The sequence below is a fragment of the Massilia suwonensis genome, from assembly GCF_042655665.1.
Classification (GTDB): domain Bacteria; phylum Pseudomonadota; class Gammaproteobacteria; order Burkholderiales; family Burkholderiaceae_D; genus Telluria; species Telluria suwonensis.
In genome coordinates this window covers 451,323-564,194 of sequence record NZ_JBHSMR010000008.1, presented here as the reverse complement: position 1 = coordinate 564,194, position 112,872 = coordinate 451,323, and the positions used below count along the sequence as shown (strand labels likewise).

At 64.2% G+C, this 112,872-nt stretch carries 104 protein-coding genes, 1 tRNA gene and 1 riboswitch (2 of these 106 running past the window's edge); of the genes, 42 read left to right on the top strand and 63 right to left on the bottom strand.

The features are described 5' to 3' along the window. Positions 1-3,188, bottom strand: the 5' portion of a protein-coding gene (locus ACFPQ5_RS06070) for an indolepyruvate ferredoxin oxidoreductase family protein (RefSeq protein WP_379752372.1). It extends 373 nt beyond the left edge of the window; 3,188 of the gene's 3,561 nt are visible here — the first part of the coding sequence; its start codon is at positions 3,186-3,188; the stop codon falls past the left edge of the window. A 182-nt stretch (positions 3,189-3,370) separates the two neighbouring features. Here ACFPQ5_RS06070 and ACFPQ5_RS06065 point away from each other — a divergent pair, with 182 nt between their 5' ends. Beyond that, the gene (locus ACFPQ5_RS06065) at positions 3,371-3,883 is read left to right on the top strand and encodes an Lrp/AsnC family transcriptional regulator (protein WP_056342738.1); all 513 of its coding nucleotides are present in this window, start codon (positions 3,371-3,373) and stop codon (positions 3,881-3,883) included. 66 nt (positions 3,884-3,949) lie between these two features. Here ACFPQ5_RS06065 and ACFPQ5_RS06060 read toward each other — a convergent pair whose 3' ends face one another. The 7 genes from ACFPQ5_RS06060 to ACFPQ5_RS06030 form a co-directional block, all read right to left on the bottom strand. Then, positions 3,950-4,612: a GNAT family N-acetyltransferase gene (locus ACFPQ5_RS06060; protein ID WP_379752371.1), complete on the bottom strand. Its 663-nt coding sequence runs from the start codon at positions 4,610-4,612 to the stop codon at positions 3,950-3,952. Between the two features lie 77 nt (positions 4,613-4,689). Beyond that, entirely contained in the window at positions 4,690-6,237 is a 1,548-nt protein-coding gene (locus ACFPQ5_RS06055) for a DAHL domain-containing protein (RefSeq protein ID WP_379752370.1), read from the bottom strand. A 102-nt stretch (positions 6,238-6,339) separates the two neighbouring features. Then, positions 6,340-7,083, bottom strand: coding sequence for a CPBP family intramembrane glutamic endopeptidase (locus tag ACFPQ5_RS06050; RefSeq protein ID WP_379752369.1), 744 nt, complete (start codon positions 7,081-7,083; stop codon positions 6,340-6,342). Positions 7,084-7,157: 74 nt separating this feature from the next. Beyond that, the gene (locus ACFPQ5_RS06045) at positions 7,158-8,432 is read right to left on the bottom strand and encodes a multifunctional CCA addition/repair protein (protein ID WP_379752398.1); all 1,275 of its coding nucleotides are present in this window, start codon (positions 8,430-8,432) and stop codon (positions 7,158-7,160) included. Between the two features lie 2 nt (positions 8,433-8,434). Beyond that, positions 8,435-9,154 carry a glutathione S-transferase family protein gene (locus ACFPQ5_RS06040; RefSeq protein ID WP_379752368.1) on the bottom strand — a complete coding sequence of 240 codons (720 nt, stop codon included), beginning with the start codon at positions 9,152-9,154 and terminating at the stop codon, positions 8,435-8,437. 24 nt (positions 9,155-9,178) lie between these two features. Continuing rightward, a complete protein-coding gene (locus ACFPQ5_RS06035; RefSeq protein ID WP_379752367.1) occupies positions 9,179-10,141 on the bottom strand; it encodes a complex I NDUFA9 subunit family protein in 963 nt (320 codons plus the stop codon). A gap of 24 nt (positions 10,142-10,165) precedes the next feature. After that, the gene (locus tag ACFPQ5_RS06030) at positions 10,166-12,178 is read right to left on the bottom strand and encodes a lytic transglycosylase domain-containing protein (protein WP_379752366.1); all 2,013 of its coding nucleotides are present in this window, start codon (positions 12,176-12,178) and stop codon (positions 10,166-10,168) included. Positions 12,179-12,393: 215 nt separating this feature from the next. Here ACFPQ5_RS06030 and ACFPQ5_RS06025 point away from each other — a divergent pair, with 215 nt between their 5' ends. From ACFPQ5_RS06025 to ACFPQ5_RS06015, 3 genes are all read left to right on the top strand, one after another. Beyond that, positions 12,394-12,972 carry a 5-formyltetrahydrofolate cyclo-ligase gene (locus ACFPQ5_RS06025; RefSeq protein ID WP_379752365.1) on the top strand — a complete coding sequence of 193 codons (579 nt, stop codon included), beginning with the start codon at positions 12,394-12,396 and terminating at the stop codon, positions 12,970-12,972. A 302-nt stretch (positions 12,973-13,274) separates the two neighbouring features. Further along, complete coding sequence (locus ACFPQ5_RS06020; protein ID WP_379752364.1) at positions 13,275-15,608, top strand: hypothetical protein; 2,334 nt, start codon at positions 13,275-13,277, stop codon at positions 15,606-15,608. Positions 15,609-15,670: 62 nt separating this feature from the next. Next, positions 15,671-16,765 (top strand): hypothetical protein, encoded by a 1,095-nt coding sequence (locus tag ACFPQ5_RS06015; RefSeq protein ID WP_379752363.1) that lies wholly within the window; start codon positions 15,671-15,673, stop codon positions 16,763-16,765. 50 nt (positions 16,766-16,815) lie between these two features. Here the strand turns inward: ACFPQ5_RS06015 and metF are convergent, their stop codons facing one another. From metF to metK, 4 genes are all read right to left on the bottom strand, one after another. Then, positions 16,816-17,643: a methylenetetrahydrofolate reductase [NAD(P)H] gene (gene metF, locus ACFPQ5_RS06010; protein WP_379752362.1), complete on the bottom strand. Its 828-nt coding sequence runs from the start codon at positions 17,641-17,643 to the stop codon at positions 16,816-16,818. Beyond that, positions 17,630-17,983 (bottom strand): phage holin family protein, encoded by a 354-nt coding sequence (locus ACFPQ5_RS06005; RefSeq protein ID WP_379752361.1) that lies wholly within the window; start codon positions 17,981-17,983, stop codon positions 17,630-17,632. Before ACFPQ5_RS06005 ends, metF begins: the two co-directional genes overlap by 14 nt. 108 nt (positions 17,984-18,091) lie before the next feature. After that, positions 18,092-19,519: an adenosylhomocysteinase gene (ahcY, locus tag ACFPQ5_RS06000; protein ID WP_379752360.1), complete on the bottom strand. Its 1,428-nt coding sequence runs from the start codon at positions 19,517-19,519 to the stop codon at positions 18,092-18,094. A 28-nt stretch (positions 19,520-19,547) separates the two neighbouring features. Continuing rightward, positions 19,548-19,619, bottom strand: a riboswitch (S-adenosyl-L-homocysteine riboswitch). A gap of 181 nt (positions 19,620-19,800) precedes the next feature. Then, positions 19,801-20,967 carry a methionine adenosyltransferase gene (gene metK, locus ACFPQ5_RS05995; RefSeq protein ID WP_136221513.1) on the bottom strand — a complete coding sequence of 389 codons (1,167 nt, stop codon included), beginning with the start codon at positions 20,965-20,967 and terminating at the stop codon, positions 19,801-19,803. Between the two features lie 186 nt (positions 20,968-21,153). On the opposite strand from metK, the gene ACFPQ5_RS05990 reads away from it, so the two are divergent. Genes ACFPQ5_RS05990 through dapF form a run of 3 tightly spaced genes read left to right on the top strand, consistent with a single transcriptional unit; the run spans position 21,154 to position 23,759 of the window. Beyond that, positions 21,154-22,005: a lysophospholipid acyltransferase family protein gene (locus ACFPQ5_RS05990; protein WP_379752359.1), complete on the top strand. Its 852-nt coding sequence runs from the start codon at positions 21,154-21,156 to the stop codon at positions 22,003-22,005. Then, positions 22,002-22,865, top strand: a complete 864-nt coding sequence (locus tag ACFPQ5_RS05985; RefSeq protein WP_379752358.1) for an LpxL/LpxP family acyltransferase — start codon at positions 22,002-22,004, stop codon at positions 22,863-22,865. Before ACFPQ5_RS05990 ends, ACFPQ5_RS05985 begins: the two co-directional genes overlap by 4 nt. 30 nt (positions 22,866-22,895) lie before the next feature. After that, entirely contained in the window at positions 22,896-23,759 is an 864-nt protein-coding gene (dapF, locus tag ACFPQ5_RS05980) for a diaminopimelate epimerase (protein WP_379752357.1), read from the top strand. Between the two features lie 54 nt (positions 23,760-23,813). Here dapF and ACFPQ5_RS05975 read toward each other — a convergent pair whose 3' ends face one another. After that, positions 23,814-25,511, bottom strand: a complete 1,698-nt coding sequence (locus ACFPQ5_RS05975) for a tetratricopeptide repeat protein (protein ID WP_379752356.1) — start codon at positions 25,509-25,511, stop codon at positions 23,814-23,816. 464 nt (positions 25,512-25,975) lie between these two features. Between ACFPQ5_RS05975 and ACFPQ5_RS05970 the strand changes: the two genes are divergently transcribed. From ACFPQ5_RS05970 to ACFPQ5_RS05930, 9 genes are all read left to right on the top strand, one after another. Beyond that, positions 25,976-27,028 (top strand): porin, encoded by a 1,053-nt coding sequence (locus tag ACFPQ5_RS05970; RefSeq protein ID WP_379752355.1) that lies wholly within the window; start codon positions 25,976-25,978, stop codon positions 27,026-27,028. A gap of 190 nt (positions 27,029-27,218) precedes the next feature. Next, the gene (locus ACFPQ5_RS05965; protein ID WP_379752354.1) at positions 27,219-27,881 is read left to right on the top strand and encodes a DUF484 family protein; all 663 of its coding nucleotides are present in this window, start codon (positions 27,219-27,221) and stop codon (positions 27,879-27,881) included. 4 nt (positions 27,882-27,885) lie between these two features. Next, positions 27,886-28,803, top strand: coding sequence for a tyrosine recombinase XerC (xerC, locus tag ACFPQ5_RS05960; RefSeq protein ID WP_379752353.1), 918 nt, complete (start codon positions 27,886-27,888; stop codon positions 28,801-28,803). A 119-nt stretch (positions 28,804-28,922) separates the two neighbouring features. Continuing rightward, complete coding sequence (locus ACFPQ5_RS05955) at positions 28,923-29,978, top strand: CobW family GTP-binding protein (RefSeq protein ID WP_379752352.1); 1,056 nt, start codon at positions 28,923-28,925, stop codon at positions 29,976-29,978. Positions 29,979-30,182: 204 nt separating this feature from the next. Further along, on the top strand, positions 30,183-30,632 hold the full coding sequence (gene dksA / locus ACFPQ5_RS05950) for an RNA polymerase-binding protein DksA (protein ID WP_136221521.1): 450 nt from the start codon (positions 30,183-30,185) through the stop codon (positions 30,630-30,632). A 179-nt stretch (positions 30,633-30,811) separates the two neighbouring features. After that, positions 30,812-32,161, top strand: a complete 1,350-nt coding sequence (locus ACFPQ5_RS05945) for an STAS domain-containing protein (protein WP_379752351.1) — start codon at positions 30,812-30,814, stop codon at positions 32,159-32,161. Positions 32,162-32,261: 100 nt separating this feature from the next. Beyond that, positions 32,262-32,798, top strand: a complete 537-nt coding sequence (hslV, locus tag ACFPQ5_RS05940) for an ATP-dependent protease subunit HslV (protein ID WP_379752350.1) — start codon at positions 32,262-32,264, stop codon at positions 32,796-32,798. A 14-nt stretch (positions 32,799-32,812) separates the two neighbouring features. Continuing rightward, positions 32,813-34,150, top strand: coding sequence for an ATP-dependent protease ATPase subunit HslU (gene hslU, locus ACFPQ5_RS05935; RefSeq protein WP_379752349.1), 1,338 nt, complete (start codon positions 32,813-32,815; stop codon positions 34,148-34,150). A 34-nt stretch (positions 34,151-34,184) separates the two neighbouring features. After that, complete coding sequence (locus ACFPQ5_RS05930; protein ID WP_379752348.1) at positions 34,185-34,382, top strand: hypothetical protein; 198 nt, start codon at positions 34,185-34,187, stop codon at positions 34,380-34,382. A gap of 78 nt (positions 34,383-34,460) precedes the next feature. Here the strand turns inward: ACFPQ5_RS05930 and ACFPQ5_RS05925 are convergent, their stop codons facing one another. Further along, positions 34,461-36,086 (bottom strand): hypothetical protein, encoded by a 1,626-nt coding sequence (locus ACFPQ5_RS05925; protein ID WP_379752347.1) that lies wholly within the window; start codon positions 36,084-36,086, stop codon positions 34,461-34,463. Positions 36,087-36,316: 230 nt separating this feature from the next. On the opposite strand from ACFPQ5_RS05925, the gene ACFPQ5_RS05920 reads away from it, so the two are divergent. Next, positions 36,317-37,048 (top strand): helix-turn-helix domain-containing protein, encoded by a 732-nt coding sequence (locus ACFPQ5_RS05920; RefSeq protein ID WP_379752346.1) that lies wholly within the window; start codon positions 36,317-36,319, stop codon positions 37,046-37,048. A 43-nt stretch (positions 37,049-37,091) separates the two neighbouring features. Here ACFPQ5_RS05920 and ACFPQ5_RS05915 read toward each other — a convergent pair whose 3' ends face one another. From ACFPQ5_RS05915 to gpmA, 16 genes are all read right to left on the bottom strand, one after another. Beyond that, positions 37,092-37,790 carry a type II secretion system protein N gene (locus ACFPQ5_RS05915; RefSeq protein WP_379752345.1) on the bottom strand — a complete coding sequence of 233 codons (699 nt, stop codon included), beginning with the start codon at positions 37,788-37,790 and terminating at the stop codon, positions 37,092-37,094. 11 nt (positions 37,791-37,801) lie between these two features. Further along, positions 37,802-39,022 carry a type II secretion system inner membrane protein GspF gene (gene gspF / locus ACFPQ5_RS05910; RefSeq protein ID WP_379752344.1) on the bottom strand — a complete coding sequence of 407 codons (1,221 nt, stop codon included), beginning with the start codon at positions 39,020-39,022 and terminating at the stop codon, positions 37,802-37,804. 3 nt (positions 39,023-39,025) lie between these two features. After that, positions 39,026-40,459 carry a type II secretion system ATPase GspE gene (gene gspE / locus ACFPQ5_RS05905; RefSeq protein WP_379752343.1) on the bottom strand — a complete coding sequence of 478 codons (1,434 nt, stop codon included), beginning with the start codon at positions 40,457-40,459 and terminating at the stop codon, positions 39,026-39,028. 7 nt (positions 40,460-40,466) lie between these two features. Further along, entirely contained in the window at positions 40,467-42,785 is a 2,319-nt protein-coding gene (gene gspD, locus ACFPQ5_RS05900) for a type II secretion system secretin GspD (protein WP_379752342.1), read from the bottom strand. Beyond that, entirely contained in the window at positions 42,785-43,558 is a 774-nt protein-coding gene (gspN, locus tag ACFPQ5_RS05895; RefSeq protein ID WP_379752341.1) for a type II secretion system protein N, read from the bottom strand. Before gspN ends, gspD begins: the two co-directional genes overlap by 1 nt. Then, positions 43,555-44,076 carry a type II secretion system protein GspM gene (gspM, locus tag ACFPQ5_RS05890; protein ID WP_379752340.1) on the bottom strand — a complete coding sequence of 174 codons (522 nt, stop codon included), beginning with the start codon at positions 44,074-44,076 and terminating at the stop codon, positions 43,555-43,557. The genes gspN and gspM overlap by 4 nt, the downstream gene beginning before the upstream one ends. Beyond that, a complete protein-coding gene (gene gspL, locus ACFPQ5_RS05885; RefSeq protein WP_379752339.1) occupies positions 44,073-45,281 on the bottom strand; it encodes a type II secretion system protein GspL in 1,209 nt (402 codons plus the stop codon). The genes gspM and gspL overlap by 4 nt, the downstream gene beginning before the upstream one ends. A gap of 16 nt (positions 45,282-45,297) precedes the next feature. Continuing rightward, positions 45,298-46,407 carry a type II secretion system minor pseudopilin GspK gene (gene gspK / locus ACFPQ5_RS05880; protein WP_379752338.1) on the bottom strand — a complete coding sequence of 370 codons (1,110 nt, stop codon included), beginning with the start codon at positions 46,405-46,407 and terminating at the stop codon, positions 45,298-45,300. A gap of 11 nt (positions 46,408-46,418) precedes the next feature. Continuing rightward, the gene (locus ACFPQ5_RS05875; RefSeq protein WP_379752337.1) at positions 46,419-47,027 is read right to left on the bottom strand and encodes a PulJ/GspJ family protein; all 609 of its coding nucleotides are present in this window, start codon (positions 47,025-47,027) and stop codon (positions 46,419-46,421) included. Beyond that, entirely contained in the window at positions 47,024-47,404 is a 381-nt protein-coding gene (gene gspI / locus ACFPQ5_RS05870) for a type II secretion system minor pseudopilin GspI (RefSeq protein ID WP_379752336.1), read from the bottom strand. Before gspI ends, ACFPQ5_RS05875 begins: the two co-directional genes overlap by 4 nt. Then, positions 47,401-47,901: a GspH/FimT family pseudopilin gene (locus tag ACFPQ5_RS05865; RefSeq protein ID WP_379752335.1), complete on the bottom strand. Its 501-nt coding sequence runs from the start codon at positions 47,899-47,901 to the stop codon at positions 47,401-47,403. The genes gspI and ACFPQ5_RS05865 overlap by 4 nt, the downstream gene beginning before the upstream one ends. Before the next feature lie 6 nt (positions 47,902-47,907). Further along, positions 47,908-48,360, bottom strand: a complete 453-nt coding sequence (gene gspG, locus ACFPQ5_RS05860; RefSeq protein WP_379752334.1) for a type II secretion system major pseudopilin GspG — start codon at positions 48,358-48,360, stop codon at positions 47,908-47,910. 113 nt (positions 48,361-48,473) lie between these two features. Then, complete coding sequence (locus tag ACFPQ5_RS05855; protein ID WP_379752333.1) at positions 48,474-49,235, bottom strand: HesA/MoeB/ThiF family protein; 762 nt, start codon at positions 49,233-49,235, stop codon at positions 48,474-48,476. Positions 49,236-49,305: 70 nt separating this feature from the next. Further along, positions 49,306-50,781, bottom strand: coding sequence for a S41 family peptidase (locus ACFPQ5_RS05850; protein WP_379752332.1), 1,476 nt, complete (start codon positions 50,779-50,781; stop codon positions 49,306-49,308). Between the two features lie 8 nt (positions 50,782-50,789). Then, positions 50,790-52,205 carry a murein hydrolase activator EnvC family protein gene (locus ACFPQ5_RS05845; RefSeq protein WP_379752331.1) on the bottom strand — a complete coding sequence of 472 codons (1,416 nt, stop codon included), beginning with the start codon at positions 52,203-52,205 and terminating at the stop codon, positions 50,790-50,792. A gap of 3 nt (positions 52,206-52,208) precedes the next feature. Continuing rightward, a complete protein-coding gene (gpmA, locus tag ACFPQ5_RS05840; RefSeq protein WP_379752330.1) occupies positions 52,209-52,955 on the bottom strand; it encodes a 2,3-diphosphoglycerate-dependent phosphoglycerate mutase in 747 nt (248 codons plus the stop codon). A 125-nt stretch (positions 52,956-53,080) separates the two neighbouring features. On the opposite strand from gpmA, the gene ACFPQ5_RS05835 reads away from it, so the two are divergent. The 5 genes from ACFPQ5_RS05835 (at position 53,081) to ACFPQ5_RS05815 (ending at position 56,002) form a co-directional block, all read left to right on the top strand. Then, positions 53,081-53,482 (top strand): rhodanese-like domain-containing protein, encoded by a 402-nt coding sequence (locus ACFPQ5_RS05835; RefSeq protein WP_379752329.1) that lies wholly within the window; start codon positions 53,081-53,083, stop codon positions 53,480-53,482. A gap of 22 nt (positions 53,483-53,504) precedes the next feature. After that, positions 53,505-53,768 carry a glutaredoxin 3 gene (gene grxC, locus ACFPQ5_RS05830; protein ID WP_136221539.1) on the top strand — a complete coding sequence of 88 codons (264 nt, stop codon included), beginning with the start codon at positions 53,505-53,507 and terminating at the stop codon, positions 53,766-53,768. A 134-nt stretch (positions 53,769-53,902) separates the two neighbouring features. Beyond that, entirely contained in the window at positions 53,903-54,364 is a 462-nt protein-coding gene (gene secB, locus ACFPQ5_RS05825; protein WP_136221540.1) for a protein-export chaperone SecB, read from the top strand. 151 nt (positions 54,365-54,515) lie between these two features. Then, entirely contained in the window at positions 54,516-54,962 is a 447-nt protein-coding gene (locus ACFPQ5_RS05820; protein WP_379752328.1) for an SH3 domain-containing protein, read from the top strand. A gap of 26 nt (positions 54,963-54,988) precedes the next feature. After that, positions 54,989-56,002, top strand: a complete 1,014-nt coding sequence (locus ACFPQ5_RS05815; protein WP_379752327.1) for an NAD(P)H-dependent glycerol-3-phosphate dehydrogenase — start codon at positions 54,989-54,991, stop codon at positions 56,000-56,002. Positions 56,003-56,125: 123 nt separating this feature from the next. On the opposite strand, the gene ACFPQ5_RS05810 is transcribed toward ACFPQ5_RS05815, so the two are convergent. Genes ACFPQ5_RS05810 through mscL form a run of 4 tightly spaced genes read right to left on the bottom strand, consistent with a single transcriptional unit; the run spans position 56,126 to position 58,856 of the window. Further along, complete coding sequence (locus ACFPQ5_RS05810; RefSeq protein WP_379752326.1) at positions 56,126-56,506, bottom strand: cupin domain-containing protein; 381 nt, start codon at positions 56,504-56,506, stop codon at positions 56,126-56,128. A gap of 13 nt (positions 56,507-56,519) precedes the next feature. Further along, entirely contained in the window at positions 56,520-57,209 is a 690-nt protein-coding gene (locus tag ACFPQ5_RS05805; protein ID WP_379752325.1) for a DUF2461 domain-containing protein, read from the bottom strand. Between the two features lie 21 nt (positions 57,210-57,230). After that, a complete protein-coding gene (locus tag ACFPQ5_RS05800) occupies positions 57,231-58,379 on the bottom strand; it encodes a trypsin-like peptidase domain-containing protein (RefSeq protein ID WP_379752397.1) in 1,149 nt (382 codons plus the stop codon). A gap of 42 nt (positions 58,380-58,421) precedes the next feature. Beyond that, the gene (mscL, locus tag ACFPQ5_RS05795; RefSeq protein ID WP_136221544.1) at positions 58,422-58,856 is read right to left on the bottom strand and encodes a large conductance mechanosensitive channel protein MscL; all 435 of its coding nucleotides are present in this window, start codon (positions 58,854-58,856) and stop codon (positions 58,422-58,424) included. Between the two features lie 234 nt (positions 58,857-59,090). On the opposite strand from mscL, the gene petA reads away from it, so the two are divergent. The 6 genes from petA to ACFPQ5_RS05765 all read left to right on the top strand — a co-directional run bounded on the left by petA (position 59,091) and on the right by ACFPQ5_RS05765 (position 63,415). Next, a complete protein-coding gene (petA, locus tag ACFPQ5_RS05790; protein ID WP_379752324.1) occupies positions 59,091-59,705 on the top strand; it encodes a ubiquinol-cytochrome c reductase iron-sulfur subunit in 615 nt (204 codons plus the stop codon). Position 59,706: 1 nt separating this feature from the next. Continuing rightward, positions 59,707-61,119 carry a cytochrome b gene (locus ACFPQ5_RS05785; protein ID WP_379752323.1) on the top strand — a complete coding sequence of 471 codons (1,413 nt, stop codon included), beginning with the start codon at positions 59,707-59,709 and terminating at the stop codon, positions 61,117-61,119. A gap of 27 nt (positions 61,120-61,146) precedes the next feature. Further along, entirely contained in the window at positions 61,147-61,908 is a 762-nt protein-coding gene (locus ACFPQ5_RS05780; protein ID WP_379752322.1) for a cytochrome c1, read from the top strand. 96 nt (positions 61,909-62,004) lie between these two features. Continuing rightward, positions 62,005-62,616 (top strand): glutathione S-transferase N-terminal domain-containing protein, encoded by a 612-nt coding sequence (locus ACFPQ5_RS05775; protein WP_056342583.1) that lies wholly within the window; start codon positions 62,005-62,007, stop codon positions 62,614-62,616. 213 nt (positions 62,617-62,829) lie between these two features. After that, complete coding sequence (locus ACFPQ5_RS05770) at positions 62,830-63,312, top strand: ClpXP protease specificity-enhancing factor (protein WP_379752321.1); 483 nt, start codon at positions 62,830-62,832, stop codon at positions 63,310-63,312. A gap of 27 nt (positions 63,313-63,339) precedes the next feature. Then, positions 63,340-63,415, top strand: a tRNA-Thr gene (locus ACFPQ5_RS05765). 70 nt (positions 63,416-63,485) lie between these two features. Here the strand turns inward: ACFPQ5_RS05765 and ACFPQ5_RS05760 are convergent. The 3 genes from ACFPQ5_RS05760 to ACFPQ5_RS05750 form a co-directional block, all read right to left on the bottom strand. Then, positions 63,486-64,475 (bottom strand): hypothetical protein, encoded by a 990-nt coding sequence (locus ACFPQ5_RS05760; protein ID WP_379752320.1) that lies wholly within the window; start codon positions 64,473-64,475, stop codon positions 63,486-63,488. Between the two features lie 15 nt (positions 64,476-64,490). Further along, positions 64,491-64,982, bottom strand: a complete 492-nt coding sequence (locus tag ACFPQ5_RS05755; RefSeq protein ID WP_379752319.1) for a C39 family peptidase — start codon at positions 64,980-64,982, stop codon at positions 64,491-64,493. A gap of 65 nt (positions 64,983-65,047) precedes the next feature. Further along, positions 65,048-65,344: a hypothetical protein gene (locus ACFPQ5_RS05750; protein ID WP_379752318.1), complete on the bottom strand. Its 297-nt coding sequence runs from the start codon at positions 65,342-65,344 to the stop codon at positions 65,048-65,050. A 367-nt stretch (positions 65,345-65,711) separates the two neighbouring features. Between ACFPQ5_RS05750 and ACFPQ5_RS05745 the strand changes: the two genes are divergently transcribed. Then, positions 65,712-65,918, top strand: a complete 207-nt coding sequence (locus ACFPQ5_RS05745; protein ID WP_379752317.1) for a hypothetical protein — start codon at positions 65,712-65,714, stop codon at positions 65,916-65,918. A gap of 121 nt (positions 65,919-66,039) precedes the next feature. Further along, positions 66,040-66,807 carry a GIN domain-containing protein gene (locus ACFPQ5_RS05740; protein ID WP_379752316.1) on the top strand — a complete coding sequence of 256 codons (768 nt, stop codon included), beginning with the start codon at positions 66,040-66,042 and terminating at the stop codon, positions 66,805-66,807. A 10-nt stretch (positions 66,808-66,817) separates the two neighbouring features. On the opposite strand, the gene ACFPQ5_RS05735 is transcribed toward ACFPQ5_RS05740, so the two are convergent. The 13 genes from ACFPQ5_RS05735 to ACFPQ5_RS05675 all read right to left on the bottom strand — a co-directional run bounded on the left by ACFPQ5_RS05735 (position 66,818) and on the right by ACFPQ5_RS05675 (position 78,364). Beyond that, on the bottom strand, positions 66,818-67,129 hold the full coding sequence (locus ACFPQ5_RS05735; protein WP_379752315.1) for a BON domain-containing protein: 312 nt from the start codon (positions 67,127-67,129) through the stop codon (positions 66,818-66,820). 93 nt (positions 67,130-67,222) lie between these two features. Further along, the gene (locus tag ACFPQ5_RS05730) at positions 67,223-68,341 is read right to left on the bottom strand and encodes a tetratricopeptide repeat protein (protein WP_379752314.1); all 1,119 of its coding nucleotides are present in this window, start codon (positions 68,339-68,341) and stop codon (positions 67,223-67,225) included. A gap of 16 nt (positions 68,342-68,357) precedes the next feature. Further along, positions 68,358-69,296, bottom strand: coding sequence for a type II secretion system F family protein (locus ACFPQ5_RS05725; protein ID WP_379752313.1), 939 nt, complete (start codon positions 69,294-69,296; stop codon positions 68,358-68,360). Between the two features lie 9 nt (positions 69,297-69,305). After that, positions 69,306-70,283: a type II secretion system F family protein gene (locus tag ACFPQ5_RS05720; protein ID WP_379752312.1), complete on the bottom strand. Its 978-nt coding sequence runs from the start codon at positions 70,281-70,283 to the stop codon at positions 69,306-69,308. 33 nt (positions 70,284-70,316) lie between these two features. After that, positions 70,317-71,663, bottom strand: coding sequence for a CpaF family protein (locus tag ACFPQ5_RS05715; protein WP_379752311.1), 1,347 nt, complete (start codon positions 71,661-71,663; stop codon positions 70,317-70,319). Between the two features lie 11 nt (positions 71,664-71,674). Next, entirely contained in the window at positions 71,675-72,850 is a 1,176-nt protein-coding gene (locus tag ACFPQ5_RS05710; protein WP_379752310.1) for an AAA family ATPase, read from the bottom strand. A gap of 58 nt (positions 72,851-72,908) precedes the next feature. Beyond that, entirely contained in the window at positions 72,909-73,181 is a 273-nt protein-coding gene (locus tag ACFPQ5_RS05705; protein WP_379752309.1) for a hypothetical protein, read from the bottom strand. 9 nt (positions 73,182-73,190) lie between these two features. Next, on the bottom strand, positions 73,191-74,720 hold the full coding sequence (locus ACFPQ5_RS05700) for a type II and III secretion system protein family protein (protein ID WP_379752308.1): 1,530 nt from the start codon (positions 74,718-74,720) through the stop codon (positions 73,191-73,193). A 26-nt stretch (positions 74,721-74,746) separates the two neighbouring features. Continuing rightward, the gene (cpaB, locus tag ACFPQ5_RS05695; protein ID WP_379752307.1) at positions 74,747-75,607 is read right to left on the bottom strand and encodes a Flp pilus assembly protein CpaB; all 861 of its coding nucleotides are present in this window, start codon (positions 75,605-75,607) and stop codon (positions 74,747-74,749) included. Continuing rightward, positions 75,604-76,950, bottom strand: a complete 1,347-nt coding sequence (locus ACFPQ5_RS05690; protein WP_379752306.1) for a P-loop NTPase and SpoVK domain-containing protein — start codon at positions 76,948-76,950, stop codon at positions 75,604-75,606. Before ACFPQ5_RS05690 ends, cpaB begins: the two co-directional genes overlap by 4 nt. A 275-nt stretch (positions 76,951-77,225) precedes the next feature. Continuing rightward, complete coding sequence (locus ACFPQ5_RS05685) at positions 77,226-77,405, bottom strand: Flp family type IVb pilin (protein ID WP_379752305.1); 180 nt, start codon at positions 77,403-77,405, stop codon at positions 77,226-77,228. 176 nt (positions 77,406-77,581) lie between these two features. Further along, a complete protein-coding gene (locus tag ACFPQ5_RS05680; protein WP_379752304.1) occupies positions 77,582-78,124 on the bottom strand; it encodes an A24 family peptidase in 543 nt (180 codons plus the stop codon). A gap of 60 nt (positions 78,125-78,184) precedes the next feature. Next, the gene (locus tag ACFPQ5_RS05675; RefSeq protein ID WP_379752303.1) at positions 78,185-78,364 is read right to left on the bottom strand and encodes a Flp family type IVb pilin; all 180 of its coding nucleotides are present in this window, start codon (positions 78,362-78,364) and stop codon (positions 78,185-78,187) included. A 354-nt stretch (positions 78,365-78,718) separates the two neighbouring features. On the opposite strand from ACFPQ5_RS05675, the gene ACFPQ5_RS05670 reads away from it, so the two are divergent. Then, entirely contained in the window at positions 78,719-79,759 is a 1,041-nt protein-coding gene (locus ACFPQ5_RS05670; RefSeq protein WP_379752302.1) for a GGDEF domain-containing protein, read from the top strand. A gap of 10 nt (positions 79,760-79,769) precedes the next feature. Here ACFPQ5_RS05670 and ACFPQ5_RS05665 read toward each other — a convergent pair whose 3' ends face one another. After that, complete coding sequence (locus ACFPQ5_RS05665) at positions 79,770-80,990, bottom strand: HD-GYP domain-containing protein (protein ID WP_379752301.1); 1,221 nt, start codon at positions 80,988-80,990, stop codon at positions 79,770-79,772. Positions 80,991-81,113: 123 nt separating this feature from the next. Between ACFPQ5_RS05665 and ACFPQ5_RS05660 the strand changes: the two genes are divergently transcribed. The 4 genes from ACFPQ5_RS05660 to ACFPQ5_RS05645 all read left to right on the top strand — a co-directional run bounded on the left by ACFPQ5_RS05660 (position 81,114) and on the right by ACFPQ5_RS05645 (position 90,634). Further along, entirely contained in the window at positions 81,114-82,046 is a 933-nt protein-coding gene (locus ACFPQ5_RS05660) for a LysR substrate-binding domain-containing protein (protein ID WP_379752300.1), read from the top strand. 195 nt (positions 82,047-82,241) lie between these two features. Then, positions 82,242-85,796, top strand: a complete 3,555-nt coding sequence (locus tag ACFPQ5_RS05655) for an indolepyruvate ferredoxin oxidoreductase family protein (RefSeq protein ID WP_379752299.1) — start codon at positions 82,242-82,244, stop codon at positions 85,794-85,796. A 212-nt stretch (positions 85,797-86,008) separates the two neighbouring features. Next, the gene (icmF, locus tag ACFPQ5_RS05650) at positions 86,009-89,296 is read left to right on the top strand and encodes a fused isobutyryl-CoA mutase/GTPase IcmF (RefSeq protein WP_379752298.1); all 3,288 of its coding nucleotides are present in this window, start codon (positions 86,009-86,011) and stop codon (positions 89,294-89,296) included. Positions 89,297-89,560: 264 nt separating this feature from the next. After that, complete coding sequence (locus tag ACFPQ5_RS05645; RefSeq protein ID WP_379752297.1) at positions 89,561-90,634, top strand: type I restriction endonuclease; 1,074 nt, start codon at positions 89,561-89,563, stop codon at positions 90,632-90,634. Positions 90,635-90,656: 22 nt separating this feature from the next. Here ACFPQ5_RS05645 and ACFPQ5_RS05640 read toward each other — a convergent pair whose 3' ends face one another. Beyond that, positions 90,657-91,856, bottom strand: a complete 1,200-nt coding sequence (locus tag ACFPQ5_RS05640; protein ID WP_379752296.1) for an FAD-dependent oxidoreductase — start codon at positions 91,854-91,856, stop codon at positions 90,657-90,659. 211 nt (positions 91,857-92,067) lie between these two features. Here ACFPQ5_RS05640 and ACFPQ5_RS05635 point away from each other — a divergent pair, with 211 nt between their 5' ends. Beyond that, positions 92,068-92,823 carry a PEP_CTERM-anchored TLD domain-containing protein gene (locus tag ACFPQ5_RS05635; protein WP_379752295.1) on the top strand — a complete coding sequence of 252 codons (756 nt, stop codon included), beginning with the start codon at positions 92,068-92,070 and terminating at the stop codon, positions 92,821-92,823. 63 nt (positions 92,824-92,886) lie between these two features. Here the strand turns inward: ACFPQ5_RS05635 and ACFPQ5_RS05630 are convergent, their stop codons facing one another. From ACFPQ5_RS05630 to ACFPQ5_RS05615, 4 genes are all read right to left on the bottom strand, one after another. After that, entirely contained in the window at positions 92,887-94,137 is a 1,251-nt protein-coding gene (locus ACFPQ5_RS05630; RefSeq protein ID WP_379752294.1) for an MFS transporter, read from the bottom strand. A 31-nt stretch (positions 94,138-94,168) separates the two neighbouring features. After that, a complete protein-coding gene (pgmB, locus tag ACFPQ5_RS05625) occupies positions 94,169-94,810 on the bottom strand; it encodes a beta-phosphoglucomutase (RefSeq protein ID WP_379752293.1) in 642 nt (213 codons plus the stop codon). Continuing rightward, a complete protein-coding gene (locus ACFPQ5_RS05620; RefSeq protein ID WP_379752292.1) occupies positions 94,807-97,149 on the bottom strand; it encodes a glycoside hydrolase family 65 protein in 2,343 nt (780 codons plus the stop codon). Before ACFPQ5_RS05620 ends, pgmB begins: the two co-directional genes overlap by 4 nt. 106 nt (positions 97,150-97,255) lie before the next feature. Continuing rightward, positions 97,256-98,266 carry a LacI family DNA-binding transcriptional regulator gene (locus tag ACFPQ5_RS05615; RefSeq protein WP_379752291.1) on the bottom strand — a complete coding sequence of 337 codons (1,011 nt, stop codon included), beginning with the start codon at positions 98,264-98,266 and terminating at the stop codon, positions 97,256-97,258. 273 nt (positions 98,267-98,539) lie between these two features. On the opposite strand from ACFPQ5_RS05615, the gene ACFPQ5_RS05610 reads away from it, so the two are divergent. From ACFPQ5_RS05610 to ACFPQ5_RS05585, 6 genes are all read left to right on the top strand, one after another. Further along, positions 98,540-100,984, top strand: a complete 2,445-nt coding sequence (locus tag ACFPQ5_RS05610) for a TonB-dependent receptor (RefSeq protein WP_379752290.1) — start codon at positions 98,540-98,542, stop codon at positions 100,982-100,984. Positions 100,985-101,082: 98 nt separating this feature from the next. Next, positions 101,083-101,394, top strand: coding sequence for a hypothetical protein (locus ACFPQ5_RS05605; RefSeq protein ID WP_379752289.1), 312 nt, complete (start codon positions 101,083-101,085; stop codon positions 101,392-101,394). 237 nt (positions 101,395-101,631) lie between these two features. Next, a complete protein-coding gene (gene prsT / locus ACFPQ5_RS05600) occupies positions 101,632-104,400 on the top strand; it encodes an XrtA/PEP-CTERM system TPR-repeat protein PrsT (protein ID WP_379752288.1) in 2,769 nt (922 codons plus the stop codon). Positions 104,401-104,529: 129 nt separating this feature from the next. After that, positions 104,530-105,303, top strand: coding sequence for an N-acyl amino acid synthase FeeM domain-containing protein (locus tag ACFPQ5_RS05595; RefSeq protein ID WP_379752287.1), 774 nt, complete (start codon positions 104,530-104,532; stop codon positions 105,301-105,303). Between the two features lie 119 nt (positions 105,304-105,422). Further along, complete coding sequence (locus tag ACFPQ5_RS05590) at positions 105,423-106,313, top strand: ThiF family adenylyltransferase (protein WP_379752286.1); 891 nt, start codon at positions 105,423-105,425, stop codon at positions 106,311-106,313. Then, complete coding sequence (locus tag ACFPQ5_RS05585; RefSeq protein ID WP_379752285.1) at positions 106,310-107,389, top strand: nitroreductase family protein; 1,080 nt, start codon at positions 106,310-106,312, stop codon at positions 107,387-107,389. The genes ACFPQ5_RS05590 and ACFPQ5_RS05585 overlap by 4 nt, the downstream gene beginning before the upstream one ends. 189 nt (positions 107,390-107,578) lie before the next feature. On the opposite strand, the gene pepA is transcribed toward ACFPQ5_RS05585, so the two are convergent. The 7 genes from pepA to ACFPQ5_RS05550 form a co-directional block, all read right to left on the bottom strand. Then, a complete protein-coding gene (gene pepA / locus ACFPQ5_RS05580; protein ID WP_379752284.1) occupies positions 107,579-108,427 on the bottom strand; it encodes a flocculation-associated PEP-CTERM protein PepA in 849 nt (282 codons plus the stop codon). Positions 108,428-108,631: 204 nt separating this feature from the next. Beyond that, positions 108,632-109,726: a nucleotidyltransferase domain-containing protein gene (locus ACFPQ5_RS05575; protein ID WP_379752283.1), complete on the bottom strand. Its 1,095-nt coding sequence runs from the start codon at positions 109,724-109,726 to the stop codon at positions 108,632-108,634. After that, positions 109,723-110,640 carry an HprK-related kinase A gene (locus tag ACFPQ5_RS05570; RefSeq protein WP_379752282.1) on the bottom strand — a complete coding sequence of 306 codons (918 nt, stop codon included), beginning with the start codon at positions 110,638-110,640 and terminating at the stop codon, positions 109,723-109,725. The genes ACFPQ5_RS05575 and ACFPQ5_RS05570 overlap by 4 nt, the downstream gene beginning before the upstream one ends. Further along, positions 110,634-110,909 carry an HPr-rel-A system PqqD family peptide chaperone gene (locus ACFPQ5_RS05565; RefSeq protein WP_379752281.1) on the bottom strand — a complete coding sequence of 92 codons (276 nt, stop codon included), beginning with the start codon at positions 110,907-110,909 and terminating at the stop codon, positions 110,634-110,636. Before ACFPQ5_RS05565 ends, ACFPQ5_RS05570 begins: the two co-directional genes overlap by 7 nt. 18 nt (positions 110,910-110,927) lie before the next feature. Beyond that, a complete protein-coding gene (locus ACFPQ5_RS05560) occupies positions 110,928-111,557 on the bottom strand; it encodes a hypothetical protein (RefSeq protein WP_379752280.1) in 630 nt (209 codons plus the stop codon). Positions 111,558-111,764: 207 nt separating this feature from the next. Beyond that, positions 111,765-112,397, bottom strand: a complete 633-nt coding sequence (locus ACFPQ5_RS05555) for an XrtA/PEP-CTERM system exopolysaccharide export protein (RefSeq protein ID WP_379752279.1) — start codon at positions 112,395-112,397, stop codon at positions 111,765-111,767. Positions 112,398-112,541: 144 nt separating this feature from the next. Then, a protein-coding gene (locus ACFPQ5_RS05550) for a S1 family peptidase (RefSeq protein WP_379752278.1) crosses the window boundary here: on the bottom strand, positions 112,542-112,872 show its 3' portion. The gene runs 425 nt beyond the window's last position; 331 of the gene's 756 nt are visible here — the last part of the coding sequence; its start codon lies off the right edge, out of view; it ends in the stop codon at positions 112,542-112,544.

The following is a 112,872-nucleotide window of genomic DNA, read 5'->3' as shown; positions in this document are numbered from 1 at the left end:
GCCAGATGGAATTTAATCTTGATGTCGCCTTCGAACATGCCCGCGATCTTTTCTTTAAAGGCAGGATCGGTGTGAAGGCGCGCGACTTCGTACTCGTCCTTGTAAGCCATCAGCTTGTAGAAGTAGCGGGCCACGGCTTCGGTCAGACGCGTCGATTTCCCCAGCTTTGCTTCCTCGGCACGGACCTGGTCGACGAAAGCCTTGTATTGCGCGGCGTAGCCGGCGTTCTGGTAAGCCGTCAGGAGTTCGACGCGGCGATTCACCAGCTCGTCCAGCGTCTGGGCGCGCTTGAATTCCACGACCTTGGCCGGGGTGGTCAGCTTCTTCACCGACGCCAGGTCGTGCGCGGCGCTACGGCCCCAATTAAACGCGGCTTTGTTGAAGGGCACCGAGACGCCATTCAGCTCGATCGCCTTCATGAGCGAGCTTTCCAGCAGCGGCACGTGGCCCTTCTGGAAGGCGTAGCCGAGCATGAACATATTGGTCGCGATCGCGTCGCCCATCAGGGCCGTCGCCATTTGGCCGGCATCGACGAAATCGACGTTGTCCGCACCGCAGGCCTGCAGGATGGCGCCGCGCGAACCTTCGGCCGGGAACTGCCAGTCCGGATTTTTCACGAAGGCGGCGGTGGTGGAGCCGGTCGCGTTGACGGCGGCCCAGGTGCGGCCTTCGCCCATGCGGCTCAGCGCATCGCGGGCGGCGGTGACGATCTGGTCGCAGCCGATCACCAGGTCGGCGCTGCCGGTGCCGACGCGGGTCGAGTGCAGGTCCGACTGGCGTTGCGCCAGGCGCACGTGCGACATCACGGGACCGCCCTTCTGGGCCAGGCCGCTCTGATCGAGCACGATCGCCCCTTTACCCTCGACGTGGGCCGCCATCGCCAGGATCTGGCCGACGGTGACGACGCCGGTGCCGCCGACGCCGGCGACCAGGATGCCGAACGGGCTGTCGATCGCCGGGATGGCCGGCGCAGGCAGGCTTGGGAGCGCGTTATCGGTCCCGACAGCCGCCTTCTTCGGCTTTTTCAGGCCGCCGCCTTCGACCGTCACGAAGGACGGGCAGAAACCGGAGACGCAGGAGAAATCCTTGTTGCAGGAGGACTGGTTGATCTGGCGCTTGCGGCCCAGTTCCGTCTCCAGCGGCTCGACCGACAGGCAGTTCGACTGCACCGAGCAGTCGCCGCAGCCTTCGCAGACAGCTTCGTTGATGACGGCGCGTTTCGCCGGGTCGGGGAACTCGCCCTTCTTGCGGCGGCGGCGTTTCTCGGAGGCGCAGGTCTGGTCGTAGATCACGGCCGACACACCCGGCATCTCGCGCAATTCCTTTTGCACGTCCATCAGTTCGGAACGGTGACGCACGGTCACGCCCTCGGCCCAGGCGTAGTCGCTCGGGTATTTTTCCGGCTCGTCGGTGACGACGATGATCGGACGCACGCCTTCGGCCGCGATCTGGCGCGTGATCATGCCCGGATCGAGCGGACCGTCGACGTTCTGGCCGCCGGTCATGGCGACCGCGTCGTTGTAGAGAATCTTGTAGGTGATGTTCACCTTGGCGGCGACCGCCGCGCGGATCGCCAGGATGCCCGAGTGGAAGTAGGTGCCGTCGCCCAGGTTCACGAACACGTGCTTTTCGCTGGTGAACGGAGATTGGCCGATCCAGGTCGTGCCTTCGGCGCCCATGTGGGTAAACGTGGAGGTCTCGCGGTCCATCCACAGCACCATGTAGTGGCAGCCGATGCCGGCCATGGCGCGCGAGCCTTCCGGCACCTTGGTCGACGAGTTGTGCGGGCAGCCCGAGCAGAAGTACGGGATGCGGTCGGTTTCCGGATTGGCTTTCGCGGGAATCGCTTTCAGCACCAGCTCTTTCGCTTCCAGGAAGGCGATGCGCTCCTTGACGCGCTGCTCGACCGGATGGCCGGCGCAGTAGTGCGAGATGCGCGAGGCGATGGCGCGCGCGATCTGCGCCGGGTTCAATTCATAGGTCGCCGGCAGCAGCCAGTCGCCGTGGCCCTTGCGGTCCTTGTTGCTCCACTCGCCCGTGTCGTCGAACTTGCCGACCACGCGCGGACGCTCGCCGTCCGGCAGGTTGTACAGCGCTTCCTTCAGCGCGTATTCCATCACTTGCCGCTTTTCTTCGACCACCAGGATCTCGTCGAGGCCGCGCGCAAATTCGTGCACGCCTTCCGACTCGAGCGGCCAGGTCATGCCGATCTTGTACAGGCGGATGCCGATGTCGCTTGCTGCCTGCTCGTCGATGCCGAGGTCGGCCAGCGCCTGGCGCGTGTCGACATAGCTTTTACCGGCGGTGATGATGCCGATTTTCGGCTGCGGACTGTCCCAGATGATCTGGTTCAGTTTATTGGCGCGCGCATAGGCCAGGGCCGCATACCATTTATGGTTGTTCATGCGGACTTCCTGGTCCAGTACGGCGTCCGGCCAGCGGATGTTCAGGCCACCCTCGGGCACTTCGAAGTCGGTCGGGATGATAGGCTGGACGCGGTCCGGGTCGAGGTCGACCACGGCGCCCGACTCGATCACGTCGGTGACGCACTTCATCGACACCCACAGGCCCGTGTAGCGGCTCATCGCCCAGGCGTGCAGGCCGTAGTCGATGTATTCCTGCACCGACGAGGGATACAGCACCGGAATGCCGCAGGCGGTCAGGATGTGATCCGACTGGTGCGCGGTCGACGAGGATTTGGCTGCATGGTCGTCGCCGGCCAGCACAAGCACGCCGCCGTGCTTCGCGCTGCCGGCGTTGTTACCGTGCTTAAAGACGTCGCCGCAGCGGTCCACGCCCGGGCCCTTGCCGTACCACATGGCGAAGACGCCGTCGTAATTGGCGTCCTTGTACAGGTTCGTTTGCTGGGTGCCCCAGACGGCGGTCGCCGCCAGGTCTTCGTTCATGCCCGGGTGGAACTTGACGTGGTGCGCGTCCAGGTGTTTTTTCGCCTTCATCGCGGTCTGGTCGACGGCGGTGACCGGCGAGCCGCGGTAGCCGGTGATGTAGCCGGCGGTGTTCAGGCCATTTTTGAGGTCGCGCTCGCGCTGCAGCATCGGCAGGCGGATCAGCGCTTGCGTGCCGGTCATGAAGGCGCGGCCGCGCTCGAGCGTCCACTTGTCGTCGAGCGTGATGTCGTGTCCAGGCTCCGATGGCTGAAGCTGGGAACGGTCCAGGGGTGCGTTCATTGGGTGTCTCCGTAGGGGTGGATCGGCGCGTTTGTTGTTTTTGTTGGCGCCGCGACGGAGAGGTCTCCTCCGTAATGGGCGTCAGTATAGTCTTCCGGGCCCGGCATAAAATACCAATCAATTCCCCCCGCCGTGCCCATTGCGCAATAAAATTGCGGCTGTGCTGAGTAGAAGGGGAATTTATGTCAAAGATCGAATTGGACAAGACCGACCGCAAGATCCTCGAGATCCTGCAGGCCGATGGCCGCCTGTCGAACCAGGATGTGGCCGAACGCGTCAACCTGTCGCCCTCCCCCTGCCTGCGGCGCATCAAGCGCCTCGAGGAAGCGGGGGTGATCCGCCAGTACGTGGCCCTGGTCGACCCGGACAAGATCGGTCTCGGCCTGCTGGCCTATGTGAATGTGCGCCTGGAAAAGCACAGCGAAGGTCCCGCCAATTCGCGCGTGCCGGCCACGTCGCCGCGCTTCGAGTTCGCGCAGGCGGTGGCAGCCTGGCCGGAAGTGGTGGCCTGCTATGCGATGACGGGAGAGATGGATTTCCTGCTGCGCGTGCACGTGGAAGACATGGACCACTTTTCGCGCTTCATGATGGCGACGCTGCTGCGTCATCCGTCGGTGCTGGATGTGAAGTCGAGTTTTGCGCTGCAGAGAATTAAAGAGACGACGGCGCTGCCGATTGGGGATGCGGGACGCTGACCCGTAGGGTGGGCGCTCCGTGCGCACCGCCGTAAATGGTGGGCACGGAGCGCCCACCCTACGGATCTATTCCCGTTTTTTCGGTAAAAACCACTTCATCGCAGCGCGGGCGTTGGCTTTCACCGTGTAATCGATCACCGCGAACTGCTCTTCCAGCGCTTCTCGCATCACGCTGCCGGGGCTCGGCGGCGGCAGGTGCAAATACGCATCCGCTTCGCCGTATTCCCGCTTGATCTCCATCCCCGCCTTTTTCGCAATGTGCATCATCGTGCGGTTGCTCGACAGGCACTGCATATATAAGGTGTCGATGTCGTTGTTGCGGCAGTGGATGGCGGCGCGTTCGAACAGGCGCGAGCCGACGCCCTGCCCGCGCGCCGATTTCGAGACCGAGACGCCGAATTCGGCCACGCGCAGCTTGTCGGTCTTGGCGGCGCGGCCCGGCTCGGGCGGCGCAAACGCCAGGTGGCCGACGCCGACCAGCTGAAAGCCGCGGCTCACGACGCCAAACACGATGTCGCGCTTGAAATCGATCTTGTCGACATAGGCGTGCACCTGCTCGTCGGGCAGCACGGTGCCGAAGCGCAGCAGGCGGTCGGCCTCGTCCAGCGCCAGGAAATGCTTCAGCATGCGCCGGCGGTCGCGCTTGCCCAGCGCCTTGACCAGCACCGCAGGATGCGCGCTGGTGCCGGCCAGGCTGGCCAACCAGTTCTTGATCGAATTGTCACGCATGAAGGGATTGTCCGTTTTGTGCACTGCACCATCCCGCTATTCTAGCGGAATGCCGTCCATACTGCCGCGCGCGACAGTCAAAGCACGCCGGGTGTCTCGTCGACGTTCCAGTGCGCGTTCGGACTGATAATAAACGTGCCCTTACCGGCCTGCTTGGCGGCGTACATCGCCTTGTCGGCATCGGCCAGCAAGGCGGCGGCGCCCCACTCTGCCCCGGCGCGGCCGCGCGCGCTGGCGATGCCGATACTGGCGGAAATCGCGACCGGGTTGCCGTCGGCCTCATTGATCCCTTCGATCTGGTCGAGCACCAGGCGCGCCACGCGCAGCGCGCCTTCGGGCATGCCCACTCCTTCCAGCATGACCACGAATTCGTCGCCGCCCAGGCGCGCCAGGATGTCCTCGGCGCGCAGCACTTTTTGTACGCGGCGCGCGACCAGCTGCAGCACCAGGTCGCCGGTGGCATGGCCCCAGGTGTCGTTGACGGCTTTAAAACCATCGAGGTCGATGAACATGGTGACCACCACGCTGTCGCGCCGCGCCGCCCGTACCAGGGCCAGTTCCAGCAGCCGGGTCAGCTGGCCGTAGTTGATCAGGCCCGTCAGGCTGTCGTGCTGGGCCAGCCGCGCCAGTTTGGCCGACTGCTCTTCCAGCTCGGCGGTGCGCTCGGCCACGCGGTGTTCGAGGGTGTCGTTCATGGACTTCAGGCGCCGGTTGACGTCGTTGATGATGCGGTAGCTGCGGCGCAGGCGCCAGCCGGCGTAGGCCAATAAACCCAGCAGCAGGATCGAATAGGCGAACAGGAAGCCGCGGTAGCGCTGGCGCTCGAGCACCTCGGCCTGGAAGGAGCGGTCGAGTTCGCGGCCCAGGCGCGCCAGCGCTTCGCCGGTGTCGAGGGCGGCGATCTGCGTTTCCAGCTCGTTTTCGCGCGGGCGGTTAGCGAGGATGATGCGGGTATCGCGCGCCAGGGCGTCGATCTGCTCGTTCACGGCCAGCGAAAAGCGCTCCTTCTGCGCTTCGATCTGCATCAGGCTGGCTTCGATGCGATGCCCCAACGCGGGCGTGGGCACCAGGTTATAGCGCAGGGTGTCGGCCAGCAGATCGTTCAATAGCAAATCCAGGCGCACCACCAGGCGGCCCGGCGCCAGCGCGCCTTCGATGCCGCCGAGTTCCGTTTTCAGGTCGGCCAGCGCCGGCGGCAGCGACAGCAGGGCTGCGCGCAGCGGCGGGTTCAGGGTGCGAAACTGGGTCACCAGGGCGGCCTTGGTACGCAGGGCTTTTTCCAGCGCCGCATGGGCCTGGCGGGCGCTGCGTCCGCGCGTCATCGGCAGCGCCTCGCCCAGGCGCGCCGTCAATTCCTCGATTTGCGGCACCGGCGCGGCCAGCTGGGCATCGGCGACGTTGCTGCCGATGTGGGCGCGCAGCAGATTGGTGTCCCAGGCGGCGTCGAGCTGCTGCAGTTCGTGCAGGTCGAACATCACCCGGTTCTGGGTATCGACGTCCACGCCCGTGGTGCGGGTGTAGAGAAAAGCGAGCAAGGCCACCAGCACCAGGGCCGCCGATACGCCGTAGCGCAGGCGCTGGCGCGGCCCCATCGCCTCCAGGCGCCCCATCAGTACTGCAAACACCCGGTCCGTCTGTTGTGACAATCTGCTCATAATGCGACGAGCATAGCAAACCTGTCATGCATTAGGCCGCACGTGGTACGTCTTGTAACAAATCAGCACAGCTCAGGGCCATAGGCGGGCAAAAATCCAGCCGTTCATCGCGGCGTTGAAGGCGGCGTGGGCGAGGATGGCGGGAAGGATCGACTCGCCGCGCCGGCGCAGCCAGGCGAACAGCAGGGACAATGCGAACATCTGCGCCACCCACAGGGCGCCCGACAGCGGCAGCACCTGCAAGCCGGCGCTCGTCACCAGGATGCCGTGGTGGCACAGGTGCACCAGCGCGAACAGGCTCGCCTCCATCAAGGTCGCGCGCCGGGCACCGCAGCGGTCCTCGAGCACCTTCTGCAGGAGGCCGCGATAGAAAATCTCTTCGCCGATCGGGCTGAACAGGCAGGCGGCGATCGTGAACGTGAGGTGCAGGCGCAAGAGGCTCCAGCCGGCGGTGGGCTGCAATTGATAGTTGCGGGCGACGCTGACGAAGGGGTGCTCGGCGCTGGCGCCGAAGAAGGCGGCCCCGAACAGGTAGCAGAAGGTGGCGGCGAGCGCGCCCAGCACCAGGCCCAGTGCGGCCCAGCGCCAGTTGCGCGGACGCTGCAGGCCGATCTGGCGCCGCCCCGTGCGGCTGAGCACCAGCCAGGGCAAGGCGGCCATGGCGATGCAGAGGACCGCCATCAACGCGCGCCAGCTGGCCGGGCCGAACATCGCGGCGGCGCGGCCGGCCGACGAGGCCAGCACGAAGACGAGCGTCAGGCCGGCGATGCCGAAGGGAAGCGCGTGCCAGAAGGGCTTGACGTCGATTCGCTGCATGGCCGGTCCTGTCGAGTTGAAAACCCGACTATAGGAGCGTACCCTGGCGCCGTCCAGTCATGGCGCATAGGGCGTCAACCAGGACCGGGTTCGCCCGCCAGATAAGGCCGTCCGCCCTCGGCGCTGCCGATCCACTGCGCCACCGCCGTCACGCGCGCGCGGTGGATCGCTTCGGGGATGCGCTCCTTGTTCTCGCCGCAGCCCGCCGCCACTTCGCCGGCATTCACGGCGCGCGCGGCAGCGAGCGCGCCGGACAGGTAGGGACGCTGCGGATAGGGACGCGTACGCAGCGGGTGCCGGGCGTCGCCGCGGCCGCGCGCGTCGCACTCGGATGCCAGCAGCATGTCGATGAAACGCTCGGGCTTGCGGAAAGCGTCGCAGCGCTCGAACAGGGTGACGATCGTATTCGCGCGCAGCTCAAAGGCGCGCGCGACGTTGCCGTGCTCACGGGCCGTCATCAATGCCAGGTCGCGGCAATCGTTCGGCACCTTTAGACGCTTGCACAGGGCGGTGATGAGTTTGGTGCCCATGCCTTCGTGGCCGTGGTGGGCCGGCCATTTGTCGGCCGGGGTGACGCCCTTGCCGAGATCGTGCATGAGGGCGGCGAAGCGCACCGCCAGAGTATGATCCTGCTCGGCGGCGTAATCGATCACCAGCATCATGTGGACACCGGTGTCCACTTCCGGATGGTGCAGCGGCGGCTGCGGCACGCCCCACAAGGCGTCGAGTTCGGGCATGATGCGCGCCAGCGCGCCGCAGTCGCGCAGCACCTCGAACATGCGCGAGGGCGTGTTTTCCATCAGGCCGCGCGCGACTTCCTGCCACACGCGCTCGGCCACGAGAGCATCGACCTCGCCCTCCTCCACCATTTTTTTCATCAGGGTGAGCGTCTCGTCGGCCACCCGGAATTCCGGGAAGCGCGCCGCGAAGCGGGCCAGGCGCAGGATGCGCACCGGGTCTTCCGCGAAGGCGTCAGACACGTGCCGGAAGATGCGCGCGTCCAGGTCGCGCCGGCCGCCGTAGGGATCGACGATCGTGCCGTCCTCGGCGCGCGCCATGGCGTTGATGGTCAGATCGCGTCGTATCAGATCGTCTTCCAGCGTGACGTCGGGGGCAGTATGAAAAACGAAGCCGTGGTAGCCGGGCGCGGTCTTGCGTTCGGTGCGGGCCAGCGCGTATTCCTCCTGCGTCCGCGGATGCAGGAACACGGGGAAATCCTTGCCGACCGGACGAAAGCCCGCCGCCAGCATCTCGTCCGGGGTGGCGCCGACGACGACGTGGTCGTGGTCCTGCACGGGCAGGCCGAGCAGTTCGTCGCGCACGGCGCCGCCGACGACATAGATGTGCATCGTCATGCGCGCGGCAGGTCGGCGTCGTGCAGCGGGGTCGGGTCGGTTTCCTGCATCGCTTCGTTCACCCAGCGCGCCACGGCGGGATGGGCAAGCATGCGGTCGCAATAGGCCTGCAGGGCCGGCGCCAGTGCCACGCCATAGGTACGGAAACGCATCACGACCGGCGCATAAAAGGCGTCGGCAAGCGAAAATTCGCCGAACAGGAAGCCGCGGTGACCGAAGCGCGCCAGGCAATCCTCCCAGATCTCGCAGATGCGGCCGATGTCGGCCTGGGCGTCCGGCGTGCGCCCGCGTCCCGGCAACTTGGCCTGGATGTTCATCGACATGTCGTTGCGCAGGGCGGCAAAGCCGGAGTGCATCTCGCACACGATGGAACGCGCCATGGCGCGCGCGGCCACGTCCTGCGGCCACAAGTGCTTGTCGGGGAACTGCTCGGCCAGGTATTCGCAGATGGCGAGGCTGTCCCAGATCGTCATTTCGCCGGCCAGCAGCACGGGCACGCGGCCGGCGTGCGAGTAGGAGGCGATCTTCGCGGCGGTGTCGGGCTGGTCGAGCAGCAGGCGCACTTCGGTGAACGGAATGTTGAATGCGACCGCTGCCACCCAGGGCCGCATCGACCAGGACGAAATGTTCTTGTTGCCGATGACCAGCGTCAGGCCGGGCTTGCGTGCATTGTCGAGCGTATTCGAGAGAGTCGGGTCGAGTTCCGTGGTCTGCATGGCGTTCCTGGTGAAAGAAGCTGGTTAGCGTCCGGCGCGGGTGCGCAGGCGGTCGAGCGGTTCGTTCGGCGCCAGGTAGTGCGGCGCGACCGCTTCGAGCGGGGTGAGCTTGATTCCGAGCGCGGCCGCTGTCAAGTCCCCGACGGCCGGATCGAGCACGTTGTCGACGCTCATCGAGTCGAGGTTGTCGCGCGTGAGCAGGGGTTCGCCGGGCAGCAGCTCGAACAGGCGCGCCTGCAGCCGCGCCAGGGACAAGGGCAATTCGACGATCGGCCGCTCGCATCCGGCATAGCGTCCCGCCAGGCGCACCAGCTCGGCCAGCGTATACATGTTCGGCCCGCCCAGCTGGTAGACGTGGTGCGACGCGTGCGCATCGCCCAGCGCATGCAGGTAGGCGGTGGCGACGTCGCCCACGTACACGGGTTGGAAAGCGGCCGAGGCGCAGGCCAGCGGCACGACGGGAAAGCGGCGCTGGAGTTTGGCGAACAGGGTCAGCAAATGGTCGCCGGGACCGAACACGACCGAGGGCCGGAAGATGGTCGCCGCCACCTCCGGACGGCTGCGCGCGGCCAATTCTCCGTCAGCCTTCGAGCGGCTGTACATCGAGGGTCCGTTCACGTTCGCGCCGAGCGCGCTCATGTGCAGGTAGCGCGGCACCTTGTTGACCGCGCAGGCTTCGACGATGCGGCGCGGCAGGTCGACGTGGGCGCGCCGCAGTTGCGGCCCGTAGGGGTGGGCCCGGCTGGCGTGCAGGATGCCGACCAGGTTGATGGCGGCCGTGCGCCCTTCCAGCAGGCGGCGCAGGGTGGCGTCGTCGTGGATGTCCGCTTCGACGACGTCCACCCCGGGCAAGGTGGTCAAATGACGCGCGCGCTCGAAGTGGCGCGTGGGCACCAGCGCCGGGATGCTTTCCTGGGCCAGCAGCGCAAGCAGATGACTGCCGATGAAGCCGGAACCGCCAAATACCACCACATTCGGGTCGCGCATGGGGTCCTCGTCAAAGGTTAATCGCTACGGCAATCCGGCTCCGCCGGTGCGCGGCGTAATGGTGCCGAGGCGCGCCTTGAGTGACTGCGGGCGCTTCTCGAACAGGGCCGCGTAGTTGGTAGCGTTCGACATCACATTGCGTACATAGGTTCGGGTCTCGGAGAACGGAATCGTCTCGACGAACACCGCCCCTTCCATCGGCGCTTCCAGCAGGCCGCGCCAGGTGCGCGAGCGGGCCGGGCCGGCGTTGTAGGCGGCAGTGGCCAGCACCTGCGAGCCGCCATTGTTTTCGAGCACCATGTTCATGTAGTTGGCGCCCAGCGTGATGTTGGTGCGCACGTCGGACAGCATGCTGTGCACGAAGTCGGTCAGCCCGATCTTCGCCGCCACCCATTTGCCGGTGGCCGGCATCACCTGCATCAGGCCGGAGGCGCCGACGCCGGAACGGGCTTCGCTGACGAAGCGCGATTCCTGGCGGATCAAACCATACACCCAGGCGCTGTCGAGCGACAGGTTCTTCGCCGTCGGCTGCAGGATGTCGTTGTGCGGCGCCGGGAAGCGCTGATTGAAGTCGAGTTCGGTACGAGTACGCAGCGAGGTTTCGACCATGCGATCCAATAAATCGTTGCGCCGCGCGTACTCGGCGGCAGCGAGCAACTGGCGCTCGCTCATCGCACGCGTCGCCCAGTTCCATTCGCGGTTGCCCTCGGGACGCAGGCGCAGTTCGTAGAATTTCAGGGCCTGGCGCACGGCCGGCAGCTGGGCCACCTGGTTCACCTCCAGCGGCGTCACCGGCGCCGCGCTCGGCGGCGTCGACACCAGTTCGCCCAGCTCTTCGAGCGCGAGCTGGCCATAGAAATTGTTCGGGGTCGCAATGCGGCGGTACAGGGCTTCGGCATCCTCGCGCCGGCCCTGCTGCGCATACGCACGGCCGAGCCAGTAGACCCAGCCCGACTCGTCGCGCAGCGGAGAAGGCATGGCGTCGATGGTGGCGGCCACCTGCTTCCAGTCGCCGCGGCGCAGCGCGATGCGGGCTTTCCATTCGCGCTGGAAATTGGTCAGCGGCGCACCCTCGGCGCGGCGCCAGTAGTCATAGGCTTCCGGCGCCAGCACGATCGAGGCGGCCAGCGCCACGTTGGCCCAGCCGATTTCCCGTTCCTCGCTACTCAGTTTGCTGCTGTTTTTATCCAGGGCGACGGTCGCCAGTTTCAGGCTCGTACGTGCCATGCGGCCCAGCGCGACCAGGTAGATTTCGCGCTCGGCGCGGGTGGTGCCGATGCCGCGCGCCATGGCGACCGCAGGCACGTCGACCGCCTGGGCCGCGCGCGTGTCGGATGCGCCCAGCAGCAGGGCGATGCGGCGCGAGGGACCGGTGGCACCCATCTCGCCCGCCAGGCGCAATTGCGCCAGCAACTCGTCCTGGCTCAGCTGGCCGGTCTGCGCCAGTTGCGCCATCAGCGCAGCGCAGGCTTCGCCGTAAGCCGGCGGATTGACCAGCAAGCCGCGCGCTTCGTGCACGATGCGTTCGCCATGCGCGGCGCGCGCCAGCAGCGCGTAGCAGCGCACCTGCAGGTCGTCGCTGCGGGCGGCTTGCACCAGTTCCTGGTCAAAATTATTCCAGTCGCGCGCCCGGCCCAGCTCGAGCAGCCAGTCGGTGCGCAGGCGCTCGGCCACGGCCGTACCCTGGTGGCGCTGCAGGACGGCGCGGATTTCGTCCGCGCTCGCCTCGCGCAGGCGCGGTTTCAGACGATAATAGTCGACATACGAGGCCAGCACGTAGTTCGGCAGGCGCGAGGCCAGCGCGTTGGCGCGGGCGCTGTCGTTCTGGCGCGCCGCTTCGCGCAGCAGCAGGAAAGTATCGTCCTCGGCACGCGAGGCCTCGGTAGCAGGAGCGGCTCCCGGAGCGGCGGGAACGGTGGCGGCGCCCGGCACCGGCGGCACCGGCGGCGGATTCGCCCCGGGTGCCTCGGCCAGCACGGCGCTACTGGCAAGGGCCAGGACAGCGCCGGCTAAGAAATTCTTCGGAAGCAAAAACACGAATGTAAACCCTTCATCGAACCATGACCGGCAAATCAAGAATACCATGCGCATCCATGGCGCGACCAGAACCGGAGCCTGGCGTGCCGGGGCTGGACGGGGGCCATCGTTCCCCTGCAGTGCCTCCCGCCGCGAGTGAAAAAACCGACGTGGCAAGGGTCCATGCGGCCACTTCATCGCCTGTTCAAAAAGATGCGCCAAAACAACAAACGACGATGAACGTGCCGCTGTCCGGCGACGCGGCCGAGGAAGCGAAAGCGGCCAAGATGGCCTTGCGCCGGCATTTGAAAGCTACACGCGCCGGCCTCGACGACGCAGGAAAACGCGCGCGCGACCGCAGTATCGGAGAACAGGTCCTGGCCTGGTGGAGACGGACCCGCCCGCCCCTGCTGGCGGTCTACTGGCCATTGAGCGGCGAGCCGGATTTGTCGGACACCTACGCCCAGCTGGCACGCGAAGGCGCGGCCCTGGCCCTGCCGGTTGTCGTACAGCGTCATGCGGCGCTTGCCTTCGCGGCCTGGACCCCGGGCGAGGCGATGAGCGTCGATCCGATGGGCATTGCGGTCCCAGCCGCACTGCGCACCGTCGAGCGCCCGCCGGCCCTGCTGGTGCCCTGCCTCGGCTTTAACGAACACGGCTACCGGCTCGGCTATGGGGGCGGTTTTTATGACCGCACATTGGCGGCGCCACCGCGTCCTCTCACTGTGGGCATTGCCTATCTGTGCCAACAGGTGGAATTCAGCGTCGACAGCCACGACGTTCCGCTCGATCAGGTCATCACCGAACGTGGCTGAGCTATCAAATTTTACTTTTAGATATCTTAGTCACACATTCTCACGCCTGTTGGCGCATCTCCTATGATGCCTTTGAATTAAAGGATTTTTAACAAATTCACACATCGTCACACCTGTCGTTTTTCCACCATACCCAAGCATAAGTCATTGATTTTCCTCATTGCAGTATTTCAAATCAGCCGCTTAAAATTGCCTCAGCGCAATAAAGTGCTTGATCAACGAGGGCGTGCTGTCACACGCGCCTCCCCTAATACTGAGTGGAAAAATAATGCAAAGAATGAATGGAACGGTAATCAAGACGGGTGCTGTCGCATTGGCGCTGGCATTGGCCGGATGGCGGCGGTGGCGGTGGCACTAGCGCACCCGCAGCAGGCGAACCAGTAACCGGCACGCCGGGCACGCCAGTTGCGCAACGTACGGTCCAAGGCACTGCGGCCAAGGGACTGATCAAGGGCGCCAAGGTCAGCCTGTATGCGATCGACGCCCAGGGCGTGCGTGCCGCTACGGCACTGGCGACCGCCGTCACCGGCGCCGATGGCACCTATAAATTGCAGATCGATGCGTCGGTCAAGAATTTCGTGATCGAAGTGAGCGCGGCGCCGGGCGCCACGATGGCCGACGAAGCGACCGGCACCGACCTCCCGCTGCCCGCCGACATGAAGCTGCGCAGCGTCGTCACGCTGGCCGACAATGCCACCGGCACCTACGAAGGTACGGTGTCGCCGCTGACCGAAATGGTTGCCCGTACGGCCGAGAGCGCCGATGGCAAACTGGCGCAGCAGGCGGTTGCCCAGGCCAAGGCCAACGTGCGTACCCTGCTCGGTTTCGACCCCGAGACCGTCAAGCCGATCAACTCGAACAGCGCCGCGGTCGCTACCGCCAGCGAGGACGAGAAGAACCAGAGTCTGGCCCTGGCCGCGATTTCGAAGATGGCCAGCACGGCCTCTGCCGACTGCGGACAAAGCACGCCGGGCGAGCGCATTTCCTGCGTCGTCACCAAGCTGGCGGGGTCGGTCACGGTCAAGGACGGCCAGCCCTCGCTCGAGCAGAATCGCCTGGCGCAATTCCGCGACGCGCTGCAAGCCGTCGCCGAAGACAAGAGGATCAACCAGACCGGCAAGGACAAGGTTGTCGGTATCCCGGTCCTGAATCCGGCCCCGACCACGCCGACTACGCCGACTACGCCAACGACGCCGACGACGCCGACCAATCCGGCGCCGGCCACCGCGACCGAAGCCCAGCTGCAAGCCGCCAAGGCCCTCTTCGGCAGCCTGCGCACCAACCTGCGCGCCCTGGACGAAGGCGACGCTTTCCGCTCGACCGTGAATGCAGTCAAAGCCGACCTGAACGACACGGTCGCCCCGCTGGGCAGCGACGTCGGCGGCATGGCCACGTTTGTGTCGACCGCTGTCGATCATCTCAACACCATTCGCGCAAGCAGCAGCTGGTACCGCACCTACGCCCGTGTGCTCGACAACGTCGTGTCCAATTCGCCGGTGCCCTATAGCATTGTAAATGGCGAAGGCGGCTGCGATATCGTCCTCAGCCCGCTCAGCATGACCTGCTCCGTCGTCCAGAACAGCTACCTGCCGGGCTCGTTCAATACCAGCTTCATGGACGGTACGCGGGTGTACGCGACGCGCGTATTCAAGCTCGTGCCGAAACCAGGCAGCACGACCGAGTACAGCTACACGGCCTACCTCGAGAAAAACACGGTCAACTTCAAGACCCTCACGGTCGTGGGCGATACCGTGAAGGAGCCGATCGGCAGTGTCGTCAGCGGCGACATCGCATTCGCGCGCAACGGTACAACCCTGACCCAGCTTGCCGTCAAGGGCCGCATGACCGGCCGCCTCAACGCTGGCGGCACGCTCGACAGCGACTATGAAGACTGGGCGCTCGACGTGACCCGCACGGACGAGGCCAACGGCCTGGCCCTGTACAAGGTCGGCGGCCAGTTCGGCGCCGTCAAGGCCGGTCAACCGGCCGGCAAAATCGAGGTCGACAGCAGCTCGTTCCTGCGCGTGGCAATGCCAGGCAGCGACGGCAAGGTGGCAGTCAACAGCGCCAACGAACTGCAGCTCACGCTGCGCGGCACCATGGGCAACACCACTGTCAACGGCACCCTGAGTGCCTCTGCAGCCAAGCAGGACAAGAGCAAGACGACCTACGTGCCGACCAAGGTCTCGTTTGCGGGCAGCCTGAAGCACCTGGACGCGACCGTGTTCAGCGGTAATGTCGCCATCGCCCGCAACGGCTACGAGAACTACGACGCCAGTGCGGCCGAGTCGGCAACGAACTTTATCGCGGACACCGTGGAAATCGCCGGCACGCTGGCAGTACCGAACCGTCCGGCACTGACCCTGAGCGTCGGCGCTACCCGCACCGGACCAGCGACGACCGACGTCAGCGCCCAGTACCGCGACGGCACTTCGGTGATCAATGCCAGCGTGACTGCCAAGTCCGGCGAGCGTCATCCGCTGGTCAAGGTGTCGAGCGCAGAAGGCGTGGCGTTCTCGTTCACCAGCACCTCGGGTGTGGTCAAGGTGACCAAGGACGGCGCGGTTGTTGCCGAGCTGAACCTGCAAACTGGCATCATCAGCTACATCGATGGCAGCACCGAATCGCTGAAGTAATCCCGGCGAAACGATGTACCCAGGCCTGGCGCAGCGCGCCAGGCTTTTTTTATCACACGACTATGCGATCAATTTTGTTAAGTGGCGCGCTGGCCTGCAGTACCGTCTGCGCACAAACGACGGCCAGCCCTGCCGACGGCTGGACCGTGTATTCCGACCTCTCCGCCTGGCAAGCCAGCGACGCGGTGCCGGTCAGCCAGCTCGATGGCCAGTGGAACACGTACTCGCCGCGCGCCGGCCGCAATATTTTCCTGATGCGCAGCCGCATCGCCGCCGGCGCCGAAAAAAGCGGCTTGCGCCTCGGGCTGGAGTTGCGCCAGGATGCCTGGCTCAGTACCGACCGCGACAGTCTCGACGCGTTCTACCTGTACCAGCAAAAGGGCAAGCCGGCGCCACCGGCGCGCTTCGCGCTGCACGGCCAGTATTTTTCCTGGAAAGCATCGGGCCTGAGGCTTGGCTACACCTTCGATGGGCCACGCATCGGCGCGCGCTCCGCTACGATCGAGATCAGCGGCGCAGTGTACGGCAAGCAACGGCTGCGCGAACGCAGCGTTGACGGCGTGCTGAGCTATCCGCAAGCCGGGACCTATGGTTTCGACGTCAAGCACATCGACGCCGACAGCCGCATGACCTACCCGTTTATGGGAGACGCGCCGAGCGCCTCGGGCGGCGGCCTGTCGCTGGCGGCCACGCTGCCGCTGCTCGATGCCTGGACGCTACGCTTGCAGGCCGACGATATCGCCAGCCGCCTGCGCTGGAAAAAACTGCCGATCAATACCGAGACGCTCAGCTCCAAGGTCACGTCCTATGACGAGAATGGCTACGTCAACTTTGCGCCCATGCTAAGCGGCCGCAAGCGTCAGGTGGACCAACACTTCAGGATTCCGCGCTACACGGCAGCCACGCTCGACTACCGGAATGGGGATTGGGGTGCGGGCGTGCAGCTTGCACGCTACGCAGGTGAAACGATTCCGACTTTCTCGCTGTCGCGCCGGGTCGGTCCGCTGACGCTGCGTGCCAATGTCGAGACGCGTTTCGACAGCGCCGGCCTTGGCGTGGAAGCGGGGAATTTCCGGTTGATGCTGCAATCCGACGCGATCAAGCTGAACGAGGCGAAAACCCGTTCGCTGCAACTGCATTACCACGTGGATTTTTAAGGAAGAAACCGGCTCCTTCGCCTTGCGGCAAGGGAGCCGGCTTGCCGGCATTACACCAGGCGCTGCCAGATGGCCGTCGTGGCGACCGCCTGGTTCATGCTGTAGAAGTGCAAGCCCGGCGCGCCGCCCGCCAGCAGGCGTTCGCACAGGTTCGTGACCACGTCGAGCCCAAAGGCCTTAATCGAGGCGCTGTCGTCGCCGAAGCTGGCCAGTTTCAGACGTACCCAGCGCGGGATCTCGGCGCCGCACATTTCCGAAAAACGCATCAGCTGCGTGTAGTTCGTGATCGGCATGATGCCGGCCACGATCGGCACCTCGATGCCCAGCTTGTTTGCATTGTCGACGAACTGGAAATAGGCGTCGGCATTGTAGAAATACTGGGTGATCGCGGCGTTCGCGCCGGCCTTGATCTTGCGCTCGAAGTTGAGCAGGTCGTCCTGCGGCGAACGGGCTTGCGGATGCACTTCCGGATAGGCGGCCACTTCAATATGAAACCAGTCGCCCGTCTCGGCGCGGATGAACTCGACGAGTTCGTTCGCGTAGCGCAGCTCGCCCGCGCCGCCGTAACCGCTCGGCAAATCGCCGCGCAGGGCCACCAGGCGGCGGATGCCCTTTTCCTGGAACTGCTTGAGGATGGCGCGGATCGATTCGCGGGTAGCGCCGATGCAGGACAGGTGGGGCGCGGCCAGGTGGCCGTCCGCCATGATGTCGAGCACGGTGTCGAGGGTGCCCTGCTGGGTGGAGCCGCCGGCGCCGAAGGTGACCGAAAAATACTTCGGATTCAGTTCGGCGAGTTTACGGCGGGTGACGCGCAGTTTGTCCGCACCCTCGGGCGTCTTGGGCGGGAAAAACTCGATGCTGAAATTATGGGTTTCCATCTTTATTCAGGAGCAAGGAAGAAAGCGCCCACGAAATCACGCTGTACAGGATTGCTGCCAGGAAGGCCGACCAGAATCCCGCCACCTCGAAACCCTCGACCCATTGCGACACCAGCCAGAACAGTACCGCATTGATGACGAGGATAAACAGCCCCATCGACAGCAGCGTGACAGGCAAGGTCAACAATACCAGCACGGGCCGGATCAGCGTATTGACCAGGCCCAGCACGAGGGCGGCGATCAGGGCGGTGCCGACATTGCTGACGGACACGGAATGCATGAGGTAAGGCAGGGCCATCAAGGCGGCAGCATTGATCAGCCAGGTCAGGAGCAGGCGCATGTTCAGCTTTCGTGGGGCGTTTTCTTGTTATGGGACCTGTGGACGCGCCGCGTCCACAGGTTGCCTCGGCCGCTTATGTCACGGCCTCGTCATGCCGACGAACGTCGATCAGTAACGGTAGTGGTCCGGCTTGTACGGACCTTCCTTCTTGACCGAGATGTAGGCGGCTTGCTCGTCGGTCAGTTCGGTCAGCTGGGCATTGAGCTTTTTGAGCTGCAGGCGCGCGACCTTTTCGTCCAGGTGCTTCGGCAGGGTGTAGACGCCGACCGGGTACTTGTCGGTGTTGGCGAACAGTTCGATCTGGGCGATAGTCTGGTTCGCGAACGAGGAGCTCATCACGTACGACGGGTGACCGGTGCCGCAGCCCAGGTTCACCAGGCGGCCTTCGGCCAGCAAGATGATGCGCTTGCCGTCCGGGAAGATCACGTGGTCGACTTGCGGCTTGATATTTTCCCACTGATATTTCTTCAGCGAGGCAACATCGATCTCGTTGTCGAAGTGACCGATATTGCAGACGATCGCCTGGTCCTTCATGGCCAGCATGTGCTGTTCGGTCAGGATGTGGTAGTTGCCGGTGCAGGTAACAAAGATGTCGCCGTGTTCGGCGGCGTAATCCATGGTCACGACACGGTAGCCTTCCATTGCCGCCTGCAGGGCGCAGATCGGATCGATCTCGGTGACCCACACTTGCGCCGACAGGGCGCGCATGGCCTGGGCCGAACCTTTACCGACGTCACCGTAACCGGCGATGACAGCGATCTTGCCAGCGATCATGACGTCGGTCGCGCGCTTGATGCCGTCGACCAGCGACTCGCGGCAGCCATACAGGTTGTCGAACTTCGATTTGGTGACGGAGTCGTTGACGTTGATGGCCGGGAAAGCCAGCTTGCCTTCCTGGTGCATCTGGTACAGGCGGTGCACGCCGGTGGTGGTCTCTTCGGTCACGCCCAGGATTTCCGGCAGGCGCTTGGAGTACCAGTGCGGATCGCGTGCCAGGCGGCCCTTGATCGAATTGAACAGGCAGATTTCTTCTTCCGAACCCGGCTTGTCGAGCACCGAGATATCGGTCTCGGCGCGCGCGCCCAGGTGCAGCAGCAGGGTCGCGTCGCCGCCGTCGTCGAGGATCATGTTCGAGTACACGGCGTTGCCGGCGGCATCGTTCGGCCACTCGAAGATGCGGTGGGTGTATTCCCAGTACTCGTCCAGGGTTTCGCCCTTGACGGCGAACACCGGCGTGCCGACCGAAGCGATGGCGGCGGCGGCGTGGTCCTGGGTCGAATAGATGTTGCACGAGGCCCAGCGCACTTGCGCGCCGAGGGCTTCCAGCGTGCGGATCAGCACGGCGGTCTGGATGGTCATGTGCAGGGAACCGGTGATGCGCGCGCCCTTCAATGGTTGCGCTGCGGCGTATTCCTCGCGGATCGCCATCAGGCCCGGCATTTCGGTTTCGGCGATGCGGATTTCCTTCTCGCCCCAGGCAGCCAGGGAGATGTCGGCGATGTGGAAGTCTTGGGTAGGTTTCAGTACGGCGCTCATCACGCCCTCCTTTCAAGTTAAGAAAAAAGTAACGTGAGCGCAGTGTTGATATCCGAGCCTGGCAAAAGAGAATTCTTTCGTCGCAACGCTCCTCGGAACGAAGGAGTGTAGCACGTCTGCGATGGTGCCGTCTCGGACGCAGGTCATGCTAAGGGGGATTTGTGCGGTTGCAACAACTCGGCGTTGATAAAGAAAAAGGCATTCCGATGGAATGCCTTCTTTGACTAACGCGGATGGGCACGCGTGCCAAACCGCGTGGGCGGAGCCCACCCTACATTACATTACGACAGGCCGGCTTCCGCGCGCAGCAGCGCCGCCTTGTCGGTGCGCTCCCACGTAAATTCCGGCTCTTCGCGGCCGAAGTGGCCGTAGGCGGCCGACTTGGCGTAGATCGGACGCAGCAGGTCGAGCATCTGCACGATGCCTTTCGGGCGCAGATCGAAGTGTTCCATCACCAGCTTGGCGATTTTCTCGTCGGAGATGACGCCGGTGCCTTCGGTGTAGACCGTGATGTTGATCGGACGGGCGACGCCGATGGCGTAGCTGACCTGCACCTGGCACTGGCGCGCGAGACCGGCGGCGACGATGTTCTTCGCCACGTAGCGCGCGGCGTAGGCGGCCGAGCGGTCGACTTTCGACGGGTCCTTGCCCGAGAACGCGCCGCCGCCGTGCGGGGCTGCGCCGCCGTAGGTGTCGACGATGATCTTGCGGCCGGTCAGGCCGCAGTCGCCCTGCGGACCGCCGATGACGAAGCGGCCGGTCGGGTTGACCAGGTACTTGGTGTCCTGCAGCCATTCGCGCGGCAGGATCGGCTTGATGATCTCTTCGATCACCGCTTCTTCGATCTGCGAGTGCGACACGTCCGGGTGGTGCTGGGTCGAGAGCACGACGGTATCGACCGATACCGGGCGGCCGTCGACGTAGCGCAGCGTGACCTGGCTCTTCGCATCCGGACGCAGCCATGGCAGGCGGCCGTCCTTGCGCAGCTGCGACTGGCGCTCAACCAGGCGGTGCGCGTAGTGGATCGCGGCCGGCATCAGTTCCGCGGTCTCGTCGCAGGCATAGCCGAACATCAGGCCCTGGTCGCCCGCGCCCTGGTCGAGGTCGAGGCCGGCGCCTTCATCGACGCCTTGCGCGATGTCCGGCGACTGCTTGTCGTAGCAGACCATGACGGCGCAGCCTTTGTAGTCGATGCCGAAATCGGTGTTGTCGTAGCCGATGCGCTTGATGGTGTTACGCGCAACGCCGATATAATCCACGTTGGCGTGGGTCGTGATCTCGCCGGCGAGCACCACGAGACCCGTGTTGCACAGCGTTTCGGCAGCGACGCGCGCGCGCGGATCCTGCTCGAGGATGGCGTCGAGAATCGCATCCGAGATCTGGTCGGCGACTTTGTCGGGGTGGCCTTCCGAGACGGATTCGGAAGTAAAGAGATAATCGTTGGACATGAAGGCTCCAGTTACTGTTCAAAAACTGCCGCAGCAACCCGTGCCTGCGACGCTTTAGCGACATTTATATTCCGCTTCGCAAGTTGTCTATTAACTCGGCGGATCCTGCGTAAAGTGGTATTTTACGCTCCTTTAAGAAATTTTTGGCGGAGGGGCCCGCTTTGTCCCTCGACGCCGATCAATCGCATGCTAGTTATTTTATTCAGAGTCTTGTCCGTCTTTCCACTTCGCATGCTCCACGCTTTGGGCGCGGCGCTGGGGTGGCTGGTGTACCTGTTATCCCCCTCGTATCGGCGCCGTCTCGACGCCAATCTGGCCCAGGCCGGCTATAGCGCCCAGCGTCGTGCCGCCGTCGCCGAGGCCGGCAAGGCCATCGTCGAACTCGCATTCGTGTGGTGCGGCAAGCCGGAGCGCGTTAATCGTTATGCCACGGTCGAGAATTGGGACATGGTGCAGCGCGTGCTCGACGCCGGCCGCGGGATTGTGTTCCTGACGCCACACTTGGGTTGCTTCGAAATGACGGCGCAGCAAATTGCGCTGCATACGGCGCTCACGGTCATGTACCGGCCGCCACGCAAGAGTGCCCTGAAACCGCTGGTCGAAGGGGCTCGTGCGCGCCACAACCTGCACCTGGCGCCGGCCAATCTGTCCGGCGTGCGCATCCTCGCCAAAACGCTAAAAGGCGGCCAGCCAATCGGCTTGCTGCCGGACCAGGTACCGCAGGAAGGCGAAGGCGTCTGGGCGCCCTTCTTCGGACGCAACGCCTATACGATGACGCTGCCTGCGAAACTGGCGCAACTGGGCAAGGCCGACATCCTGCTGGTCTACGCCGAACGCCTGCCGAAAGGCCGTGGCTACGTCGTGCGCTTCGTCCCCTTCGAGGGCGACCTGTCGGGCACGCCGGCCGAGCAGGCCGCCAGCATCAACCGCGCGATGGAAGCCTTGATTGCACGTTGCCCGGCCCAGTATTTCTGGAGCTATAACCGCTATAAACAACCTGAAGGAGTGGCCGCGCCACAGGCCGAGGCCGTGGCATGAGGGTGCTCATCGGATTCCTGTGGCTGCTGCACTGGCTGCCACTGCCCGTGCTCGGGCGTTTCGGCGAAGCGGTGGGCAGCCTGCTGTTCCTGGTGCTCGGTAAACGCCGTCACATCACTCTGACCAATCTGCGCCTGTGCATGCCGGAACTGTCGGAAGCGCAGCGCCGCGCCCTCGCGCGCCAGCATTTCAAGGCTTATTCGCGCAGCATCTTCGAACGCTCGATCCTGTGGTGGGCGCCCGAAGCGCGGGTGCGCAGCCTGATCCACGTCGACGGCGCGGTGCCGCAGGCGGCCATGGAAGCGGGCCCGACCATCCTGCTGTGCCCCCATTTCGTCTGCCTCGACGTGGCCGGGGTCGCCTCGCGCGTGATCCCCGTGTGCAGCATGTACGTGCCGCAAAAGAATGCCGCCTTCGACAAGCTGCTGCGCCATGGGCGCGAACGCTACGGCCCCGTGCGCCTGGTGACCCGCAAAGAGGGCATCAAGCCGATCCTGCGCGCGCTGCGCGACGGCCTGCCCTACTTCATGTTGCCCGACATGGATTTCGGCGAGAAGGATGCCGAGTTCGTTCCCTTCTTCGGCGTGCCGGCGGCGACGCTGACGGCGCTGGGCCGGATCGCCGGCACCACGGGCGCAAAGGTGATCCCGGTAGTGGCCACTTACTTACCGAATTACCAGGGTTGGCGCGTGCGCTTCTACCCTGCCTGGGAAAATTACCCGGGCGACGACATGATTGCCGCGACGCGGCGGATGAACGCTTTTATTGAAGAGCGGGTGCGCGAAACGCCGGCTGAATACTTCTGGACCCATAAACGTTTTAAAACCCGCCCTGCGGGCGAGCCTTCGCTCTACGATTGACGCTTTATAGCTGCTTTAAAGCCCATCCCCATGAAACTCAAGTTCACCAAGATGCAGGGCGCCGGCAACGATTTCGTTGTGATCGACGCCATCCACCAGCAGATCGATTTCAGCGCCGAGCAGTGGCGGCGCCTGGCCGACCGCCGCTTCGGCGTCGGTGCCGACCAGATCCTGATCGTGGAGCGCCCGACCGCGCCGGGCGCCGATTTCCGCTACCGCATTTTTAATAGCGACGGCGGCGAAGTCGAGCAGTGCGGCAACGGCGCGCGCGCCTTTGCCCGCTTCGTCAGCGACAAGGGATTGAGCGGCGAACGCAGCATCCGCGTGCAGACCATGTCCGGCATCATTGCCCCGACGCTGGAAGACGATGGCAGCGTGACCGTGGACATGGGCGCGCCCGTGCTCGAGCCGGCTACCGTACCTTTCGACAGCGCAGGTTTACCGGGCCTGCCGCAAGGGCACGACACCCTGTGGCCCCTGACGCTGCAACTGCAGGGCGCGCCGCTGGAGGTCCCGGTCTCGGTCGTTTCGATGGGCAATCCGCACGCCGTGCAAGTGGTCGAGGATGCCGAGACAGCGCCAGTGGCCGAGCTCGGCCCGCAGGTCGAACACCACCCGCGCTTTCCGAAACGGGTGAACGCCGGTTTCATGCAAGTCGTCGACCGGCGCCACATCAAGCTGCGCGTGTTCGAGCGTGGCGCCGGCGAGACGCTGGCCTGCGGTACCGGCGCCTGTGCCGCGGTCGTTGCCGGCATCCGGCGCGGCCTGCTCGATTCGCCGGTGCGGGTGTCCGCGCGCGGCGGCGAATTGTCGATCGCCTGGGCAGGAGAAGGCCAAGCCGTCCACCTGAGCGGACCTGCCGTCACGGTGTTCGAAGGCGAGATCAATATATAAGAGGGCACCAAGAGAGCGTACCAGGCTAGGCGTCTGCTCAAGCAGTCTCGCCGTTCACGCCGCCATGCCGTAGGAGGAAGTACCGCGCTCCGGTGGCAAGGGCGAGCCAGGCCGGGCCTCGGCGTCGTCGAGCAGCCGTCCGCACATGGCCGCATCGGCCATCAAGGTACGCAGCCGGTACAGGCGCTGGCGGTAGTTGCCTTCCGGGCCGCCCGGTCCGCAATCCACGTTCTCGAACAGGCGCACGATGCGGTCGAGCGCCTGGCGCTCCTCGGCCGTATTCACCATCACCAGGCGGCGCTTGCTGCGCCCGTAGCTGGCGCGGATATCGATCACCAGGCAATGCCCCTGGTCGGCGCTGGCCACGTCGAGCAGCAGGGTTTCGGCGCGCGACAGGTTGAATAGCGCAGCCAGTTCCAGCCGCGCGGCCAGCAGCGGATGGGGCGACAAATCTCCGAGGCAGTCGCGCAGCGCGCCGGTTTCAGTGTGGGCCACGTCAATCAGGCGCGGCGCGATCTTGCCGAGAGCAATGCCGGCCTCGGTATTGCCCTGCGCCGCCGCCAGCTGCAGCCAGAACACGGCGCGCACATCGTTGCTTTCGTTTTCGCGGCGCGCGCGCCAGGCGTTGTGGCCGCATTCCAGCTGGGCGACCTCGTAGCCCATTTCAGCGGCGCGCTCCAGGTAGCGCTGGGCGTCGGCCACGTTCCGTTGCGAGAACTCGGGTTTCAGATAGATGCGCGACAAGGCGTACCAGGCCTCGGCCAGGCCCTGCTCTCCGGCCAGCAGCAGCCAGCGGATCGCCTTTTTGAAATTCGCAGCGCCCGTGCCGCCCTGGATACGCGTGCCGTCGACCTGCATGCGGGCGTACCACAAGCCGATCGCCAGCTGGGCATGCCGGTCGTGCTCGGCCGCCGCCAGCTCCCAGAAGGCGTGGATGTCGTCGTTGCCGATCTCCGGGTTGCCTTTTCCGTCCGCCAGCAGGCGCGCGGTACGCGACAGCAGGGTGACTTCGCCCGGCGCCAGGCGCCGGATCGGTTTGCCGCCGCCCCCGTCCACCAGCGCACGCGCCAGCGGCAGCGCGCGGGACAGGTAATCTTGCCAGGCTTCGGCTGCCCAGCTCTGCTCGAGCAGCGCGAACTGGGCTTCGGCCAGGCCGTTGTCGGCAGCCCGGCGCAGCCAGGGTTGCCCTGCCGCCGCGGACGCGTCGGCACCCGGCGCAGGCGGCCGGGCAAGGGCGCGCTGCTCGGCCGCCGGCCCCGCCCGGTCGCGAACGACCGCGGCCGGATGCTGCACTGCGGCAGTGCTTGCCGCTGAAGAATTGATCCCGGCGGCGATCTCGGGCCGGCGCGCCAGCAGCCACTGGGCGTCGGCAAAACCGGCGCGCGCGGCCTCTTCCAGTGCGCGTACCGCCTTGGTGTGCAAACCGCCGGGCGCGGTGGCGCCGCTGTCCAGCACCAGCTGGGCCAGCACCAGGCCGGCGCGTACATTGCCGCCGTCATAGGCGCGTTCGTACCAGGGCGCCAGCGGTGCGCCGTGGGTCCGCGCGAGGTCGAGCGGAATATGACTACCGATCAGTTCGCACGACTCGGCGCAGCCCTGACGGGCCGCACGGTCGAGCCAGTGCAGCGCTGTGGGCAGGCTGCGCGGCAGGCCCGCGCTGCCGAACAGATAGCGTTTACCCAGCTCGAGTTGCGCGTCGGCGCGGCCACTGCGGGCGCCGCGAATGATCGCCAGTTCTTCACGATTAGCCATCGGTAGTCTTCATCAATTGGTGGGCAGGCGTGGTGCGGGCAAAACCGGCGGGATCGGCGGAAGGCCGCGACGGACGGGCTGTCGCTGGCAAAGTTGCCAATATACAAGAACTTCTGAAATCGCGCCCACACCCATCGGTTCAGTGAAAAGTCTAAGCCAGTGCCAGGGGCGAATCGTCCCGAACCGCTTAATGATTGATATCGAACAAGCACCTTGTGGGGATATGGAACTCTGCTACCTTGCGGTGCAGCAAGCACAAAAACGGGGCATTTGCCGAGCTCGGGCGTTTCGAAAATACAACAGCACGATTGGTTAAATTGGCTTTCCACCAATTCGAACGGTCATAATTAACCAATCCGGCAATCTTGACGCGTTAAGCATTTAAGGTTCACTCGTCCGAGTGTTCAGCAAACAAAGTCTCAACGCTCTTTGGATTCCGATTCATCTTCTAAGGATACGAATAAATGAAAAAATCTCTGATGGCAGTCGCACTCTTCGGCGCATTCGCCGGTGTGGCACACGCACAGACCGCCGTTCAAATCTACGGCAACATCGATGCTGGTATTCAAAAGCGCAGCGGCCAGACCCTGTCGATCGGCAAGCGCGCTTCGAACACCCTGGGTTTCAAGGGCACCGAAGATCTGGGCAACGGCCTGAAGGCACTGTTCCAACTGGAAATCCGTTACGAGCCGGACACCGGCACCGTTGAAAACGGCAGCCGTCCGCTGTTCCAGGGCCAGAGCCGCGTCGGCCTGCAGGGCGACTTCGGTATGGTCCGCATCGGTCGCGGCCTGACCCCGTACCAGGAAACTGTCGGCGCCTTCGAGCCGTTCCACTCGCTGCCAAGCGTGTCGGGCTTCTACACCGACCTGGCTGTCGCCGGCTACACCTCGGCACCGCTGGATCCAGTGACCAACTCGAACAACCGTTGGGCCAACGCCTTCTGGTACAACAGCCCGGTCGTCAGCGGCTTCCAGCTGAACACCGCAATCGCCTCGAAGGAAAACAACGGCGGCCCGGCTTACGGCACCCTGTACCCAGCCGGCGCCCAGGCATCGGCCAACCCGTTCTCGGTGTCGGCAACCTACAACAACGGTCCTGCAGCCGTCATGCTGGGCTACGAACGTAACGCCGTCGAATCGAAAGTCTGGTCGATCGGTGCTGCATTCAACGTGACCCCGGCACTGAAACTGACCGGCCTCTACAGCCACCATGATCAGGAACACGTGCTGCCAGGCCTGGCCCTGCCAGCGAGCTCGGGTCCAACCACCAAGGCATGGGTGCTGGGCGCCAACTACACCATGGGTCCAGGCAAGTTCCTGGCTGGCTATGGCCAGAAGGATCCAGAAGGCTCGTTCAAGACCAAGCAGTTCTCGCTGGGTTACGAGTACAGCCTGTCGAAGCGTACCTACCTGTACGTCGATGCATCGCGCAAGGATGGCCCATCGAGCCAGGCTCGTCGTAACATCGACGAAACCATCAACTTCTACACCATCGGTGTGAACCACTCGTTCTAAGCTGATGCGGGCGTATGCCCGCTTCGCTTGAATCTCGAAGGCAGGTGTCGTGAGCGGCACCTGCCTTTTTTTTATGCTGTGCGCGGTTCCGCCAACGACGCCCCGAACGGCAAATCAGCCGGCCACGGGCTGCCTGCGGACTCTCTGCTGCGGTAGAATTGCGCACCCCCTATTTCTCGCAAGATTACCGATGACCGTCACCCTGGACTCCGCCGCCGTCGCCCAATACCTGGCCGACCATCCGCGCTTTTTTGAAGAACATGCCGGCCTGCTGGGCGAAGTCAAACTGTCGAGCCCGCTGACCGGCAAGGCCGTCTCGCTGCAGGAGCGGCAAATGGAAGTCATGCGCGCCAAGTACAATGCGCTCGAATTGCGCATGGCCGAACTGATGCGCGTAGCAAACGACAACACCGTCATCCTGAACAACTTTCATGCCTGGCATCTGGCGCTGCTGAAGTCCAGCGGCGGCGCGGCCATGGCGCGTGACCTGGTGGACGGCCTGGTGACCCACTTCGGCGTACCGCAAGCAACGCTGCGCCTGTGGAATGTGGCACCGGAACATGCCGACGCCTGGTTCGCCGCCGGCGTGGCCGAGGATGCGCGCCTGTTCGCTTCCAGCCTGCGCGCTCCGTACTGCGGCCCGAATAACGATTTCGAAGCGGTACGCTGGCTCGCCGATGCCGAGGGCATGCGCTCGACCGTGTTGCTGCCGCTCAGCAGCGACGGCGTCACTTTCGGCTTGCTGGTGATGGGTTCGCCCGACGCCGAGCGCTTCAGCCCGGTGATGGCGACCGATTTCCTGGTCCAGCTGGGCCAATCCGCCAGCGCCGCCCTGGCCCACCTGCGCGGCTGATCCCATGGAAGACTGGGCCGGACGCTACCTGGGCGAACTGAAAACCCAGCGCCAGCTGTCCGCGCACACGATTGCCGCCTACCGGCGCGACCTGGCCGAACTGCGCGAACTGGCCGGCCACGACGACTGGGCGGCGCTGACCCACGCCGACATGCGCCGCTTCGCCGCGCGCCTGCATGCCGGCGGGCAGGAACCGCGCTCGATTGCCCGCAAGCTATCCGGCTGGCGCGGCTTTTATGGATGGCTGTCGCGCCAGATCGCCTTGCCGGCCAATCCGGTCGAAGGCGTGCGCGCCCCGCGCCGTCCCAAGACCTTACCGAAAGCCCTGCCCGTCGACGCCGCCGTCCAGCTGCTGGAAGCGAACCGCCACGGCCACCCGGAACCCGACGAATTATGCAACCGCGCCATGTTCGAGCTGCTGTATTCGAGCGGGCTGCGGGTGTCGGAACTGGCCGGGCTGGACTTGGCCTATACGCAGTCCGAGGGCAGCAGCTCGCTCGGCTGGTATGACGCGCAAGCCGGCGAAGTCGTGGTCACCGGTAAAGGCAACAAAATGCGCCGGGTCCCGGTCGGCGGGCCGGCGCGCGAGGCCCTGGCGGCCTGGCTGGCGGTGCGTCCACCCGCTGTGGATGGCAGCGCCGCCCTGTTCCTGTCGAAGCGCGGTTCCCGCGTCTCGCCGCGCGTCGTGCAGCAGCGCCTGAAAACCCATGCACTGCAAGCCGGCTCGCCGGTACACGTGCACCCGCACGTGCTGCGCCACTCTTTTGCCTCGCACCTGCTGCAATCCTCGGGCGACCTGCGCGCCGTGCAGGAATTGCTGGGTCACGCCAGCATCACCTCGACCCAGGTGTATACCGCGCTCGACTTCCAGCATCTTGCCGCCGTGTATGACCGAGCTCATCCGCGAGCGAAAGCGAAGTAGACAAAGGTTCGCCTGAGCTGGCGCAAAGGCTGGTGCGGTTGATGGTGGCAGATTGCAAATTGCGGCATAATCTTCGGCTCCCTATGCCTTTTCCGGGCTTGCCCGCACTGCACACGACCATGTCACCGATCCCGACCACCATCCTCACCGGCTTCCTCGGCGCCGGCAAGACCACCCTCCTCAACCGCATCCTGCGCGAGGAGCACGGCCTGCGCATCGCCGTCATCGAGAACGAATTCGGCGAAGAAAACATCGACAACGAAATCCTGGTGCAGGACAGCGGCGAACAGATCGTCGAGATGAACAACGGCTGCATTTGCTGCACCATCCGCGGCGACCTGGTCCTTGCGCTGACGAGCCTGGCGCGCAAGCGCGAAGCCGGAGACATCGCCTTCGACCGCGTCGTGATCGAAACGACGGGGCTCGCCAATCCCGGTCCGGTGGCCCAGACCTTCTTTGTCGACGAGGAAGTCGGCGGCTACTACATGCTGGACGCCGTCGTGACCGTGGTCGATGCCCGCCATGGCATGGACCAGCTCGATCGCCACGAGGAAGCCCAGCGACAAGTCGGATTCGCCGACAAGATCCTGCTGTCGAAGCTCGACCTGGTCGATGCCGACGCCCTGGAAACGCTGAAAATGCGCCTGAAACGCATCAATCCGCGCGCCCCGATCTCGACTTCCGATTTCGGCCGCGCGCCGATCGCCGAGGTGCTCGACCTGCGCGGTTTTAATTTGAACGACAAGCTCGAACTCGACCCCGACTTCTTACGGGCCGAGGAGCACGAGCACGAGCATCACGACCACGATCACTGCGGTGAACACGGTCACGTGCACACCGAGGCCTGCGGCCACGATCACCATCATGCGCACCACAGCGACGACATCGCCGCCTTCGTGTTCCGCAGCGAGCGCGCCTTCGATCCGGAACGGCTCGACCAGTTCCTGGGCAGCATGGTGCAAGCCTTCGGGCCAAGCATGCTGCGCTACAAGGGCGTATTGTCGATGCAGGGCGCCGAGCGCAAGGTCGTGTTCCAGGGCGTGCATCAAATCATGGGTAGCGACCTCGGCGCAAAGTGGGAAGCAAATGAAACCCGTGGCAGCAAAATGGTATTTATTGGTAAAAATTTACCAAAAGACGTATTTATCCGCGGATTAGAACAATGTTTGGTATAAACTATCCCGGTTTAGCGGTACCGGTTGCTTTCCACGAGGAGGCTGCAGGGACTGATGTTGGACCGCTGTCCCAGGGCAGCGAGACGGCGGATCGTACGGGCCGTCATGGCAGCAGCAAGGGCGCGCACCCTTGAGTTCGGGGTGCTACGGCTGAGCTAGCTGATAAAATGAAAACCTCTTGTCGTATCGAAGGTAAGTGAAGTCATGACTAAAACAACGAAACCGAATGCCGCTCAGGCCGAAGACCGACTCTTGACGGAAGAAGAAATTCGGGCGATGGGCGAAGAGGACTACATGAACCCGGCCCAGCTCGCGTTCTTCAAGGACCGCCTGCAACAGCTCGAGAAGGAACTGCTGAAAAACGCCGGCGAGACCACCGAGCACCTGCGCGAAACGGTCCTCGTTCCGGATCCGGCCGACCGCGCCACCATCGAGGAAGAACATGCCCTCGAACTGCGTACCCGCGACCGCGAACGCAAGCTGCTCAAGAAGGTGCAGCAATCGCTGGCCGCCATCGAAGGCGGAGACTATGGCTGGTGCGAAGAAACCGGCGAGCCGATCGGCATCCCGCGCCTGATCGCCCGTCCGACCGCGACCCTGTCGCTGGAAGCCCAGCAGCGTCGCGAACTGAAGCAGAAGCTGTACGGCGACTGATCGGGTCCGCCTTGTAGTTGTCCCCCGAAAAAGCATGCGCCCGCCGCATGCTTTTCTCTTTTTTACGTCCTGGTCGCCGCTTTTCGTGCGATCAAAAACTTTCCCATAGGATACACTAGCGCTCGCCCGCACAGGCTTTGCGCGGGCGCACGTGTGCGCAGGACGGCGCAGGCGCGTCCATGCTACCGTCATGGATGAGCGCTGCGGGCGTCGCCGCGCCGGATGATCGACAGGGTAACGTGGGCATATTTTCCTTCCTCAAGAAGAAACCCGAAGCAGCCGCGGCGCCGCCGGAGCCCGCACGCCTTGAGACCGCACCGCGCCAGCCCTCCGATGCCGAACGCGAGCGCCAGCGCGAAATCGCGCGCGCCACCGCCGCCAAGATCGACGCCATCGAGCTGGCGATGACGACCGACTTCTTCGACGATGCCGAAGCGCGCTGGGGCAACACGCGGCGCGCCCCGGCCGCTGCGGCCGCCGTGCTCGACGAGGCCGGCGAGAGCGAGCTGTTTACAATGCTCGAGCAGCCCGATGCCGCCGCCGCACCGGCCGCGGCCCCGGTAGTCGAGGAAAGCGCGATCCTGTACGCCAATGACCAAGCCGCACTTGCCGAGCAGATGCTGCAAGGCTGCCTGGCCGAGCTCGGACGCAGCGAGCGCCAGCCCTGGTGGATGCTGTTCGACCTGTACCAGGCCGCAGGGCGCGAACAGGACTTCGACAGCATCGCAATCGACTACGCCAGCCATTTCGAAACCTCGCCGCCCGCCTACAGCAACCGCTTGCCGGCGGACACCCCGCAGCAAACCTTTGCCGGCGTCGCCCCGGCGGCGCGCCTGACGGGCACGCTCGGCAGCGACGCGACGCCGCGCCTGCAGGCGCTGCTGGCCAGCAGCGGCGCCCCGGTGCGCATCGACCTGAGCGCCATCACGCATGCCACGATCGACGGCTGCGCCGCCCTGCTGTCTGCCCTGCAAAGCTTGCGCGGGGCGCGCCGCGCCATCGTGCTGGCCGGCGCCGATACCTTGCTGGCGGTGCTGCGGCCGATGCTCGCGATCGGCGAGCGCAGCAGCGGAGAAGCGCCCTGGCTGCTGCTGCTCGAACTGCTGCAGCTACTCGAACGCGAAAAGGATTTCGAGGAAACGGCGATGGATTATTGCGTGACCTTCGAAGTCTCGCCGCCTTCTTTCGAAGTCTTGCCGGCCCAGGCCGGCGCCGGCACGACGCCGGCGGGCCAGCCGGGTGCCGAACAGCGTTTCATGCTGCCGGCCACCGTCGACGGCGACATCGCGCCCTTGCTGGCGGCGATCGACAACTACGCCGCCATGGATCCGGCCGCACCGGTCGTCCTCGATTGCACCAAACTGGTGCGCATCGGCTTTGCCGCGGCGACCAATCTGCACGCCGCCTTGCGCCGCCTGGCCGTCGACGAGCGCCGCATCGAACTGCGCGAGCTGAACCACCTGGTAGCGGCCCTGCTGCGCCTCTTGAACTACGGCGACTGCGCGCGTCTCTACGCACACAAGTACTAAAGCAGTCTCGACAACTTTACTGCCGCGTTAAGCTTCATATTGTCTTGCAATTTTGTGCAACACCCCCACTTGCGGAGGGCTAGTTAATCATGAGGCAGATATGGAACAATTTCACGGCACCACCATTGTGAGCGTGCGTCGCGGCGAGAAGGTCGCATTGGGCGGCGACGGCCAGGTCACGCTGGGCAACGTCGTCATGAAGGGCTCGGCACGCAAGGTGCGCAAGCTGTACCAGGGCAAGGTCCTGTGCGGTTTCGCCGGCGCCACGGCCGACGCATTCACCCTGCTCGACCGCTTCGAAGCGAAGCTCGAGAAGCACCAGGGCAATCTGCTGCGCTCCTCGGTCGAACTGGCCAAGGACTGGCGCACCGACCGCATGCTGCGTAAACTCGAAGCGATGCTGCTGGTGGCCGACAGGGAAAGCACCCTGATCATCACGGGAAATGGCGACGTGCTCGAACCCGAGGACGGCATCGGCGCGATCGGTTCCGGCGGCATCTACGCCCAGTCGGCAGCCAAGGCCCTGCAGGAAAACACGGAACTGCCCCCGGCCGAGGTCGTGAAAAAGGCGCTGACCATCGCCGGCGAACTGTGCATCTACACGAATCTGTCCCACATCATCGAAACGCTGGACTGACCGGCGCGCATACCATGAACATGACTCCCCTCGAAATCGTCTCGGAACTGGACAAGCACGTCGTCGGCCAAGGTAAGGCCAAGCGAGCCGTCGCCATCGCCCTGCGCAACCGCTGGCGCCGCCAGCAGGTGCAGGAACCGCTGCGCCACGAAATCACCCCGAAGAACATCCTCATGATCGGCCCGACCGGCGTCGGCAAGACCGAGATCGCGCGCCGCCTGGCGAAGCTGGCCGACGCGCCTTTCATTAAAATCGAAGCGACGAAATTCACCGAAGTCGGCTATGTCGGGCGCGACGTCGACACCATCATCCGCGACCTGATCGACATCGGCGTCAAGCAGACCCGCGCCAGCGAAATGAAGAAGGTACGACAGCGTGCCGAGGACGCGGCCGAGGACCGCATCATCGACATCCTGGTCCCGCCGGCACGCGATTTCGGTTTCAACGTCAGCGCTTCGGCCGAAGCGAAGGAAGGCGACAGCACGCGCCAAACGTTTAGAAAGCGCCTGCGCGAAGGCTCGCTCGACGACCGCGAAGTCGAGATCGAAGTGGCGGATACTCCGCCGCAGATGGAAATCATGGCCCCGCCCGGTATGGAAGAAATGACCGAGCAGATCAAGACCATGTTCGCCGGCGTCGGCGGCGCCCGTAAAAAGGCGCGCAAGATGAAGATCAAGGAAGCGATGAAGGTGCTGGCCGAGGAAGAAGCGGCGCGCCTGATCAACGAAGACGAGATGAAGCAGAAGGCGATCCACAACGTCGAGAACAACGGCATCGTGTTCCTCGACGAGATCGACAAGATCGCGACGCGCTCCGAGCATGGCGGCGCCGACGTCTCGCGCGCGGGCGTGCAGCGCGACCTGCTGCCGCTGGTCGAAGGCACGACGGTCAACACCAAGTACGGCATGATCAAGACCGACCACATCCTGTTCATCGCCTCGGGCGCGTTTCACTTATCAAAACCGTCGGACCTGATTCCCGAGCTGCAGGGCCGCTTCCCGATCCGGGTCGAACTCGAATCGCTGTCGATCGAGGACTTCAAGCGCATTCTCACCAGCACCGACGCCTGCCTGACGACTCAGTACGAAGCGCTGCTCGGCACCGAAGGGGTCACGCTGAATTTCTCGGAGGACGGCATCCACCGCCTGGCCGAGATCGCCTTCTCGGTAAACGAGCGCACCGAAAACATCGGCGCGCGGCGCCTGTACACGGTGATGGAAAAGCTGCTCGAAGAGATTTCCTTCCACGCCAGCGACACGCAGGAAAAGCAGATCACGATCGACGCGGCCTATGTCAACGAGCGGCTCGACATGCTGTCGGCCAACGAAGACCTGTCGCGCTACGTGCTGTAAGACCGTGCCATAAGGCACTCAGTAGGAGAGGAAGATGGCGAACAAGGCACTTGCAACGCGACAAAAGATGATGTTGCGCGTCGATCCGGGCCAATTCGGCAAGCCGCGCAACCCGATCGCGGCCTTGGCGAAAGGGCGCTCGGCCGGCCCGCACGCCAAGCCGCTCTCGAGCGAACGCCAGGCAGCCAAGCGCCAGCTGAAAAAGGCGCCGCTGGTGTCCGAAGACGACTGAGCGGCGCCACGCTATCTGAACACGCCGGGGGCGCTCCTCGTTTCGAGGTTCGCCCCCGGTTCCCCTTCTGCCGATCTGTTACGGGTAACGCTTGCCCGCGCACTTGCTCCGGTAATACTCCTTCTGGCCGTGCGCACGCATGGTCCGGGCAATCTCCGCCGCTTCCGCAGCCGCCGCCTTGACCGGGGCCAGCGTGGCCGTGCCCGCCATCAGGCCCTGGATTGCCTGCTCCGCCTCCGGCTTGCCTGACAGCGCCAGGCCGAAGGTCGCGGACACGGCCAGCTCATTGCCCAGCATCTCCAGCGTCGGCGCGCTCACGCCCGCCACCGCCGCCTCGGCCGCGGCAACCGTCGCCCGCGGTATGGCCAGAGTTCTGGTCTTGTCCGTATCGGTCGCAAGATCGATCAGGAAGGCGAGCCCCGCCTGGCTGCCCGATTTATTGACCAGGTCGCCCATGTGGATCAGGGCTGCGTGCTTGGCACGGAACATGGCCCGGCCGGCGCGCCCGTTCTGCACGAAATCGATCAGGGGCTGGACCGCCAGCTCGCTGCCGATGAAGCACAGCGTGGTCACGATCTCCGCCAGGAATTCCTCGTGCTGCTCGGGCTCCTTTACCAGCCACTCGAGCAGCAGCCGGGCGTCCTGCTCGCCGTATTGCGACGCGGCTTCATAGGGGATGCCGGCGATCCAGTGCTGCGACACGAATTCGCGCACATCCCGCGGCGGCTGCAGCGCCATGCCGAGCTCGCAGCTCGAGGCCATGAATTCGCCGGTGACGGCAAGCGGACCGGCCAGGAAGCTTGCCGACTCGGCGGCATTGACGACATTGTGGTCGGTGCCGACGCTGGGATACATGACGGCCCGGAGGTCGTCCGTGCGATGCGGCAGACCGGCATTGTGGCCATATTCGTGCACCCAGATCAGGCCTTCCTGGTTTTCCGTGAAGCGCACGGCCGCCAGGTTGACGGTCGGGCTGCCGACCGGCGCGCAGCCGATGATCGAGCCGCCGGGCCCGCCACACCAGCGAATCGCATCGACGATCTTGACGCCCGAACCCGCATTGAGCAGCGCCAGCAGGTCGGCCTCGGTCTGAATCGCCGCAGGAATATTTGCCGGCAGCAGCTGCACCGGTCCGTTGCGCACGAAGCGCAGCGGCGTGGCGACGTCGGCAGCCGAGTCGTCGCTTTGCAGGATGGTGCCCATGTCGCCGAGGATGCGGTCGGCATCGGCGTCGCTCAGGGGAACGCTGCTGTGGCGCTGCACGGTGACCTGCACCGTCCGGAGCGAGACGTCGGCCGGATTCACCACCAGGTAGTCGGCGTACAGCGGGATATCCGATTCCCATTCGATGTTCACCCAGATGTCGACGCCGCCGGCGCGCGGCGCCACGTTGTGCACGGTGTAGCGTGCCGAGCCGACGAACTTGCCGGCGTCCGGCCCGCCCGCCGCGCCTTCGCCGACCGACACGAACACTTGCGAGCGCGGGCCGAGGTCCGGCCAGTCGAGCCGAAGTATCCACTGCCCATGCAGGGGCCCCCAATCGTGGCGGTAGGTAAACCCCGTTCCGCTGAGTTCGGGCTGCGGCTGGGCCGCACCGAACAGCGGGCGCACCAAAGCCTGCCGGACCTGCTGCCTGATCTCCGTGGACGAGGCCGGGATCGCCACGTTCATCGTTCCGGCGTCAACAATCTGATTATTCGACATCGACCATCTCCTTTATAGGATTGACCGGCGCGCGACGGCGAGCCGGTGGATTCGGTTCGGACTCCGAACCCTACGAATTTAATGGGAGTCACTTCCTGCTGAGCTCGTTTGGATCAAGCCGGGAGAGCGGATACCTGTCCGGATGCCCCGTCGCCCGGCCCCGGCTTGCCCGCCTCGCCGTTCGCCTGTACATTGAGCAACGCACTATTGCCAAAACGTACAGGAACCCCATGAGCTCACCCGAGCTGATCGTCGACGTGCTGCGCGCCGAACTGCGCGCAGCGAATCTCACCTATAAAACCCTGGCCGAACGCATCGACATGAGCGAGTCGAGCGTGAAACGCATGTTCGGCCAGAAGGACATGCCGCTGTCGCGCCTGGCGCAGATTTGCCAGGCGGCGGGCATCCCGTTCGAGGATGTGCTGCGCCGTGCGGTCGATAGTCGGCCCCAGCCGGACGCCTTGACGCTCCCCCAGGAAACCGCGCTGGTCGCCAAGCCGCGCTTGCTGCTGGTGGCGATCTGCTGCCTCGGCTACTGGAGCATGGAGCAGATCGTCGAGACCTATCGCCTGACCGAAGCGGAGTGCATCGGCTGCCTGGCCGAACTCGACCGGCTGGGCATCATCGAACTGCGGCCCCTGAACCGTTACACGCTGCGCGTATCGAACGCCTTCCACTGGCTGCCGGACGGACCGGTGCAGCACTACTTCCGCGAACAGATCGTGCCGGATTATTTTGCCGGCCGCTTCGACGGCCAGGGAGAAACGCTGATGTGCCTGCCGGCCCGCCTGTCGCCGGGCAGCGCGGCCGAACTGGCGCAGAAGATCCATCAATTGGCGGGCGAACTGACGCGCCTGCACCGGCATGACCGCCGGCTGCCGCCGGAAGAGCGGGAAGGAATGACGTTATTGGTGGGGTTCAGGTCGTGGGAGTTTACGGCGTTCACGGCGCTGCGCCGCTGAGCCGCCTCCCCCACGGACCTTATCGGACAGCTTATCGGACCGTTTAGCGGACAGGATTGTCGCTATTGACCGGGCTATTGGCCGAGCGGGTCGGCGCCGGCATTTGCGGCTGGTTCGGAGGCGGAGCGACGTCGGCCGGCGGACCTTCCTGCGGTGGCTCCTGCGGCGCCTCCTGGCCCTGCGGCACGACCGGGTTGACTTCGCCCGGCGGCGGCGCGCTTTGCACGGCGCCGGGCGCCGTTTGCGGCTCGGTCGTCGGCAGGGCGCCGGCCGGCGCGATGCTCGGCCGCGCCATCTGCGGCGGCACCGGCATCGGCGGCGCGACGGCGCCCGACAGCGCGATAGCCGGCTTGGTGTCGGCCGCGAGATCGATGCGTTTCATGACGCCGCCTTCGGACAGCATGATGTAGCGCGGGTGCACTTCGCTGATGCTGACGCCCGGCGACAGCTCGCGTCCGACCTTGAGGGCTTTCGGCGGCTGGCCTTCGGCCACGATGATGGCGACACTGTCGCGGCCGGCGGAAACGATGCCGGTCAGCTGGTAATTGGTGGCGACATTCGCGACCGCCTGGCCGCCGAACAGCGTGGCGGCGGCATCGGGAGAAAGCTCGGGTACGGCGGCCGGCGGCGCCGCGGCAATCGGGCGCTGCTGCGGCTTGTACAGCTGCATGCCCCAATAGGTGGCGGACACCGCCAGGAAGATCAGGGCAAGCAGGGTGAAAAGGAGAGGCAGACGCTTCATCGGTTTCCTTGTTAGCGCACCAGCTGGTTGATTTCAATGATCGGCATCAGCACCGCCAGCACGATCAACAGCACCACCAGGCCCATGGCCAGGATCAGTACCGGCTCGAGCAGGCCGGCAATGGTCAGCGTGCGGCGTTCGAGATCGGCCTGCTGCGAATTGGCCGCCCGCTCCAGCATGGCCGGCAATTCGCCCGTGATCTCGCCGGCACGGATCATGTGCACCAGCATCGGTGGAAAATGTTTTTGTACGGACAGCGCACGCGCCAGGCTGATACCTTCGCGCACGCTGGCCGTCGCCTGTTCGACGAGCTCGCGCATGGCGACGTTCGACAGGGTGTCGCGGCTGGTGTCGAGCGCGCGCAGGATCGGCACGCCGGAGCCGGTGGTGATCGCCAGCGTGCTGGCGAAACGCGCCGTGTTCAGGCTGCGCTCGAACTTGCCGTACACGGGCGCGGTCAGCAGCCAGGTATGCCAGCGCCGTTTCAGCACGGGATTTTGCAGCGCCCGGCGCCAGGCGAACCAGGCGGCGACCAGGGCCGCTCCCAGCAGGATGCCGTAGGCGCGCATGAAATCGGATACCGCCAGCATGATGACGGTGAGCACCGGCAGCTTCTGCTTGGTGTTGGCGAACACCGACACGATCTGCGGCACCACGTAGGTGAGCAGGAAGATGACGATGGCAAACGCGACCACGGTGACGATGGCCGGATAGGTGAAAGCCAGGCGCACCTTCTGCACCAGCGCGTTGCGACGCTCGATGTAGTCGGCCAGGCGCGACAGCACCCGGGCCAGCTGGCCGATCTGTTCGCCCGAAGACACGAGGCCGCGGTAGATCTGGTCGAAGTCGCGCGGGTGGTGCGACAGTGCGTCCGAAAACGCGATACCGCCCATGACTTCGGCGCGGATCGAAGCGATCAGGTCGCGCAGATACGGCTTTTCGGCCTGTTCCAGCAGGGCGGTAAACGCCTGTTCCAGCGGCAAGCCCGCTTCCAGCAGGCTGGCCATCTGGCGCGTGAACAGGGCCAGTTCGACCGAGGACAGGCGTTCGCCGAAGCCGCGCGAACGGGTGGCGCCGCTGGCGTCGACCTGGGCGGCGATCGCCTCGACGTTCAGGGGGGTGAGTCCCTGCACACGCAGATCGGCACGCGCGGCGCGCGGACTGTCGGCATTAACGACGCCCTTCCTGGTGGCGCCGCCCGCATCGACAGCCTCATAACGAAATGCCGGCATCGGTTAATCCTTGGTGACGCGCAGCAGCTCGGCCTGCGTCGTGGTGCCATCCTTGAGCCAGCGCTCGCCGTCTTCGCGCATGGTACGCATGCCGCTGTGCTGGGCGGCGGCGCGGATCTCGGCTTCCGAGGCCTGGTTGTGGATCTGGGCGCGGATGCCCTCGTCCGTCTCCAGCAACTCGTAGACGCCGACCCGGCCGTGGTAACCCGTGTGGCCGCAGCGCTCGCAACCGACCGCATGCCAGTGCACGCCATCGCTCGTCTTGCAGTGCGTGCACAGTTTGCGGACCAGGCGCTGGGCCATCACGCCCAGCAAGGACGAGGACAACAGGAACGGTTCGATACCCATGTCGAGCAGGCGGGTGACGGCCGCGGCGGCATCGTTGGTGTGCAGGGTCGCCAGCACCAGGTGGCCGGTGAGCGAAGCCTGGACCGCGATCTGCGCCGTTTCCAAATCCCGGATCTCGCCGATCATGATCACGTCCGGGTCCTGGCGCAGGATCGCGCGCAGGGCCTTGGCGAAGGTCATGTCGATGCGGGCATTGACCTGGGTCTGGCCGACGCCGTTCAGGTCGTACTCGATCGGGTCTTCCACCGTCATGATGTTGGTGGTCGAGGCGTTCAGGCGAGACAAAGCCGCGTACAGGGTCGTCGTCTTGCCCGAGCCGGTCGGACCGGTGACGAGCACGATGCCGTGCGGCTGGTTGATCAATTTGTCGAACTGCGGCAGCAGGTCCGGGCTCATGCCCAGGTGCGACAGGTCGAGCCGCCCCGCTTCCTTGTCGAGCAGACGCAGCACGGCACGTTCGCCGTGGCCGGTCGGCAAGGTCGAGACACGCACGTCGACCGGTTTACCGCCCACGCGCAGCGTGATGCGGCCGTCCTGCGGCAGGCGTTTTTCGGCGATGTCGAGCTGCGACATGATCTTGATACGCGAAATTAGAGACGCGTGAATGCCCTTGCGTGGACGCACGATGTCGCGCAGGGCGCCATCGATGCGAAAACGTACGACCGAGGTCTGCTCGAAAGGTTCGATGTGGATATCGGAGGCGCCTTCGCGCAGCGACTGCGTCAAGAGCGCGTTGATCATGCGGATCACGGGCGCATCGTCGGACGATTCGAGCAGGTCTTCGATGGCCGGCACATCCTGCAGCAGGCGCGTCAGGTCGAGGTCGGCATCGAATTCGTCGGCGACCTGGTTGGCGTCGCCGCCGGCGGAGGCATAGGCGGCGGCGATCGCGTCGTCGAGCTCGCTACGGTCGACACGGCGCAGGGCGATGCGGCCGAAACGGCGCGACACCTCGGCAATGGCGGCCGGCGGCGTGCTGCTCGACACCAGCACCTCGATGCTTTGTCCCGCGCCCGGGGCCGTGTCGTCGCCGGTGCGCGCCAGGACCCCGTGATCGCGGGCGAAGGCGTAAGGCAACAGGTTAGTCATGATGGCATCACTTCTGGTTCGGCGGCGTTACCGGGCGAAATTCGGGCACGGGCGCCTGGTTCTGTTGAGGCTGCATGGATGGCTGGCTGCCGGTACCTGGGCCGGTCGCAGCGCCAGGGCGCGCGGTCGGCGGTGCCGGCGGCGGCATCGTCGCCATGGTGCCGCCCATTGGCGGCTGGCCATTGGTCAAGGGCGGCAATTCGGCCGCGCCCAGGTTTTTCATGAGGATCGTATCGTCCTGCGGACGGGTGGTCGCGCCCAGCGCACGCATGTATTCGTAGCGGTCGAGCGAGATGGCGTTGTTCTGTTCCTTGCTGCGCACCACCACCGGACGCAGGAAGACCATCAGGTTGGTTTTATTGCGGGTGCGGTTGCGGTACTTGAACAGGTTGCCCAGCACCGGGATGTCACCGAGGCCGCGCACTTTTTCTTCGCCGTGGTCTTCGTTGTCCTGGATCAGGCCACCCAGCACGATGATCTGGCCATCGTCGGCCAGGATATTGCTTTCGATCGCGCGCACGGTGGTGACGATGCCTTCGGCGCGGATCACGGAATTGTCGATGCCCGAATTCTCGTGGTAGATCGACAGTTTGATGACGCCGCCTTCGGAAATCTGCGGACGCACCTTCATCAACAGGCCGATGTCCTTGCGGTCCACGGTCTGGAAGGGATTGTTCGCGCCGCTGGTGCCGGTCGTGAACGAACCCGTAATGATCGGAATGTTCTGGCCCACCTTGATCGTCGCCAGCTCGTTATCGAGCGTGATCATGTTCGGTGTCGACAAGATGTTGGCGGCGCCCTCGTTTTCAAGTGCGCTGGCCACGGCGCCCAGGCCGAGCTCGCCGTTGATCTGTTTAAAAATGCCCAGCGTCAGGCCCGGCAGCGAAGGCACCGTGCTGCTGGTGCCCGAGCCGAAGCCGGCGCGCGCCGCGGCCGCCAGGTTGACGATGTTGTTGGCGCTGCCCGAATTGAAGGACTGGACGCCGCCGACCCGGTATTTGCTGGTATCGCTGCCCGACAAACCCAGCCATTGCACGCCGAACTCGGCGGCTTTCTGGGAATTCATTTCGACCACCAGGGCTTCGATGTAGACCTGGGCGCGGCGCACGTCGAGCTGGTCGATGACGCCGCGCAGGTTGCGGTAGATCGCATCCGGCGCCGTGATGATCAGGCTGTTGGTAGAGGCGTCGGCCTGGATGAAGCCGGAACCCTGGCCACCGCCGCCGGCGGCGTTGAGGCTGGACTGGCTCTGCTGGCCAAAACCGCCGCCGGTGGCGCCACCGCCGATGCTGCCCTGCTGGCCCTGCTGGCCGCCGAGGCCGCCGGTACCGGTGCCGCTCTGGGCGCCGGCCTGGATCGAACCGCCCTGCGTTCCCTGCTGCGTCGTGGGCACCGCCGAGGCGTCCTGCGAGACGACGGCGCGCAGCGTCTGCGCGACCTTGCTGGCGTCGGCGTTTTTCAGGTAGACGACGTGGATGTTGCCCTTCTCGGTGGTCGCCTGGTCGAGCTTGGCGATCAGCGACTTGGCGAGATTCGCACGCGCCTGCGAGGGCGCGCGCACGACCACCGAGTTGGTACGGGAATCGGCCAGGATGGTGACGCGGCCGGAATCGCCGCCGGCGGCGGGCTCCATCAGGCGCGAGACGAGGGTCGCGATGTCGCTGGCGATGCCATTGCGGATCGGCACGACGTCGAGGTCGGCCGCCACCGGCGCGTCGAGCGCGGCGATGATGCGCGACAGGCGGCGCAGGTTGTCGGCGTAGTCGGTAATGACCAGGCTATTGTTGCCCGGATTGGCCATGATGGAATTGTTCGGCGAGATCAGCGGACGCAGCACGGCAGTCAGGTTGGCGGCCGACTCGTAGGACAGGTGGTACACCTGGGTCGCGATCTGGTCGCCCTGCACGCGGGTGCCGCGCTTGCCGACCATGGTCGGCGAGGATTGCAGCTTCGCTTCCGCTTCCGGCACCACTTTCGCATAGCCCTCGCCGGTCGTGACGACGGCGAAACCCTGCAGGCGCAGCGCCGAGGTGAGCAGGCCAAAGGCCTGGCTCTTGGTCAGCGATTTTTCCGACACCAGGGTCAGCGTGCCCTTTACGCGCGGGTCGATGATGAAAGTCATCCCCGTGTAATGGCCGACCGCCTTGATCACCGATTCGATGTCGGCGTTCACGAAAGAGAGGGCGGCGGAATTTTCCTGGGCCATGGCCGGGGCCGGCGGCAGGGCCGTTGCCACCGCGCAGCACAGCAGGGCGCCGGCGGCAATACGGCGCAAGGTCGGGCGCAGTGGCGAGATTTCGGGGGTGCTACGGAAGGATGTTTTCATTATCTGAACTCTAATGCGATTATGTTTTTACCGTTCACCATGCGGCGCTGGCCGAGGAGGTTGAGCATATTGCCCAAGGTCTCTTCATAGCCATCGGCGGCCGACGCCTGCCCCGAAAAGCGCAGGCGCCCATTCTGCAATGTTCCATTTCCCGACAACAGCAAGGCGCCGCGCACCGTGCGCAACACCAGGTCGGCTTGCTGGCCGCGCCAGTCCATCACCATCTCGTAGCTGCCCAGCGGCTTGATCGGCGCCATGCGCGAACCCATGTCGCTCATCGTCAGGATCGTGCGTCCGGTCACGGCCACACTGTTCGGCTGTCGCGTCAGGTCGAGCCGGTCCCACGACAGGCGCAGCACGCCCGAGGGCACCAGCGTGTTCAGCGGCGCGCCCAAGCCGGCCAGGCCTTCCGCCGGCAACAGCAACTGTCCTGCACTGACCTGCCAGGCCGACCAGCTGCCCGTGATAGTGACCGGCTGGGCCAGTGCCTGCGGGTTCTCCAGCTGCATGTCCACGCGGCCGACCAGCACCAGCGGCGAGAGGCGCCAGGCGAAGCGCCCCGGCAACAGCGGCGTCACCGATCCGCCTTCGCCCGGCGCACCGCCCACGAAAGCTGAGCCGTTCCAGAGCGTACCCTGCGCATCCCCGAGAGTCAAACGACCGCCGGTCTGGCGTTCGACCATCGTGCCGAGCCAGCTGGCGGGCAGGAAAACGCACACCGTCAGCGCGATCGCCAGGGCGACCACGAGCAGCCATCCGAGGCCGCGTTTCATCGGGGGGCGGTCCCGTTATCCTGGCGCAGCGTCAGGTTGGCGTCGACCTGTCCCAGCGGATCTTGCGCAGTAAAACTGCCTTCCTGGACGGCGATGCGGTTCTCGCGGCGCTGCGCGTCGAGCCAGGACACCAGGTTGGCAAACGAGACGCCGGTCACCTGCAGGCGCGCGAATTCTCCGGTCAGCGTGAGCGAGCCGGGCGTGATGCCGCGCGCGCTCAGGCTCGCCATCAGGCTTTCGCGCGTCATCGGCGTGACCGGCGCCGGCGCCTGTCCCGCCAGCGCACGCGCCTGGTCCGCCATGCCGGCCAGCTGGGCGGCCTGCTGGCGCAGCTCGGGCAGCGAACGCTGCAGCCGTGCGCGGCCTTCGACGGCCGGCTCGATCAGGCCCGTGTACACCAGCGCCAGCAGGACGACGCCGAACCCGGCGGCGAGATAGCGGCGTTCCTGCTCGCTGCGTGCGATCCAGTAGCCGGCGGCGCGTTCGCGCGCGCGCCCGACAGTCGTACTCAGACTCATGGCTTGGCTCCCGTGCTGCGCACCAGCCAGTTGTCAGGTGCGGCGGCTTCCAGTGAAAGACTGCGTGTGGACAGCGCCGACTGCAGCTGGCGCAGGGCGGCGGGGTCGACCGTTTCCGGTTTGACCCGCACCCGCAACGCGCGTTCCTTGTATTCGATTGAGGTAATCCCGGGCGGGCGCGGCAATTCCCTGCTGGCGTCGCCGAGGGCGCCGGCCAAATAGATGAATTCGTCGGACCCGACCTGGCCGCTGCCGGCCTGGGCCCGTGCAATGCCCTGGCGCATCTGCGCGACCGGATCGACCATCGGCTGGTTCGGATACACCGAGTGGAAGGTCTGCTCCATCTGCTTGCGCACGCCTTCGGCCTCGCCGCGCAGGCGCAGCCACTCGATGTTGATGCCGGCCAGGTTGACGACCACGCCCAGGAAAGCCAGGGCGATCGGCACGCGCCAGCGGCGCCAGTCGGTCTGGCGCGCACCGGCGCTGCCGAGGCCGGGCACCAGGTCGAAAGCGATGCTCTTCGAGCCTGCGATCCAGTGCGCCCAATCATCGGCTTCCAGCACCGTGCCGGGACCGGCTTCGGCCAGCAGCACGCCGTACTCTCCCAGCTGCTCGCGCGGCACGTACAGGGTGAGCGGTGCGTCGCCCGCCAGCGCGCGCGCCGTCTGCAGGGCACTGGCCGGATTGGCGTCCAGCGCGAGGCCGAGGCCGCCGTACTGGCTCTGGCGCAGCAGCAGTTCGGACCCGTTCAGGGCCGCGCTGACGCCGCCCGGCTGCAGGGGCAGGCACAGCTGGGCCGGCAGGGCCGACACGCTGCGCGCGCCTTGCGCCAGCAGGGTGCGCACGAGCGGCTCGAACCAGTCGCGCGCGACCACCGCCACCGGACGGGTGCCGTCGGCGGCCGCGGGACCGGACACCAGCACGGTATCGGCGGGGTCGCCCAGGATGTGTTCTTCGACCAGGCCCGGCAATGCGGCTTTCAGGCGCGCGCCGGTCAGGGGCGGCATCTGCAGCGACAGCAGGTTGACGTCGGTGCCGGCCAGCAGGAGCACGACGCGGCGGCTGGCGGCGACGACGTCGGTCAGGTTGCGCAGCGCGCCTTCTCCCTGCCCGTCGATGCTGCCGCCGTCGCCGACGACGGCATAACGGCATGGCGCGCCCTCTCCTTCTGCACGCGCCGGATGCCGGATATAAAGTGTAGTCAAATCGTCTCGCTTTCTTTTAGTTTTGACGAACCCAAACGATCTTTACACCACCACCGATCGGATTGGCACTGCGCTGCATCAGCGACTGTGCATTCAATGCCGCGCGGTCGAGGCGGATGTGGCTGTTCACGAGGAACCAGTCGCTTTTCACGCTGATCGAATCGGCCAGCGGCGTGCGCCCGGAAATCTCGGTCTGGAACTTGCCGATGTCGTCCCAGGGCACGTTGCGGCGCCGCGCCAGCAGGGACTTCGCTTCCGACAAGGAATAATTCGGGATCACCGCCGCCAGCACTTCGGCCGAGGCCGTGTTCACGTTGACCGGCGTGCGTTCCGGCAGCACGATCACGTAGGGGCGCAGCTTTTCCAGCATCTCCGGCGTCAGGCCGCGCACCGCCAATAAGTCCTCGACTTCGAGGAACTTGATCGGCCGGCCCAGGCCCGTGCGGTTGACCGGAATCGTCGCCGCCGGGTCGCCCTCGGTGACCTCGCCGCCGCCCTCCACGCCCTCCACGCCCGGCTGCGCGCCGTCCACCCCCGGCGTGCCGCCCTCGCTCGGATCGCGTTCCTGGCCGCCGATCTCCTGACCTGTGATCGGGTCCACCGTGCCGGCTGCAACCACGGCCGGCTGGCTGCCTGCGATCAGGTTGGCCGCCGTTTTCGCCAGCGCCGGATTGATCTGCAGGCTGGTCAGCAGGCGCTGGAAGATCGCCAGGTTGGCCGCGTCGACCACGGCGCCATTCGCCGTCTTGCTGGCCAGGTTGCGCAGATTGTAACGTGAGGTCGCGTCCTCGATGTTTCCGGAAAGACTGGCATTGAACACTTCGCCTTCGACCCGCTCGCGCTCGATGTACTGGTCGAGCCGGGTTTCCGCGAGGGGTGTGGCCCAGACCTGGGTCAGCGCCGTGTAGCGGTTGTTATAGGCATCCTGGCGCAGCACCAGCGTCGACCAGTCGAGGGCGCCGCGCAGGATCCAGCGCGTCTGCAGGTGCAGTCGCTGGTTTTCCATCGAGCGCACCTGCACCTGCTGCTGCCAGAACAGGCTGGCGACGATGGAGATCGCCAGCGTGGTCAGCAGCAAGGCGGTGATGACGGCCACGCCGCGCTGGCGCCGGAGGGAATGACGCATCGGCTTGCACATCAGATGCTCCCCAGCAGGAAGGATTTGGTGAGCGGCTGCGGGAAGTTGCGCGCGGCCAGCACCACTTGCACCCCGGTGATGGCCGAGGGAACGACGCCGCCCTGGGCGGTGGCGATCGGCTGCTTTTGCCAGGCATTGTTCTGCCAGACGAGCACGGCCATCGATTGGACGCCGCCCTGCAGCGTCACCGGCGGCGTCGGATCGGTATCGCTGACCGAGGCCTGCCACAGCGCATCGAGTTCGACCAGGTCGCGCGTCGTATTCGATTCGCGCCGGGTCAGTTGGCCGTTGACGAGGCGGTAGGCGATCACCTGCAGGCGCGCCGGTTCGTTTTCGTTGAAGACGGTGCGCACCAGGGTCAGGCGGTTGTCGGCCTGCTCGAGGAAGGGCCGGCGCCCGAGCATGGTGGCGTCGACCGTGTGCTCGCAATCGCTCTGCATCTGGGCAAAGGCCAGTTGCATGCCGCGCGTCATTTCCATCTGGTCGGTCAGGGCGACGCGGGCGCGCACGATGCCGTCCAGGCCGCGCCAGCCGAGCACGGCCACCATGGCCAGGATGCCGATCGCCACCAGGAGTTCGACCAGGGTAAAACCGCGCGCCGGCTTCATGAGGTGGGCCTCAGCACGAGTTGGACCAGTTTCAGGATGCGGCGGTCGGGGTTGTCCATATCGAAGACCGAGACTTCGACGCGGCGCAGCTGGGGATTCGGGCTGGCCAGCACTTCGTCCTGGCACATCAGGCGCAGGTCGCCCTGGCCGCAGGCATAGCTGCGCTTGCCGATTTCGGGAAATTCGCGGTTCAGGCGGATCTGCACGAGGCGGTTCTCGGCCGACCAGGTCGCCATCATGGAGGCACGCAGGCCGGCGCCGTTCGAGGCCAGGCTGCCGATCGCGCGCAGGCCGGCGCCGAGCGCGGTGCCGACGATGACGAGCGCCACCAGCACTTCGAGCAGGGTGAAACCGGCATGCTGCCTGATACGGATCACTGCTGCTCTCCCGGTTCGATCACCGTGAAATGGCCGACGCCATCGGCGCGGATGCCGACGCTGTTGTTGCCGCTGGCCAGGGTCAAAATAAAAGGCTTGTCGACCGGCTCGCGCCCGAAGGTCACGCGCATGGTTTCACCCGGAATGCCGGCCGCGGGCGGGTCGAGCATCAGGCGCACCGGGGCATTCTTGAAATCCCGTTCGCGCAATAAATCGTCCTGCGTGACGGGCACCCAGCCGGTATCGTTGCGCACCAGAAAGCGGTAGCGCTCGGGCGTGGCTTCGAAGGCGACTTGCCGGTTGCGCACGATGGCTTCGTCACGCGCCAGCTGCAGCAGCAGGGTCAGGCGCTTGGCCTCGTTTTCAAGATCCTGGCGTGGACTCGGAATCGCGTTGAGCGAGGCCATCCCGAGCGTGATGCCGATGATGACCATCACGACCAGGATCTCCACCAAAGTGAAGCCATTAGCCCTGCGCGGCGTCGCGACGCCAGCCATGACGACTTACCCCTGCCAGGAGCCGACGTCGGCGTCTTCGCCCTCGCCGCCGGCCTGGCCGTCGGCACCGAACGAGAAGATGTCGATCTCGCCGTGCAGGCCGGGCGACAGGTATTGGTAGGAATTACCCCAAGGATCCTTCGGCAGTTTTTCAACGTAGCCGCCTTCTTTCCAGCCATTCGCTGCCGGGCCCGAGGTCGGCTTCGTGGTCAGGGCGGTCAAGCCCTGCTCGGTGGTCGGATAACGCTGGTTGTCCAGTTTATAGAGCTTCATGGCCTGCATCAGGGTGGCGATGTCGGTCTTGGCCGCGACCACGCGCGACTCGCCGGTACGGCCCAGCAGTTTTGGCACGACCAGGGCGCCGAGGATGCCGATGATGACCACGACAACCATGATTTCAACGAGGGTGAAGCCGCGTGCAAGACGCTGGCCAACTGCGCGGTGCGAAACGATCTGCATAGTCAATCTTGGTAAGGTGGATCGGAACAATCGACTTAGTATAAGGCCGAATGCCGGGAGCGGCCACTGGTCGCGGTGCGCCATTGTATTGCAGAGCAAAAGCTTGCGCTTTCTCAGCCGTGCGCAGGTCTTTCCTGGCAGACAGAACAAGCTGGGTTGCGCGCCGCGCGGATTTCGGTCCATTCCATGGCGCGTCCGTCGAGCAGCAGCAGGCGGCCGGCTAGCGGCTTGCCGATCCCCACGATCAGTTTGAGTGCTTCCGCCGCCTGCACCGTGCCGACGATGCCGACCAAGGGGGCGAACACCCCCATGGTGCTGCAGGCAACGTCCTCGAAGCCACTGTCTTCGGGAAAGACGCAGGCATAGCAGGGGCAGTCGGCGCGCGCCGTGTCGAAGACGGACAACTGGCCGTCGAAACGGATCGCGGCCCCGGCGACCAGGGGCACCCCGGCGGCGACGCAGGCGCGGTTCACGGCATGGCGGGTGGCAAAATTGTCGCTGCAGTCGAGCACGACCGTGGCTGTTTGCACCAGTTCGCGCAGGCGTGCGTCATCGGCCCGTTCGCACAGGGCCGTTACCCTGACCTCGGGGTTGATGGCGTGCAGGGCGGCGCGGCCGGACTCGACTTTCGGCATGCCGATGCGTTCTGTCGTGTGCATCACCTGGCGCTGCAAATTCGTCAGGTCGACGGCGTCGTCATCGACCAGGGTGATGTGGCCGACGCCGCTCGCAGCCAGGTACAGGGCGGCGGGCGAGCCGAGGCCGCCGGCGCCGATGACGAGCGCGTGCGCCGCCAGCAGGCGTGCCTGGCCTTCGATGCCGATCTCGTCGAGCAGGATGTGGCGCGAGTAGCGCAGGAGTTGGGCGTCGTTCATGGTGGCAGATGCCAGGGACGTTCGGCGACACCGCGGTTCGGTGGGCACGGGGCGCCCACCCTACGGGACATCACTTTTTCGAGCCCTTCAGCTCAGGCGGCTTGGTTTCGGCGCCCGGCAATTCCTTCGGCGCCGGCGGGGTCACCTCGACCGCTTCCGGCTTGGCGAGCTTGACCGGTAAACCCTTGAAATGATTCAAGGCCTGGGCCAGTTGAAAATCGTCCTTGCCGCCCAGTTCGAGGGGCTTGCGGTTCTTCAGCAGGGCCAGCGCGCGCTGCTTCTGTTCGGCGCCGTCGCGGGCATCCTTGGCAGGGGTGCCCGGTTTTTCGTTTTCGCCGTTCAGGTGGCGCTGCAGGTCGACTTCGCGCACGCGCAGCGCGTTCAGGCCGTCGCCTTCGGCCGTTTCTTCGACAGCGAGATCCGGCACGATGCCGTTGGCCTGGATCGCCCGGCCTTTCGGCGTGTAGTAGCGCGCCGTGGTCAGTTTAATGGCGGTGTCGGCGGACAGCGGCCGCAGCGTCTGCACGGAACCTTTACCAAAGGTCTGGCTACCCATCACGATCGCACGCTTGTAGTCCTGCAGGGCGCCGGCGACGATTTCCGAGGCCGAGGCCGAGCCGCCGTTGACCAGCACCACCATCGGCACGGTTTTCAGCGCGGCCGGCATTTTCGCCAGCGGATCCTGGCCGCGCGGCGCATAGAATTCGCGCCGGCCATAGTAGCTCTGGTTCGAGTCGGCAAGTTGTCCCTTGGTCGAGACGATCAGTTCTTCCTTCGGCAGGAAGGCGGTCGAGACGCCGATCGCGCCCGGCAGCAGGCCGCCCGGGTCGTTGCGCAGGTCGAGTATGAGGCCCTTGATGTTCGGATTGTCGGCGTAGAGGGCGGCCGTCTTGGCCGCCAGCTCCTCCAGGGTCGCTTCCTGGAACTGGCTGATGCGCACCCAAGCGTAATCGGGCTCGACCATCTTGGCCTTGACGCTCAGGACCCGGATTTCCTCGCGCGTGACCGGCACTACCCAGGGACGGTCCTCACCGCGGCGGGCAATCGTCAGCGTCACCTTGCTGCCCGGTTTGCCGCGCATTTTCTTGATGGCGTCGTCGATCGACAGGCCTTTGACGGGGACGTTGTCGATGCGGGTAATCAAATCTCCCGCCTTGATGCCGGCGCGGTAGGCAGGAGAATCCTCGATCGGCGAGACGATTTTCACGTAGCCGTCTTCGGCCGCCACCTCGATGCCGACCCCGACGAATTTGCCCTGCACGCTTTCGCGCATCTCGCGATAGGCTTTCTGGTCGAGGTAGACGGAATGGGGGTCGAGCGAGGCGACCATGCCGCCGATGGCTTCGGACAGCAATTTCTTGTCCTCGACCGGCACCACGTAATCGCTTTTGATCAGGCCGAAGACGTCGGCCAGCTGGCGCAGTTCGTCCAGCGGCAAGGGGCTGTCCGCTCCCTTTTGCGCCCAGGCAGAGACTTGCACCGTCAGCGCCACGCCGGCCACGACACCCAGGCCGACCAGGCCCATGCTTTTTACCTTATTGCCCATCGCTGCCCCTAGAATTTGATCCAGCTTGCCGGATCGAAGGCCTTGCCCAGATGCCTGAGCTCAAAGTATAGCCCTGATTCCTCGTTACCGCCGGTGTTACCCGCGCTCGCGATCGGCTCCCCGGCGCGCACCGCATCGCCCAGGCGTTTCAGCAAGGTTTGATTATTCGCGTAGATCGACAGATAGTCGCCACCGTGGTCGATGATGATCAGGTTGCCGAAGCCGCGCATCCAGCCCGAGTGCACGACGCGACCCAGGGCCACGGCGCGCACCTCGGTGCCTTCCGGCGCCTTGATGAACATGCCTTTCCAGCTCGGGCCGTCGCCGCCGCGCTTGGCGCCGAAGCGCGCCGCGATGGTGCCGCTGACCGGGGAGCCGAGGCGCCCTTTCATGCTGGCAAAGGCGCCGACCGGGGCCGCGGGTGCCAGCGAAATGTCGGGTTTGCGCTCTTCCTGCGCCGGCTGCTCGGCCACCTTCGGTTCTTCTGGTTCCGGCGGCAAGGGTTTCGGCGCCGGCTTGCCGGCTTTCGCCGCTTCGCGCGCCAGGCGTTCGCGTTCGGCCTTGGCGGCGGCGCGGGCCTGGGCGCGCGCTTCGGCTTCGGCTTTCGCCTTGGCGCGGGCGGCAGCCAGGGCTTCCTGGCGCTTGCGCTCGGCTTCGGCCTGTTCGCGGATCAGTCGCGTCAGCTTGTCGACCAGGCCGCTCATGCGCTGCTCGTCGCGCTGCAGGTTCTCGGCCTGCTTGCGCTGGGCAACCAGCTTGCCCGACAGCTCGTTCAGCAGGGCCGCGCGGCGCGTCTTTTCCTTTTCCAGCACGGCTTTCTGGTCGCGCTGTTCTTCGGCGATTTCCTCGAGTTCGACCTTGGCGTTCTCGACTTTTTCGCGGTTTGCCTCGACCTGCGCCAGGTTCGCGTTCAGCGCGGCCAGCAATTTGGCTTGCGCCTGCGAGACATAGGCCATCATTTGCAGGTCGCGGTTGATGCGGTTCGGGTTGTCTCCCGACAGCAGCAGTTTGATCCTGTCTTCATTGCCCGCGACATAGTGCTCGCGCAGCAGGGCAGACAATTGTTTCTTTTGACCGACAATTGTTTGTGCGAGGCGTTCCTGTTCGCCGGCCAGGTCTTGCAGGCGCACATTGGTCTCGAGCGTTTCCTGGTTCAGGTCGCGCAGCGCGCGGTTCGCGTTCGAGATCGCCTCTTCCGACTCGGCCAGGGTGTCGGCCACGTCCTCTTTTTCGCTCTCGGTGCGGCTGATTTCTTTCTTCAGGGCCGTGAGCTTTTGCTGGATACCGGCGCGTTGCGCCTCCGCCGCCGCTTTTTGCTTGCTGCGTTCGGTAGGCTTGGCGGCCGCGGCAGTACCTGCCGCGGACAGGGCCAGCAAGCCGCACAGCAGGATGCTGGCGGCCGACTTCTTGGTAGACAGGCGCAAGACTTACTTCGCCTTCCCTTGGTTCGCCACGGCGGCAGTCGCGGCGGCGATCGCGTCCTGGTCGCCCAGGTAGTAGTGGCGGATCGGCTTCAGGTTCTCGTCCAGTTCATAGACCAGCGGCTGGCCGTTCGGGATGTTCAGGCCGACGATCTCGCTGTCGCTGATGTTGTCGAGCATCTTGATCAGGGCGCGCAGGCTGTTGCCGTGGGCCGAGATCAGGATCTGCTTGCCGGCGCGGATGGCCGGGGCGATTTCCTCGTCCCAGACCGGCATCACGCGTGCCACGGTGTCCTTCAGGCATTCGGTCAGCGGGATTTGTTCCTTGCTGAGGCCGGCGTAGCGCGGGTCGTTGAAGGAGGCGCGGTCGTCGTTCGCTTCCAGGCTTGGGGGCGGGGTATCGTAGCTGCGGCGCCAGACCAGCACCTGCGCATCGCCATATTTCGCGGCAGTCTCGCCTTTGTCCAAACCTTGCAGGGCACCGTAGTGACGCTCGTTCAGGCGCCAGTCGTTCTTGATCGGCAGGTACATCTGGTCCATTTCGTCGAGCGCCAGCCATAGGGTGCGGATCGCGCGCTTCAGTACCGAGGTGTAGGCGAGATCGAATTTGAAGCCGGCGTCGCGCAGCACGCGGCCGGCGGTCTTCGCTTCGTTGATGCCCTTGTCGGTGAGGTCGACGTCGACCCAGCCCGTGAAACGGTTCGCCAGGTTCCAGGTGGATTCGCCGTGGCGCATGAATACGATTTTGTACATAAGCTCTTCTTTACAGTTTTAGAAAACGTGCGAAGGCACCCGCTACAAGCGATCGAGGGCCAAAAATATTCCTGTCCGGCTTCTATTTTATAATGGCCGGATTGCGTTCAACCATTGGAAGCCTTGTGAAATTCATCCTCGATAATATCTTCATCGTCGCTATTGCCGTCGTTTCCGGTGGCGCACTGCTGTGGCCAGCCCTGGCGCCGAAGGGCCGCCGCGCGACCGCGCTGCAGGTGACCCAGCTGATCAACCGCGGCAAGACCACGATTCTGGACGTGCGCGGCGCCGACGAATTTGCCGCCGGCCACGTGCGCGACGCGAAAAACATTCCGCTGGCAGACTTGGGCAATCGCATCGGCGAACTGGAAAAGTCGAAAGGCCGTACCCTGGTCGTCGTCTGCCAGACGGGCGCCCGTTCCGATAAAGCCGTACGCCAGCTGAAGGCGGCCGGCTTCGAGGACGCGCTCAGCCTGGACGGCGGCATGACGGCCTGGACGGCTGCCGGTTTGCCGGTAACTAAGTAATCAAGACAGGAAGGAACACACCATGACTGCTCACGTTGTCCTCTATCACACCGCCAGCTGCCCCTACTGCGTCCGTGCCGAGCGCCTGCTCGAAGCCAAGGGCGTGACCGAAATCGAGCGCATCCGTGTCGACCTCGACCCGGAACAGCGCCAGATCATGATGCAAAAGACGGGGCGCCGTACGGTGCCGCAGATTTATGTGGGCGAGACCCACGTCGGTGGATTCGACGATTTGTATGCGCTCGACCAGGCGGGGCGGTTGGATCCGCTGCTCAAGGGGGAGTAAGGCGCGGCGAAAGACGTCCCGCGGGAGGTATTGTTATCCAAATTGATTTTGATACAATTGCCGCTGCGTTGACTCCAAGCCGCACCGGGGGGCGGCGCTTTGCCGTCCCTTTTACTTCATAACGAAAGCGTTCCATGTCTGACGAAAACCTGCAACCAGTCTTCCAAATCCAACGCGTCTATCTGAAAGACATGTCGCTGGAGCAACCGAATTCCCCAGCCATCTTCCTCGAGCAGGAAGCCCCGACCATCGAAGTCTCGCTGGACGTTGGCGCTGAGGCGATCGCCGATGGCATCTACGAGTCGACCGTGACCATCACCGTGACCGCCAAGGTCAAGGACAAGGTCGCTTTCCTGGTCGAAGGCAAGCAAGGCGGCATCTTCGAAGCACGCAACATCCCGGCTGACCAGATGGATCCGCTGCTCGGCATCGGCTGCCCGAACATCGTCTACCCGTACCTGCGTTCGAACATCGCCGACGTGATCACCCGTGCCGGCTTCCCGCCAGTGCACCTGGCCGAGATCAACTTCGAAGTGTTCTACCAGCAGCGCCGCCAGGCGATGGCTGAAGCCGCTGCAGCCGCACCGGCAAACTGATTTGTACCTTGCCTGGCCCGTTCGGCATGCGCTGGATGGGTGGGCTTGCGTGATGGGCATCCTTGCCGCGCCTTTTTTCGTAGAAAAAAGTGCGGTGCGGATGCCCTTCCTGCCATATTGGCGTCTGGTTTACCGAGCCCGAGGCCCTGCCATGACGATTTCCCGCATTTTCGCCACCGCCGCCGTGTTGCTGCTGGCCTGCGTGCACGCCTGCGCCGCCGACTTCCGTTCGGTCGGTTCGCCTTCGGTCGTGCTCTATGATGCGCCGTCGGTGAAGGGGAGCAAGCGCTACATCGCGCCGCGCGGCATGCCGGTCGAGATCGTGGCGCGCTACGGCGACTGGGTCAAGGTGCGCGACGTCGACGGCGAACTGGCCTGGACCGAATCGAAAGGCCTGTCGGCGCGGCGCAATGTCGTCGTCAAGGTGGCGTTTGCCAAAGTGCGCGCCGCGGCCGACGATAACGCCACGATCCTGATGACGGCCGACAAGGGCGTGCTGCTCGAACTGGTCGATCCCCAGGCGACCGAGTGGGTCCGCGTGCGCCACCAGGACGGCATCGCCGGCTTCGTGCGCGCAGGCGAGGTCTTTGGCATCTGAATCTGACTATGCAAGAAACCAAGAAAATGAACAAGATCACTGTTCTCGGCGCGGGCGCCTGGGGCACGGCCGTCGCCATCGCGGTGGCCGCGCGGCACGACGTGCTGCTCTGGGGCCGCAATGCCGAGCAGATGGCCGCGACTGCGGCGGCGCGCGAGAATACGACCTATTTGCCGGGACAGCCGCTGCCCGACAACTTGCGCGTGAGCGCGGATTTCGAGGCAGCCCTGGCGCACGTGGTCGATGCCGGCCCGGACGAAGTACCCTTGCTGATCGCCGCCTGTCCGGTGGCCGGCTTGCGTCCCCTGCTCGAGCAATTGAAGGGTCGCGCGATCCCGAACGTGGTCTGGCTCTGCAAAGGTTTTGAGTACGGCACCGGCCTGCTGCCGCACCAGGTGGTGCGCGACGTGCTGGGCGACGCGGTGCCGGGCGCGGCCTTGTCCGGGCCCTCGTTCGCGCAGGAAGTGGCGCGCGGCCTGCCCTGCGCGCTGGCGGTGGCGTCGACCTCGGCAGCCCTGCGCGACAGCGTCGTCGCCACCGTCCACGGCGGCAACCTGCGCGTGTATGCCTGCGACGACGTGGTCGGCGTGGAAGTGGGCGGCGCGGTGAAAAACGTGCTGGCGATCGCGACCGGCACGGCCGACGGCCTGGGCCTCGGTCTGAATGCGCGCGCGGCCCTGATCACGCGCGGGCTGGCCGAAATCACGCGCCTCGGTATGGCGCTCGGCGGCCAGGCTCATACCTTCATGGGACTGACGGGGATGGGCGACCTGATCCTCACCTGCACCGGAGACCTGTCGCGCAACCGCCGCGTGGGCTTGGCGCTGGCGCAAGGTAAACCCTTGGAGACGATCGTCGCCGAACTCGGTCACGTGGCCGAAGGCGTGCCGTGCTCGAAGGCGGTGCGCGACCTGGCGGCCAGGCTGGGCGTCGACATGCCGATCACGAATGCGGTGGCGGCGGTGCTGTTCGACGGCTATGACGCGGCGGAGATGGCGAAGCAGTTGCTGGCGCGTGATCCGCGCAACGAATTGGCGTAATCGACAGTAGGGGTGGGCGAGGCCAATGGCCTCGACTACGGTTTCATCGGGTGCCCCGTGCCCACCAAAACGTGACGTCGCGTTGGCGATGCATTCGGTGGGCACAGGGCGCCCACCCTACGCCTACTTATCCTGCCCCGCGCCGGCGCCGGTATGCGTCGGTCCGCCGGTGCGCACCGGCCCCAGCAGAATCGTCATCAGGACCACGGCATCCTCGTTGGCGCGGATACCATGCGGCTCGCCGCCGATCAAATACATCATCTCGTTCGGGCGCAGCACCACGCTGTTGCCGTGGGCATCGACGATGATCTCGCCTTCCAGGCACAGCAAGGTCACTTCTCCCTCGACCCGGTGTTCCGGCATCGGCTTGTCCTTGGGGACGATCAGCCGGATGAGTTCCATGTGCTCGGTCTTCGCCAGCGCGATCGACGTGAAGTTGGCAATGTCGTCTTCGCCCCGTTGCAAGGCGATCCGTTCGCCCGATGCTGCGTGTTGCAAGGCCATGTCGCCTCCTTTTTTATTCCTCTTCATTAACGTGCGGCACCTCGCGCAGCCAGGTCACCAGCGCGAAGGCATCCTTGAATCCGCGCGCCAGCCGCGGCACCAGCTCGTCCGGGTCGTTTACCCGCAGCGGCAGTTCCGTCCACACGAAAAAGCTTTTCAGCTTGAGGTGTTCGATGTGCGGGTGGTCCGGGTCGAAACCTTTTGGCGGACGCTGCAGCTTGTCTTCGTCGAGCAGGTCGCCGTAGGTCGCGCGCAGGTGTTTATTCTTTAACACTTTCGCAAAACCTGTCGCATCGTTGACCACGTGTTCGCGGATCGCTTTCAGGCGCGCGGCCGGCGGCAGGTATTCGCCGGCGCCGATACCAAGCGTCCCATTGCCATCGATCTGAAAATAATAGGTCGAGCCGCCGCCTTCGCTCGGACGGCGCTTGTTGTTCGGCGTGATGCCGGCCGAAAACCGGGTTTTATAGGGGGATTTGTCGTTCGAAAAGCGGATGTCGCGGTTAATGCGGAACATCGCCTTCTTCGGGTCGACGGCGGCGATCTGGCGGTCGAACTTCGACAGTTCGCGGATCAGCTCGGTGACGACCGTTAAAAACTCTTCGCGCAGGATGTCGTAGCGCGGTTTGTTCATGATGAACCAGGGACGGGTGTTGTTTTCGCTTAGCTCGCTAAGAAATTGCGTCAAGTCACGCAGGTGCATGGAGGGTCCGGAATAGATAAATTATGGGGAGGGGCGCGGGCGCTTGCCGACGGTGACATCGACCGTCGATTCGCGGTTCTGGCGCATGAGCTTCAGTTTTGCCTTGGCGCCGGGCGCCAGCTGGGCAATCAGGTTCAGCATGTCGCCGGTATTCTTGACGATTTTTCCTTCGACGGCGAGCAGGATGTCGCCCGGGCGCACGCCGGCGCGGTCGGCCGGGCCGTTGCGCACCACGCCGGCAATGATGGCGCCGCTGCTGCGCCCCAAACCGAAGCTGTCGGCGAGTTCCGGCGTGATGTCCTGGGATTCGATGCCGATCCAGCCGCGCACCACCTGCCCGTTCTTGATGATCGATTCGAGCACGGTGCGCGCGGTCGAAACGGGAATGGCGAAGCCGATGCCGATCGAGCCGCCCGTCTGCGAATAAATCGCCGAATTAATGCCGAGCAAATTGCCGTGGATGTCGACCAGGGCACCGCCCGAGTTGCCGAAGTTAATCGCCGCGTCGGTCTGGATGAAATTCTCGAAGTGGTTGATGTGCAGGTTATTCCGTCCCACGGCCGAGATGATGCCCATGGTCACTGTTTGGCCGACACCGAACGGATTGCCGATCGCCAGCACGACGTCGCCGACTCGCGCTTCGTCCGGCTGGCCCAGCACCATCACCGGTAAATTGCGCTCGCCGATGCGGATCACGGCAAGGTCCGTTTCCGGATCGGTGCCGACGATGCGCGCCGCCGCTTTGCGGCCGTCGGCCAGGCCCACTTCGATCTGGTCGGCGCCCTCCACCACGTGGAAATTCGTGAGGATGTAGCCCTCGCCGCTGACGATCACGCCCGAGCCGAGGCTCGACATCTGCTCTTCGGGCGGCATGCGGTCGCCAAAGAAGCGGCGGAAGAACGGATCTTTCAGGATTGGATGGGCTTCGCGCGAGGCTTTGCTGGTGAGGATATTGACCACCGCCGGCATCGCCCGTCCGGCGGCCTCGCGGTAGCTGGCCGTCGGCGGGCCCGACTGTGCCTGCAGCACGGGCACGTTGCGCGCGCCGGCGCCGACCGGCACCTGCACCGGCACGCGTCCGAGCCAGTCAGGACGCAGGGCCGACACGACGAAATACAGGGCGAGTGCGACCGTCACCACCTGGGCGAATAACAGCCACAGCCGTCGCAAGGGCGAGGCCGGGCGGAGGGTGACGATGTCGTCTTTCACGTTTTACTGTGTGGGTGGGCGGCGCAGCGAGTCGCGGATTTCGCGCAGCAGCAGGATGTCTTCCGGCGTGGCCGGCGCTGCCGCCGCCTCGGTCGGAACCAGGCGCTCGCGCATCCGGTTCATCAGGCGCACCATCTGGAAGATGATGAAGGCGAGGATGATGAAGTTCAGCAAAATCGTCAGGAAATTGCCGTAGGCGATGACCGCGCCGGCTTTTTTGGCTTCCGCCAGTGCCAGGCCTGTCGCCTGGTTATTCAGGGGTATATAGTAATTTGCGAAATCGAGACCGCCGAAGATCTTGCCGATCGGCGGCATGATGACGTCCTGCACCAGGGAATCGACGATGCGCCCGAATGCGCCGCCGATGATCACGCCGACCGCCAGGTCGACCACATTGCCACGCATTGCAAATTGCCTGAACTCACTCATCATCGACATCGTATTCTCCCCGGGTTATCGAATTGACCAAGGCGATGATACCGCAAGCGCTTTTCGATCGTGCGCACCACGTTGACAAGGCCCGGCGCCGGGCCTTCCGGGGACGTGCATTCCACTGCCTTCGCACACGCAATATTTTTTCTCCAATAAAGATTGCCATTCACATATAATTTTGTGTTGCTGCAAGCTCTTCATTGATTCTCAAGTTTCGTAATTTCACGGAGTGGGGTTGGTATGAGTAATAAAAAGCAGGTCGATTCAGGCCGGCGTGGCTTGCTCGTCGCGACATGTGCGGCGGGGGGTGTCGTCGGTGTGGCCACGGCAGGTGCGTTGGTCAGCACGTTCCAACCTTCCGAGCGGGCGAAAGCTGCCGGCGCTCCGGTCGAAGTGGATATCTCGGACGTCAAGCCCGGGGAAATGAAGGTCGTCGAATGGCGCGGCAAGCCGGTCTGGATCCTGCGCCGCACGCCGGAAATGATGGCCAGCATCCCGAAAAACGACAATCTCGTCGCCGACCCGAAATCCGAAAAGATCTACCAGATCGACATGCCGGAGTACGCGAAGAACGAATTCCGTTCGCGTGCCGAGCACAAGGAAGTCCTGGTCACCGTCGGCATCTGCTCGCACCTGGGCTGCTCCCCCTCCTCCCGTTTTGCCGAAGGCCCGCAGCCGAACCTGCCCGACGACTGGCACGGCGGCTTCCTGTGCCCCTGCCATGGCTCGACCTTCGATTTGTCGGCCCGCGTTTTCAAGAACAAGCCGGCACCGACGAACATGGACATCCCGCCGTACATGTACCTGGCCGATAACAAGCTCGTGATCGGCAAAGACGAGAAAGGCGAGGCATAACATGGGCGCCGCATTCAAGGAAACCAAACTGCCGGCCAATGCGCCGGCCGGCCACAAGGCCCTGGCCTGGATCGACGACCGCTTCCCGCTGTCGAAACTCTGGAACGACCAGTGGGGCAAGTACTACGCCCCGAAAAACTTCAATATCTGGTACCTGTTCGGCTCGCTGGCGATGCTGATCCTGGTGCTGCAGATCGTCACCGGCATCTTCCTGACGATGCACTACAAGCCGGACGCCGCCCTCGCCTTCAATTCGGTCGAGATGACGATCATGCGCGACGTGCCCTGGGGCTGGCTGGTGCGTTACATGCACTCGACTGGCGCCTCGGCCTTCTTCATCGTCGTCTACCTGCATATGACCCGTGGCCTGCTCTACGGTTCCTACCGCAAGCCGCGCGAGTTGATCTGGATCTTCGGTTTCGCGATCTTCCTGTGCCTGATGGCCGAAGCCTTCTTCGGTTACCTGCTGCCATGGGGTCAAATGTCGTACTGGGGCGCCCAGGTGATCGTCAACCTGTTCGGTGCGATCCCCGTCATCGGCCCCGACCTGTCGCTGTGGATCCGCGGCGACTACGTCGTGTCGGACGCGACCCTGAACCGTTTCTTTGCCTTCCACGTCATCGCCCTGCCGCTGGTGCTGCTGGGCCTGGTCGCGGCGCACCTGATCGCGCTGCACGAAGTCGGCTCGAATAACCCGGACGGCATCGAAGTCAAGGAACACCTCGGTCCTGACGGCCATCCGCTCGACGCGATTCCGTCGCATCCCTACTACTCGACGAAAGACCTGTTCGGCGTCTCGATGTTCCTGCTGATCTTCTCGGCCGTCGTGTTCTTCGCGCCGGAAATGGGCGGTTACTTCCTCGAGTACAACAATTTCATCCCGGCCGATTCGATGAAGACGCCGCCGCACATCGCGCCGACCTGGTATTTCACGCCGTTCTACTCGGTGCTGCGCGCCACCACGGCCGACTTCATGTACGTGGTGATCGCCGCGGTCGTGCTGTATGTCGTCTTCCTCTGGATCAAGTCGCGCCTGTCGTACAAGGCCAAGCTGGCGGCCGCCGTGATCGGCCTGGTCCTGATCATCGGCATGCTGACGCTGGAAGCGAAATTCTGGGGCGTGGTGCTGTTCGGCTCCTCGGTCGTGATCATCGGCGCGCTGCCGTGGCTGGATCATTCGCCGGCGCGCTCGATCCGCTACCGTCCAACCTGGCACATGTGGCTCTACGTGCTGTTCGGCCTGTCCTTCGTGGCGCTGGGCTACCTCGGCACCCAGCTGCCGACGCCGGCCTACACGCTGATTTCCCAGGTCTGCACGCTGTTGTACTTCAGCTTCTTCCTCCTGATGCCGTGGTGGAGCGCCGCCGGCCGGTTCAAGCCGGTGCCGACGCGCGTGACTTTCCACCCGCATTGATCCCAGGACCCAAGCTTAAGGACAACCATGAACTTTACAAAAAAACTGTTTGCGGTCCTGGCGCTGGTGCCGGGACTGGTATTCGCAAGCGAAGGCGGCTTCCCGCTCGACCGCGCACCGGAACGCAGCGACATGGCATCGCTGCAAAACGGCGCCAAGCTATTCGTTAACTATTGCCTGAATTGCCACTCAGCATCGGCCATGCGTTACAACCGCCTGCGCGACATCGGCCTGTCGGACGAGCAGATCAAGAGCAATCTGTTGTTCTCTGCCGACAAAGTGGGCGAGCTGATGACGACCGCGATGCGCCCGGCCGATGCCAAGGCCTGGTTCGGCGCGGTGCCGCCGGATCTGTCGGTGATCGCGCGCGCAAAATCGTCGCCGGCGGGCAGCGGCGCCGACTACCTGTACACCTACCTGCGCACCTTCTACAAGGACGATACCCGCCCGACCGGCTGGAACAACATGGTGGTGCCGAACGTGGCCATGCCGCACGTGATGTGGCAGCTGCAGGGCGTACGGGCGCCGAAAATGGTGGAAGAGACCGATCCGCACGACGCCAGCAAGAAGATCCACAAGTTCGCCGGCTGGGAACAAGTGGCGCCGGGATCGATGTCCGCTACCGACTTCGACACCGCGACCGCCGACCTGGTTGCCTACCTCAGCTGGATGGCTGAGCCAGCGCAAGGAACGCGCAAGAAACTTGGTGCTATCGTGCTAATTTTCCTGTCAGTATTCGCTTTCCTGGCCTGGCGACTGAACGCGTCCTACTGGAAAGATCTGAAGTAATTCGTTTTCATTGCCCGCTTGGCTATAATACGGGCAATTATTATTCGGGGTGAGTCGCTCGGCGCTCGCCCCTTTGTTTCTTAAGGAACGCCAACCATGATGGTTCTCTACTCTGGCACCACGTGCCCGTTCTCCCAACGCTGCCGCCTCGTCCTGTTCGAAAAGGGCATGGATTTCGAGGTGCGCGACGTCGACCTGTTCAACAAGCCGGAAGACATTTCGACGATGAATCCGTACGGCCAGGTTCCGATCCTGGTCGAGCGTGAACTGATCCTGTACGAATCGAACATCATCAACGAGTACATCGACGAGCGCTTCCCGCACCCGCAGCTGATGCCGGCCGATCCGCTGATGCGCGCCCGTGCCCGCCTGATGCTGTTCAACTTCGAGAAGGAACTGTTCGTCCACGTGCACGTGCTGGAAAGCGACCGCAACAAGACGAACGAAAAAGCCCACGACAAGGCGCGCGCCGAAATCCGCGACCGCCTGACGACGCTGGCGCCGCTGTTCCTGAAGAACAAATACATGCTGGGCGACGAGTTCTCGATGCTCGACGTGGCGATCGCACCGCTGCTGTGGCGCCTGGATCACTACGGCATCGAACTGTCGAAGACCGCCGCGCCGCTGATGAAGTACGCCGAGCGCATCTTCTCGCGTCCGGCCTACATCGAAGCGCTGACGCCTTCGGAAAAGGTCATGCGCCGTTAAGCGGTACCCGGTCCATGCTGTGCCGTACGCGGCATGGACCTCGTTTGTTGATGCCAGTGTTGCGACGTCGTTTGACAAAGCGCAGTAAGCTGGCGACTTGCATCGATACGTTTCACATGCGATGGCGCGCACGACCTGCGGCCTGTTCGCATGTGGCTGCGTTGGCGTTACCGTTCGCCGACATCGCCGGATCATTGTTACTCTCATCTGCACATGCCCGACATCTCCACCAAGCCCTATTTGCTGCGCGCCCTGTATGAATGGTGCACCGACAGCGGTTTCACGCCCTATCTTGCGGTTAAAGTCGATGCGGCCACGACGGTTCCGATGGAATACGTCAAAAAGGGCGAGATCATCCTGAACATCAGTTATGGGGCAACGTCCGGCCTCAAGATGGACAATGACGCGATCCATTTCCGCGCCCGTTTCGCCGGTGTTTCGCGCGAAATCTATGTGCCGGTGCAAAACGTGCTGGCCATCTACGCCAACGAAAACGGCCAGGGCATGGCCTTCGACGTCAGCACCACTGCGGCCGAAATGGCGGCGGCCGAGGAAGAAACGACCAGCGCACCGAGCTTGTCCGCCGTGCCTGCTGCCACCAGCGAAGCCCCAACGACGGAGGTGTCGCATTCGCCCGACGACGGCGATGAGCCTCCGAAAAAAGGCGGCCGCCCAACGCTGACCAGGATTAAATAGCGTTATAATTCTTGCCGTACAGATTACGCCGGCTTAGCTCATTTGGTAGAGCAGTTGATTTGTAATCATCAGGTGGCCAGTTCGAAACCGGCAGCCGGCACCAGACAGCAGCAAACATCACATGCCTTACGTGCACTGCGCGTAAGGCATTTTTGTTTTTCAGGCTGCCTTTTTCAGAACCGCACCGGCACCGACACCATCAGGCGAAAGTCCGGCGTATTGCGGGTCAGGCCTGCGGCGAACACGATGTCGATGGCGGTCGACGGCGTCAGGACGGCCGATCCGCCCAGCTCGAGAAAGGCGTTGACGTCATCGGTTGGTACCGGCGCGCCATCGATGCGGGTCTTGTCGAGCCAATTCAGGCTGAAGGCGGCGCGCAGCGAGGTGGCGGGCGCCGTCGCCAGTGCGCTACCGAAGCGCAGCCCGTAGATGTTCCCGGGGCGGACGTTAAAACCACCTTTTTCGGGTGCGCGGTAGCGGGTGGCACTCAGGCTGCCGAAGAACACCAGCGGATCGAGGCGCTTGGTGGCGCTGGCCGAGACTTGTAGCGAAGGGAAGCCGCCTCCCAGCGCGACCAGGGGCCCCTGCTCGTAACTGGTATTGCGGCCGGTGGCGGTCTGGTAGCTGAGATTGCCGACCAGGCTCGGTAACTTCTCCGTCTCGGCCATGAACTGGTGCGAGGCCGCCAGCGACAGGTCGCCGACGCCATCGGAGTGCGTCGACTCGCTGCCGTTCCGGATACGTTCGAATACATAGGGCACGCTGGCCTCGACCTGGGAGCGGCCCGGCAGGCCGGCGCGCAGGGTCAGGCCCGGGCCGAAGGAATTGCGGCGAAACCCGCCATCGCCAGAACTGTGCGAGGCAACGAAGTTCGGCTCGACTTCGACCGTGCCGGAAGAGAGCAACAAAGCCCTTTCCCGCACCAGGGCGCGCTCGAGCGCACGGTTGCTGTCGGCGGCAATGTCCTGCGGCGCCGTGTCGGCCAGCGTTCCGGCGCCGATGCGCGCCGGTGTGAGGGCGCGTTCGAGTACCTGGATACGTTGTTGCTGGCGTTCGATCGTCGCTGCCTGCTCGGCGATCTTGCGCCGCAAGTCCTCGTCGCTCTGGGCGCAGCATGCCCTTGCGGCGCCAAACAGGAAGGCGCCGGCTATCAGCTTGTTCATGGGTTTCCCATCGGTTTATTGGATGCCGAATCCGACGTCTGTCCATTTCTCGGCGAAAGCGGATTGGGCCATCTCATAATTCCCGAAACTGGGATCGCCGATATTGATGCCGGTCGGGGCTACCCGGCGCACGACCACGAAATGGGCATAGCCGTTCATGGTGATGGGCACGATCATCGGCACCCGCTCGGCCAGGTCGGCGAGCGTCATGTTCCTGTAACCCTCACCCTGGAATCCGAGTCCTGTCAGATAGCGCTGCATGTCCAGCAGCGAGAAGCCGCCACGCACGCGTACGCGCAAGGGATCGGTCTGGCGCAGCATGCCGCGGGCCACGGCTTCCTCATTGGTGGACACGCCCTTGTAGTAGCGCAGCACGGTCGCCAGGGTGGCTGCACCGCAACTATTGTCCCAGCGCTGGGGAAGCAATGCTTCGTGCCGGATTTCGAGCAGCGAACGCACGGGACGTTCAGCCCGTACGGGCATCGGGCCGAGCAGAAAGGCCAGCAACAGCGTCCAGGCATGCCGGCATCCGGATAAAAGGCGGGCCGAGGACCCGCCCCCATGAGCATGGCTCATCGTCCGGACGTGCCGGTCGGGTTGGTATTCGGCCGGTTCTGTCCCGGCGGCAGGTTGTCGTTGGCGGTCTTCGACGGCGCGGTACCGCCGTTGTCGCTGCCCGGGTTACTCGGATCCGAGCCGTTGCCCCAGCCATTGTTGCCCTTCCCGGTAGGCGTCGGGCAACCGCAGGTGCCGTCGGTGCCGGCCACGACTTCGTCCAGCTGCGCGCTCGACATCCGTTCCGGCGCGGCCAGGGCCGGCAGGGAGACAATCGATGCCAGTGCGATGCCTGCAGTAAGTTGTTTCAACATGATGCGTCCTCCTTCTAAAAATCGCCCGAAGGCGAGAGGTTCAAGATGGGACGTGGAGCCGCTCGGCGTTTGATCGAAGTCAAACGGAACAGGTCTACACAAGGCTTAGCGCACTCGGCAGATAGCACGCGGGCTTGTCCAGATGTAGTTCCGGTGCGCGGTCCCATGAATGCGGCACCTGTTCGAGGCGTAATGCGCGTTGCTGCGGCGCGCGCCATTGCCGGCGCACTACCCGGGTGCATTCCTTCACTCGTCGCATGCGAAAACCAGGCAAATGAAAGGCATGGATCTTGCTGAGCTTGATTGGATGTAAAGGCGGCCCGTTCGGCCCGCAGTCCAATCCCTTCCATTCGATTGAGGAGTTGTCATGCCCCATTTCATGCGCCGTCTCGTACCAATCGCTGCAATCCTGCTTGCCGTCCTTGCCGCCACCTTCGGCGCGCTACCTGCCCATGCCGCTGATGCCGACACGCCGCATCTGATTCACGCGTACGAGGGCTGGGTGGCGCTGACGGTGGTGCTGCTGTCGCTTGCCAGCGCAGGCGTGCTGATCAGGCGAGCCCTGCGTCGTTGACTGCTCGTACGGAGTACGGGTTTAGGCGTTTCATTCCGCCCATTGCGCAGCCCGTCGCACGGCACGCGCCGCCGCCGATCCCGCCTCCTATAGTGGCGTCATCGAATCGACGGAGACAACCATGAACAAATTGCTTGGCACCACCTTACTGGCCTCGGCCCTTGCCTTGAGCGCAAGCGCCGCGCTGGCAGACGACCTCGTGCGCGAAGCGCGCCCTGTCGATGCGCGCGTCACCCGCGTCAAGCTCGAGGGCGTGACCGACCTCGTCGTGCGCCAGGGCGCCACGCCCTCGCTGGTCATTTCGGGCGAACGCGCCGATGTCGCCCGCGTGACGACCCGCCAGCAAGGAGAGACGCTGCAGATCGATACCGAGCGCCGCAACAACGGATCGTTTGAGCGCCATGCGAAGCTGCGCGCCGAGCTGGTCGTACCGAACCTTGCCGAGTTCGTGTCGGGAGGCGTGGGCGCCAGCACGGTCAGCGGTTTCAGCGGAGACAAGATCGTCGTCTCCCTCGATGGCGCCGGCGCCGTCAAGCTCAACGGCAACTACCGCACCGTGGATGCCCGCCTCGGCGGTGTCGGCAGCCTGAGCATCGATGCGGCAAAGGCCGAGCGCATGGACCTGGCCTTGCGCGGTGCCGGCCAGCTTGCCGTGACCGGCCAGACCCGCGCGCTGCGTGCCACGCTTGCCGGGATCGGGAACCTGGACGCGGAAAAGCTGCGCGCCGAAACCGTCGATCTCGACATGAGCGGTCTCGGCGGCGCAACCGTGTATGCCAGCTCGGCGGCCAGCCTGAACCTGAGCGGCATGGGTTCGGCGACCGTCTATGGCAAGCCGGCCCAGAGAAATGCCACGACGGGCGGCATGGGCCATGTAAACTGGCGCTGAACCGGGCCGGCTATTTCAGGACGGTGTTGTTGCGCACCTCCTTCACGCCCTTGACCTGACGCGCGAGCTGCACCGCCTTCTGGGCGCTCTCGCGCGACTCGACGAAGCCGCTCAGTTGCACCGTGCCCTTGAAGGTTTCCACCTTCACTTCGGTGGCTTTGACGGTGGGATCGGCCGCGAAGGCGGCCTTGACCTTGCTGGTGATGACGGTGTCGTCGAGGTATTCACCGGTGCCTTCGCGCGTGCTGGTCGGCGCGCAGCCGACCAGCAAGAACACCATGAAGGCGGCGAACATCGAAATGCAACGCTGTGCAATGTTCATGGCAACGCTCCCGTGATGAAGAAGATCGCTTCATTTTCAGGCGCGCGTACCGAGAGCGTTTGATACCGAACAAAGGTGCCCGGCCAGGAACGGTCACGGTGCCTTGTCAGGCAGTCCGGCCTGGGCCAGGATGTGCTGCGCGGCCGGCGCCGGGCGCAGTACGAGTTGCCCGCGCGCCAAATCCTGGCCGAGCACCAGGCGCATGTCGGTCGGCTTGCAATTGTCGACTTGCACGACCTGGACCGCCTCGAAGCGTCCGCGTCCGGCGCTGCCGAGACGCTCCGCCAGCCGTTCGGCCGCGGCGCGGAAATCTGCATGGTGCTCGATCCGGGTACGGCGCACCTGAAAACCTTTTTCATTGCTCAGCCGCGTCACCTGCAGGCCATCGCCCACGATCTGCTGCGACAGCGCGCGGGCCATGCCGGTGACGCCGTTACCGTTGCGAATTTCCAGCAAGACGAGGTCGGGCCGTGTGCGTGGCGCCTGGGGCGGCGGCTCCGGCGGCGGCGCGCTCTGCGCCAGGGTCGCCCGTGCAGGCAGGCGCAACAGTTCGAGGGTGCCGTCGGCGGCGGTGCGTACCTCGGTTGCGGCCCAGCCGCTATCCGGGCGCGCCGGCGCAGCCACTGCCGCTTCGATCGCCGCCACCGCCGTGCCGCCGGCCGCCGCGACATCGCCACGGAAGTCGTGCTGGCGCAGCGCCTCGGCCTGGCGGAACATCAGGGCCGCCCTTTCCTCATGGCCGAGGCGGCGCAAGCTCTCACCCAGGTTGTTCCAGGCGCGATGGTCGAGCGGATCGAGGACACAGGCTTTTTCGAGCGCGGCCACTGCGTTCTGAAAATCGCCGCCCAGCAAATAGGCATAGCCGAGGTTGGCAAACAGGTAGGCACCGTCGGGGCCGCTGCCCGGCCGCAGTTCGTCGGTCAGGGCGCGCCAGAGCGGAATGGCGCGGGCGAAATCGCCCTGGCGCGCGTAGGCCGCAGCCAGCGCGTTGCGCGCGCCGACGTGGCCTGGCGTCGCGGCCAGCGCCATGCGGTAGGCGGCAATCGCGTCGTCGTAGCGGCCGGCCAGGTGATGCTGGCGCCCCTGATCGTAGGCGCGCTCGGCATCGGCTGCCGGCGTGATACCGGGCTGGCGCGCGACGTCGGCGCAAGCGAGCAGGAGCGCACTGGCGCAAACGACCGAGATGTGTTTCAACATGCGGCTGGCAGGCATGGGTTTCTCCTTCGAGTCAAGAGCCGCCGTTGACGCCGGCAAGCGTGCGGCCCAGCTGGATGGCTGCTGGTCCGAGCAAGACCATCAACAGCGTCGGAAAGATGCAGAAGATGAGTGGGAACAGCAGCTTCAGGCCAATCTTGGCCGCGCATTCCTCGGCCAGCAGGCGCCGCTTGTTGCGCAGGTTCTCCGAATACACGCGCAGCGAATCGCCGACGCTGGTGCCGAAACGCTCGGACTGGATCAGCATGGCGACCAGGGTGTCGACGTCGTTGACGCCGCTACGCAGGGCGAAATTGCGCAAGGCCCGCTCCTTGCTGAAGCCGGCCCGCATTTCCATCAGTACTAGCTGGAGTTCCTGCGCCAGCGTCACGCTTTTGATATGGATCTCGCCGGCGACTTTCACGAAGGCGCGTTCCAGGCTCAGCCCGGCTTCGACGCAGACGGTCAGCAAGTCCAGCGCGTCGGGCAAGGTTTCGAAGATTTCGCGCTGGCGGCGGCGCGCAATCCGGTTCAGGGTGACATTCGGCAGGTAGTAACCGATCGACGCGGTCAGCAGCAGCAGGAACAGGAGTTTTATGCCGGACAGCACGATCACGGCAGCAAGGACCAGCGTGCCGATCACGGCCGGGCCGAGCAGCGCCAGCGCCGATTTGGTCGCGAAGAACAGGGTCGGCGCAAACGGGTTGCGCCAGCCTGCATTCATGAAACGGGTGCGCAGGGCCGATTTTTCCCAGCCTTCTTCCGGAATCGATAACTTGGTCAGCGGCTGGGTGACCTTGGCGACCCGCTCGACCCAGCCGTCCGACTCGAGCTGGGTGGTATCGGATTTGCCGAGGAAACGGCGCAGGCGGGTGCGCAGCGCCTCGGGGGCGAACAGCATCATCCCCAGCCAGGTCAATGCGCAAACGATGCCGAAGACGATGATCAGGAAAGTTAATTGTGCGGCATTCATTGCAGCTCCTCAAATGCGGATCCGGATGACCTTGCGCAGCCAGACGATGCCGAACAGGATCATGCCGGCCGCGTACCACAGCAGCCGTACACCGCTCGGGTCGGTCCACAGCATGCTGACGTATTCCGGGTTGACCAGCGTCAGCACCAGCATCACGGCGAACGGCAGCAGCCCGAGGATCCAGGCCGACATCCGGCCCTCGGCGGACAGCACCCGCACCTGCCCCAGCAGCTTCAGGCGGCTGCGGATGATGATGCTGATGTTGCCGAGGATTTCCGCCAGGTTGCCGCCCGACTCGCGCTGGATCAGGACCGCGATGATCAGGTAGCGCAGGTCGGTCAGGGGAATGCGCGCCGCCATGTTATGCAGGGCTTCGCCCATCGGCACGCCATAGTTGATTTCCTCGCGCGCGATGCGGAACTCGCTGCTCAGCGGCTCGGGCAGCTCGTTGCCGACGATTTGCAGCACGTTCGTGAACGAGTGGCCGGCACGCAGGGCGCGCGCGATGAAGTCGGCGGCGTCGGGCAACTGGTGCTCGATGCGAGCCAGACGCCGCCTGCGCGCGCGCCGTACCAGGAAATACGGTATGCCGAGCGCGGGCAGCGTCAGCAGGAGGCGCAAGCCCAGGGGCAGCGGCCAGCCCGCGCTCGCCAGGAGCGCCAGCAGAAAGGCCGCGAACGAACAGGCGAGAAAGCGGTCAACCGTCAACGCGCTGCCGGCCTGGAGCAGCAAGGTATCGAGCCGCTGCAGCGGCTTGATCTGGTGCAGCAGGCGGTCGATATCGTCATGGGTGCTGAAGCGGCGCTGCTTGAGGATCGAGATGCGTTCGCCCGAGCGCCCCGCCCCACCCGACATGACCTGCAGCCGGCGCGCGATGCGCCGCGCAGCCTTGCCGTGGGTGCCCGACCACCACAGATACACTCCTTCGATCAGGAGGATCACGGCGGCGAACAGGAAGACGGTGAAGCTGTAGAAAAGCAGATCCATGGCGCGGCTCCACTGCAGGCAGGGCCTGCGGGTTCATTGGAAAATGCGGTCGGGGTCGAAGGTGTCGTCGGGGATGTCGACGCCGTACATCTTGAGGCGGTCGGCAAAGCGCGGACGCACGCCGGTGGCGGAAAAATGCCCGAGCACCTTGCCGTCGCGGTCGACGCCGGTCTGCTCGAAATGGAAGATCTCCTGCATCGAGATGATGTCGCCTTCCATGCCCGTGATTTCCTGGATGCTGACCAGTTTGCGGCCGCCGTCGATCAGGCGCGAGGCCTGCACCACCACCGTCACCGCCGAACAGATCTGCTGGCGGATCGCACGCGGCGTCAGGTTCACGCCTGCCATGCCCACCATGTTTTCCAGGCGCGACAAGGCGTCGCGCGGCGTATTCGAGTGGATCGTCGCCAGCGAGCCTTCGTGGCCGGTATTCATCGCCTGCAGCATGTCGAGCGCCTCGGCGCCGCGCACTTCGCCGAGAATGATGCGGTCCGGCCGCATGCGCAGCGCGTTCTTGACCAGCGCGCGCTGGGTGACCTCGCCCTTGCCTTCGATGTTCGCCGGGCGCGTTTCCAGGCGCACGACGTGCGGCTGGCGCAGCTGCAGTTCGGCCGCATCCTCGATGGTGACGATGCGCTCGTTCGCCGGAATGAAGCCCGACAGCAGGTTGAGCAAGGTGGTCTTGCCGCTGCCGGTGCCGCCCGAGATCAGGATGTTGATCTTGGCGATGCCCAGGCCCTGCAGCACCTTGACCATGGGCGGGGTCACGCTCTTGTACTCGAGCAGGTTCTGCACCGTCAGCGGCGTGGCGCCAAAGCGGCGGATCGACAGGATCGGCCCGTCGACAGCCAGCGGCGGAATGATCGCATTCACGCGCGAGCCGTCCGGCAGGCGGGCGTCGACCATCGGGCTCGATTCATCGACACGGCGCCCTACGCGCGAGACGATCTTCTCGATGATCTTCATCAGGTGCGCATTGTCGTGGAAGCTGATGTCGGTCAGCTCCAGCTTGCCGCGGCGCTCGACGTAGACGCGGCTGGCCGTATTGACCAGGATATCGGAGACGCTCGGGTCGTTCAGCAGCGGTTCGAGCGGGCCGAAGCCGAGCATCTCGTGCTGGATGTCGAGCACCAGGTTGTGGCGCTCGTGCTGGTTCAGGACGATGCGCTCTTCTTCGATGATGCGCTGGATCAGCAGCGCCAGCTCGTGCTTGAACTGCTCGGCGGTCAGGCGCTTGAGGCGTTCCAGGTCGATCCGGTCGAGGATCATCTGGTGCATCATCTTTTTCAGTTCCTGATAGGCCCCGTTGCTGGCCTCGGCCGGCAGCGCGCTGGTTTTGCGGTCCTCGTCGAGGACGGAAAGGCGTTCGCGCAAGGACATGGGGATCTCCTTTAATAGTCGGCTTCGCCGCGACCGAACAGACGGTCGAGCAAGCCGCGGGTTTCGGGGGCGCGCCGCGCGGTGACCAGTTCCACCAGATCGGCCATGCTGCGCGCAGCCGCGCTCGTGCGCGACAGCTCGAGCACCGGCACGCCCTGGTTGACCGAATCGGTGACGGCGACGTAATCGTTCGGCACCGTGTGCACGACCTCGCAGCCGAGCGCCGCATGCAGGTCGGGCAGGCGCAGGCGGCCGCCTTTTTCGTAGCGGTTGACGATCAGGCGGATCGTATCGAGCGAGTAGCCGAGCGAGCGGAAGATGTCGAGCAGGCGGCGTGCGTCGCGGATATCGGGCAGCGCCAGCTGCAGCACCGGATAGATGGTGTCGGTGCTGTCGAGCGCGCGCAGCGAGACGGCGTCGATCTGGCGCCCGACGTCGAGCACGATATAGTCGTAATGCTGGCGCGCCACGCGCAGGATGGCATCGATGTGTTCGGGCTTGGCTTCCTTGCCCTGCGCCGGGTCGTCGGCCGCGGCCAGCACGCCGAAACCGCGCGTGACGTGCACCAGGCAGGAATCGAGGAAAGGACCGTCGATGCGCGCGATCTGTTCGCACACGTTCGACAAGGTCATCGTCGGCTTCTGGTCCGACACATACAGGGCCGCGTCGCCGAACTGGCCGTGCAGGTCGATCAGCAAGACCTTCTTTTCCGCCAGCGTGGCCAGGGCGTAGCCGAAGTTGGTCGAAATGAAGGTCGCGCCGCTGCCGCCCTTGCAGGCGATGAAGGCGAGCACCTTGCCCTCGCGTAGTCCTGCCACGCCGGCCGCCGTGGCGATGCGGTCCATCGCTTCGTGGAAGGCGCGGTGCACCAGCGGCAGCTGCAGCACTTCGCGCACGCCGGTACGCATCGCGCGGATCAGGAACTCCGGCTGGTGCTGGCTGGTGAGCAGCATGAACTGCGCTTCCGGATACTGGCGCGCCATGCGTTCGAGCAGATCGGCGTCGTCGGGCGCGCCCTCGCCGGCATCGACGATCACCAGGTCAGGCGCTTCGCCCAACGGCCGGTCGAGCGCCTCGCGCATCGAGGCGCGGCTGTTGGCCACGTTCAGCGGCGGCACGCGTGCCGCGCCCTGGGAGGCGAGCTCGGCAAACAGCAAGCTGTCGCGGCTGATCAGAAGGGCTTTCATGACGGTCCTCGTGAAGCATTGGGCTGAAAAACGATGAAGGGTAGCGGCGGCGGCCGGCCTATTTGCCGTTGCCGAGTGTATTGAGCAGCGGCGCACTCGCCGCGCCGTCGGGGTGGATGAACGACTGCTGATAGCGCTCTTGCGCCGCGCGCGCCGCCGGTCCGTCGATCCCGATCGCGGGATTGGCGTTGGCCGCGCCGCGCGGGTCGATGGTCTGCGCGGCGAGATTGGCGCGCACCGAGGAGCCGAAGTTTTTTTCGAAACGTGGCGCGGTCGAGCAGCCCTGCAGCAGCAACAGCGCCACGATGCCTGCGATAGTCCTGGTCGTCATTGCCGCCTCCTATTTGAGTTGGAATCCGTCGACGCTCTGGCCCGCGCGTGGGGCCGGCTCGGGCAGCTTGGCTTCGCCTTCGAGGCGCCCGCCGAGCATCAGGGCGGCACGCGACGGCGCATCCACGTTATCGGTCGGCAGCTTGTAGCCGGTGGCCGTCAGCGGCTTGACCAGGCGCGCCGTGATCACGAAAACCAGTTCAGTCCGGTCTTGCTGAAAGTCGGTGCTGCGAAACAGTGCGCCCAGCACGGGAACCTCGCTCAGTCCCGGAAGCCCTTTCAGGCCCGTCACCAGGTTGTTCTTGATCAGGCCGCCGATGGCGAAACTCTGGCCGTCGTAGAGCTGCACCGTGGTGCTGGCCCGGCGCGTGGTCACGACCGGCAAGATCGCGCCCCCGGACATGCCGAATGCACTGACACCGATCCCTTCACGCGACAGCTCGGAGACTTCGGGCGCGACGCGCAGGTTGATGCGGCCGCCGCTGAGCACCGTCGGGGTAAACCGCAGCCCGACGCCGTATTCCTTTTCTTCCAGCGTGATCTTGTTGTTGTCCTGTGCGACTGGAATATAGAACTTGCCGCCGGCGAGGAAGCTGCCTTCCTGGCCGCTGATGGCCATCACGTTCGGTTCGGCCAGCACGCGCACCAGGCTGTCCTGGTTCTGGGCGGCGAAGCCATAGCCATTGCCATTCTCGCGCCCGGAACCCAAGCCGCCTCTCACGGTGCCGCTCAGGAAGTTCGTCGCCAGTGCGGTTGACCAGCTGCCCGAACCGAAGAAGCTCCATTGCACCCTGCTTTCGAGCTTTTCGAGCAGGGTTTTCGAGACCTCGGCGACTTTTACTTCGAGCTGCACCTGCTGCGGCGCGGCGACGCTCAGCAGATTCACCAGCCGCAGGCCGCCGCCATTACCAGCATCGGCGTTCGGACCATTCGGCGCCAGTTCCTTCTGCACCGCGCCCAGCGGGCGCAGCGGGCGGCGTACATGGGCGGAGGCTAGTTCGGCGGCGCGCGCGACGGCCGACGCGTCGGACACGGTCCCGGTCAGCACCAGCGAATCGGCGGCCGCCAGCACGCGGATGTCCTTTTCATCGGGCATGACCGCGGCCAGCGTCGCCTGCAGTGCGCTGGGGTCCATCGAGACCGTGATATCGAGCACGCTGCACAGACCGCTGCGGCCCTGCACGATCATGTTGGTGGTGCCGACATCGACACCGGCGATGTACATCGTGTCCGCAGAGACGAGCATGGCTTGCACGACCTCCGGATTGCCGACGCTGCGGTTCTGGACCGCTTCCGGCAGGCGCATCAGGGTCGATTTCCCCATCTGCAGCGCGACCTGGGCCGGGCGGGCGGCCTCGCCGCTGCAGCGCGGCCCGGCGCCGGCGGCGGGCGCCGCCTCGGCCTGCGGACTCGGACGGGCGGCGTGGGCGGCGCCCGCCAGCGCCAGGGCCGCGCCGCCCAGCGCACACTGGCGCAGCAGCGATAGCAGGCGGGCGCGTGGATGGATCGGGTGGCCGGACGGTTGTGAACTGGTGTTCATGGTTTCACCTGACACGGTAAGAGGGATCAGAGGCACTCTTGCGAGGAATGCAGGCCGTTGATGACGGTGACGCAGTTGCGGCGTACCGGAGGCGTGGCGACCCGGTGCACGGCGGGCTTCTCGGGGCGGCGCGCCACGGGAGCCGGCTTCGGTGGCGCCGGTTTGATGATCGGAAGCGCGACCGGCAGCAAGGTCAGCTTGGTGGCGCCCTCGGTCTGCGCCGATTGCGGATCGACCTGGTTGCGCAGCGCCAGCGACAGCGTGCCGACGCTGCGTGCCAGGTCGAGTTTCTCGGCCTGTTCCGGCGTGACTTCGAGCGTGACGGCGTTCACCACGCGCGGCTTGGTTTCGTCGCGGTTGACTTCCTGCGCCACTGCCAGCACCAGGATGCGTTCGAGGACGATCTTCGAAATGCTCTGTTCGCGTGCATTCGTCTCCGGTCCCGGATCCTTGGCGGTGCTGACGATGATGTCGACGTAGTTCCCCGGCAGCGCGAAGCCGGCCACGCCGATGACGTCGTTGACCCGCACCGTGATCGCGCGCTTGCCTTCGGTGATCAGGGCCGACAGGCCGCCGAGCGTGCCGGCCGGCGCCAGCTTCGCTTCGCTCACCGGTTCGCCGCCCAGGACACTGCTCTTGAGCACCCGGCCGGCGAGCTTCGCCGGATCGGTAAAGGCGCCCTTCGGCATGCTGTCGGCGGGCCACTCGGCCAGCTTGAGCATTTCCGGCGTCAGGCGCTGGCCGAGGTTGATGTCGGCCGCGGCGACCACGATATGGCCGGCGCTGGTCGTCGGCTGCATCAGCAGCCAGCGTGACGCAAGGATCACGGCCGTCAGGCCGAACAGGATGGCAACGGCCATCACGACAAGGGCGCGCTTGTTTTTCATGGTTCGATTCCTGCGACGTGGCACGAGGCCGGGGCGCTGCCGCTGGTGCACATGCTGCTCCACGCCTGCTCCAGGGCAGCGATCGTCAGGCGGGGTTCGGTGCCGGCAAAGCCGGCGAAATCGAGCACACGGCCAAGCAGCTCGTGTGGATAGCAGGCCAGCAGCGGCGTGCCGCTGGCGCGGTGCAGGCGCGTGAGCAGGTGATCGATCACGGCTTCGTCGCAGTCGATGCCATGCAGGCGGGCGGCGCGCCGTACGAGCGCGCGGTAGGGAGCTTCCGCCAGCGGCCCGAGGCCGACGCGGTAAGCGATGCGGCGCAGGAAGGCCGGATCGAAGACGCTGGCCGGCGCCAGATTGGTGACGAGCACGAGCATGGCATCGAAGGGCATGGTGTCGCCGTTGCCGCCCCCGCCGAAGCGCGCCGGACCGCCGTCGAGCATGCCCAGCCAGGCCGCGAGCAGTTCGGCCAGCGGCACCTTCCCGCGCCCGACATCGTCGAGCACGAGAATGCCGTTGTTGGCCTGCAGCTGCAGCGGCGCGCGCCGCATGCCGCTGGCGGGATCGGTGTGCAGGGTCAGCATGGAAGCATCGAGTTCGGCGCCGACATGCACCAGCGGGCGCTGGCAGATCGTCCAGCGCGCGTCGCAGCTGCGCCGCTCTTCATACTGGCGGCCGACCGGCAGCGGCGCCGGATGGCGCAGCGGATCGTGGAAGGGCACGATTTGCCCCCCGATCAGGATCGCGTACGGCACGGCCACCGCGCCCGGCAGCAGGCGCGCCAGCTTGCGCGCCAGGGTCGTCTTGCCGGAGCCGGTCGGGCCATGCAGCAGCAGCGGACGCTGCGCGTGCATGGCGGCGCCGAGCAGCTCGCGCAAGGCCGGATCGAGGCCGTCGTCGGCCAGCACGGCTGCCAGTTCGGCCGGCGCCAGGTGGCGTACCGGGGACGCCGCCACGCCCTGCGCTTTCGCCTGGCGCAGCGCCGGCTGGCGCAGGGACTGGCGCTCCACCATGACCTGATACGCGCCGAGCGTCACCGGCGCCGGTCCGACATAGCTGCACTCGGCCAGGCGCGCCAGCGCGGAACGTTCGCCCACCGAGGTCAGCTGATACTGCACATCGATGTCGGAATCGCCTGACCACGCCACCTCGACTTGCTGATCGGCGGTCATCGCGGTCAGCACTTCGCGCAGCACGCCGACGGACAGGCGCAGTTTGCCGGACAGGAGCGGCAGCGGCGCGCGGCCGGTGACGTGAAGCGTCTTCAGCACCAGCGTGGACAGGAGCCGCAGGTCGAGTCCCGTATCGCTGACAGTACGCGGCTGGCGCGGCAGGATTGCTGTCACGTCCAGCTCGGCGGACGGTGACGGAGAGGGTGCAATCACCGTACCGGACGCTGCAAATGACAGCGTGTCGTTCATCGTATTTCTCCTAGCATTCGTAAGGGAACATTCCCTCGGAATATTGAATTCATTCTAGCCAGCGGGTCTTTTCGGCCATTGAGGCGCAGCAAGCGGCTAATCTCGTGACAATGTCGTGCTGCTAACATCAATGCGTGCCGACGTAGGCCTTGGCAATAAAAATGCCTTCTGGCACGTGTCCAGAAGGCAAGGTTGAGTGCTTACTGATTTTTCAGAGCTGTCACCACCTTATCGAATGTCGTCTGGATCTCGATGCCTAGCAACTTTGCGGCACCTGCCATCGCGACACCCACCAGCGAAGCGATCAGGCCGTACTCAATGGCGGTTACACCATTTTCGTCAGCAATAAAGGCTTGCACAGCAGTAAAAATGGTTTTCATGTCAAACTCCTAAAAGGGTTATAGAAACAACCCTGCAACGCGATCTCCCAATGCTGGCCTACTACGGCGCTGCAGTAAGACGACTATAGGGAAAATTTCCGTATAGTAAGTTGATAATATGCAATATTTCTCAAAGGAATTAATTCTGGTTTTCTGCTTACTTGCTTGTTTCACTGCTACAAGCTAATGGTCGGGAAGTAGCGTTGTGCCAGCAACCACAGTGTCGTCACGGCGATTGCAAGCCCATACGGCATCGACCCGACACTGGGTCGGGTCAACGAAGCTGCCTGCACTGTCGGACCGATGCGCACCATCGGCAGAAGCAGGCTGCGCAGATTGGCGTAGGCGTCGGACCAGCGCCGCGTAAACAAGATCATCACCAGGGCCATGATCCCGCCGGCACACCAGGTAAAGATGCAGGCCTGCACCGCTTCCGCAGGTCCAAGAAACAGGCCGACCGTCGACATCAACTTGACGTCGCCGGCAGCCATGCCGCGGACGACGTAAAGAGGCAGGAACAAGGCGAAGCCGACGAGCGCGCCACCGAGAGCGGTGCCGATCGCAGGTAGGGGCGCAGTATCGGCCAGGTGCAGGCTGATCACGGCGCACCAGGCGAGCAGAAGAAAGAGATTCGGGATTTTGCGTATCGCCAGATCAGTCACCGCGGCGCTGACGACGAGGACAGTCAATAACAGGTCGAGCCAAATTGAAATCGGCATGATCGGACTCCCCAAAAAAAAAGCCCTCCGGATCGAAATCCGGAGGGCAAAGCTACTCGGTTACGCGTTTTTCATAGCCGTCACGACACCATCAAACGTCGTCTTGATCTGAGCACCCAGCAACTTTGCGGCACCCGCCATTGCGACACCGACCAGCGCTGCGATCAGGCCGTACTCGATGGCGGTCACGCCGTCTTCGTCAGCGATGAAGGCTTGCACAGCGGTAAAGATCGTTTTCATGACAAACTCCATATGGTGGTTTATAAGAACAACCCTGCCGCGGTAGGAAAATTCCCCTGACGCTGCACACTTCGCTTTGTCGTTTCCGCTGCAGTGAGTTCACTATAAAAGATGATGCCTCACGGTAAGTTGACTGTGAACAAGCTTTCCATGAGGAATTAGTTTCCCTTGAAAAACTTTTGATGCAGATCGGATTGCGGCCTTTATGCGCCCAGAAATGCCAAAAAAAGCAGCGCAAATATTGCTCGGATAACAAAAAGGGATTATCCTGTTTCGCTTGCTCTTCGGAAATTTCGGCGTTGATGGCCGGCTGAAGAGAAGCAGTGGCGGGTTGATTACATTTCTGAGAATGACATGGATTCCCTTCTGAAACACATGGTGGACATGACCGGCCACCGCGACCATGCGATGCTCGACATCTCGGTGGTCGCGGCAGTGCAGGAACTGGCCGCCGCCGCGCAGACGCGGGTGTTATCCATCTCCACATCCGGCGCACGCCCCTACCTGCGGGTCCGCGCCAGCATCAACGCAGGGGACACGCCGCGCGTCGAAGACCTGCACGACGGCGGCTCTCCCGGCGAACCGCTCGACAGTTATCCGGAACTGGCAGCCTGCCTGGCCCGCCGTGAAGCAAGCGCCGAAGCCTGCGGTCCAGGCTGCAACCGCACCCTGTGGCTGCCGATCTGGTTCGGCGACAAAGCCACCACCTGCATCGAGATCGTGCGCACGGCGCCTTTCCATGCCGCCATCGTCCACACGATTTCGGGCGTCATCGGCGTCTACCGCAATTTCCAGAATCTGCTCGACTACAGCGAACGCGACTCGCTGACGGGCCTGCTCAACCGCAAGACCTTCGAAGACCAGCTGGCGCGCATGCTGCAAGCGCCGGCCGAGCCGGACGCGCCGCTGCCGGGCCAGCCCGAGCGGCGCTGCAGCCAGGGAGAAAAGAAGGGGTGGTTAGCGGTAGTCGACGTCGACCATTTCAAGATGGTGAACGACACCTTCGGCCACTTATATGGCGACGAAGTCCTGATTCTGATCGCGAACCAGCTGCAGGCATCGTTCCGCGCCCAGGACCGGGTGTTCCGCTTCGGCGGAGAAGAATTCGTGGTCCTGCTGCGCTCGACCACGCTGGAGCATGCGCGCCGCATCATCGACCGCTTCCGCACCAACGTGGAAAGCTACCAGTTCCCGCAGGTCGGCAAGGTGACGGTGAGCGTCGGCTTCGTCAGCATCAGCCCCTACGATTCACCGGTAGTCACGCTCGGCCACGCCGACCAGGCCCTGTACTATGCCAAAACCCACGGCCGCAACCAGGTCTGCCATTACAACGAACTGGTCGAGCGCGGGCTGCTGCAGACGGTGACGACGAACGACACCGCAGAATTCTTCTAGCAGCGGTTTTTCAAGGAACCAGCAGGAACTTGTTGGGGTCGACACGCCACTTCTCGGGCGACTCGTGGCGCACGATCTTGTCGCCGCCGCCGAAGCCCAGCGCGCGCGACAGGTCGAGCAGCTCCGGACGAATATACATCTCTTTCTTGGTGTTGAAGAACACGTTCACCTTGGGCGTGAGCAGATTGGTTTCGTGCGGCTCCACCACCACGCCCAGGCGGCCCGACTCCAGCATCACCATCGTGCCGACCGGATAAATACCGACGCAGCGCATGAATTCCTGGGCCAGCGCCGGATTGAAGTGGAATTTGCTCCACTCGTAGATCTTGCGCAGCGCATCGGCCGCCGACATGCCCTTGTGGTAGCAGCGGTCCGAGGTGATCGCATCATACACGTCGACGATCGCCGCCATCTGCGCCAGTTCCGAGATCTCGGATTCGTTCTGCATTTCCGGATAGCCGCTGCCGTCGCGCCGCTCGTGGTGGTGCAGCGTGATGTCGAGCGGGATCAGGCCGATTTCCGGCGTCTGGCGCAGCAGATCGTAACCATCGCGCGGGTGCTTCTTGATGATCGCGAATTCCTCGTCGGTCAGGCGTCCCGCCTTGTTCAGGATACTGTCCGGCACCAGCGCCTTGCCCGTGTCGTGCAGCAAGCCGCCGATGCCGGCCTGGTAAATCGTCTCTTCGTCCATACCGCGCGAACGGCAGAAGGCGACCAGCAGCGTGCACACGCTGACCGAGTGCAGGAAAGTGTAGTCGTCCTTGGTCTTGATGCGCATCAGGCTGAGCAAGGCGCCGGAATTGCGCAGGATCGATTCGGTGATGTTGGTGACAACCGGCGAGACGTTTTCCATCTCGACCGCCTTGCCCAGGCGCGCATCCTGCATCACCGTGCGCACCAGGTTCACGGCCTGGCGCCGGATGCCGACCGCGCGCTGCATCTCGTCGCCGAGCGAGGCACGCAGCGGCTTGACAGGTTTACTGGCGATGGCGGTCACTTCGGCCTCGGTCTTGGCCTGGGCTTCGGCCAGCGTCGGCGCTTCCTTCACATCGAGCCCCTTCGAGCAATCGATGATCACGTTACGGATGCCGGCCTTGGTGATCTTGCGGATTTCGTCCATGCTGGTCAGGACGAACTTGGCACGGACGAACGGGTGTTCCATCCATCCACAGTCGAGGTCGTGGATAGCCATGCCCAGGCGCAGCTGGGAGGAATCGATTTTCTTAAGCATGCAAGGGTCCAGCGATGTGTTAATCTCCGCCACCGCGGCGGGACCATGAAGTATATCAAGGTCGTTTCCGCACATAAACTTTTCGTCATTCAAGTGTTGCAACTAGGCACAAATTAGTTCTTCATGGAATTACGACAACTTCGTTATTTCGTCGCCATCGTCGATCACGGCTCGCTCTCGCGCGCGGCGCTGGTTCTGCACGTGGCGCAACCGGCACTGACCCAGCAGCTGCGCCAGCTCGAAGAAGAACTCGGCGCGCAATTGCTGCACCGCTCGGCCCACGGCGTCCTCAGCACCGACGCCGGCAAGATCTTCTATGAACATGCGCAAGCCATCCTGAAGCAGGTGGCCGATGCCCGCTCGGCCGTCACCCAGTCGACCACGCGTCCCTCGGGCAGCGTCACCCTCGGCCTGCCGCACAGCATTTCGGGCGCGCTTGCATTACCCCTGCTCACCGCCGCGCGCGCGACCTATCCGGAAATCACGCTGCAACTGACCGAGGAAATCTCGGGCAGCCTGATCGAGCAACTGAAATCGGGCCGCCTGAACCTGGCCGTCCTGTTCGACGACGGCCAGCTCGGCGGTTTCGAGGCGACGCCGCTGGTCGAGGAAAACCTGATGTACATCTGCCGCGCCGACTCCGCCCTGAAACCGCGCGCATCCGCCATCACCCTGGGTGCGGCGCTCGGCACGACCCTGATCCTGCCGGCCCAGCAACATGGCGTGCGGCCGCTGATCGAGCAGGCGGCGGCCGGCGCCGGCCTCGCGCTGAGCAAGCTGATCGAGATCAATTCGATCGCCATTTTGAAATCGGCCTTGCTGGCCGACATGGGCGCCACCCTGCTGCCGCTGGCGCCGCTGCGCGCCGAAATCGACAGCGGCCTTTTGGCCGCGACGCCGATCGACGATCCCGCCATCCGGCGCAGCGTCACCCTGTGCGCCTCGCGCAATATCCCTCTAACGAATGCCGCCGCGGCCATCAGCCGCCTGGTGCGGCAAGTCACCGAAATGCTGTGCGCAAATGGCGCGTGGCCCGGCGCCAAGCTTCGTGAATAACTGCTATCAGTTTTTCTTATACCCCTATCCGTAATCCGTATTTCCCCTGCTGACGGGAAGGCCATACACTCCTCGCGCCCGATGAACCGCCGTTGATCGGGCATGTCGCTACCGCGACCTCTCCCCGCCTTCGATCCGCGCCTACCCGGCGCCGAGCATCGGGCGGGGCCATACCGATTACAAAAGGAGTCCGTCATGCCCGATACCGTCGCGCCGCAATCCGCGCAGGATGCAGTCCCGTCCCGCCTCACCACCGTCACCCTCGACGACAAATACACCGCGAAGTCGGGCAACATCTTCCTGTCGGGCATCCAGGCCCTGGTCCGCCTGCCGATGATGCAGCGCGAGCGCGACGCCGCCGCCGGCCTGGACACCGCCGGCTTCGTTTCCGGCTACCGCGGCTCGCCGCTGGGCGGTCTCGATGAGACCCTGTGGAAGGCGAAAGGCCACCTGGAAGCGAGCCACGTGCAGTTCGTCCCCGGCGTGAACGAAGACCTGGCCGCGACCGCCGTCTGGGGCACGCAAACCGTGGACCTGATCGGCCCGACGAAATACGACGGCGTGTTCGCCATGTGGTACGGCAAGGGTCCGGGCGTCGACCGCTGCGGCGACGTTTTTAAACACATGAACCACGCCGGCACGTCGAAGAACGGCGGCGTGCTGCTGGTGGCCGGCGACGACCACGGCGCCTATTCGTCGACCCTGCCGCACCAGTCGGACCACATCTTCTCGGCCTGCATGATCCCGGTCCTGTATCCGTGTAACGTGCAGGAATACCTGGACCTCGGTGTGCACGGCTGGGCCATGTCGCGCTTCTCCGGCTGCGCCGTCGCTTTTAAAGCGCTGGCCGACACGGTCGAATCGAGCGCCTCGGTCGACGCCAACCCGCACCGTGTGCAAGTGAAACTGCCGCAGGATTTCGTCATGCCGGAAGGCGGCCTGAATACGAAGCTGTCCTCGGTCCCGCTGGGCCAGCAAGCGCGCAATCAGGAAGCGCTGATGCAGGACTACAAAATCTATGCAGCCCTGGCCTACGCGCGTGAAAACAAACTGAATCACACGACGATCGACAGCCCGAACGCCAAGCTCGGCATCATCGCCTCCGGCAAATCCTATCTCGACGTGCTCGAAGCACTCGAGGAGCTGGGCATCGACGAAGCGATGGCGGCCAAGGTTGGCCTGCGCCTGTTCAAGGTCGCGATGATCTGGCCGCTGGAGCCGGAAGGCGTGCGCGAATTCGCGCAGGGCCTGGATGAGATCCTGGTGGTTGAAGAAAAGCGCCAAGTCGTCGAATACCAGCTGAAGGAACAGCTGTACAACTGGCGCGACGACGTGCGTCCTCACATCATCGGCAAGTTCGACGACAAGGGAGAATGGGTCGCGCCGCGCGGCGACTGGCTGCTGCCGCCGAAAGCCGACTTCTCGGTCGCGCAAGTGGCGCGCGTGATCGCCGGCCGCATCGCCCGCCTCGTCAGCGACGAGACCACGCGCGACCTGATCAAGGCCCGTCTCGCCTTCCTCGACGCCAAAGACGCCGTGCTGCAAAAGGCGATCACCACGCCGTTCCGCCCAGCGTTTTATTGCTCCGGCTGCCCGCACAACACGTCCACGAAAGTGCCGGACGGCTCCTTCGCGCTGGCCGGCATCGGCTGCCACGTGATGGCGACCTCGATCTATCCGGAGATGAACAAGCTGACCACCCACATGGGCGGCGAAGGCGCGCCCTGGATCGGCCAGGCCGCGTTCTCGAAAGTGCCGCACGTGTTCCAGAACCTGGGCGACGGCACCTACTTCCACTCGGGTTACCTCGCCGTGCGCGCGGCCGTGTCGGCCAAGGTCAACATCACCTACAAGATTCTGTACAACGATGCCGTTGCCATGACCGGCGGCCAGCCGGTCGACGGCCAGACCTCGGTGCCGATGATCGCCCAGCAGATGGCGGCCGAAGGCGTGAAACGCATCGCCCTCGTCACCGAAGACCTGTCGCGCTACGCCGACCGCAGCGCCCTCCCAAGCCTGGTTACCCTGCACGACCGCAAGGAGATGGACGACATCCAGCGCGAACTGCGCGAGCTGCCGGGCGTCTCCGTCATCATCTACGATCAGACCTGCGCCGCCGAGAAGCGCCGCCGCCGCAAGAAGGGAGAATTCCCGGATCTGCCCAAGCGCATGGTCATCAACGAAGCCGTCTGCGAAGGCTGCGGCGACTGCGGCATCCAGTCGAACTGCGTCTCGATCCTGCCGAAGGAAACGGAGTTCGGCCGCAAGCGCACCATCGACCAGTCGTCATGCAACAAGGATTATTCGTGCACCAAAGGCTTCTGCCCGAGCTTCGTCACCGTCGAAGGCGGCACGCTCAAGAAGAGCAAGGCCGGCGTCAGCAAGGGCGACGACGATGGCTGGGGCGCCCTGCCCGAGCCGATGCTGCCGAGCGTCGAGCACCCGTACAACATCCTGATCAACGGTATCGGCGGCACCGGCGTCATCACCGTCGGCGCGCTGATGGGCATGGCCGCGCACCTGGAAGCGAAAGGCGCATCAGTGCTGGACATGACCGGCATGAGCCAGAAGAACGGCTCCGTCACCTCGCACGTGAAAATTGCCGCTACGCCGGAGCGCCTGCGCGCCCAGCGCATCGCCACCGGCGAAGCGGACCTGGTGCTCGGCTGCGACATGCTGACCACCGGCGCCGCCGACGCGATCTCCAAAATGCGCCCGGGCCGCACGCTGGCCATCGTCAACCTGCACGAGCAGCCGACCGGCACCTTTGCCCAGAACGCCGACTGGCAGTTCCCGGCGTCGGATGTGCGTGGCCTGATCGTGGAAGCCGTGGGTGGTGCCGATGGCGCCGACTTCGTCGATGCGACCAAGCTGGCGACTGCCCTGATGGGCGACTCGATCGCGACGAACCTGTTCCTGATGGGTTACGCCTGGCAGAAGGGCCGCATCCCGCTGACCGAGGCGTCCTTGATGCGCGCGATCGAGCTGAATGGCGTCGCCGTCGCCTCCAACAAGAAAAGCTTCCTGTGGGGCCGCCGCGCCGCCGTCGACTTTAAACGCGTCGAAAAGACCGCCACGCCGTCGCAGGCCGTGCTGGTGCAGATGCCGCAAAGCCTGGACACCGTCATCAAGAAGCGCATCGACTTCCTGACCGGCTACCAGGACGCGGCCTATGCCGGCCAGTACGCCGAACTGGTCGAGCGCGTGCGCGCGGCCGAAGCGGCGGCCGGTCTCGGCAACAAGCTCTCCATGGCGGTGGCGAAGTACTACTTCAAGCTGATGGCCTACAAGGACGAATACGAAGTCGCGCGCCTGTACACCGACGGCCGCTTCCTCGAGCAGGTCAAATCGCAGTTCGAAGGCGACTTCAAATTCAAGTTTAATTTGGCGCCGCCGCTGTTCGCGAAGAAGGATGCCAAGGGCCAGCTCGTGAAGAAGGAATTCGGCGCGTGGATGCTGGGCGCCTTCAAAGTGCTGGCGAAACTGAAAGGCCTGCGCGGCGGCGCCTTCGACGTGTTCGGCCACACCGCCGAGCGCAAGATGGAGCGCGCGCTGATCGTCGAGTATCGCCAGATGATCGACATGCTGCTGCCGTCGCTGGATGGCGCCTCGTATGCCACCGCCGTCGAGCTGGCGAATTTGCCGGAGCAGATTCGCGGCTTTGGCCACGTGAAGGAAAAGGCGGTCGAGAACTTCCGTGCTCGCAAGGCGGAGCTGCTGTCCGGCAACGTCAAAAAACGCGCCGCGTAGGGTGGGCGGGTCCCCCGCCCACGCGGTGATAGTTAGCCACGAGATCATCGAGCTCGAAATCGGAGCCGGTAACGATCACCGCGTGGGCGGCGAAGCCGCCCACCCTACGGGGCCCACCCTTTGCGCACCCAACATTCAAACTTGACGTTAACGTTAACGTCATATACCGTACAAATCGAACCTGTCCGCGTCCGATTCCTAGAAGGAACCCCATGAACGACATCACCACCGCCGCCAAGCTCGAGCTGCCGGAGCAGCCGAAGCTCGCCAACAAGGTCCGCTTCGTCACCGCCGCCTCGCTGTTCGACGGCCACGATGCCTCGATTAACATCATGCGCCGCATCCTGCAGTCGAACGGCGTCGAAGTGATCCACCTCGGCCACAACCGCTCGGTCGACGACGTCGTCACCGCGGCCCTGGCCGAAGACGTGCAAGGCATCGCCATCTCCAGCTACCAGGGCGGCCACGTCGAATATTTCAAGTACATGATCGACCTGCTGCGCCAGCGCGGCGGCGCCCACATCAAGGTCTTCGGCGGCGGCGGCGGCGTGATCGTCCCGAGCGAGATCGAAGAACTGCACGCCTACGGCGTCACCCGCATCTTCAGCCCGGAAGACGGCCAGCGCATGGGCCTGGTGGGCATGATCCGCTCGATGATCGAAGCCTGCGACATCGACCTGTCCCCCTACGCGCCGACCAGCATCGACGCGCTTCAAAACGGCGACATCGCCGACCGCCACCGCCCGCTGGCCCAGCTGATCACCGCGCTGGAAAACGGTAAAGCCGACCCGGAACTGCGCAAGCAGATCGTCGAAGCGGCCGACACCTTACAGGTGCCGGCACTGGGCATCACCGGCACCGGCGGCGCCGGCAAATCCTCGCTGACCGACGAACTGATTCGCCGCATCCGCCTCGACCAGAACGACCGCCTGAACATCGCGGTGATCTCGATCGACCCGTCGCGCCGCAAGTCGGGCGGCGCCTTGCTGGGCGACCGCATCCGCATGAACGCGATCAATCCGTGGGCCGGCCAGGCGCGCGTCTTCATGCGCTCGCTGGCCACGCGCGAAGCGGGCTCCGAGATCTCGCATGCGCTGCCGGACGTGATCGCAGCCTGCAAGGTCGCCGGCTTTGACCTGGTGATCGTCGAAACCTCGGGCATCGGCCAGGGCGACGCGGCCATCGTGCCGCACGTCGACGCCTCGATGTACGTGATGACCCCGGAATTCGGCGCCGCCTCGCAGCTGGAAAAGATCGACATGCTCGATTTCGCCGACTTCATCGCGATCAACAAATTCGACCGCAAGGGAGCACAGGACGCGCTGCGCGACGTCGCAAAACAGTACCAGCGCAACCGCGAACTGTGGTCGCAGAGCCCGGACCAGATGCCGGTGTTCGGCACCCAGGCATCGCGCTTCAACGACGACGGCGTGACCGCCCTTTACCACGGCCTGCTGCCGAAGCTGGCGGAACTGGGCCTGAAGGTCGAAGCCTCGAAACTGGCCGTGCCGCCGCAGAAGCACTCGAGCGGCAAGAACGTGATCGTGCCCCCAAGCCGCGCGCGCTACCTCGCCGAGATCGCGGACACCGTGCGCGGCTACCACAAGAACACGAGCAAGCAGGTGAAACTGGCGCGCGAGCGCCAGCAGCTGAGCGAAACCAAGCGCATGCTGGCCGCCGCCAACCGCGAAGTGGTGCTGGACGACCTGATCACCGAACGCGAAAACGCGATGGACGCCGGCGCCAAAAAGCTGCTGGCGATGTGGCCCGACATGCAGGCGGCCTACGCCGGCGACGACTACGTCGTCAAAATCCGCGACAAGGAAATTCGCACCAAACTGGTGCAAAAAACCCTGTCCGGCACCACCATCCGTAAAGTCGCGCTGCCGAAGTTCGAGGACCACGGCGAAGTGCTGCGCTTCCTGATGCTGGAAAACGTGCCGGGCTCCTTCCCGTTCACGGCCGGCGTGTTCGCCTTCAAACGCGAAGGCGAAGACCCGACCCGCATGTTCGCCGGCGAAGGCGATGCCTTCCGCACGAACAAGCGCTTCAAACTCGTCTCGACCGGCATGGACGCGAAACGCCTGTCGACCGCCTTCGACTCCGTCACCCTGTACGGCGCCGATCCCGCCCTGCGTCCCGACATCTACGGCAAAGTGGGCAACTCCGGCGTCTCGATCGCGACCCTGGACGACATGAAGGTGCTATACGACGGTTTTGATTTGTGCAGCCCATCGACCTCGGTCTCGATGACGATCAACGGCCCTGCTCCGACGATCCTGGCGATGTTCATGAACACGGCCATCGACCAGCAGATCGACAAATTCGTGAGCGACAACGGCCGCCAGCCGACCGCCGACGAAGCGCAGAAAATCAAGGAATGGGTGCTGGCCAACGTGCGCGGCACGGTGCAGGCCGACATCCTGAAGGAAGACCAGGGCCAGAACACCTGCATCTTCTCGACCGAGTTCTCGCTGAAGGTCATGGGCGACATCCAGGAATATTTTGTCCACCACCAGGTGCGCAATTTTTATTCGGTGTCGATCTCGGGCTACCACATTGCCGAAGCCGGTGCGAACCCGATCTCGCAGCTCGCCTTTACCCTGTCTAACGGCTTTACCTTCGTCGAAGCCTATCTGGCACGCGGCATGCACATCGACGACTTCGCGCCGAACCTGTCGTTCTTCTTCTCGAACGGCATGGATCCGGAATACACGGTGCTCGGCCGCGTGGCGCGCCGCATCTGGGCCGTGTCGATGCGCGACAAGTACGGCGCCAACGATCGCTCGCAGAAACTGAAATACCACATCCAGACTTCGGGCCGCTCGCTGCACGCGCAGGAAATCGACTTCAACGACATCCGCACGACCTTGCAGGCGCTGATCGCGATCTACGACAACTGCAACTCGCTGCACACCAACGCCTATGATGAGGCGATCACCACGCCGACCGACGAATCCGTTCGCCGTGCTCTCGCGATCCAGCTGATCATCAACCGCGAATGGGGTCTCGCGAAGAACGAGAACCCGAACCAGGGCTCGTTCATCATGGACGAACTGACGGATCTCGTCGAAGAAGCCGTGCTGCAGGAATTCGAGCGCATCGCCGAGCGCGGCGGCGTGCTGGGCGCGATGGAAACCGGCTACCAGCGCGGCAAGATCCAGGAAGAGTCGATGCTGTACGAGCACAAGAAGCATGACGGCTCGCTGCCGATCATCGGCGTGAACACCTTCCGCAACCCGAAGGGCGCGGAAGCCCCGGCCACGATCGAACTGGCCCGTTCCACCGACGACGAAAAGCAGTCGCAGCTGACGCGCCTGGAAGCCTTCCACACGCAGCACGCAGCGGAGGCACCAGCTGCCCTGGCAGCGCTGCAGCAGGCCGCGATCGACAACGAAAATGTGTTCGAGAAGCTGATGGACGCCGTACGCGTCTGCTCGCTGGGCCAGATCACGACGGCCCTGTTCGAAGTGGGTGGGCAGTACCGCCGCAATATGTAAGTAGCATCCTCGGCTGGCGCCGTTCGTGCGCCAGCCAACACGCGTCCCCGTCCGTGGGACGCATTCTTCCCGCTTCGGCATCTTCCCCCTTGCTCCCTGAACTGCACCAAGCAGCGTTTTCCCAACATGAAGCTACGAAGTTCTCGCTTACTCTCAGTTCTTGTTGAAAACTAACTAAAGTCTGGCAAGATACAAAGGTTCTGTTGAGTAAATTCTTCGAAGTCCAAACGACGTTTCATGCCCTATGGGTGAGGGAGTAATTTGATGGACCTGATAGATGAGCTGAAAGCCTTGGCAACACGAATTGCAAATACCAAGGCCTTGATTCAAACAGAAGAGGCAACCAAGAATGCAATGGTCATGCCGTTCATTCAAATGCTCGGGTACAACGTATTCGATCCCACTGAAGTTACTCCGGAACTCGTTGCCGACATCGGAACCAAGAAGGGTGAAAAGGTCGATTACGCGATTCTCCATGGTGGACAGCCCATCATGCTCTTCGAATGCAAGAAGTGCGGCGGCGAACTCAACATCAATCATGCCGGGCAGCTCTTCCGCTACTTCCACGTTACATCAGCGCGTTTTGCAGTGTTGACGAACGGCTTGGTCTACAAGTTTTTCACAGATCTCGAACAACCCAACAAGATGGACGATACCGCTTTCTTTGAGTTCAACATCCTGGACTTCAAGGAACGTGACGTAGACGAACTCAAGAAGTTCGCCAAGTCGGCCTTCGATGTGGACACCATTCTTAACACCGCAAGCGACCTGAAATACACCCGCGTTATTCAGGAGCGGCTCAACGATTGGGTCACCGAGCCGCCGGAAGAGTTCGTTCGCGCACTGTCCACTGATTTGTTGGCTGGCCGCCGCTTTACACCAACGCTCAAAGATCAATTCACACAGATTACAAAGCGCGCTTTTGAACAGCTCCTGAATGAACGGATTAACGCCCGGCTGAAGGGAGCAATGACGGTGGAAGCACCAATGCTTGCAGATACAGCTCCGATCATTCCACGGGTTGATGACAGCGACGCCGTCGTAACGACTGCAGAAGAAATCGAAGGCTTACATATCGTCCGATCGATCCTGCGGGATGTCGTCAGCCCACGGCGCATTGTCATGCGCGACAATCAAAGCTATTGCGCGATCCTGCTCGACGATAACAACCGGAAGCCGGTCTGCCGACTACGTTTCAATAACACGCAAAAGCTGGCTGTGGGAATTTTTAGCGCAGACAAAACCGAAGAGCGCTTTGCACTCGACGAGATCGACGATCTCTACACATTCGCCGAAAAGCTGAAAGCCACCGTGGCACTTCATCTTCCTACGGAATAAGCTAGTCGGACGGGGCTGGTTCTCAATCCCTTCGCAACGCCTGCACGGCGTCCGGAGGGATTTGTTTTAGCGCCTGTGCCGGCGCGGCGATGCTGCGGTACATGAGGCGCTGGATGCCGGGCAGTTTCAGCCCCACCGCGAACATCAGGTCGCGCCACAAGCCGCCGCTGTCGGCCTGGAAGCAGGGCGTCAAGGCCTTGCTCAGCATCTGGTAGTTGCGGACGGCGCACAGGCGCTCATCGGAATAAGCGGCGGCGCCGGCCAGCAGGCCACGTGCGTGGACCGCGTTCGCCAGCGCCAGCGCGTCCTGCACCGCCAGCGTGCTGCCCAGGCCAAGCTGGGGGCTCATCGAGTGCGCCGCGTCGCCGACGACGCACACCGGCCCCTGCGCCAGCCGCCTGGCGCGCGCATGGCGGTAGGTAGCCAGTGCAAACTGCTCATGATGCGTAATCTGGTCGATCACCGGCGCCGCCTGCGGCCACAAGCTGCGCAACTCCTCCTTCCACGCTTCGATCGGGCGCGCCTGCCAGGCGGCGTAGTCGGCACAAGGCAGACTCCAGAACATCGACAGTCGCAGCTTGCCGTCCACGCGCGCCGTCGGCATCAGGCCGAACATCCGGCGCGTGCCCTCATAACGCTGCTCGAGCAGCGCCTGTCCGTCCCAGTCGGCGACGTCGAACATCGCCCACAGCGCGCCCCATTTATAGACGGTCGATGCCACCGCCAGCCCGACCTGGGCCGGCAAACGAGAGGCCGCGCCATCGGCGATCACGACCAGGTCGAAGGTGGACGCATCGGCTGCATGCACGGTCGCGCGCTCGCCTTCGACCGTGACCCGGTCGACGGCGGCGCCATAGCGAATGCGCACGCCCAACGCCAGCGCGGCATCGAGCAGCACCTGCGACAGCGCCGCCCGGCTCACGCCGCGCGCTTCGTGTTCGTCATACGGGATGTCGACCAGGGTCCAGTCGCGGTGGCAGGTGCCGAGCAGGCGCGTCACTGGCACGCTGGCCGCGTGAAAGGCCGCACCCACGCCCAGCGCATCGAGGGCGGCCACGCCCTGCGGCTGGATCAGCAGGCCGGCGCCGAGAGGACTGAGGGAAGCATGCTTCTCGAAGACCGTCACGCTATGACCGAGACGGGCCAGGGCAATGGCGCTCGCCAGGCCGGCCGTGCCGGCGCCAACGATTCCGATGGCGATAGGATTGCTTTTTGGCATCATCTCGCCATTCTAGATGAGCCACGCCCTGCCGGCTCCAAGCTCCAGTGCTTATTTTTGCCCTACATCACCTTTATGCTGTCGGAATAATTTACATCAGTCACTTTATCGGTCTTATAGAAAATCGCAAGCCCTTGATTCTGCAGAAAATTGCATTGCTGGCACAGTGATTGCTTACTGAAAAGATATAAAATATTCCTGAAAGAAACAAATAATGTTCAAAATCATCACCGCCTCGCTCGTCGCTGCGCTTACCTTCGGCGCCGGCAGCGCCCATGCCGGCGTCATCAACGGCGGTTCCGCCCTGCTGAACAAGGCGAACGTCGAGCAGCTGGGCGGCTGGCTGGGCCAGGGCGTCGACCTGACGAAGGTCTATGCCAAGAGCGCAGGTAGCACGAGCTACGATTTCCATAATGCCGTCGACGGCAAGGGACCGACCTTCGTCGTGATGCAGGCGACGAACCAGCACACCGGCGTGACGGGCCTGATCGGTGGCTACAATCCCCAGTCGTGGGACAGCTATTCCGGCTACAAGCCTTCCTATGATGTCGCCAGCCGCCCTGCCTTCCTGTTCAACCTGGATTCGGACACGGTATTCCGTCAACGCACCGACTCGACCACCTACTCCTATTACGATTGGTGGAGCGGAACCTATTATTCGTACACGCAAGACAATGGTTTGTACCAGACCTACAATTATGGCGGCTACGGCCCGACCTTCGGCAATGGCCACGATCTCTATGTCGACCAAAACTTGAGCTATGGGTACAGCAACCTGTATGCCTACGCATCGTCAACGTCGACTGACCTGCTGGGCAATAACTACGGTTACACCGGCATGACGATCTCGGGCTTCGAAGTGTTTACCTTTGCCCCGGAGCGCAACGACGTCCCCGAGCCAGGCAGCCTGGCCCTGTTCGCCATCGCGCTGGCCGGCGTAGCCGCAGCAAGCCGCAAGCGCGCAAGCTGAGCTGCAAGCTGCGTAAAAAAAGCCGGCGATGCCGGCTTTTTTTATGACTTGCAAGGGCTTCGCTCACGCCGCCTGCGCCACCGCTTCGCCGCTGCGCTCCACCTGGCGGCGGAAGAAGAACAGCGTAATCAGCACCAGCGTGATCGGCACCAGCGTCAGATAAAACGCGAAGTGGCCGCTGAAATTGCCGAACACGTAGCCGGTGATGAAGGAACCCGTGGTGCCGCCCAGCGCCGAAAAGATCACCAATAAACCGGTCATGCAGGAATGCTGGTTCTTCGGCAGGGAGCTGAGCATGACCGAATTGATGCCCGGGTAGATCGGCGCCATGAACAGGCCGATCAGCGGGAACAGGAAGGTCGCCAGCGGCGCGTTGGACCAACTGACGTTCGCGTCCAGCGCCAGGTCGCGCGTCAGCGGCAGCGCCAGCAGGACCATCGCCGCCATGCCGATCACGCAGCCGTTCATCACCGTGTACCAGTGCACCTTGCGCATCACGACGCCGGCCGACAGACGTCCAATCGCCAGGCAGGCCGCGAAGATCGACGCCACCTGCACGCTCATCGCCGCGGGAAGCTTCAGGATCTCGTTATTAAAGGTCGGCAGCCAGGTGCCGACGCTCTGCTCGATCAGCACGTACAGGAAGGCCGTCAGCACGAACACGCACACCAGCGGCTTTAAAAACAGCTTGAACATCGCCGTGAAATCCTCCCAGCGGCTGCGCCCTGCCGGCAGCTGGGCGTCGCTTTCGTCGAAGCGTGTCGTCAGCAGCAAGATAAACGTCACGGCGCACAGGCCGCCCAGCACCCAGTACACCTGCAGCCAGCTCTGCGACTTCGGATTCGAAGAATCGATGAAGTGCGCGAACACCCAGTAGGCGCTCAGCACGCCGACCATGAACACGCCCTCCAGGGTATTCATCATGCCCGCGTGATGGCGGCGGTCCGTGGCGATCAGGCCCAGCGTCGAATACACCGACACCTTGACCAAGGCAAACGCCACGCCCACGCACAGGAACAGCAGCTTGGCCGTCGCAAAGCCTGGGACCAGCGGCATCGCGACGCAAGCGGCGGTGACGATCGCCAGGCCGACCAGCATCGCGTTCTTGTAGCCCAGGCGCGGCAAGAAGGACGCGACCAGGAAGGACACCACGGCGATCGGCAAGTCCTTGAACGCTTCCAGGATGCTGGCGCTCGACTTACTCACCTCGTAGTTGTTGATGACTTGCAGGATCACCGTGCCGACGCTGTTGAGCAGGATCGCGAAGACGAAGTAAATCAGGAACAAGGCCAATAGAATGCGCTGGTTTTTCACGCTGTCTCCTGTTTTTATAATGATGCGCGTGTCAGTAGTCTTCGAGGCGGAATTCGCTCAGGCTCGGGATCACCCGGTCGGCCTGGGTCAGCACCTCCGGACTGCCGATCCCGAGCGCATACATCCCGGCCGACTTGATCGAGGCCACGCCCGCCACCGCGTCTTCCACACCCAGGCAGTCTTCAGGCGCCACGCCCAGGCTTGCTGCGGCATTCAGGAAGATCTCCGGATGCGGCTTGCTGTTGGCGATCAGGGCCGCATCGACCACGTAATCGAAACGGTCGCGGATGCCGAGGCGGTCCAGCACCGTGAACGCGTTCTTGCTGACCGAGGCCAGACCGATTTTCAGGCCCGCCGCGCGCACCGCGGCCAACGCATCGAGCGCGCCCGGCAGCAGGTCGGCCGCGCTCATGGTGGCGATCAGCTCGACGTACTGGCGGTTCTTGCGGTCCGCCAGCGCCAGTTTTTCCTCCATCGTGTACGACTTCGGCGAACCTGCGAGAATCAGGTTCAGGGACCCCATGCGGTCCACGCCTTTCAGGTTCTCGTTGAAGGCGTGATCGAAATGCACGCCTTCCGATTCGGCCAGCGCCTTCCAGGCCAGGTAGTGATAGTGGGCGGTGTCGGTGATGACGCCGTCGAGATCGAAGATAACCGCTTTGAATCCGCTCATGCCTGTGCCTCCATCGAGATGCGGGCCGCAGGCGCGCTGCGCGTCAACGCTACCTCCTGGCCGAAGTGGGTAAAGTCGAGTGCGTCGCCCGCCAGCAGCGTGTACTCGGCTACTTGACCGCTCACGCGCACCTGCAGCTGGGCGCCGCGCAGCTGGATCTTGAACTGGTAGTGCTGCCACTTGCGCGGCAGGGTCGGCGCGAAGCGCAGCGCGCCGTCGGAGACGCGCATGCCCGCAAAACCGTAGGCCACGCCCATCCAGGTGCCGGCCATGGCCGCCGTGTGCACGCCGTAGTGGGTATTGCCATGGGTGTCGTCGAGGTCGAGGCGCGCCGTCTCCATGAAGTAGTCGTAGGCCTTGTCGTGGTAGCCGACTTCCGAGGCGATGATGCTGAAGATGCAGGACGACAGCGAGGAATCGTGGGTCGTCACGGCTTCGTAGTAATCGAAGTCGCGGCGCTTGTCTTCCAGCGTGAATTCGTTCGACAGCAGCAGCAGCGCCAGCACCACGTCGGCCTGCTTGCAGACCTGGTGGCGGTAGATCACCATCGGGTGGTAGTTCAGCAGCAGCGGATAGTTCTCTTTCGGCGTGTTCGCGAAGTCCCACACCTTCTTCGAGAGGAAGCTGTCGTCCTGCTCGTGGATGCCGAGCTTGCCGTCATAGGGCAGGTGCATGCGCGCGGCGGCGTCGCGCCACACGGCGATTTCTTCACTCGTCACGCCGGTCGCAGCGGCCACGCGCGCGAAGTCGCCGGCGCGCTCGCGCGCCAGCTGGTCGGCCATGTCGGCGGCGAAGCGCAGGTGCATGCGCGCCATCGCATTCGTATAGTAATTGTTGTTGACCAGGGCCGTGTATTCGTCCGGGCCCGTCACTTCGTTGATGCAGAAGCGCCCTTCGCGGTCATCGCTGCCGATGCCGATCCAGATGCGCGCCGTTTCCAGCACGATCTCCAGGCCCGCCTGCGCCATGTAATCGAGGTCGCCGGTGGCCTCGTAATACGACTTGATCGAATAGGCGATGTCGGCGTTGATGTGGTACTGCGCGGTCCCGGCCGGAAAATAGGCCGAGCACTCGCCGCCGGCGATCGTGCGCCACGGGTACAAGGCGCCCTTCGCATGCGACATCTGGCGCGCGCGCTCGCGCGCCTGCGGCAAACCCGCGTAGCGGTACTCCAGCAGCTTGCGTGCGATCTCCGGCTTCGAATACAGGAAGAAGGGGAAGATGTAGATCTCGGTGTCCCAGAAGTAGTGGCCTTCGTAGCCCTCCCCGGTCACGCCCTTCGCTGCGATGTTGGTGCGGCCGTCGCGGCCGACCGATTGCAGCAGGTGGTATTCATTGAAACGGATGCCTTGCTGGAGCGCGTCGTCGCCAAGAATCTCGACGTCGGCGCCGGCCCAGAAATCGGCGAGGAAGGCGGCTTGCGAGGCGCACAGGGCCTCGAAGCCGGCCGCCTGCGCGTCGGTCAAGGTTTCCTGCGCCCGCGCCAACAGTTCTCCTTCCGGATAGTCGCGCGAGGAGTGGTAGCTGCCATACTTGGTCAGGCGCAGCGGCTGCCCCTCGACGGCCGTGCACACGAAGGTCTGGCCTGCGCGTTGTCCCTCCTGCCAGGCGTCGGCATCGACGCCCTCGACCACGCTGCGGATCGCGCTGACCAGGGTAAAACCGCTGTTGTGGGTACGCTGCACCAGCGCCGAGAAGGCGCCGTCCTGCTCCACCGCCACCGTCTGCAGGGCCGGGCCCGACACCGCCGAGCCGACGCGCGGATCGTCGCCCGCTTCCTGGTTTTTCACGGCGCCGTCGACGAAGGAGCGCAGCGTGATGCGGCCCGAGAAATTCAGCGGCGTGAGTTCGACCTCGATCGCGAACAGGTGTTTATTCGCGAACGAGACCACGCGCCGGCTGCGCAGCGCGATACGCTTGCCGCCCGGCGCGGTCCATTCGAGCGAGCGCACCAGCACGCCGGTGCGCAGGTCGAGCTCGCGCTCGTAGCGGCCCAGGGTGCCGGTCAAGGGATCGAAGCGCGCGCCGTCGATCTCGATGGCGATGCCTTTCGCGTTCGGCACGTTCAGCATGAACTGATTGGTTTTCGCCAGCGCGAATGCCGACTCCGGATACACGATCGGCTCGGACTCGTAAAAACCGTTCAGGTAGGTACCGTCGAGCGAGGTGCCGGCCGGGCCGGTATAGCCCTCTTCCCCGGTGCCGCGCAGGCCGATGTAGCCGTTACCGAGCGCGAACAGGGTCTCGCGCAGGAAGTGCGATGCGGTGTCGAAAGCGGTCTCGCGGATGCACCACGGATCGAGCGGGAGAGTAGACAGGGGGCTGGTTGAAGGCTGCACGGCGAATCCTCGAAGCGATGGTGTCGGTCAAATCAGGGCAAAACAGGGGCCAGCACCAGACGGCGCACGCCTGGCGGTGGGTGAAAAATCGTGAAATAGGTAAAACTCAGGTCTGGCGCACGATGAGCCTCGTCGGCAGGGTTTCCGAAGCCACCGGCTCGTCGTTCAGCAGTGCCAGCATCTTGCGGCCCAGCAGGACGCCGCCGTCCCGCAGATCCTGGTGCACGCTGGTCAGCGGCGGCACGAAGCTGGCGGCGCCGGGCGTGTCGTCGTAGCCGATCACCGAGACCTCGTCCGGCACGCGCAGGCCATGTTCGGCCAGGGCCCGGATCGCGCCCATGGCCAATAGATCGCTGGCGGCGAACACGCCGTCCACCGCGCCGTTACCCTTTTTCTTCAGCAGCGTCGTCATGCTGTCGAAACCGGCTTCGAAGGTGAACGCCTTCGGGCGCACGATGTGGACGTTGCCCTTGCCGCGCACGCCCTCGATGAAGCCGGCGCAGCGCGCCTGCACTTCGGCGTGGTCGACGTCGCCCAGGAACACCAGTTTGCGCCGGCGCTGCTCGACGAAGCGTGCCGCGGCGCTGGCGCCGCCGGCGTGGTTGTCGCTGCCGACCACCACGTACGAATCGTTGGCGTCGAGCGCGCCCCACACCACCAGCGGCAGGCCGGCGTTTTGCAGCACTTTCACCGCTTCGCCATGCGAGCCCTGTCCCAGCAGGATCATGCCGTCGGCGCCGCGCACCGGCGCGCTGTCGAGCAGCTGGCGCGAAGTCAGCACGACCGTGTAGCCGGCGCTGGTCAATTCTTCGGTGATCCCGCCCAGCAGGGCCAGCGGATACGGGTCCGACATCGGCCGCCCTTTTACCGGCGTCATCTCCACCACCACGGCCACCGACATGCTGCGGCCCATGCGCAGGTTGCGCGCACTGATGTTCAGGCGGTAGCCCTGCTCTTCGGCGATGCGGCGCACCTTGTCGCGCGTCTTTTCCGTCACGAGCGGGCTGTTGCGCAAGGCGCGCGACACCGTGATCGTGGATACGCCGGCCAATGCGGCCAAGTCTTCCATCGTCATGCCGGCTTCGCTGCTGCGCTTGATGTTTTTGTTGGTTGCCATGTACTGGTGAAGGATAAACAACTCTGCGGCAAATTATGACAGATTTACAGCCCAGTGTAGCCCGAAATGACATCGATAACAATTTTATTGACATCGATATCATTCCTTGCTTCAATGACAGCATTGACAGGCGTCTTGCACCATTCAAGCCCGCCAATGCACCAAAAAAATGCATCAGCAAAGCACCAGATCAAGCACTGGGACGCGTTCAACGGCCGCTAGGCCCGCATGTCCAGGAGACGGATTTTGAACCATAAAAAAGAGAGCAACTCCATGAAGCAATCCAAGCAGTTCGCCTTGTCCACGGTCGCCCTGGCCGTGCTGACCCTGGTCGGCCAGGCCCAGGCCGCCGGCCAGGCCGCCCCACAAGAGGGCACCAACGCCACCGTAACCCAGGAAATCCAGCAGGTCGTCGTCACCGGTACCGCCTCGGCCTCCGGCACGCGCAAGATCGACACCGCCTTCTCCATCACCACCGCCACCGAAGAGCAGCTGAAGTCGGCCTCGCCGAGCAGCACCGCCGATGTCCTGAAACTGGTGCCGGGCGTGTATGCGGAAGCGACCGGCGGCCAGTCGGGCGCCAACGTCGAGGTGCGCGGCTTCCCGTCGGGCTCCGATTCGCCCTTCGTCTCGGTCCAGCTGAACGGCAACCCGGTCTATCCGGTGCCGGTGCTGTCCTTTTTTGAAGGCACCTCGGCCTTCCGCCTGGACGACACCATCGAGCGCGTCGAAGTGCTGCGCGGCGGCCCGAGCACGATCTATTCGGTCGGCCAGCCGGGCGCGACCATGAACTTCATCCTGAAAAAGGGCGATGACGTGCCTGAGCGCACGATCCGCCTGACCACCGGCACCGGCAACCTGCGCCGCGGCGACGTCTTCCTGGGCGGTAAACTCGCCGAAGGCTGGTACGGCACCATCGGCGGCTTCTACCGCAAGACCGACGGCGTGCGCGATGCGCAGTTCCCGGCCGACGACGGCGGCCAGCTGACCGCGACCATCACCCGCAAGCTCGACGGCGGCGAAATCACCGCCTACGTGCGCGCCACCGACGAAAAGAACGCCTTTTATACGGGCGTGCCGCTCATTTCGAGCAACGAAGGCCGCACCATCACCGAATTCCCTGGCTTCGATCCGCTCACCGGCACCCTGATGAGCAACGAGCTGCGCCACTTCACGCTCGACGCCGCACCCGGTAAAACCCTGGAGCGCGACCTGGCCGACGGCCGCGGCATGAAGGCCGCCGTCTGGGGCGTCAACTATGAACAGAAAGTCGCCGGCTGGGACGTGTCGAACAAGGCGAATTATTTCGACGGCGACCTGAACACGATCGCCATGTTCACCGGTAACAACCCGCTGACGGCCGCCGCCTACCTGGCCGCCGCCAACGCCAGCTACAACCCCACCGCAGCCGCTACCTCGGGCAGCATCACCTACGTGAATGGCGGCGGCGCCGTCGATCCGAACCAGCAAGTGGTGCAGGCCGGCCTCTGGTCGGTCGAAAAGAAACTGACCTCGTTCACCGATGAACTGCGCGTCAGCCGCGAAGTCTTCCCTGGCCACACCCTGACCGCCGGCGGCTACTATGCCAACTACAAGTCGGACGACGAGTGGTACCTGGGTAACAGCCACCTGATGACGGCAACGCCGAACGCGCGCCTGATCGACGTCGGCCTCACCAACGGCACCGTGGTGTCGCGCAACGGCGTCGACGGCCCGGTCAACTATGCGCCGCAAGCCCGCTATAAAGGCCACAACCTGGCCCTGTTCATCGCCGACGAGTGGAAGATCAGCGATGCGCTGCGTGTCGATGCCGGCTTCCGCCGCGAAAAGCAGAGCCTGAAGGCCTCGATCTCGGGTCTCGCTACGGGCGACACCGACAACAATCCGCTGACCGTGTACAACAACAGCACCTCGATGGCGACCAGCAGCTTCAGCCCTCTGGAGCGTGACGACAGCGCCAGCTCGTTCACCGCCGGCGGTATCTACAAGCTGACCCGCGACTCGAGCGTGTTCGTGCGCGCCAACACGGGCCACACCTTCATCTACTTCGACGACATGCGCAACGCCGGCAGTCAGGCCGTACTGAACGACCGCAACCGCATCCCGACGCCGAAGGTGACCCAGTACGAAGCCGGCTTCAAGACCGCGAACTCGCTGTACAGCGCCTACATCAATGCGTTCTTCACCGACTTCTCGGGCATCTCCTTCCAGCAGCTGCTGGCCAACGGCAACGTGCTGTATTCGGTGAGCGGCTCGCGCGGCCACGGCGTCGAGTTCGAACTGGCGCTGCGTCCGATCAAGAACCTGCAATTGAGCCTGTCGGGCGACTACCAGAAGTCGGAATACAAGGATAATCCGACCATTGCCGGCAACGAAGTGCAGCGCCAGCCGAACCTGCAGTTCCGCTTCTCGCCGAGCTACCGCATCCCGCTGGGCGACAACAACCTGAAACTGTACGGCACCTACACCTACATCGGCGACCGCTGGGCCGACCAGGAAAACCGCTCCTACCTGCCCTCGTACAAGACGCTCGACCTCGGCGCCCTGTTCAGCATCGGCGACAAGTGGGAAGTGCGCGTGTCGGCCACCAATCTCACCGACGAGCTCGGCCTCACCGAAGGCAACTCGCGCCTGACCGGCGCCCAGGCCAGCGGTCCGATCAATGCCCGTCCGATCTTCGGCCGCGCCGTCGAGGCTTCGCTGCTGTACCGCTTCTGATCAAGTAAGCGTTTAGTTTCCCGTCAGACCTTGGGAGCGGCTTGCCGCTCCCTTTTTTTTGCCTACAATGGCTGCACGACCCATCCATGGAGTTCCGCATGCCGATCAAGCCGGAAGATCTTGCCGCCCTGATGCGCGAAGTCGAGCAGGAAGACCCGATCGATTTCGCTGATTTGCCCTTCCCGGAAGACGATCTGCGCGCGCTGGTGGCGAACCACCTGTGCGAAATGGCCGGCGCGATGGAAAACTTCAGCACCGAAGACCGCCTGATGACCCTGCTCGCCGTCTCGGCCAAGCTGGTGCTCGAGAACCTGGTCCTGCATGTCCAGTTGCTGCGCCGCCACGGCCTGCCCGTCGGCGAGGACGTCGACGCCCTCCTCAGCCGCCTGCGCAAGGGCGACGAGGGCTGATCCGCAAGCAACCTCTGGCATCGAGCCCGGCAAAGGCGCACAATCGGGCGCACAGGCGGGCGTCCGACCCGCCACGCCAGCCCGGATCGGCACTTAGTACCAATAGGAAATCGCTTGCCTACAACGGTGGGCTGATTGTGCGGTAATTAATCTGTTCCTTGAGGTATTATTGTTGACTAGGAAACTTGTCGTCCGTGATACCCCGGGCGGCATCAGCATGTCCAACTTGAGGAAGCCATGTCCCGTAACAAGATGAAATTCACCACCGCAGTTGTTTCCGGTGCGCTCCTGCTTGGCGGCTTGAGCGCTTGCAACCGTGACCAGTCGACTGCGAGCCTGCTGGCCGAAGCCAAGCAATACCAACAGAAGGGCGACCAGAAGGCGGCCCTGATCCAGCTGAAGAATGCGGTGGCAAAGAGCCCGGAAGACGCCGAGGCGCGTCTCCAGCTCGGTAACCTGTACCTGGACTCGGGCGACGCCGTGTCGGCCGAGAAGGAATTGCGCAAGGCCGCCAGCCTGGGCCAGGCACCCGAACGCAGCCTGCCGCTGCTGGCGCAAGCCCTGCTGGCCCAGGGCAAGGCCAAGGAAGCGCTGGAGGCGCTCAAGCCGGAACTGGCCGCCAAGTCGGCGCCCCTGAGCGCGATGCGCGGCGAAGCCCTGCTCGCCAGCGGCGACGCCGACGGCGCCAAGGCGGCCTTCGAAGCCGCGCTGGCCGTCGATCCGGCCAGCGGCGCCGCCCTCACCGGCCTGGCGCGCCACGCCCTGGTCAAGAACGACGTCCCGGCAGCCCAGCGCTACGGCGCCGAGGCCATCGCCAAGGACGGCAAGAATCCGGAAGTCTGGATGTTCCAGGGCGGCGTGCTGCGCGGCCTGGACAAGCCCGACGAGGCGCTCGCCGCCTACGACAAGGTCCTCGCCCTGCGTCCGCACGACCGCAACGCGAATCTGGAAAAGGCCTACATCCTCATCAACCAGAAAAAGTATACCGCCGCGCGTACCGAGATCGAGGCCGCCCAGAAGGCCGCGCCGGGCAGCCTGCTGGTCACCTATGGCCAGGCCCTGCTCGACTACAGCGAGGGCAAGAACAAGGAAGCGCGCGAGTCGCTGCAGCGCATCCTGAAAAGCGCCCCGAATCACCTGCCGAGCGTGCTGCTGGCCGGCGCCGTCGACCTGAATCTCGACTCGCCCGAGCAGGCGCAGATGCACCTGCGTAAATACCTGGAAGTCGAGCCGAACAACGTTTACGCGCGCAAGCTGATGGCGCAGGCGATGCTCAAGAGCCAGCAGCCGAACGACGCCGCCGCCACCCTGGCGCCGGCCCTGGGCGAGACCAAGGATCCGCAGCTGCTGGCGCTGGCCGGCGAGTCCTATATGCAGGCGGGAAACTTCGCCAAGGCGACGTCCTACCTCGAAAAAGCGGTCCAGCTGGCGCCGGACGTGGCCGTGCTGCGCACCTCGCTCGGCATGTCGCGCCTGCAGCAAGGCGATACCGCCAAGGGCATCGCCGACCTGGAACGCGCCACCGAGCTCGATCCGAAGTCGGACCGCGCACTGACGGCGCTGACCCAAGCCGAAATCAAGCTGAAGCACTTCGACAAGGCGCTGGCTGCCGCCGCCAAGCTCGAGACCCTGAAGCCGGACGATCCGCAAACCTACAACCTGAAGGCGACCGTGCTGCTGGCCAAGGGCGACGTCCCGGGCGCGCGCGGCGCGTTCGAAAAAGCCTTGCAGGTGAAACCGACCTTCTTCCCGGCCGCCGCCAACCTGGCCAAGCTCGACGTGATCGAGAAGAAGCCGGACGCCGCCCGCAAGCGCTTCGAAGCGATCCTGGAAAAGGACAAGAAGAACTTCGGCGCCATGGGCGCGCTGGCCGAACTGGCGATACTGGACAAGCGTCCCGAGGAAGCCACCACCTGGCTGGAAAAAGCGCAGGCCGAGAATCCGGATGCGATCGCGCCGGTGCTCAAGCTGGGCAACCACTACCTCGCCACCAAGCAGGAAAAGAAGGCGCTGACGCTGGCCCGTAAATTCCAGGCCGCGAACCCGTCGAATCCCGAGCTGATGGACCTGCTCGGCCAGGCGCAGCTGGCCAACGACGACGCCCAGGGCGCGCTCGACAGCTATAGCAAGCTGGTCAACATCGTGCCGAAATCGGCGCTGGCGCAGATGCGCCTGGCGGACGCGCAAGGCAAACTCAAAAACGACGCCGGCGCCGCCGAGTCGCTCAAGCGCGCCACCGCCCTGCAGCCGAACCTGCTGCAGGCCCGCGTCGCCCAGGTCAGCGTGGCGATGCGCCGCGGCCGCAGCGACGAAGCCCTGGCGATGGTCCGCCAGCTGCAGCAGGATGTCCCGGGCTCGCCGGTCGGTTTCCTGATGGAAGGCGATCTGCAGCAGCAGCAGAAGAAGCCGGCGCTGGCCGCGGTCGCCTATGACAAGGCCTACGCCATCACCAAGTCGGGTGCGGTCCTGCTGCGCAGCGCCCAGGCCCTGCGCCAGTCGGGCAAGGAAGCCGAAGCGCGCCAGCGCGTGCAGCAATATGCGAAGGCGCATCCGGAAGACCTGCAAGTGGCGATGTACCTGGCCGAATCGCACCTGGCGGCGAAGGAATACAAGCCTGCCGCGGCGCTGCTGGAAGACATCGTCAAGCGCGCCCCCGAGAATGGCGTGGCGCTGAACAACCTGGCCTACGCCTACCAGCAAACCAGGGATCCGCGCGCGCTGGCGACGGCCGAACAGGCGTTCAAGATCGCTGGCGACAATGCCTCGGTCATGGACACGCTGGGCTGGATGCTGGTCGAGCAAGGTAATACCCAGCGCGGGCTGCCGCTGCTGCAAAAAGCGGCGGCGGGTGCGCCGGCTTTGCCGGAAGTGCGCTATCACCTGGCGGTGGCATTGAATAAATCGGGCGACAAAGCCGGCGCGCGCAAGGAACTCGAGAGCCTGCTCGCACAAAACCAGCCGTTCGCCCAGCAGGAGGAAGCCCGTTCGTTGCTAAAAGCCTTGTAACGGTCTACTATTTCAGCTAAATAAAAACCAATAGCACCGCGCTTTTCGCCCCTGCGGCGAGGCGCGGTAAGGCGTCAAAAAGAAAGCGCCGCCCTTGCGGCGGTGCTTCAAAACCCGAGGTATCCTGAGATGACGAATCCCGATGAGGTACAGGAGCTGGACGAGCGTACCGAGGAATTTCTATTGAACGCTCATGTGTCAGAGGATCGCGATAATATAACGAACTCAGAACTAGAGGATGTTATCGTGAACCAAGATTCATATGGAATCCGGCTTACCGATACGGCAAAAGGACGCAATTCGGCCAGCATGCTGGTCAACAAGATGTATGCTTGGCGCGGCTATGCTGGCACGCACCAGTTCAGCGACGATCCCAATCGCATCACCCTCACCGCCACCGACAAAGGCGAAGTGGTAGGCACCCTGACGCTCGGTATCGATTCGCCCATTGGCCTGATGGCCGACCAGATCTTCAAGGAAGAACTCGACGTGCACCGTGCGCGCGGGGCCAAGCTCTGTGAATTCACCAAGCTCGCCTTCGACCCGACGGTGCGCTCGAAAACCTCGCTCGCCAATCTGTTTCACCTGGCCGTCATTTACGCCCGCGATATCCACGACTGCACCGATATCGTCATCGAAGTCAATCCGCGCCACCGCCGCTTTTACGAGCATATGCTGGGATTCAAGCGCGAAGGCGATTTGAAGGACAATCCGCGCGTAAACGCGCCGGCTTATCTGCTGCGTATCGAACTGGCGTATGTCACCGAGCAGATTCAAAAGCATGGCGGTACCTTCAGCGAAGCTGCGACGGAACGTTCGTTCTATCCGTATTTCTTCTCCCCGCGTGAAGAGCAGGGTATTATCAATCGCCTGCGCCGCATCGACGAACACCAGGCGGCGTAATCCGCCCTGTCATTCCCGCTGTTTGATCGAGGAAGCGCCGCCATGGCGCTGCCTGTTTTTCGTCATCCCGGCCTTCATTCCCCTCCCCGTTTTTATTTTTTCGTCTACCGTTTCCGCACATGACCACCAATCCTTTCCGCTATGAGCAGGCTTTTTCCCGAAACATCGGCTGGGTAACGCGCGAGGAGCAGGCGCGGCTGCGCACCAAGCGGGTGGCGATCGCGGGCGGCGGCGGGGTCGGCGGCGTGCATGCGCTGACCCTGGCGCGTCTGGGCGTAACGAAATTTCGCATTGCCGACTTCGACACCTTCGACGTCCCCAACTTCAACCGGCAAGTCGGCGCCATGGTCTCGACCCTGGGCCAGCCGAAGGTGGACGTGATCCGCCGCATGCTGCTCGACATCAATCCGGAATGCGAAGTCGAGATGTTCGAGCAGGGCATCAGCGACGCCAATTTGAACGCCTTCCTGGAAGGCACCGACATGTATGTCGATGCGCTCGACTTCTTCGCCTTCGACATCCGCCAGAAGACCTTCGCGCTGTGCGCGCGGCTCGGCATTCCCGCCAGCACCGTGGCGCCGCTGGGCATGGGAGCGGCGCTGCTGAACTTCCTGCCGGGCCAGATGACCTTCGAAGAATATTTTCAATGGGGAGACTTGCCGGAAACGGACAAGGCCGTCCACTTCGTGGTCGGCCTGGCGCCGGCCGGCCTGCACCGTCCGTATCTGGTGGTGCCGGAAGCGGTGAACTTCGTCGAGCGCCGCGGCCCCTCGACCATCATGGCCTGCCAGCTGTGCGCCGGCGTGATGGGCACCGAAGCCTTGAAAATTCTGCTGGGCCGCGGCCGCGTACTGGCGGCGCCCTGGGGCATCCAGTTCGACGCCTACCGCAACAAGCTGGTACGCACCTGGCGTCCGGGCGGCAACAAGAATCCCCTGCACCGCCTGATGATCAAGATCGGCAAGAAGCAGCTGGCCAAGGACCTGGCGGCCGCGGGAGCAGCAGCATGAGCAGCAGCATGACCAACAACACGATCGAACGGATCCTCGACCTGGCGCGCTGGGCGCCCAGCGGCGACAACATGCAAACCTGGCGCTTCGAGATTGCGGCGCCGGATCACCTGGTCGTGCACGCCTACGACACGCGCGACCATTGCGTCTACGACCTCGACGGTCACCCGAGCCAGATCGCCTTCGGCACCCTGCTGGAAACGATCGCCATCGCCGCCAGCGGCCACGGCCTGCGCGCCGACATCAGCCGCCGCCCGGAAGGCCGCGACACCCACCCCGTATTCGACGTCCGCTTCGTGCAGGATTCCTCCATCGTGCGCAGCCCCCTGATCGAGGTCATCGACAAGCGCAGCGTGCAGCGCCGGCCGATGAAGACGACGCCGCTCAGCGCCGAACACAAGCGCCTGCTGGCGGCGACCGTCGCTCCGGACTACGAATTGAGCTGGCTGGAAAGCCGCGCCCAGAAATGGCAGGCGGCCAAGCTGATGTTCAACAATGCGCGGCTGCGCCTGACGATGCCGGAAGCCTTCGAGACCCACCGCAGCATCATCGACTGGGAAAACCGCACGCACAGTCCGGACAAAGTGCCGGCCGGCGCGCTCGGCGTCGACGCCATGACCCTGCACCTGATGAAATGGGCGATGGTCAGCTGGCGCCGCATGAACACCGTCAACACCCTGATGGGTACCTGGGCGCCGCGCCTGCAGATGGATCTGGCGCCGGGCATGGCCTGCGCCGCCCACTTCGTCCTGAAGGCAAAGCGCGCGCCGCAATCGATCGACGACTATGTCGCCGCCGGCCGCGCGCTGCAGCGCTTCTGGCTGACCATGACCACGCTCGGCCTGTACATGCAGCCGGAGATGACGCCGCTGATCTTCTCGAAGTACGCGCGCGAAGGCACGCGTTTTACGAAGCAGCCGAAACTCGAAGGCGCGGCGCGCGATCTGCAGCGCGAAACCGAGGCCCTGATCTTCAACGACAGCCTGTTCCCGGTCTACATGGGCCGGCTCGGCTATGGCCCGGCACCGACTGCGCGCTCGGTACGCCGCCCGGTGGCAGAGCTGATGAAGCGCTGAGCCGTTTCGTTCCTGCATAAAAAAACGGCGTCGCCCCAAGGGTCGACGCCGTTTTTGCTTTCATTTCCCTACTGGTCAATCTTGTTGTTGTTATCGCAGCGCTTGCCCAAGCAACTCGCGTATTCCGTTCTGCAACGGGAAAGAGCGGGCTTGCCCGCTCTCTCTTGCTACTTAATGCGCAGAGGCTGATTAGGCCTTCTTGGCGCGCTTGCGGCTCACGACGCCAGCGCCCAGCATGGCGATGCCGAACAGGGCCAGCGAACCTGGCTCTGGCACTTCAGCCAGCTTGAACTGACCGTTGTTGCTGACGAAGAAGTAGCCTGGGGTGTTGGCATAGGTACCGCCGTTGCAGCCTGGGCCGGTGAAGCCGGCGTATTCGCAAGCAACTTCCGACACCAGGGTTCCGTCTGGGTTGGCGACGGTGTTGGCGTTGGTGAAGGCGAAGGCCATGATCGACTCGGTCGACAGATCCTGGCCGTTTTCACGGAAGAAGTAGCCCGAATCCAGCGAGCCGGCTTCGGCTTTCGCGAACACGGTGACTTGACCGTTGTTGGTTGGCGAGCCGCTTGCATCGACCAGGCCGCCGCCGCCTGCCATCACGGTGAACTCGGCGATCTGGTTGCCCAGGTTGGCGCCGTAGATGCCTTCGGTGGTAGCGTACTGGTTGTTGGTCGAGTTCTGGTACATGCGGATGGTGCCGCCCGAGAACGAGAAGGCGCCGCTGAAGTTACCGGTACCGGTCGCTTCGAAAGTTGCGGTGATGTTGCCGCCTGGGTAGTTCACTGGGAACAGGGCGCCCTTGCTGTCAGCCTGGACGATGTTGAACACAGCATGTTCGCTGAACGAGAAGCTGGTGCCGCCGGTTGGGTTGATCTGGATGAAAGCGTTGCCGTTCACGTCCAGGTATTCATTGATTTTCTGGCCAGTGGCGAAGCCGCCGCCGGTCGGGTTGAACACCCAGTCGTTCAGGACGGTAGCAGCATTCGCGCCACCGGCCAGGGACATTGCAACAGCTGCGGCGCATGCCAGTTTCTTCATAAATTTCATAATTCCATTCCTCGCTTAAGTTGATGGTTGGGCAAACACACTCGACTATAAGCAAGCGCTGTGCCAGCGCATAGAAATGTTTTGAAATCAATGACTTAAGTTATTTCCTTAGAGCACTTTGAACTCATGTGTAAAGTATGCCGACAGGATTATTTCACAAAAATTTCTTATAAGAATTATAATACTTTTCGGAACTCAAACTTGATCGGATTTAACATTTCCAGAGGTCAAAAAAGCTTTCCTGAACAGATGCCTCGATAACATCAGCGGTGGCATGCGCAACCAATTTCCGCGAATAAACAACATACCGTCCGACACGGGTGTCAGCGTGCCGGCACAGCTCGGGTGCATCGGGCGCAAGGCGCGCAGGAACAGAGCATCCATCAGCGCCAGCAAGGCAAGGTTCGGGCGCCCCCCTTCGGCCGCCGCCACGGTTGCGACCGGCACCGGGGTGCCGAGCACTCGCATGCAGTAACGCAATGCATAAAACAGTGGCCGGCTCAGCTCCAGTTCGCGCGCGCGCTGCGCCAGCGCCGTCCAGAATCCCGGCTCCTCGGCGCCGAAATGGCAGAGCAGGCGATGCAGGTCGAACAGGTCGCGCAGTCCATGGTCGTACTCGCCCTCGGAAAACAGGTGCGTCGCGCTGTGCAGCACCATGTCGCAGGGCGCCAGTACATGGAGCCCAGGTTGACCGGGCAGCGCCCGGGCGCCGGCGCGCAGCAGGGCCGGATCCGGACGCACGCGCGCCGTTTCCGGCAGGATCGCGTGGTGCACGTCGATCGCGGTGCCGCGGCGCATGTGCTGCATCGGCGGCAATTCATGCATCCACTCGCGGTAATAGCGCTGGTCGTAGGCGTCGTGGTGGCTGGAGGCCCAGCCGTGCGCCATCAGGAGGCCTTCGACCTCGTTCAGGCGGTCCTTCGGCACCAGGATGTCGACATCGTTAAACAGGCGCCCTGCCGCCGCCGGCAGCCCGGCGGCGACATATGCCGTCCCCTTTAATAGAATCAGCGGCAGCCCGGTCGTGCGCAGCGCATGCTGTACCTGGCGCAATTCGAAGCGCACGGCCTGTCCGTGGCGCTGCCAGCCCCTGCACTCCCAGTCCAGGCGGCGCTGCACCCGTGGCGGCAGCGCCTGCAGCAGGCCGTGTTCCTGCGCCAGCAGGGCCAGCGTGGCGCCCAAATCCGCCGCTACCGCCTGGCGCAGCAGCAGCTCCCATTCCGGCGCGCCAAGGCGTGCCATGGCAGACGGGTCGCGCAATACCCGGGTCAGCAAGGGCAAGCCGGTCATCGGCGCTCTGCCAGCAGGCGCTCGAACACGGCCATGGCGTCGTCCAGCGCGCCGTAGCTGAAATCGAAGGTGCGGGTGGCGTCGACCAGGCGCGCCGCCGTCGTAAAACCGGCGGCGCCGAGCAGGCTGTAATTAAAGGCGTTCTCGGCCACGCGCAGGTGGGCGCGCGCCTGCGGCACCGGCACCAGTTCGGCGCTGGCCCCCGCGCGCCATTGCGGGAACACGATCCAGGCCGGGCTGGCCGGCTCGTCCGCGCGCACGACACTCTCGCGGGGCGGGCGCATGTGCGCGACAGTCCCCTTCATCGTGTCGGCCACCGGCGCAGACAGATGCGCCTGCGGCGCCCAGGCGCGGATCACGTCGATCGAGGCATTCTTCAGGCTGACCGGGCGCGGCACCGGATCGATGCGGCCGTCATCCAGGCGCACCAGGGTCAGCTCGTCGGACAGCAGGCGCCAGCCGCGCGCGACCAGGGCCGCGCACAGGGTGCTTTTGCCGGAACCGGGCGGCGCCGGCAGGATCACGGCCTTCCCCTCCTTTTCGACCACCGCGGCGTGGATCACCAGCCAGGAATGCGCATGGCTCGAAACGCACCAGTTCATCGCCCATTCGAACATCGGGTAGAGCTGGGCCAGCGGCAGCGGCTGGAAAGGTTCCATGCCGTCGTAGTGAAAGAAGACTTGCGGCTTGACCAAGCGCCGCAAGCCGCGCGGACGGCGCAGCAGCACGTCGAAGTCGGCGGGGATGTCGTTGTCCAGCACCGGATAGTCGCCATACATGCGTTCCAGGGCGGGGCCCAGCGCCGGCACGCTGCTGCGGATGCAGGAAATGAAGGGGCCGGTGCGCAAACGCAGGCCGGGACCGCGCAGGCGCGCGCTCAGCTCAGGCTGGCCGAGTGCGGCAACGGTCAGCATGGCAGGAGGTCGACCAGGAACAGGGCGGCGAGATCGTCCAGCACGGTCTGCAGCAAGGCGTCTTCTTCCTGCGCGTCGAGCTCGAAGGCGGCGGCCAGCTGCGCGGCAGCCTGCGGTTCCGTTTTGAGTTGTTCGAGCAGGGCGACGGCGAATTCGTCGAGCAGATGGGTATCGCCCGACAGGTCGTTGTACAGCACGCATTCGCCATCCCAGCAACGGTACTGCAGGCGCTGGCCTGGGGCCAGGCGCCAGATCGGGACACTTGTCATGCTGCGCAGCGAAACGGCCTAGCGGAAGGTGCTCTCGAGATAGGCAGCGATGACCGCGCCGCTCCAGGGCGTCGCACCCTTGACCGGCACGTAATAGCCGCGCGTGACGAACTGGTTCCAGATCTCGAGGACCTCGTCGGCCGGCAGCACCGTCGGCAAGCCGGCGGAGCGCGCCGCGCGCGCGTTCAACAGGGCAGCCACGCACTGCATCGCCACGTTGTTGCGGTCGATCCTCTTGATGGCTTGCGTAGGATCGATCACCTGCATCATCGTCACGTTGGCCAGGCCGATATAGTTCCCGGTGCAGCGGAAGAAGGTGCTGAACTTGGTTTTCGAGGACATACCCGCCAACGATTCCCACTTGTTCTCGTGGGTCTTCCAGTAGCCGTGCGAACGGTTGTAGCTGCAGGACACCTGGGGCCGCGCGCTGGCGCCCGGCTTCATCGACATGTAGCCGGACGGCGACTTGCACATCGTCTTGCTGAAGGTGGCCATGCCGGGCTGGCTGTGCAGCGTCAGGATCACACCGGTGGCGCCGGCACTGGCACGGGCAAAACGCCGCCGTGCCACACCTTTTGCGTCCAGCGGCGCTTGCGGCGTCGCCTGCGTGTCAGGCGACATGGGGGAATTGTTTTGTTGATCGTCCATAAACACGGTTCCTGAGTGCTTGAGAGTATGCCACACACATGTAGGCACGGGGATATTTCCTACAGTAAGCAAGATACGGACCAGAGCATGATACGTTGACTAAATGCAACATTGAATCAACTACTTAGCTCGGTAAGCGCGGGTTTTACCGCAAACGGCAACGGCGCCCACAGGCGCCGTTGTAAGAAAACCCGACAGTCAATCTGCTTAGAAGAAGCTTTCCGGGATCACCAGGATGTCGCCCGGACGCATCGGCATGTTGGCCGAAATGTCGCCGTCCTTGATCAGGTCGTCGAGGCGCACGTTCAGCTTTTCCTGCTTGCCGTCGACCATGCGGATGATGCTGGCGCGGTTGCCGGAAGCGAATTCGGTGACGCCGCCGACGGCGATCAGCACGTCCATCAGCGACATGTCGCGGCGGTAAGCCAGCGCCTGCGGCTTGGCGGCCTGGCCGATCACGCGGATCTGCTCGCCGTAGTTGCCGACGAAGCCGGTGACGACGACGGTGACTACCGGCTGCTGGATGAACTTGGCCAGCGCCTTTTCGATGTCGCGCGCCAGTTCGGTCGAGGTCTTGCCGGCCGCCGGCAGGTCTTCCACCAGCGGAGTCGTGATCTTGCCGTCCGGACGCACCGGCACCGACATCGACACTTCCGGATTGCGCCAGACGATGATGTTGACAGCGTCGCCCGGGCCGATCAGGTAGTCGGCCGGCGCGGCCCCCGCCATCGCTGCCGCCGAGGGCGCAGCCGGCTTGTTCCACAGTGCGCAGCCGGACACGGCCAGGGCGCAGGCGCTTGCCAAGGCCAGTTTCGACAGATTCTTCACGATCTTGCTCACGTCATTCCCCTTCACGACAGCAGCCACCGGCAGCGCCAGGCTGTTGTTACCAAATTAAAAATTGTTGTTTAGCTAGCAAACTCCGCCAGATTGTATCGCAATCGTGCTTCTACGAAAGGTGTGCACGATTGAAATGTTTTCTTTTCACTTCTGCTGCAACAGTTCCTGGACGTAGCGCGACGGGATCGCATAGCTGATGCCGCTGGGACTGGTGATCGCCGATTCCTTCAGCCCCTTGACGAACACCATATTGATCACGCCGAGCACGGCGCCGCTTTCGACATCATAGACCGGGCTGCCGCTGTTGCCCGGGTAGGCCGTGCCGTCGAGCTGGAAGATGTGCAGGGGATCGCGCTGCAGCTGGGTGATGGCGCGCGCGTCGAGGCGGCGCGAACTGAGCGAAGGCATCACGATCGGCGTGATCGCCGACAGCGTGGCGCGGTGGGTCACGTGGTTCAGGCCGAGCACCATCCCG

Excerpts from the sequence above, each read along its gene's own strand:
- ACFPQ5_RS06065 (WP_056342738.1), top strand. The coding sequence starts at position 3,371 with ATGTCAAAGATCGAATTGGACAAGACCGACCGCAAGATCCTCGAGATC.
- ACFPQ5_RS06060 (WP_379752371.1), bottom strand. The coding sequence starts at position 4,612 with ATGCGTGACAATTCGATCAAGAACTGGTTGGCCAGCCTGGCCGGCACC.
- ACFPQ5_RS06050 (WP_379752369.1), bottom strand. The coding sequence starts at position 7,083 with ATGCAGCGAATCGACGTCAAGCCCTTCTGGCACGCGCTTCCCTTCGGC.
- ACFPQ5_RS06045 (WP_379752398.1), bottom strand. The coding sequence starts at position 8,432 with ATGCACATCTATGTCGTCGGCGGCGCCGTGCGCGACGAACTGCTCGGC.
- ACFPQ5_RS06040 (WP_379752368.1), bottom strand. The coding sequence starts at position 9,154 with ATGCAGACCACGGAACTCGACCCGACTCTCTCGAATACGCTCGACAAT.
- ACFPQ5_RS06035 (WP_379752367.1), bottom strand. The coding sequence starts at position 10,141 with ATGCGCGACCCGAATGTGGTGGTATTTGGCGGTTCCGGCTTCATCGGC.
- ACFPQ5_RS06025 (WP_379752365.1), top strand. The coding sequence starts at position 12,394 with ATGAACGTGCCGCTGTCCGGCGACGCGGCCGAGGAAGCGAAAGCGGCC.
- ACFPQ5_RS06015 (WP_379752363.1), top strand. The coding sequence starts at position 15,671 with ATGCGATCAATTTTGTTAAGTGGCGCGCTGGCCTGCAGTACCGTCTGC.
- metF (WP_379752362.1), bottom strand. The coding sequence starts at position 17,643 with ATGGAAACCCATAATTTCAGCATCGAGTTTTTCCCGCCCAAGACGCCC.
- ACFPQ5_RS06005 (WP_379752361.1), bottom strand. The coding sequence starts at position 17,983 with ATGCGCCTGCTCCTGACCTGGCTGATCAATGCTGCCGCCTTGATGGCC.
- ahcY (WP_379752360.1), bottom strand. The coding sequence starts at position 19,519 with ATGAGCGCCGTACTGAAACCTACCCAAGACTTCCACATCGCCGACATC.
- metK (WP_136221513.1), bottom strand. The coding sequence starts at position 20,967 with ATGTCCAACGATTATCTCTTTACTTCCGAATCCGTCTCGGAAGGCCAC.
- ACFPQ5_RS05990 (WP_379752359.1), top strand. The coding sequence starts at position 21,154 with ATGCTAGTTATTTTATTCAGAGTCTTGTCCGTCTTTCCACTTCGCATG.
- ACFPQ5_RS05985 (WP_379752358.1), top strand. The coding sequence starts at position 22,002 with ATGAGGGTGCTCATCGGATTCCTGTGGCTGCTGCACTGGCTGCCACTG.
- dapF (WP_379752357.1), top strand. The coding sequence starts at position 22,896 with ATGAAACTCAAGTTCACCAAGATGCAGGGCGCCGGCAACGATTTCGTT.
- ACFPQ5_RS05975 (WP_379752356.1), bottom strand. The coding sequence starts at position 25,511 with ATGGCTAATCGTGAAGAACTGGCGATCATTCGCGGCGCCCGCAGTGGC.
- ACFPQ5_RS05970 (WP_379752355.1), top strand. The coding sequence starts at position 25,976 with ATGAAAAAATCTCTGATGGCAGTCGCACTCTTCGGCGCATTCGCCGGT.
- ACFPQ5_RS05965 (WP_379752354.1), top strand. The coding sequence starts at position 27,219 with ATGACCGTCACCCTGGACTCCGCCGCCGTCGCCCAATACCTGGCCGAC.
- xerC (WP_379752353.1), top strand. The coding sequence starts at position 27,886 with ATGGAAGACTGGGCCGGACGCTACCTGGGCGAACTGAAAACCCAGCGC.
- ACFPQ5_RS05955 (WP_379752352.1), top strand. The coding sequence starts at position 28,923 with ATGTCACCGATCCCGACCACCATCCTCACCGGCTTCCTCGGCGCCGGC.
- dksA (WP_136221521.1), top strand. The coding sequence starts at position 30,183 with ATGACTAAAACAACGAAACCGAATGCCGCTCAGGCCGAAGACCGACTC.
- ACFPQ5_RS05945 (WP_379752351.1), top strand. The coding sequence starts at position 30,812 with ATGCTACCGTCATGGATGAGCGCTGCGGGCGTCGCCGCGCCGGATGAT.
- hslV (WP_379752350.1), top strand. The coding sequence starts at position 32,262 with ATGGAACAATTTCACGGCACCACCATTGTGAGCGTGCGTCGCGGCGAG.
- hslU (WP_379752349.1), top strand. The coding sequence starts at position 32,813 with ATGAACATGACTCCCCTCGAAATCGTCTCGGAACTGGACAAGCACGTC.
- ACFPQ5_RS05930 (WP_379752348.1), top strand. The coding sequence starts at position 34,185 with ATGGCGAACAAGGCACTTGCAACGCGACAAAAGATGATGTTGCGCGTC.
- ACFPQ5_RS05925 (WP_379752347.1), bottom strand. The coding sequence starts at position 36,086 with ATGTCGAATAATCAGATTGTTGACGCCGGAACGATGAACGTGGCGATC.
- ACFPQ5_RS05920 (WP_379752346.1), top strand. The coding sequence starts at position 36,317 with ATGAGCTCACCCGAGCTGATCGTCGACGTGCTGCGCGCCGAACTGCGC.
- ACFPQ5_RS05915 (WP_379752345.1), bottom strand. The coding sequence starts at position 37,790 with ATGAAGCGTCTGCCTCTCCTTTTCACCCTGCTTGCCCTGATCTTCCTG.
- gspF (WP_379752344.1), bottom strand. The coding sequence starts at position 39,022 with ATGCCGGCATTTCGTTATGAGGCTGTCGATGCGGGCGGCGCCACCAGG.
- gspE (WP_379752343.1), bottom strand. The coding sequence starts at position 40,459 with ATGACTAACCTGTTGCCTTACGCCTTCGCCCGCGATCACGGGGTCCTG.
- gspD (WP_379752342.1), bottom strand. The coding sequence starts at position 42,785 with ATGAAAACATCCTTCCGTAGCACCCCCGAAATCTCGCCACTGCGCCCG.
- gspN (WP_379752341.1), bottom strand. The coding sequence starts at position 43,558 with ATGAAACGCGGCCTCGGATGGCTGCTCGTGGTCGCCCTGGCGATCGCG.
- gspM (WP_379752340.1), bottom strand. The coding sequence starts at position 44,076 with ATGAGTCTGAGTACGACTGTCGGGCGCGCGCGCGAACGCGCCGCCGGC.
- gspK (WP_379752338.1), bottom strand. The coding sequence starts at position 46,407 with ATGCGTCATTCCCTCCGGCGCCAGCGCGGCGTGGCCGTCATCACCGCC.
- ACFPQ5_RS05875 (WP_379752337.1), bottom strand. The coding sequence starts at position 47,027 with ATGAAGCCGGCGCGCGGTTTTACCCTGGTCGAACTCCTGGTGGCGATC.
- ACFPQ5_RS05865 (WP_379752335.1), bottom strand. The coding sequence starts at position 47,901 with ATGGCTGGCGTCGCGACGCCGCGCAGGGCTAATGGCTTCACTTTGGTG.
- gspG (WP_379752334.1), bottom strand. The coding sequence starts at position 48,360 with ATGCAGATCGTTTCGCACCGCGCAGTTGGCCAGCGTCTTGCACGCGGC.
- ACFPQ5_RS05855 (WP_379752333.1), bottom strand. The coding sequence starts at position 49,235 with ATGAACGACGCCCAACTCCTGCGCTACTCGCGCCACATCCTGCTCGAC.
- ACFPQ5_RS05850 (WP_379752332.1), bottom strand. The coding sequence starts at position 50,781 with ATGGGCAATAAGGTAAAAAGCATGGGCCTGGTCGGCCTGGGTGTCGTG.
- gpmA (WP_379752330.1), bottom strand. The coding sequence starts at position 52,955 with ATGTACAAAATCGTATTCATGCGCCACGGCGAATCCACCTGGAACCTG.
- grxC (WP_136221539.1), top strand. The coding sequence starts at position 53,505 with ATGACTGCTCACGTTGTCCTCTATCACACCGCCAGCTGCCCCTACTGC.
- secB (WP_136221540.1), top strand. The coding sequence starts at position 53,903 with ATGTCTGACGAAAACCTGCAACCAGTCTTCCAAATCCAACGCGTCTAT.
- ACFPQ5_RS05820 (WP_379752328.1), top strand. The coding sequence starts at position 54,516 with ATGACGATTTCCCGCATTTTCGCCACCGCCGCCGTGTTGCTGCTGGCC.
- ACFPQ5_RS05815 (WP_379752327.1), top strand. The coding sequence starts at position 54,989 with ATGAACAAGATCACTGTTCTCGGCGCGGGCGCCTGGGGCACGGCCGTC.
- ACFPQ5_RS05810 (WP_379752326.1), bottom strand. The coding sequence starts at position 56,506 with ATGGCCTTGCAACACGCAGCATCGGGCGAACGGATCGCCTTGCAACGG.
- ACFPQ5_RS05805 (WP_379752325.1), bottom strand. The coding sequence starts at position 57,209 with ATGCACCTGCGTGACTTGACGCAATTTCTTAGCGAGCTAAGCGAAAAC.
- mscL (WP_136221544.1), bottom strand. The coding sequence starts at position 58,856 with ATGTCGATGATGAGTGAGTTCAGGCAATTTGCAATGCGTGGCAATGTG.
- petA (WP_379752324.1), top strand. The coding sequence starts at position 59,091 with ATGAGTAATAAAAAGCAGGTCGATTCAGGCCGGCGTGGCTTGCTCGTC.
- ACFPQ5_RS05785 (WP_379752323.1), top strand. The coding sequence starts at position 59,707 with ATGGGCGCCGCATTCAAGGAAACCAAACTGCCGGCCAATGCGCCGGCC.
- ACFPQ5_RS05780 (WP_379752322.1), top strand. The coding sequence starts at position 61,147 with ATGAACTTTACAAAAAAACTGTTTGCGGTCCTGGCGCTGGTGCCGGGA.
- ACFPQ5_RS05775 (WP_056342583.1), top strand. The coding sequence starts at position 62,005 with ATGATGGTTCTCTACTCTGGCACCACGTGCCCGTTCTCCCAACGCTGC.
- ACFPQ5_RS05770 (WP_379752321.1), top strand. The coding sequence starts at position 62,830 with ATGCCCGACATCTCCACCAAGCCCTATTTGCTGCGCGCCCTGTATGAA.
- ACFPQ5_RS05760 (WP_379752320.1), bottom strand. The coding sequence starts at position 64,475 with ATGAACAAGCTGATAGCCGGCGCCTTCCTGTTTGGCGCCGCAAGGGCA.
- ACFPQ5_RS05750 (WP_379752318.1), bottom strand. The coding sequence starts at position 65,344 with ATGTTGAAACAACTTACTGCAGGCATCGCACTGGCATCGATTGTCTCC.
- ACFPQ5_RS05745 (WP_379752317.1), top strand. The coding sequence starts at position 65,712 with ATGCCCCATTTCATGCGCCGTCTCGTACCAATCGCTGCAATCCTGCTT.
- ACFPQ5_RS05740 (WP_379752316.1), top strand. The coding sequence starts at position 66,040 with ATGAACAAATTGCTTGGCACCACCTTACTGGCCTCGGCCCTTGCCTTG.
- ACFPQ5_RS05735 (WP_379752315.1), bottom strand. The coding sequence starts at position 67,129 with ATGAACATTGCACAGCGTTGCATTTCGATGTTCGCCGCCTTCATGGTG.
- ACFPQ5_RS05730 (WP_379752314.1), bottom strand. The coding sequence starts at position 68,341 with ATGCCTGCCAGCCGCATGTTGAAACACATCTCGGTCGTTTGCGCCAGT.
- ACFPQ5_RS05725 (WP_379752313.1), bottom strand. The coding sequence starts at position 69,296 with ATGAATGCCGCACAATTAACTTTCCTGATCATCGTCTTCGGCATCGTT.
- ACFPQ5_RS05720 (WP_379752312.1), bottom strand. The coding sequence starts at position 70,283 with ATGGATCTGCTTTTCTACAGCTTCACCGTCTTCCTGTTCGCCGCCGTG.
- ACFPQ5_RS05715 (WP_379752311.1), bottom strand. The coding sequence starts at position 71,663 with ATGTCCTTGCGCGAACGCCTTTCCGTCCTCGACGAGGACCGCAAAACC.
- ACFPQ5_RS05710 (WP_379752310.1), bottom strand. The coding sequence starts at position 72,850 with ATGAAAGCCCTTCTGATCAGCCGCGACAGCTTGCTGTTTGCCGAGCTC.
- ACFPQ5_RS05705 (WP_379752309.1), bottom strand. The coding sequence starts at position 73,181 with ATGACGACCAGGACTATCGCAGGCATCGTGGCGCTGTTGCTGCTGCAG.
- ACFPQ5_RS05700 (WP_379752308.1), bottom strand. The coding sequence starts at position 74,720 with ATGAACACCAGTTCACAACCGTCCGGCCACCCGATCCATCCACGCGCC.
- cpaB (WP_379752307.1), bottom strand. The coding sequence starts at position 75,607 with ATGAAAAACAAGCGCGCCCTTGTCGTGATGGCCGTTGCCATCCTGTTC.
- ACFPQ5_RS05685 (WP_379752305.1), bottom strand. The coding sequence starts at position 77,405 with ATGAAAACCATTTTTACTGCTGTGCAAGCCTTTATTGCTGACGAAAAT.
- ACFPQ5_RS05680 (WP_379752304.1), bottom strand. The coding sequence starts at position 78,124 with ATGCCGATTTCAATTTGGCTCGACCTGTTATTGACTGTCCTCGTCGTC.
- ACFPQ5_RS05675 (WP_379752303.1), bottom strand. The coding sequence starts at position 78,364 with ATGAAAACGATCTTTACCGCTGTGCAAGCCTTCATCGCTGACGAAGAC.
- ACFPQ5_RS05670 (WP_379752302.1), top strand. The coding sequence starts at position 78,719 with ATGGATTCCCTTCTGAAACACATGGTGGACATGACCGGCCACCGCGAC.
- ACFPQ5_RS05665 (WP_379752301.1), bottom strand. The coding sequence starts at position 80,990 with ATGCTTAAGAAAATCGATTCCTCCCAGCTGCGCCTGGGCATGGCTATC.
- ACFPQ5_RS05660 (WP_379752300.1), top strand. The coding sequence starts at position 81,114 with ATGGAATTACGACAACTTCGTTATTTCGTCGCCATCGTCGATCACGGC.
- ACFPQ5_RS05655 (WP_379752299.1), top strand. The coding sequence starts at position 82,242 with ATGCCCGATACCGTCGCGCCGCAATCCGCGCAGGATGCAGTCCCGTCC.
- icmF (WP_379752298.1), top strand. The coding sequence starts at position 86,009 with ATGAACGACATCACCACCGCCGCCAAGCTCGAGCTGCCGGAGCAGCCG.
- ACFPQ5_RS05645 (WP_379752297.1), top strand. The coding sequence starts at position 89,561 with ATGGACCTGATAGATGAGCTGAAAGCCTTGGCAACACGAATTGCAAAT.
- ACFPQ5_RS05640 (WP_379752296.1), bottom strand. The coding sequence starts at position 91,856 with ATGATGCCAAAAAGCAATCCTATCGCCATCGGAATCGTTGGCGCCGGC.
- ACFPQ5_RS05635 (WP_379752295.1), top strand. The coding sequence starts at position 92,068 with ATGTTCAAAATCATCACCGCCTCGCTCGTCGCTGCGCTTACCTTCGGC.
- pgmB (WP_379752293.1), bottom strand. The coding sequence starts at position 94,810 with ATGAGCGGATTCAAAGCGGTTATCTTCGATCTCGACGGCGTCATCACC.
- ACFPQ5_RS05615 (WP_379752291.1), bottom strand. The coding sequence starts at position 98,266 with ATGGCAACCAACAAAAACATCAAGCGCAGCAGCGAAGCCGGCATGACG.
- ACFPQ5_RS05610 (WP_379752290.1), top strand. The coding sequence starts at position 98,540 with ATGAAGCAATCCAAGCAGTTCGCCTTGTCCACGGTCGCCCTGGCCGTG.
- ACFPQ5_RS05605 (WP_379752289.1), top strand. The coding sequence starts at position 101,083 with ATGCCGATCAAGCCGGAAGATCTTGCCGCCCTGATGCGCGAAGTCGAG.
- prsT (WP_379752288.1), top strand. The coding sequence starts at position 101,632 with ATGTCCCGTAACAAGATGAAATTCACCACCGCAGTTGTTTCCGGTGCG.
- ACFPQ5_RS05595 (WP_379752287.1), top strand. The coding sequence starts at position 104,530 with ATGACGAATCCCGATGAGGTACAGGAGCTGGACGAGCGTACCGAGGAA.
- ACFPQ5_RS05590 (WP_379752286.1), top strand. The coding sequence starts at position 105,423 with ATGACCACCAATCCTTTCCGCTATGAGCAGGCTTTTTCCCGAAACATC.
- ACFPQ5_RS05585 (WP_379752285.1), top strand. The coding sequence starts at position 106,310 with ATGAGCAGCAGCATGACCAACAACACGATCGAACGGATCCTCGACCTG.
- pepA (WP_379752284.1), bottom strand. The coding sequence starts at position 108,427 with ATGAAGAAACTGGCATGCGCCGCAGCTGTTGCAATGTCCCTGGCCGGT.
- ACFPQ5_RS05575 (WP_379752283.1), bottom strand. The coding sequence starts at position 109,726 with ATGACCGGCTTGCCCTTGCTGACCCGGGTATTGCGCGACCCGTCTGCC.
- ACFPQ5_RS05570 (WP_379752282.1), bottom strand. The coding sequence starts at position 110,640 with ATGCTGACCGTTGCCGCACTCGGCCAGCCTGAGCTGAGCGCGCGCCTG.
- ACFPQ5_RS05565 (WP_379752281.1), bottom strand. The coding sequence starts at position 110,909 with ATGACAAGTGTCCCGATCTGGCGCCTGGCCCCAGGCCAGCGCCTGCAG.
- ACFPQ5_RS05560 (WP_379752280.1), bottom strand. The coding sequence starts at position 111,557 with ATGGACGATCAACAAAACAATTCCCCCATGTCGCCTGACACGCAGGCG.